At 37.1% G+C, this 115,343-nt stretch carries 106 protein-coding genes, 2 tRNA genes, 3 rRNA genes and 1 riboswitch (2 of these 112 only partly in view); of the genes, 44 read left to right on the forward strand and 67 right to left on the reverse strand.

Annotated features, from left to right (window positions below):
- A protein-coding gene (locus F938_RS11690; protein WP_005031998.1) for a hypothetical protein crosses the window boundary here: on the forward strand, positions 1 to 230 show its 3' end. 964 nt of this gene lie to the left of the window's left edge; 230 of the gene's 1,194 nt are visible here — the last part of the coding sequence; its start codon lies off the left edge, out of view; it ends in the stop codon at positions 228 to 230.
- Between the two features lie 125 nt (positions 231 to 355).
- Complete coding sequence (locus F938_RS11695; RefSeq protein WP_005031999.1) at positions 356 to 619, forward strand: hypothetical protein; 264 nt, start codon at positions 356 to 358, stop codon at positions 617 to 619.
- Between the two features lie 112 nt (positions 620 to 731).
- Here the strand turns inward: F938_RS11695 and F938_RS11700 are convergent, their stop codons facing one another.
- Positions 732 to 1,061 carry a DUF6678 family protein gene (locus F938_RS11700; RefSeq protein ID WP_010591330.1) on the reverse strand — a complete coding sequence of 110 codons (330 nt, stop codon included), beginning with the start codon at positions 1,059 to 1,061 and terminating at the stop codon, positions 732 to 734.
- A 102-nt stretch (positions 1,062 to 1,163) separates the two neighbouring features.
- On the opposite strand from F938_RS11700, the gene F938_RS11705 reads away from it, so the two are divergent.
- The 3 genes from F938_RS11705 (at position 1,164) to F938_RS25010 (ending at position 3,519) form a co-directional block, all read left to right on the forward strand.
- The gene (locus F938_RS11705; protein WP_005032001.1) at positions 1,164 to 2,318 is read left to right on the forward strand and encodes a hypothetical protein; all 1,155 of its coding nucleotides are present in this window, start codon (positions 1,164 to 1,166) and stop codon (positions 2,316 to 2,318) included.
- Between the two features lie 9 nt (positions 2,319 to 2,327).
- Entirely contained in the window at positions 2,328 to 3,194 is an 867-nt protein-coding gene (thiM, locus tag F938_RS11710; RefSeq protein WP_005032002.1) for a hydroxyethylthiazole kinase, read from the forward strand.
- A gap of 163 nt (positions 3,195 to 3,357) precedes the next feature.
- Entirely contained in the window at positions 3,358 to 3,519 is a 162-nt protein-coding gene (locus tag F938_RS25010; protein ID WP_158000213.1) for a DUF4240 domain-containing protein, read from the forward strand.
- Between the two features lie 61 nt (positions 3,520 to 3,580).
- On the opposite strand, the gene F938_RS11715 is transcribed toward F938_RS25010, so the two are convergent.
- The 6 genes from F938_RS11715 to aceI form a co-directional block, all read right to left on the reverse strand.
- Positions 3,581 to 3,949, reverse strand: coding sequence for a 5-carboxymethyl-2-hydroxymuconate Delta-isomerase (locus tag F938_RS11715; RefSeq protein ID WP_005032003.1), 369 nt, complete (start codon positions 3,947 to 3,949; stop codon positions 3,581 to 3,583).
- Positions 3,950 to 4,255: 306 nt separating this feature from the next.
- On the reverse strand, positions 4,256 to 5,869 hold the full coding sequence (locus tag F938_RS11720) for a phosphoethanolamine transferase (protein WP_005032004.1): 1,614 nt from the start codon (positions 5,867 to 5,869) through the stop codon (positions 4,256 to 4,258).
- 14 nt (positions 5,870 to 5,883) lie between these two features.
- A complete protein-coding gene (locus tag F938_RS11725; RefSeq protein WP_010591536.1) occupies positions 5,884 to 6,465 on the reverse strand; it encodes a TMEM165/GDT1 family protein in 582 nt (193 codons plus the stop codon).
- Positions 6,466 to 6,536: 71 nt separating this feature from the next.
- A riboswitch (yybP-ykoY riboswitch) is annotated at positions 6,537 to 6,682 on the reverse strand.
- Positions 6,683 to 7,026: 344 nt separating this feature from the next.
- The gene (locus F938_RS11730) at positions 7,027 to 8,742 is read right to left on the reverse strand and encodes an AAA family ATPase (RefSeq protein WP_004830420.1); all 1,716 of its coding nucleotides are present in this window, start codon (positions 8,740 to 8,742) and stop codon (positions 7,027 to 7,029) included.
- Positions 8,743 to 8,853: 111 nt separating this feature from the next.
- Positions 8,854 to 10,923: a hypothetical protein gene (locus F938_RS11735; protein ID WP_005032008.1), complete on the reverse strand. Its 2,070-nt coding sequence runs from the start codon at positions 10,921 to 10,923 to the stop codon at positions 8,854 to 8,856.
- Between the two features lie 241 nt (positions 10,924 to 11,164).
- A complete protein-coding gene (aceI, locus tag F938_RS11740; protein WP_004830418.1) occupies positions 11,165 to 11,590 on the reverse strand; it encodes a chlorhexidine efflux PACE transporter AceI in 426 nt (141 codons plus the stop codon).
- 156 nt (positions 11,591 to 11,746) lie between these two features.
- Between aceI and aceR the strand changes: the two genes are divergently transcribed.
- From aceR to F938_RS11760, 4 genes are all read left to right on the forward strand, one after another.
- On the forward strand, positions 11,747 to 12,637 hold the full coding sequence (aceR, locus tag F938_RS11745; protein ID WP_004830417.1) for an HTH-type transcriptional regulator AceR: 891 nt from the start codon (positions 11,747 to 11,749) through the stop codon (positions 12,635 to 12,637).
- A gap of 88 nt (positions 12,638 to 12,725) precedes the next feature.
- Positions 12,726 to 13,709, forward strand: a complete 984-nt coding sequence (gene tal, locus F938_RS11750; protein ID WP_005032010.1) for a transaldolase — start codon at positions 12,726 to 12,728, stop codon at positions 13,707 to 13,709.
- A gap of 115 nt (positions 13,710 to 13,824) precedes the next feature.
- Positions 13,825 to 14,478: a leucine efflux protein LeuE gene (leuE, locus tag F938_RS11755; protein WP_004830415.1), complete on the forward strand. Its 654-nt coding sequence runs from the start codon at positions 13,825 to 13,827 to the stop codon at positions 14,476 to 14,478.
- A gap of 347 nt (positions 14,479 to 14,825) precedes the next feature.
- The gene (locus F938_RS11760) at positions 14,826 to 15,998 is read left to right on the forward strand and encodes a benzoate/H(+) symporter BenE family transporter (RefSeq protein WP_004830414.1); all 1,173 of its coding nucleotides are present in this window, start codon (positions 14,826 to 14,828) and stop codon (positions 15,996 to 15,998) included.
- A gap of 529 nt (positions 15,999 to 16,527) precedes the next feature.
- Here F938_RS11760 and F938_RS11765 read toward each other — a convergent pair.
- Together F938_RS11765 and map are read right to left on the reverse strand one after the other, a co-directional pair.
- Positions 16,528 to 17,274 (reverse strand): IS5 family transposase, encoded by a 747-nt coding sequence (locus tag F938_RS11765; protein WP_005032014.1) that lies wholly within the window; start codon positions 17,272 to 17,274, stop codon positions 16,528 to 16,530.
- Positions 17,275 to 17,477: 203 nt separating this feature from the next.
- Positions 17,478 to 18,272: a type I methionyl aminopeptidase gene (gene map / locus F938_RS11770; protein ID WP_005032016.1), complete on the reverse strand. Its 795-nt coding sequence runs from the start codon at positions 18,270 to 18,272 to the stop codon at positions 17,478 to 17,480.
- Positions 18,273 to 18,609: 337 nt separating this feature from the next.
- Here map and brnQ point away from each other — a divergent pair, with 337 nt between their 5' ends.
- Together brnQ and F938_RS11780 are read left to right on the forward strand one after the other, a co-directional pair.
- Positions 18,610 to 19,902, forward strand: a complete 1,293-nt coding sequence (brnQ, locus tag F938_RS11775; protein ID WP_004830411.1) for a branched-chain amino acid transport system II carrier protein — start codon at positions 18,610 to 18,612, stop codon at positions 19,900 to 19,902.
- Positions 19,903 to 20,536: 634 nt separating this feature from the next.
- Positions 20,537 to 20,773, forward strand: coding sequence for a hypothetical protein (locus F938_RS11780; protein ID WP_004830410.1), 237 nt, complete (start codon positions 20,537 to 20,539; stop codon positions 20,771 to 20,773).
- 41 nt (positions 20,774 to 20,814) lie between these two features.
- On the opposite strand, the gene F938_RS11785 is transcribed toward F938_RS11780, so the two are convergent.
- Positions 20,815 to 21,273, reverse strand: a complete 459-nt coding sequence (locus tag F938_RS11785; RefSeq protein ID WP_005032019.1) for a hypothetical protein — start codon at positions 21,271 to 21,273, stop codon at positions 20,815 to 20,817.
- A gap of 121 nt (positions 21,274 to 21,394) precedes the next feature.
- Here F938_RS11785 and F938_RS11790 point away from each other — a divergent pair, with 121 nt between their 5' ends.
- Complete coding sequence (locus F938_RS11790; protein ID WP_005032021.1) at positions 21,395 to 22,261, forward strand: alpha/beta hydrolase family protein; 867 nt, start codon at positions 21,395 to 21,397, stop codon at positions 22,259 to 22,261.
- A 116-nt stretch (positions 22,262 to 22,377) separates the two neighbouring features.
- Here F938_RS11790 and F938_RS11795 read toward each other — a convergent pair whose 3' ends face one another.
- Positions 22,378 to 23,919, reverse strand: a complete 1,542-nt coding sequence (locus tag F938_RS11795) for a TerC family protein (protein ID WP_005032024.1) — start codon at positions 23,917 to 23,919, stop codon at positions 22,378 to 22,380.
- Between the two features lie 953 nt (positions 23,920 to 24,872).
- Between F938_RS11795 and F938_RS11800 the strand changes: the two genes are divergently transcribed.
- On the forward strand, positions 24,873 to 25,337 hold the full coding sequence (locus tag F938_RS11800; protein WP_004830405.1) for a MarR family winged helix-turn-helix transcriptional regulator: 465 nt from the start codon (positions 24,873 to 24,875) through the stop codon (positions 25,335 to 25,337).
- Between the two features lie 9 nt (positions 25,338 to 25,346).
- On the opposite strand, the gene F938_RS11805 is transcribed toward F938_RS11800, so the two are convergent.
- The 5 genes from F938_RS11805 to ftsY all read right to left on the reverse strand — a co-directional run bounded on the left by F938_RS11805 (position 25,347) and on the right by ftsY (position 31,789).
- Positions 25,347 to 26,012 carry an SOS response-associated peptidase gene (locus tag F938_RS11805; protein ID WP_026040436.1) on the reverse strand — a complete coding sequence of 222 codons (666 nt, stop codon included), beginning with the start codon at positions 26,010 to 26,012 and terminating at the stop codon, positions 25,347 to 25,349.
- A 107-nt stretch (positions 26,013 to 26,119) separates the two neighbouring features.
- The gene (locus tag F938_RS11810; RefSeq protein ID WP_004830403.1) at positions 26,120 to 26,740 is read right to left on the reverse strand and encodes a 2OG-Fe(II) oxygenase; all 621 of its coding nucleotides are present in this window, start codon (positions 26,738 to 26,740) and stop codon (positions 26,120 to 26,122) included.
- A gap of 178 nt (positions 26,741 to 26,918) precedes the next feature.
- On the reverse strand, positions 26,919 to 29,081 hold the full coding sequence (locus F938_RS11815) for a malate synthase G (RefSeq protein ID WP_005032029.1): 2,163 nt from the start codon (positions 29,079 to 29,081) through the stop codon (positions 26,919 to 26,921).
- Positions 29,082 to 29,671: 590 nt separating this feature from the next.
- Complete coding sequence (locus tag F938_RS11820; protein WP_004830401.1) at positions 29,672 to 30,265, reverse strand: nitroreductase family protein; 594 nt, start codon at positions 30,263 to 30,265, stop codon at positions 29,672 to 29,674.
- Between the two features lie 414 nt (positions 30,266 to 30,679).
- Positions 30,680 to 31,789, reverse strand: a complete 1,110-nt coding sequence (gene ftsY, locus F938_RS11825) for a signal recognition particle-docking protein FtsY (protein WP_004830400.1) — start codon at positions 31,787 to 31,789, stop codon at positions 30,680 to 30,682.
- Between the two features lie 210 nt (positions 31,790 to 31,999).
- Between ftsY and F938_RS11830 the strand changes: the two genes are divergently transcribed.
- A complete protein-coding gene (locus tag F938_RS11830; protein ID WP_009584774.1) occupies positions 32,000 to 33,361 on the forward strand; it encodes a M16 family metallopeptidase in 1,362 nt (453 codons plus the stop codon).
- Positions 33,362 to 33,374: 13 nt separating this feature from the next.
- Positions 33,375 to 34,985 (forward strand): M16 family metallopeptidase, encoded by a 1,611-nt coding sequence (locus F938_RS11835; protein WP_005032034.1) that lies wholly within the window; start codon positions 33,375 to 33,377, stop codon positions 34,983 to 34,985.
- A 10-nt stretch (positions 34,986 to 34,995) separates the two neighbouring features.
- Here F938_RS11835 and F938_RS11840 read toward each other — a convergent pair whose 3' ends face one another.
- Together F938_RS11840 and F938_RS11845 are read right to left on the reverse strand one after the other, a co-directional pair.
- A complete protein-coding gene (locus tag F938_RS11840; protein ID WP_005032035.1) occupies positions 34,996 to 35,322 on the reverse strand; it encodes a hypothetical protein in 327 nt (108 codons plus the stop codon).
- Between the two features lie 260 nt (positions 35,323 to 35,582).
- Complete coding sequence (locus tag F938_RS11845; RefSeq protein WP_004830396.1) at positions 35,583 to 35,942, reverse strand: hypothetical protein; 360 nt, start codon at positions 35,940 to 35,942, stop codon at positions 35,583 to 35,585.
- 223 nt (positions 35,943 to 36,165) lie between these two features.
- Between F938_RS11845 and F938_RS11850 the strand changes: the two genes are divergently transcribed.
- From F938_RS11850 to F938_RS11860, 3 genes are all read left to right on the forward strand, one after another.
- Positions 36,166 to 36,399 carry a hypothetical protein gene (locus F938_RS11850; RefSeq protein WP_004719607.1) on the forward strand — a complete coding sequence of 78 codons (234 nt, stop codon included), beginning with the start codon at positions 36,166 to 36,168 and terminating at the stop codon, positions 36,397 to 36,399.
- 178 nt (positions 36,400 to 36,577) lie between these two features.
- Positions 36,578 to 36,955, forward strand: a complete 378-nt coding sequence (locus F938_RS11855) for a DUF2750 domain-containing protein (protein WP_004830394.1) — start codon at positions 36,578 to 36,580, stop codon at positions 36,953 to 36,955.
- 147 nt (positions 36,956 to 37,102) lie between these two features.
- Positions 37,103 to 37,534 carry a CBS domain-containing protein gene (locus tag F938_RS11860; RefSeq protein ID WP_004830393.1) on the forward strand — a complete coding sequence of 144 codons (432 nt, stop codon included), beginning with the start codon at positions 37,103 to 37,105 and terminating at the stop codon, positions 37,532 to 37,534.
- Positions 37,535 to 37,614: 80 nt separating this feature from the next.
- On the opposite strand, the gene F938_RS11865 is transcribed toward F938_RS11860, so the two are convergent.
- The 7 genes from F938_RS11865 to F938_RS11895 form a co-directional block, all read right to left on the reverse strand.
- Entirely contained in the window at positions 37,615 to 39,048 is a 1,434-nt protein-coding gene (locus F938_RS11865) for a molybdopterin-binding domain-containing protein (RefSeq protein ID WP_005032041.1), read from the reverse strand.
- Between the two features lie 212 nt (positions 39,049 to 39,260).
- On the reverse strand, positions 39,261 to 40,469 hold the full coding sequence (trpB, locus tag F938_RS11870; RefSeq protein WP_005032045.1) for a tryptophan synthase subunit beta: 1,209 nt from the start codon (positions 40,467 to 40,469) through the stop codon (positions 39,261 to 39,263).
- A gap of 402 nt (positions 40,470 to 40,871) precedes the next feature.
- Complete coding sequence (locus F938_RS11875) at positions 40,872 to 42,059, reverse strand: vWA domain-containing protein (RefSeq protein ID WP_004830390.1); 1,188 nt, start codon at positions 42,057 to 42,059, stop codon at positions 40,872 to 40,874.
- Positions 42,060 to 42,074: 15 nt separating this feature from the next.
- Positions 42,075 to 42,926 (reverse strand): AAA family ATPase, encoded by an 852-nt coding sequence (locus tag F938_RS11880; protein WP_005032047.1) that lies wholly within the window; start codon positions 42,924 to 42,926, stop codon positions 42,075 to 42,077.
- 20 nt (positions 42,927 to 42,946) lie between these two features.
- Complete coding sequence (locus tag F938_RS11885; RefSeq protein ID WP_042066816.1) at positions 42,947 to 43,387, reverse strand: hypothetical protein; 441 nt, start codon at positions 43,385 to 43,387, stop codon at positions 42,947 to 42,949.
- The gene (locus tag F938_RS11890; RefSeq protein ID WP_005032050.1) at positions 43,353 to 43,658 is read right to left on the reverse strand and encodes a YcgL domain-containing protein; all 306 of its coding nucleotides are present in this window, start codon (positions 43,656 to 43,658) and stop codon (positions 43,353 to 43,355) included. The genes F938_RS11885 and F938_RS11890 overlap by 35 nt, the downstream gene beginning before the upstream one ends.
- A 204-nt stretch (positions 43,659 to 43,862) precedes the next feature.
- Entirely contained in the window at positions 43,863 to 45,005 is a 1,143-nt protein-coding gene (locus F938_RS11895; protein WP_005032052.1) for a ribonuclease D, read from the reverse strand.
- A gap of 59 nt (positions 45,006 to 45,064) precedes the next feature.
- On the opposite strand from F938_RS11895, the gene F938_RS11900 reads away from it, so the two are divergent.
- Positions 45,065 to 46,090 carry an IS30-like element ISAba125 family transposase gene (locus tag F938_RS11900; protein ID WP_010326927.1) on the forward strand — a complete coding sequence of 342 codons (1,026 nt, stop codon included), beginning with the start codon at positions 45,065 to 45,067 and terminating at the stop codon, positions 46,088 to 46,090.
- Positions 46,091 to 46,448: 358 nt separating this feature from the next.
- Here the strand turns inward: F938_RS11900 and recR are convergent, their stop codons facing one another.
- From recR to F938_RS11915, 3 genes are all read right to left on the reverse strand, one after another.
- Positions 46,449 to 47,045, reverse strand: coding sequence for a recombination mediator RecR (recR, locus tag F938_RS11905; RefSeq protein WP_004830384.1), 597 nt, complete (start codon positions 47,043 to 47,045; stop codon positions 46,449 to 46,451).
- Between the two features lie 10 nt (positions 47,046 to 47,055).
- Positions 47,056 to 47,385, reverse strand: coding sequence for a YbaB/EbfC family nucleoid-associated protein (locus tag F938_RS11910; protein WP_004830383.1), 330 nt, complete (start codon positions 47,383 to 47,385; stop codon positions 47,056 to 47,058).
- Positions 47,386 to 47,497: 112 nt separating this feature from the next.
- Complete coding sequence (locus F938_RS11915) at positions 47,498 to 48,685, reverse strand: O-succinylhomoserine sulfhydrylase (protein WP_005032055.1); 1,188 nt, start codon at positions 48,683 to 48,685, stop codon at positions 47,498 to 47,500.
- A 141-nt stretch (positions 48,686 to 48,826) separates the two neighbouring features.
- Here F938_RS11915 and F938_RS11920 point away from each other — a divergent pair, with 141 nt between their 5' ends.
- The 5 genes from F938_RS11920 (at position 48,827) to F938_RS11940 (ending at position 52,934) form a co-directional block, all read left to right on the forward strand.
- The gene (locus F938_RS11920) at positions 48,827 to 49,918 is read left to right on the forward strand and encodes an alpha/beta fold hydrolase (protein ID WP_005032057.1); all 1,092 of its coding nucleotides are present in this window, start codon (positions 48,827 to 48,829) and stop codon (positions 49,916 to 49,918) included.
- 9 nt (positions 49,919 to 49,927) lie between these two features.
- Positions 49,928 to 50,800, forward strand: a complete 873-nt coding sequence (locus F938_RS11925; RefSeq protein ID WP_004830380.1) for an NAD(P)-dependent oxidoreductase — start codon at positions 49,928 to 49,930, stop codon at positions 50,798 to 50,800.
- A gap of 81 nt (positions 50,801 to 50,881) precedes the next feature.
- Positions 50,882 to 51,148 carry a YARHG domain-containing protein gene (locus tag F938_RS11930; protein ID WP_004830378.1) on the forward strand — a complete coding sequence of 89 codons (267 nt, stop codon included), beginning with the start codon at positions 50,882 to 50,884 and terminating at the stop codon, positions 51,146 to 51,148.
- Between the two features lie 28 nt (positions 51,149 to 51,176).
- The gene (locus tag F938_RS11935) at positions 51,177 to 51,593 is read left to right on the forward strand and encodes an HIT family protein (protein ID WP_005032059.1); all 417 of its coding nucleotides are present in this window, start codon (positions 51,177 to 51,179) and stop codon (positions 51,591 to 51,593) included.
- 216 nt (positions 51,594 to 51,809) lie between these two features.
- On the forward strand, positions 51,810 to 52,934 hold the full coding sequence (locus F938_RS11940) for a porin (RefSeq protein WP_005032061.1): 1,125 nt from the start codon (positions 51,810 to 51,812) through the stop codon (positions 52,932 to 52,934).
- A gap of 67 nt (positions 52,935 to 53,001) precedes the next feature.
- Here F938_RS11940 and F938_RS11945 read toward each other — a convergent pair whose 3' ends face one another.
- The 11 genes from F938_RS11945 to F938_RS11995 form a co-directional block, all read right to left on the reverse strand.
- Entirely contained in the window at positions 53,002 to 54,192 is a 1,191-nt protein-coding gene (locus F938_RS11945; protein ID WP_005032063.1) for a hypothetical protein, read from the reverse strand.
- A 167-nt stretch (positions 54,193 to 54,359) separates the two neighbouring features.
- Positions 54,360 to 54,863, reverse strand: coding sequence for a DUF2004 domain-containing protein (locus F938_RS11950; protein ID WP_005032064.1), 504 nt, complete (start codon positions 54,861 to 54,863; stop codon positions 54,360 to 54,362).
- A 220-nt stretch (positions 54,864 to 55,083) separates the two neighbouring features.
- Positions 55,084 to 55,198 (reverse strand): 5S ribosomal RNA (gene rrf / locus F938_RS11955).
- Between the two features lie 170 nt (positions 55,199 to 55,368).
- Positions 55,369 to 58,259, reverse strand: a 23S ribosomal RNA gene (locus tag F938_RS11960).
- A 357-nt stretch (positions 58,260 to 58,616) separates the two neighbouring features.
- A tRNA-Ala gene (locus tag F938_RS11965) sits at positions 58,617 to 58,692 on the reverse strand.
- A gap of 44 nt (positions 58,693 to 58,736) precedes the next feature.
- A tRNA-Ile gene (locus tag F938_RS11970) sits at positions 58,737 to 58,813 on the reverse strand.
- 59 nt (positions 58,814 to 58,872) lie between these two features.
- Positions 58,873 to 60,411: ribosomal RNA gene (locus tag F938_RS11975) — 16S ribosomal RNA — on the reverse strand.
- The 16S, 23S and 5S rRNA genes sit together here with 2 tRNA genes alongside, the layout of an rRNA operon.
- A gap of 448 nt (positions 60,412 to 60,859) precedes the next feature.
- Positions 60,860 to 61,888 (reverse strand): alpha/beta hydrolase, encoded by a 1,029-nt coding sequence (locus tag F938_RS11980; RefSeq protein ID WP_005032066.1) that lies wholly within the window; start codon positions 61,886 to 61,888, stop codon positions 60,860 to 60,862.
- Complete coding sequence (locus F938_RS11985; protein ID WP_005032067.1) at positions 61,888 to 63,036, reverse strand: YdcF family protein; 1,149 nt, start codon at positions 63,034 to 63,036, stop codon at positions 61,888 to 61,890. The genes F938_RS11980 and F938_RS11985 overlap by 1 nt, the downstream gene beginning before the upstream one ends.
- Before the next feature lie 14 nt (positions 63,037 to 63,050).
- A complete protein-coding gene (murB, locus tag F938_RS11990; protein ID WP_004824251.1) occupies positions 63,051 to 64,079 on the reverse strand; it encodes a UDP-N-acetylmuramate dehydrogenase in 1,029 nt (342 codons plus the stop codon).
- 30 nt (positions 64,080 to 64,109) lie between these two features.
- Complete coding sequence (locus F938_RS11995) at positions 64,110 to 64,622, reverse strand: low molecular weight protein-tyrosine-phosphatase (protein WP_004824252.1); 513 nt, start codon at positions 64,620 to 64,622, stop codon at positions 64,110 to 64,112.
- A gap of 122 nt (positions 64,623 to 64,744) precedes the next feature.
- On the opposite strand from F938_RS11995, the gene F938_RS12000 reads away from it, so the two are divergent.
- The 3 genes from F938_RS12000 to F938_RS12015 all read left to right on the forward strand — a co-directional run bounded on the left by F938_RS12000 (position 64,745) and on the right by F938_RS12015 (position 68,335).
- Positions 64,745 to 65,899: an iron-containing alcohol dehydrogenase gene (locus F938_RS12000; protein WP_005032070.1), complete on the forward strand. Its 1,155-nt coding sequence runs from the start codon at positions 64,745 to 64,747 to the stop codon at positions 65,897 to 65,899.
- Positions 65,900 to 66,611: 712 nt separating this feature from the next.
- Complete coding sequence (locus F938_RS12005; protein WP_005032071.1) at positions 66,612 to 67,418, forward strand: OmpW/AlkL family protein; 807 nt, start codon at positions 66,612 to 66,614, stop codon at positions 67,416 to 67,418.
- Between the two features lie 482 nt (positions 67,419 to 67,900).
- Positions 67,901 to 68,335 carry an acyl-CoA thioesterase gene (locus F938_RS12015; RefSeq protein WP_004824257.1) on the forward strand — a complete coding sequence of 145 codons (435 nt, stop codon included), beginning with the start codon at positions 67,901 to 67,903 and terminating at the stop codon, positions 68,333 to 68,335.
- A 59-nt stretch (positions 68,336 to 68,394) separates the two neighbouring features.
- On the opposite strand, the gene F938_RS12020 is transcribed toward F938_RS12015, so the two are convergent.
- The 4 genes from F938_RS12020 to F938_RS12035 all read right to left on the reverse strand — a co-directional run bounded on the left by F938_RS12020 (position 68,395) and on the right by F938_RS12035 (position 74,615).
- The gene (locus tag F938_RS12020; RefSeq protein ID WP_005032074.1) at positions 68,395 to 69,114 is read right to left on the reverse strand and encodes an MgtC/SapB family protein; all 720 of its coding nucleotides are present in this window, start codon (positions 69,112 to 69,114) and stop codon (positions 68,395 to 68,397) included.
- A 790-nt stretch (positions 69,115 to 69,904) separates the two neighbouring features.
- Positions 69,905 to 72,136 (reverse strand): DNA polymerase III subunit gamma/tau, encoded by a 2,232-nt coding sequence (dnaX, locus tag F938_RS12025; RefSeq protein ID WP_005032076.1) that lies wholly within the window; start codon positions 72,134 to 72,136, stop codon positions 69,905 to 69,907.
- A gap of 67 nt (positions 72,137 to 72,203) precedes the next feature.
- On the reverse strand, positions 72,204 to 72,941 hold the full coding sequence (locus F938_RS12030) for a hypothetical protein (protein WP_005032078.1): 738 nt from the start codon (positions 72,939 to 72,941) through the stop codon (positions 72,204 to 72,206).
- Positions 72,942 to 73,127: 186 nt separating this feature from the next.
- Positions 73,128 to 74,615 carry a SmvA family efflux MFS transporter gene (locus F938_RS12035; protein WP_005032079.1) on the reverse strand — a complete coding sequence of 496 codons (1,488 nt, stop codon included), beginning with the start codon at positions 74,613 to 74,615 and terminating at the stop codon, positions 73,128 to 73,130.
- 116 nt (positions 74,616 to 74,731) lie between these two features.
- On the opposite strand from F938_RS12035, the gene F938_RS12040 reads away from it, so the two are divergent.
- Positions 74,732 to 75,316, forward strand: a complete 585-nt coding sequence (locus F938_RS12040; protein WP_005032081.1) for a TetR family transcriptional regulator — start codon at positions 74,732 to 74,734, stop codon at positions 75,314 to 75,316.
- 14 nt (positions 75,317 to 75,330) lie between these two features.
- On the opposite strand, the gene F938_RS12045 is transcribed toward F938_RS12040, so the two are convergent.
- The 3 genes from F938_RS12045 to F938_RS12055 all read right to left on the reverse strand — a co-directional run bounded on the left by F938_RS12045 (position 75,331) and on the right by F938_RS12055 (position 79,097).
- Positions 75,331 to 76,593: a serine hydrolase domain-containing protein gene (locus F938_RS12045; protein WP_005032083.1), complete on the reverse strand. Its 1,263-nt coding sequence runs from the start codon at positions 76,591 to 76,593 to the stop codon at positions 75,331 to 75,333.
- Between the two features lie 76 nt (positions 76,594 to 76,669).
- The gene (locus tag F938_RS12050) at positions 76,670 to 77,524 is read right to left on the reverse strand and encodes a MaoC family dehydratase (protein ID WP_005032086.1); all 855 of its coding nucleotides are present in this window, start codon (positions 77,522 to 77,524) and stop codon (positions 76,670 to 76,672) included.
- A 181-nt stretch (positions 77,525 to 77,705) separates the two neighbouring features.
- Positions 77,706 to 79,097 carry a 3-oxoacyl-ACP reductase gene (locus tag F938_RS12055; protein ID WP_005032088.1) on the reverse strand — a complete coding sequence of 464 codons (1,392 nt, stop codon included), beginning with the start codon at positions 79,095 to 79,097 and terminating at the stop codon, positions 77,706 to 77,708.
- Positions 79,098 to 79,322: 225 nt separating this feature from the next.
- Between F938_RS12055 and F938_RS12060 the strand changes: the two genes are divergently transcribed.
- Positions 79,323 to 80,858 carry an acetyl-CoA C-acetyltransferase gene (locus F938_RS12060; RefSeq protein ID WP_005032091.1) on the forward strand — a complete coding sequence of 512 codons (1,536 nt, stop codon included), beginning with the start codon at positions 79,323 to 79,325 and terminating at the stop codon, positions 80,856 to 80,858.
- A gap of 148 nt (positions 80,859 to 81,006) precedes the next feature.
- On the opposite strand, the gene F938_RS12065 is transcribed toward F938_RS12060, so the two are convergent.
- Positions 81,007 to 82,125, reverse strand: a complete 1,119-nt coding sequence (locus F938_RS12065) for an OmpW/AlkL family protein (protein ID WP_005032093.1) — start codon at positions 82,123 to 82,125, stop codon at positions 81,007 to 81,009.
- 672 nt (positions 82,126 to 82,797) lie between these two features.
- On the opposite strand from F938_RS12065, the gene mdh reads away from it, so the two are divergent.
- The 3 genes from mdh to F938_RS12080 all read left to right on the forward strand — a co-directional run bounded on the left by mdh (position 82,798) and on the right by F938_RS12080 (position 86,073).
- A complete protein-coding gene (gene mdh, locus F938_RS12070; protein WP_005032094.1) occupies positions 82,798 to 83,970 on the forward strand; it encodes an iron-dependent methanol dehydrogenase in 1,173 nt (390 codons plus the stop codon).
- A 205-nt stretch (positions 83,971 to 84,175) separates the two neighbouring features.
- On the forward strand, positions 84,176 to 85,018 hold the full coding sequence (locus tag F938_RS12075; protein ID WP_004824278.1) for an SDR family NAD(P)-dependent oxidoreductase: 843 nt from the start codon (positions 84,176 to 84,178) through the stop codon (positions 85,016 to 85,018).
- Between the two features lie 92 nt (positions 85,019 to 85,110).
- Positions 85,111 to 86,073, forward strand: a complete 963-nt coding sequence (locus F938_RS12080; protein ID WP_005032096.1) for an alpha/beta hydrolase — start codon at positions 85,111 to 85,113, stop codon at positions 86,071 to 86,073.
- 51 nt (positions 86,074 to 86,124) lie between these two features.
- Here F938_RS12080 and F938_RS12085 read toward each other — a convergent pair whose 3' ends face one another.
- The gene (locus tag F938_RS12085) at positions 86,125 to 87,306 is read right to left on the reverse strand and encodes a sigma-54-dependent transcriptional regulator family protein (RefSeq protein ID WP_005032098.1); all 1,182 of its coding nucleotides are present in this window, start codon (positions 87,304 to 87,306) and stop codon (positions 86,125 to 86,127) included.
- Positions 87,307 to 87,664: 358 nt separating this feature from the next.
- Between F938_RS12085 and exaC the strand changes: the two genes are divergently transcribed.
- On the forward strand, positions 87,665 to 89,176 hold the full coding sequence (gene exaC / locus F938_RS12090) for an acetaldehyde dehydrogenase ExaC (protein WP_005032100.1): 1,512 nt from the start codon (positions 87,665 to 87,667) through the stop codon (positions 89,174 to 89,176).
- A 579-nt stretch (positions 89,177 to 89,755) separates the two neighbouring features.
- Here the strand turns inward: exaC and F938_RS12095 are convergent.
- The 3 genes from F938_RS12095 to F938_RS12105 all read right to left on the reverse strand — a co-directional run bounded on the left by F938_RS12095 (position 89,756) and on the right by F938_RS12105 (position 91,527).
- Entirely contained in the window at positions 89,756 to 90,094 is a 339-nt protein-coding gene (locus F938_RS12095) for an immunity protein Imm33 domain-containing protein (RefSeq protein ID WP_005032102.1), read from the reverse strand.
- 81 nt (positions 90,095 to 90,175) lie between these two features.
- Entirely contained in the window at positions 90,176 to 90,625 is a 450-nt protein-coding gene (locus tag F938_RS12100) for a hypothetical protein (protein WP_228129514.1), read from the reverse strand.
- Positions 90,626 to 90,654: 29 nt separating this feature from the next.
- Positions 90,655 to 91,527 (reverse strand): LysR family transcriptional regulator, encoded by an 873-nt coding sequence (locus F938_RS12105; protein WP_010591068.1) that lies wholly within the window; start codon positions 91,525 to 91,527, stop codon positions 90,655 to 90,657.
- A gap of 137 nt (positions 91,528 to 91,664) precedes the next feature.
- On the opposite strand from F938_RS12105, the gene F938_RS12110 reads away from it, so the two are divergent.
- Positions 91,665 to 92,582, forward strand: coding sequence for an AEC family transporter (locus tag F938_RS12110; protein WP_005032109.1), 918 nt, complete (start codon positions 91,665 to 91,667; stop codon positions 92,580 to 92,582).
- A gap of 202 nt (positions 92,583 to 92,784) precedes the next feature.
- Here the strand turns inward: F938_RS12110 and F938_RS12115 are convergent, their stop codons facing one another.
- Positions 92,785 to 93,378, reverse strand: coding sequence for a 2-hydroxychromene-2-carboxylate isomerase (locus tag F938_RS12115; RefSeq protein ID WP_005032111.1), 594 nt, complete (start codon positions 93,376 to 93,378; stop codon positions 92,785 to 92,787).
- Between the two features lie 74 nt (positions 93,379 to 93,452).
- On the reverse strand, positions 93,453 to 94,199 hold the full coding sequence (locus F938_RS12120) for an SDR family oxidoreductase (RefSeq protein WP_005032113.1): 747 nt from the start codon (positions 94,197 to 94,199) through the stop codon (positions 93,453 to 93,455).
- 89 nt (positions 94,200 to 94,288) lie between these two features.
- Between F938_RS12120 and F938_RS12125 the strand changes: the two genes are divergently transcribed.
- The 4 genes from F938_RS12125 (at position 94,289) to F938_RS12140 (ending at position 96,742) form a co-directional block, all read left to right on the forward strand.
- Entirely contained in the window at positions 94,289 to 94,843 is a 555-nt protein-coding gene (locus F938_RS12125; protein ID WP_005032115.1) for a TetR/AcrR family transcriptional regulator, read from the forward strand.
- 79 nt (positions 94,844 to 94,922) lie between these two features.
- Entirely contained in the window at positions 94,923 to 95,639 is a 717-nt protein-coding gene (locus tag F938_RS12130; protein ID WP_005032119.1) for a glutamine amidotransferase, read from the forward strand.
- Positions 95,640 to 95,867: 228 nt separating this feature from the next.
- A complete protein-coding gene (locus F938_RS12135) occupies positions 95,868 to 96,113 on the forward strand; it encodes a putative hemolysin (RefSeq protein ID WP_010591069.1) in 246 nt (81 codons plus the stop codon).
- Between the two features lie 449 nt (positions 96,114 to 96,562).
- On the forward strand, positions 96,563 to 96,742 hold the full coding sequence (locus F938_RS12140) for a hypothetical protein (RefSeq protein WP_005032123.1): 180 nt from the start codon (positions 96,563 to 96,565) through the stop codon (positions 96,740 to 96,742).
- 100 nt (positions 96,743 to 96,842) lie between these two features.
- Here the strand turns inward: F938_RS12140 and F938_RS12145 are convergent, their stop codons facing one another.
- The 3 genes from F938_RS12145 to F938_RS12155 all read right to left on the reverse strand — a co-directional run bounded on the left by F938_RS12145 (position 96,843) and on the right by F938_RS12155 (position 99,692).
- Positions 96,843 to 97,523: a superoxide dismutase gene (locus F938_RS12145; protein WP_005032127.1), complete on the reverse strand. Its 681-nt coding sequence runs from the start codon at positions 97,521 to 97,523 to the stop codon at positions 96,843 to 96,845.
- Positions 97,524 to 97,720: 197 nt separating this feature from the next.
- Positions 97,721 to 98,107: a hypothetical protein gene (locus F938_RS12150; RefSeq protein ID WP_005032129.1), complete on the reverse strand. Its 387-nt coding sequence runs from the start codon at positions 98,105 to 98,107 to the stop codon at positions 97,721 to 97,723.
- A 1,000-nt stretch (positions 98,108 to 99,107) separates the two neighbouring features.
- Positions 99,108 to 99,692, reverse strand: a complete 585-nt coding sequence (locus F938_RS12155) for a YceI family protein (RefSeq protein ID WP_004824302.1) — start codon at positions 99,690 to 99,692, stop codon at positions 99,108 to 99,110.
- A 309-nt stretch (positions 99,693 to 100,001) separates the two neighbouring features.
- Between F938_RS12155 and F938_RS12160 the strand changes: the two genes are divergently transcribed.
- Positions 100,002 to 100,412 carry an OsmC family protein gene (locus tag F938_RS12160; RefSeq protein WP_010591070.1) on the forward strand — a complete coding sequence of 137 codons (411 nt, stop codon included), beginning with the start codon at positions 100,002 to 100,004 and terminating at the stop codon, positions 100,410 to 100,412.
- A gap of 64 nt (positions 100,413 to 100,476) precedes the next feature.
- On the opposite strand, the gene F938_RS12165 is transcribed toward F938_RS12160, so the two are convergent.
- Both F938_RS12165 and tkt read right to left on the reverse strand, forming a co-directional pair.
- Positions 100,477 to 100,692, reverse strand: coding sequence for a hypothetical protein (locus tag F938_RS12165; protein ID WP_004824308.1), 216 nt, complete (start codon positions 100,690 to 100,692; stop codon positions 100,477 to 100,479).
- Positions 100,693 to 100,876: 184 nt separating this feature from the next.
- Entirely contained in the window at positions 100,877 to 102,865 is a 1,989-nt protein-coding gene (tkt, locus tag F938_RS12170; RefSeq protein WP_004824310.1) for a transketolase, read from the reverse strand.
- 521 nt (positions 102,866 to 103,386) lie between these two features.
- Between tkt and metK the strand changes: the two genes are divergently transcribed.
- Positions 103,387 to 104,553, forward strand: a complete 1,167-nt coding sequence (gene metK, locus F938_RS12175; RefSeq protein WP_004824311.1) for a methionine adenosyltransferase — start codon at positions 103,387 to 103,389, stop codon at positions 104,551 to 104,553.
- Between the two features lie 192 nt (positions 104,554 to 104,745).
- On the opposite strand, the gene F938_RS12180 is transcribed toward metK, so the two are convergent.
- Positions 104,746 to 104,997 (reverse strand): hypothetical protein, encoded by a 252-nt coding sequence (locus tag F938_RS12180; RefSeq protein ID WP_004824312.1) that lies wholly within the window; start codon positions 104,995 to 104,997, stop codon positions 104,746 to 104,748.
- Between the two features lie 308 nt (positions 104,998 to 105,305).
- Here F938_RS12180 and F938_RS12185 point away from each other — a divergent pair, with 308 nt between their 5' ends.
- Positions 105,306 to 105,494, forward strand: a complete 189-nt coding sequence (locus tag F938_RS12185; RefSeq protein WP_005032134.1) for a hypothetical protein — start codon at positions 105,306 to 105,308, stop codon at positions 105,492 to 105,494.
- On the opposite strand, the gene F938_RS12190 is transcribed toward F938_RS12185, so the two are convergent.
- The 3 genes from F938_RS12190 to F938_RS12200 form a co-directional block, all read right to left on the reverse strand.
- The gene (locus F938_RS12190) at positions 105,488 to 106,120 is read right to left on the reverse strand and encodes a LysE family transporter (RefSeq protein ID WP_026040320.1); all 633 of its coding nucleotides are present in this window, start codon (positions 106,118 to 106,120) and stop codon (positions 105,488 to 105,490) included. The two genes, F938_RS12185 and F938_RS12190, sit on opposite strands and share 7 nt — an antisense overlap.
- Positions 106,121 to 106,424: 304 nt before the next feature.
- Positions 106,425 to 106,994, reverse strand: coding sequence for an FxsA family protein (locus F938_RS12195; RefSeq protein ID WP_004824315.1), 570 nt, complete (start codon positions 106,992 to 106,994; stop codon positions 106,425 to 106,427).
- A gap of 140 nt (positions 106,995 to 107,134) precedes the next feature.
- On the reverse strand, positions 107,135 to 107,467 hold the full coding sequence (locus tag F938_RS12200; protein ID WP_005032139.1) for a hypothetical protein: 333 nt from the start codon (positions 107,465 to 107,467) through the stop codon (positions 107,135 to 107,137).
- 109 nt (positions 107,468 to 107,576) lie between these two features.
- On the opposite strand from F938_RS12200, the gene ruvC reads away from it, so the two are divergent.
- A complete protein-coding gene (gene ruvC, locus F938_RS12205) occupies positions 107,577 to 108,122 on the forward strand; it encodes a crossover junction endodeoxyribonuclease RuvC (protein WP_004824318.1) in 546 nt (181 codons plus the stop codon).
- 174 nt (positions 108,123 to 108,296) lie between these two features.
- On the opposite strand, the gene F938_RS12210 is transcribed toward ruvC, so the two are convergent.
- The 4 genes from F938_RS12210 to F938_RS12225 form a co-directional block, all read right to left on the reverse strand.
- Entirely contained in the window at positions 108,297 to 108,638 is a 342-nt protein-coding gene (locus F938_RS12210) for a hypothetical protein (protein ID WP_005032140.1), read from the reverse strand.
- A 1-nt stretch (position 108,639) separates the two neighbouring features.
- Positions 108,640 to 109,440 carry a hypothetical protein gene (locus F938_RS12215; RefSeq protein WP_228129515.1) on the reverse strand — a complete coding sequence of 267 codons (801 nt, stop codon included), beginning with the start codon at positions 109,438 to 109,440 and terminating at the stop codon, positions 108,640 to 108,642.
- A 121-nt stretch (positions 109,441 to 109,561) separates the two neighbouring features.
- Complete coding sequence (locus F938_RS12220) at positions 109,562 to 109,834, reverse strand: acylphosphatase (RefSeq protein ID WP_004824321.1); 273 nt, start codon at positions 109,832 to 109,834, stop codon at positions 109,562 to 109,564.
- An 8-nt stretch (positions 109,835 to 109,842) separates the two neighbouring features.
- The gene (locus tag F938_RS12225) at positions 109,843 to 111,318 is read right to left on the reverse strand and encodes a bifunctional ADP-dependent NAD(P)H-hydrate dehydratase/NAD(P)H-hydrate epimerase (protein WP_005032144.1); all 1,476 of its coding nucleotides are present in this window, start codon (positions 111,316 to 111,318) and stop codon (positions 109,843 to 109,845) included.
- Between the two features lie 44 nt (positions 111,319 to 111,362).
- Here F938_RS12225 and queG point away from each other — a divergent pair, with 44 nt between their 5' ends.
- Positions 111,363 to 112,463 (forward strand): tRNA epoxyqueuosine(34) reductase QueG, encoded by a 1,101-nt coding sequence (gene queG, locus F938_RS12230; protein WP_005032146.1) that lies wholly within the window; start codon positions 111,363 to 111,365, stop codon positions 112,461 to 112,463.
- Positions 112,464 to 112,762: 299 nt separating this feature from the next.
- Positions 112,763 to 113,752, forward strand: coding sequence for a biotin synthase BioB (gene bioB / locus F938_RS12235; protein ID WP_004824326.1), 990 nt, complete (start codon positions 112,763 to 112,765; stop codon positions 113,750 to 113,752).
- Between the two features lie 146 nt (positions 113,753 to 113,898).
- On the opposite strand, the gene F938_RS12240 is transcribed toward bioB, so the two are convergent.
- On the reverse strand, positions 113,899 to 115,343 hold the 3' portion of the coding sequence (locus F938_RS12240; RefSeq protein ID WP_005032149.1) for a M48 family metalloprotease. 448 nt of this gene lie beyond the right edge of the window; only the last 1,445 of its 1,893 coding nucleotides appear in the window; its start codon lies beyond the right edge, outside the window — the gene reads right to left on this strand; the stop codon is at positions 113,899 to 113,901.

Genomic DNA, 115,343 nt, shown 5'->3' on the forward strand with positions numbered 1-115,343 from the left:
TTGTTGGGGTAAATAAATTTAAACTGATTTTTACACCGTATCTCATTATTCGCGCACCCTTTACAGCCACAAATCTCGCCAATTTACAGCATCGAATCGCTATTGCTCGTAATGGCTTCAACGTCTTAAACGAATGGAAACAAAATATCTTTTTTGCACCGTGGATTCCGATTTATCAAGCACAGATTGGTCGAGGTGAAGGATTGTACCAGCCAATAGGCGCGAGATAACAATTAGCTCACTGTGCATAACATTACATTTTTTTCAAAGCGACTACATTTTGAGCACAATTCTTGCTTGTTTAAATGGGCGTATATCGCACAACAAAAAATACTCAACAGAAAAGAGGTGCAACATGATTTTTAAAGACCATATTGTCCGTGTTGAAAATATCAAGACGATGCAAATGCTGAATGATGCAAAAATAGATCATCAAGTGATTGCATTGTTTATGACCTGTGAAGGTATTCCTTTATCCACAGAAGACGTCAGCTGTATTTTAAGACAGTATGATTGCCTAGGACAGCACAAAGTTTCAGCCCAAAAGGCGAAAGCTTTGTTGCAGGCTAAAATGGAGCATTTTGAGGACTCAAAATTACCTTGCCCTGCTGCTTATTAGTTTATATCAGTATGAGCGTCGCACTTTAACCCAACTTTTAGTGGCAAATAGAATTCAGCTTGTATTTGCCACTTTCATTAAAAACCGTTTAATACTGACAACCTCAATACTGTTATTTTTGCAAAGTGATGGTGAATATTTGGTTTTCAATATGATAATGCAACCCTGATTGCTGCATTTTTTCCTCTAATAATTCAGAATGGTCAATACATTTCAAAGCGACTCGTTGACCAATATAACGATTTTCGATTGAATTAATTTGAATCTGTCGAACTGTCCTCAGTGGAAAAATACCATAACGACATTCAATGTAATTTGGTGTTGGAAAAATTAAAAAATGATCCCATACTGATACTTCTAATGTATCAATCAGTTGAATGCGATAATTAAGATTTAATCTTTCAATCTCATTGAAAAGTAATACAATTGCATCAATCATCATCAGATATGAATATTTTATAAAACATTCATTTTAAGCAATCAGCTTTCCTCAATATAGATGTGTATAATGAAAAATCCTCAATAATTTTGTATTTAGCCCTATATGCTTCAAATTCTACAGAAACAGCTTGATGAAAGTACATTTTGCCCACTGTGTCAGGCAAGTATGTATTATGTCGAGGCTGAGGAGTTTGAAAAAGACGTTCACTTCCATCAGTGCAGTCATTGTCATCATCAAGTGTTCCCCAATAATCAAGGCAACTGTCATTGTGAAACGTGTCAAAATAAACGACGTAAATTGATTAAAGAAACTCGCCTGCAAGAAACAAGAAAACTCAAAAGAAAAGATGATTTTGAATTGGGCTTAGATCAACTCAGCTTTTTACATAAGTTATTTTTATTGAGTATTTTAGACAATCAAGTACATGAAAATAGCCAACATCAAGAGTTTATTGATTGGGAAATCATTAAATATCATTCAATTACACCCAACTATTATTTTCAAAGCCAACTTCTCAATCAGTTGATTAAAGAAAACGTTCTTGTGCCAAAAGATTTTAGTGATGATGCACATCAATACTATATCAATGTCCGTTTAGATGGTTATTCCGAACCCAGCCTCTTTAGCATTACCACACAGCTTCGCCATTGGTTTTATGAAAATTTAAGCCAAGGTATACCATTCAGACATTCAGAAGAAGTCAAAAATACACTTTACGTGTTGTTATATCAAGAAATCGTGCAATTTACTCAACATTATTGTCGTACTTGGGGAATTCAAATTTCGGGCAATAAGAACTTCCAAACATTTTGTTATCGACTACTTGATGTTTTGGCTGTAGGGCAAATTTTCTATTTGATTCAGACCGCTTTGGAATATTTATATCAGAAAAAAGCCTTGCAAATCCGAAATGAAAATTTTATTAACACCAATATTTTAAAAAAAACCGTTCAGCAATATCGTGAACGTGCTGTCGCAGAAAAATGGGAAACATCGACGCTACCTCGCCCACCCAACATCCCTTTAAGTCGCATGAGTGAAATTCTGTTTTACCATTTTTTAGGCTACGATGAAGGAATTTTCTTTCAACCAGTCTGGAGGTCTTGGAAAAAAATTGAACCGCGCTTAAACTTTTATTCACAAAAACGCTGTATGTACTGTGGTTCAAATGAACTCACTGTTGAATATGATGCACAAAATTACGTGACACTGCTCTGTCGAAACTGCAAGCATCAAGATCACTACTTTACTCAGTAAGGACTTTATATGAATCATCCTGAAAATATTACCCATTCTCAAACGGATCAACTTCATATCCAGACTGATGTTATCTTACAGAAAGTTGTGGATGCTTGGACAGAATTACAAACCCAACAACCGTTGGTACACTGCATTACCAACAGCGTTGCAGCGAATTACGCAGCCAATATTTTATTGGCGGCTGGTGCATCACCTGCAATGATTGATAATCCCTTTGAAGCAGAAAGTTTTGCCTCTATTGCAGCTGCATTGAGTATTAATCTTGGAACACCAACATCTGAACAAATGCAAGCCATGCAAATTTCAGCACAGACTGTTGCAAATAAAAATACGCCTTGGGTACTTGATCCTGTGGGTTATGGTCCATTTCTAAAATGGCGTAGTGAAATGGTCGATCAATTGGTTTTACTTCATCCGACTATTATTCGTGGCAATGCATCTGAGATCAGTGCGCTCGCAGGCAACCAAGTTGAATCCAAGGGTGTTGATAGTGCAGTGTCAAGTAATGAGGTTTATTTACAAGCTCAAGCGCTGTTAAATCATAGTGAATGTGTTGCAATTTCTGGTGAATCCGATTTCGTCCTTTCAAAAGAACTTCATCATGTGATTCAAATTAATGGGGGAAGTTTTTTACAGCCTAAAGTTACGGCAACAGGTTGTGCTTTAGGTGCTTTAATTGCGGCATATAGCGCTGTGACCACTCCAGCAATTGCCACTATTTCTGCACATATTCACTTTGCCATTGCCGGAAAATTGGCTTTTGAAAAAGCCTCTGCTGTGGGGAGTTTTAATGTGGCGTTCCTCGATGAAATTTACCAAATGAGTGCCAATAAAATTTGGGAATACAGTAATATTCAAGTATTAAGTCTCTAAATTAATCTGAAATTGATTAGAGGATAATACTAAACAGCATTTAGAAGATTTAATTGCATATTAGTCTAGGTTTGATCAGCAACCATTCATTTTGTTTGGAAAAAATTGCAACTTAAAACTTTCATGACTTTATCGTGCTTAAATTGCAGAACTAGCCACAATTTTGCAATCAAACTTTACCCAAGAGCATGGACTATATCATTTCAATGGCTATTTATCAGATGATCGTTTTCTTTATTTTAGGTGCTGGTTAATTCTTACAGGAAAAGAATTTTTTGAGGGCACATTGCATGAGATTGAAAACTTCGTCAGTTGTACTGTTTGAATAAATTGCTCAATTAAAGCGTGAATAAAAAATGGGGCTTATCGTTAAGCCCCATGATTGATCATTTTTTTACAAATACTTTCTTATAAATTTCTCTCGGCATTTCAGCAAATTCCACACAGAGCTGAATTTCCAGACCTTGAGCTGAATAGTCTTGAAACGACTGTAAAAATTGTGACAGATTTTCCGTCATTAAATTTTTTTGTTCTTCACTGCGTCCGCTTAAACCTTGTAAACGAACAAAGATGAATGCTTGTTGATTGTCTCCAAAACCGATCAGATAATCTGAAACTGATTGAATACGCGACTTAATATCATGTGCATCGCTGACTAAGCCCGTATCAAACAAAGCATGATTTAAACCCAACATCAATTTCTTTTGATCTAAATTCTGAATATTGTCTGAATAATCAATAAACATTTGTGGCATCGTGTTAACCATATGAAAATATTATAGATTAGTATTCAGTATAACATCCCCACTCTAGAAACTGTAAAATTAACGCAAATTTATAACTTTAGTTGTATATACTTCATTAAAAAATAAGCAAAAATTTAGATATAGTACTATTTCAAAGGATTCGTTATCAACTTTTTGCTTAGAATTCTCCACGCCCAAAATCTTGTTGAATGTAACTTTCTGATCGTTGCATCATATTCATTAATTTTTATATCACTACCACGACGTATACACGACCTCATAACCAAGGCAGGTATACTGAACGAAAAAATAAATTTAGCGCCATAATAACTTCGGAATAAAATGACATTTCTCATCTAACCAACATAGTTTTTCTTGAGTTTCCAATCGATCATGAAGTCCCATTAAATGTAAAACATAACGGTCTAAATCACTGGCATCGACAGGTCTTTGGCTACTTATTCCCTTTTTCGGCATTTGATCATACCAAATCAGGATTGGTACACGATAACCTGCTTCTGTATCCGAACTATGACCTGCATAATTGAGTTCATGACCCACTTGATTTCCATGATCAGATAAAAAAGTAAAAGATCTAAAATCAGCCATTTTGGACAAAAGCAAATCAAACAGTTTAGAAACAATCCAATCTTGATAAAGGATACTATTATCGTATTCATTACGTTTTAACTGAATAAAATGATTGATTTTATTTTGCTCTAGCGTCCTTTCAACCTCATCATTTGTCGCATCATTAAATTTAGAAAACTGTTCAGGATAACGTAACTTATAATTTGGGTGTGAACCAATCAGATGTAGAATAATGAGCTTACGAGGCGTTGGATCATCTAACGCAGCTTTATAAGCTGGAAGAATATTTTCATCCAATGAACGACTACTCCGACCGGACTGTTTATTGATAAAAACCACTTCGTCGGCATAGTTTGCAAATAATGATGAGATATAAACATCATCTTGATTACTGATCCAATACACCTTGAATCCTGCAGCTTTTGCATAGCCCATAATATTTTCTGGTGCTTGGTCATCCATCGCATTGCGTGTGCCATCATTAAATAAATAACGTAGCGATTGAATGGTTGAAGATGCAGGCGAATAACCTCGACAAAATACTTTGAACTGCCCACTACGTTTGCTTAATTCAGGTGTTGTATTTCGAGGATAACCGCATAAGCCAAAATTAAAACTGGTAATACTGTCTGTTAAAACCACTGTATGGGTTTGCTGTTCAGCAAACGGTTTACGTCTATCCAATCTTTTTTCTGCGTTGGACGTCCAAGTTTGATGTATATGATGGTGTTGTGAAACACGTGACTGAAAATCTTTAATTTTGCCATAATATCCAAACCAATAAGCAAGTGGATGCAAAGCAAAAGAAGGCTTAAGTACGTAACTGACCACACACAGTAATATCAAAAAACCGAGGATTGAGCGCCCTACTACACGCTTTGGATAAATATGGTGATGTGGCTGATCAAAATATTTAAATAAGACTAAAAAATACAATCCCAATGTGGTTAAAAAACACAAAAGTAAAAGTCCAAACAATCCTAAATGCTGTTGTATAAACTCTAAACTTTCATTGAATGTGGTATTTGCAATCGACTCAACAATTAAATAGCCTTCTGCATCACTGTTAAATAACCACCAGCTCAGTGAAAGTAAGGTTGTATGCAAGAAAAAAATAAACCACCAAAGTATCGCGCATATTTTCCAAAACAATTTTGACTTGCTACTCGCTTGGAAGCATAACCAAATACCTGGCATTGCTAAAAATGCCAAACGTAAACTATCCGCCCAGCTTCCAGCAAAGCCCAATGTGAAAAAGACAATCAAGACAGGCAAAAGCAAATAAAATGCAAAAAACCATCGTTGTATATCTATCGGTAGTTGATTAAATCGGCGCATAGCACTTAAACGCTTTAAACTTTGAAAAAGTAATGTTGAACGAGAGCAGCAACACCAATCGTTAAGAATACCAGTGCACCAATTTTATGAATCAATGAAATTGGAAGTTTTTCTGCAAGTTGGTTGCCGATAAATACTGCTGGAGCATTCACCAACATAATTCCCAAAGTGGTTCCAACTGTCACCCAGCCGATACTGTCAAAACGAGCAGCTAAAGCAACTGTTGCAATTTGGGTTTTATCCCCAATTTCTGCCAAAAAGAACAGCACAAATGTTGCACCAAATACACCATATTTTTGCCATTTATTGATACTTTCGGATTCATCCCCTAATTCATCAGGAATAAGCATCCATATCGCCATCCCAATAAATCCTAATGAAACAATCCATAACAGTACAGTTGGACTCAATACCGTGGTGATCCACTGACCCAATATGGCTGAAACACCATGATTGACAAGTGTGGCTAAAAAAATCGCCAATAGAATGGGAATGGGTTTTCGAAATCGTGCAGACAGAAGCAGAGCTAAAAGTTGAGTTTTGTCACCGATTTCAGATAAGGCAACAACAGCAAGAGAGATAAGGAAAGCAGACATCATAATACTTTTCTCTGGCTAGCAATAATTACCAATGATTTATAACTCTAGCTAGCCAAAGCAGAGTAACAAATCAAAGGTCTTGCCAACAAAAAGAAATTATGATCAAAAAGATCTTTTGGTTCTTTGCTATGATGACCATGCCCATTTGAGCAATTATGTTGACCATCACCTTTTTACCCGAGGTAAAAAGCGACTACTCCCCAATGAAGTTTAGTTATCATAAAGAATACTTGAGCAATTTTCAAACATAATTTTGCGATATCAAAATTTCACATTTGATCTAGCATTGCGAGCCTGCAATAGTACGTTTTTACTCGATCTGTACAACTTATAGCATCTGAGATGCAACGCTAGAGTGATGATCAATTCTAAATTTTCATAATCATCAAATTGTTCAAAAGAAACACTTCAATCTATTGATGTTCGTGCATGATAAAATCAGCACAACTGAAAGCTGAAATTATAGTTCTTCATATGCTTATATTCTGGGAATATTGCAATATACCAATAGAGTAATTTTTCTCAACCTTATTCATACTTCCACCATTAGAAGGATTTTTATTCGACAAACAGTAGGGCTAAACGCACTTGGTCATATCCCATTTTAGGGCTGGTCAACTCTACGATTGGGCGTAATTTTATCGCACCATCATCATTAAAATGACTTGGATCTTGCCGTTTCATTAATTTTTTATAAATTGTCCGTATTTTCTCGACCACCTCTTCACCCGGATTAGCAACAGAAATATCAAGCCCTTGTTCCTTATGCAGTCTCGCCAAATGATTGATTATTGTTGCTGGGGTTAAACCTCGCTCAATGGCAATATCTTGAATTTCGTAGCCACTTTCAAACAACTCACGCGTTTCGTCCAATGTGGCTGAAGCATAGTTGGCTTTACCGTTATTACGCGCCAATTTTTTTTCATTGCGTTCTATTTCAGTGGCGTTCAATGTCCCACCACAATGGCGAATAAAAGCATTATGTTGAGGTGTTAAGTCAACCTCCGCATAGTGCTGTTCAGCTTCACTGGAAAGCTCTTGAAAACGACGATCTGCTTTGATTGCCAAACTATCAAGTTCTAATGCTTGATCGTTGAAGCCAAGCAATCTAAGCCCCTCAATTGATTTTAACCGTGACAAAGCAACATAACCTTGCCCTTTTTCAAAAGTATGACTCAAATTAATTTCAGCAGCTTCTAAGGTCATGCCTTGTGATTTATGAATAGTAATTGCCCACGCCAAACGCAATGGAACTTGTTGTAAACTGGCAATCGTTTTACCGCCTTCATTGTCCACTGACCAAGTTTCAGGAGCGACCAATAAAGTTGTTCCATCGGTCATTTTCACCTTGGGCAACATCCCCATTTCATCATCTTCTTCAAAACCAATCACTTCACCTAAACTGCCGTTGATATATCCCATGTCAAAATTATTTTTAACAAACATCACTTTGGCATGTTTTTTTAATGTCAGTTCTTCAGGCGCACGAACTGAAGATTTTAATGTTTCTATCAGCTTTTCATTCCCATCTGTCACTGCAACAAATTGATGATCATCACCCTCAATTGCATTTAAATGCTGAAAATTGATGCTATCCACATCCATGTTGTGCGTATATAAACGGGTGAACGTTTCACCTATATCTTGATGACGCGTATTTTGTAAGGCTTGAATATGTTGTGGCTGAATATTCTGTGCACGAATTGCATTGAGAATATCATTGAGTGCAGAATCATCTTGACGATGCTGTTCAGTCAAATAACAAACCCGAAATTTTGCCTCAACCCATGCATTAGACATAAAACAAAATTTATCACGATTCAGCTCATTATTTTTTCCTACAGGCGGAAGCTGAAAGAAGTCGCCGGCAGCAATCACTTGAATTCCACCAAAAGCATCATCAGATTCTTTAAAATATTTCAAAACTTGATTGACCAAATTTAACTGTTTGGCATGTAACATTGAAATTTCATCAATAATCAATACTTGAGCATTTTCCAGATGCTCTTTGAGATATTTACGCTCTTTCATCCTCTTCAAATCATCGTCTGAAAGCGTATCTTTAATGCCGATACCAGCCCATGTATGAATGGTCATTCCATTCATATGCGTCGCCGCAATCCCTGTAGAGGCTGTAATTGCGACAGGTACTTTACGGACTTTTAAATAATTGATGTATTGATTCAACGTATAGGTTTTTCCTGCACCAGCAGAGCCAGTCAAAAAGACATTTTCACCCGCTTTCATGAGTTTGAGTGCAGTTTCTTGTTTCATAACAGCCTTGAATTACCTTAACAGGATGGGACGGCTATAGCCTAACGATTTTTAATTAAAAAGTTAAGCCAAAAATAGCTTAGAAAAAAGAATAGACCCTGTTGACGATGTTTATAAATTACCGAGTTCTTCATTCGGTTGAATACTGCTTTTCCATTTTAAATGTTGATTCACATTTTCGATAAATGCCAGTGCCTTGCTTATATAAGATTGATCTGGAATATGATTATTAGGCAAGCGAAGTTGATCAAAGCTCAACTGCCCTAATTTATAGTAACAACCTAAAGTCATGACTTGATTGGGTTCAGCTATATTTGACATATGGAATGCTGCATATTCACGCTCCACTATTCTTGTGCTGTAGGAGACAGCTAAACAATGTTTGAAAACGACTGACTCTTGAGTAATTCGTTGTAAACTGTTGAGTTCCTCATAACACCAATCTTCAAAATAAATCTTTTGCATCGGCGCAATGCGATCCCACGAATCCACAGTAATTTTTTCTTTGAGTTTCGACATTGTCGTAACAAGATCATTGTGCAAATGCCATCGCTTCGCTTGTTGATAAAGACCAGACCAAGTCACATTACGTTCGATTTCATGATGTGTATTAAATAAATGCATCACATAGTCCAGAACAAAGCTGTCATAAATACTATAATGCGGCATTCGATCGGAATTGATATGTTTAAACTTCTTACGAAAATCATCTACCTGAATATTATGTTCGCGCATTTGAATAAAAAAATCAGGATGTTGCTGCAACTGAGGATCGATGAATCTGATTAATGGCGCAGGTAATTGATTGGCAATATGCTGAACAAACAACATAAATGCCTGAACAACACGACTGATTTTGACAAATATTTTCTTATAAGATTGGGCTTGATCACCAAGGATCAATGTAGCGAAATCCAACCATTCTTCGATATATAAATAAGAATTTGAAATCAACTTTTGCTGTGATTTATGTTCACTGACCGATTCTATAAAGCGGTAACGGCTATTTTTGGGATGATTTTGCCATTCATTTGTAATGGCAAATGAATGACATTCTATTAAGAATAACCGTGCAGCACTATTTTTAAAATATTTTAATACAGCCAATATTACTTCAGGAGAGATTTTTGAAGTATCAATGAGACTTAATACCGTGATTGTCACTCTAACGTTTACATCTGTAATATGCCGACTAATCCAATCATTAACCTGTTCATTTTGTTTATATAGCCAATTTACAGTACGTTTTAAAGCAAATATCGGCAATTTTACAAGTTGATCCAACTCCCAATATTCATCCTCTGCCTGCAAAAAATGTTGTTTACTCAATAAGTCCTGATACTGCCAAAAACCACGTTTCATATGCTTGGCATATGCCAACATTTGTGGGAACTCTTGTGCATGTTTCGACAATAATTGATAACTTGTAAAATATTGCTCAATCTCGCACAAACGTAATGACTCGGGGTGAAAAACTTTAAAAATCCGAAAAAAATGTTTGGGTAGGAACTGGTCTAGTGCAAAAATAGCCTGATGGAATTTTGGAATAAATTGCTGGATAGATAAGAACGTTTGCCCCAAGACAGAATTAATCAGCAATAAATGCTTAATATTAATTTCCACACTTAACGGAATAGCTTTACCATATTGAGCAAAATCAGAAATATAAGCATGATCAAAATAGTTATAATGGATTAAAATTCGATCAATCTGCTCAGCATCTGCTTGATTGATATTATACAAATACTGCTCTACTCTATTTTCACCATCAATCCAATCAAAGATCTGCTCAATCAATGTTTGACGAAGAATTTGTGCTTTGGTTTTTAAATCAGTGGGATGAATTTCATCATAAGATTTGGTATAAAAAAATACCTCTTGCGACACATATTGAATCAGTCGCTTAGGATAATGCGGTGACTCAGATAAATGTGCCAGCTTATCCTGATCAAACTCAAAAGACAGCCCTGCTGTCTCATCAAATTTAATCTGCAATAATTGGTTGGCTATACCGAGTTTGTGCTGTGCATGATCAAATTGGAAAAAGTTATCTGCATTCACCGCTTTTAAATAGTGAAGCTGATCAAGATAAATACGCTCTAAGCTTGCTGAAACTTGAATTAATTCTTGTGCAGCAAGTTGGTGTCTGTTTGGCAGCTGATCTTGAACTGTCTGCACCATAATCTGCTTAATCCATCTCTTTAAAATTCTATCGAGTTGAATATTCTATGCGAACCATTTAACAAAACAAATCGTATTAGATTATCTTTTGCAAAAGTTTGTTAAGTCTCTGTGGAGAATTTCACAAACGATTTACATTGTGGGTTTAAACGAAAAGGGTTCTGCTATTTTGAACAGCAGAACCCTTTCAAGCAACAGTGGCAATTCTGACAGAATTTCAAATTACATGTTTACAGTTTCATTAAGAATGTACTGGTTTGATTCCCATACGATCCTCAATCAAATCGTAACACCATTGGAAAATAAAGGTATAGATTAAAATACATGTGGTCATCCCTAAGTCCAATAGGACCGCCTGCCACAATGTCATATCCATTGCATAAGCAACCATTGGAATAGTCGCCAACATCAAGCCACCTTCGAAACCAATGGCATGCAGGATACGCACGCCAATAGTACGTTTAAGCTTTCTTTTATGCTCAAATTTCTCGAAGAAATGGTTAAAAATCATATTCCAAACTACAGATGTCACAGCCATAGCCACACCCAATACACCTGTAACTTCCATTGGAACTTCAAAAATAAAACTTAATGCAATCGCTATGATCACCAATAGGATGATTTCATAGCTCAATGCATGAATAATCCTTCTTTTGGAAATCATCATTTAAAACTACTCTTTTTGTTTCGACTGTTGCATTATATTTTTATAATATTGATCAATCGAGTCAGATTCTTTCAATTTTATTGAAAGATTAACTTTATTCTCTTTGCGATATTTCTTTCATTTTCACATGATCTCATTTACTAATGGCGGTCCAATATGAATATCAATCAAGAACAGTTGATGATTTTTAAAACAGTCATGGAAACGGGTTCTTTTTCTGCTGCCTCAAGACAGCTTGGAAAAGTTCCATCTGCGGTCAGCATGTCGATCGCCAACTTAGAAATTGATTTAAATCTTAAACTATTTAAACGGGTCGGACGCGAACCTATACCAACATCACAGGCACAGCTTCTATATGAAAAAACCGAACAACTTCTAATTGAAATGAATCAATGGAAACAACAAGCAATTGCCCTCAGCGAAGGTTTGGAATCCTCACTGAATATTGTGGTGGTTTCAGAGTTGGTACATACCGATTGGACCGAATATATTGCATTGCTTGCCCAACAGTTTCCAAGTTTACAAATCAACATTTTTTCTGCACCACAAGAAGATGCACTTAAAATGCTTATGAATCAGACAGCGCAATTGGCGTTGATGTTTGAACGTGAAATGTTAGAAAGCCGCGAACAATTTGTTGAGTTAAAAAAAGAAGCTTTAGTGCCTGTATCTGCAATCAATCACCCTCTATCTGCCCACTCAAAAGTAAGTTTTGAACAAATATTGCAATCCAGACAAATTGTTGTCGCCAGCCGAGATCGCACGATTAAACCCGAGTTACTCTATTCTAAAAATTACTGGCGTACTGACAATCATCACTCAGCTTGTTCGCTGATCTTAAAGGAATTAGGTTGGGGAGTACTTCCCTTAGAAATGTTTAATGAAAACCCAGAGCTCAAACATAAGTTAAAAATACTTGATTTGCTCGATTTCACACCAAAATTTGAATATTTTGTTGATTTGGTTTGGAGTCGTGAGAGTAATTTAGGTTCAGCTGCTCGTTTTTTGATTAATCACATTCGAAATCAAAGAATTCATACAAAATAATATGTCTTTCAGTACATTTTTCTATTTTGCTGAAATGGCATTGTGTTATAACTAAATCACAAATATTTTAACTAAGAAATAACCGGTAATGACTCAATCTGCATTAGACCAATTAAAACGCTTAACCACTATTGTTGCTGATACAGGTGATTTAAACGCTATTCAACAATTTCGCCCGCTAGATGCAACGACTAACCCTTCACTGATTACAGCTGCCGCTCAACAGCCTGAAAGTCGCACCTTGATTGAAGATGCTTATGCACAAGCTAAACAAGAAGGCTATGCACTTGATGAACTGGTCGAACGCACCATTGATATTCTGACGGTAAAACTCGGTGTAGAAATTTTAAATCTTGTTGAAGGACGAGTTTCTACGGAAGTTGATGCGGCACTTTCTTACAATACCGAAGAAACAATTGCGAAAGCCAAAGAACTATTGGCGCTGTATCAAAGCTACGGAATCAATCAAGATCGAATTTTGATTAAAATTGCATCTACTTGGGAAGGTATTCAGGCGGCTAAAGCACTTGAAGCAGAAGGCATTCATTGTAACCTGACTTTATTATTTGGTTTACATCAAGCCAAAGCATGTGCTGACGCTAAAGTCACGCTGATCTCTCCATTTGTTGGGCGTATTTTAGATTGGTATAAAAAAGCTGAAAATGTTGACAGCTACCCGATTGATAAAGATCCGGGTGTACGCTCTGTCAAACAGATTTATCACTACTACAAACAGAACCAAATTAAAACAGAAGTTATGGGCGCAAGCTTCCGTAGCGTAGACCAAGTTCTAGGACTTGCTGGTTGTGATTTACTGACTGTTGCTCCCGCACTGCTTGAAAAACTGGAAAATGATCAACGTACAGTAAGCGCTCAGTTGAACCATGAACAATCACATCAAGATCAACCGCATCAAGAAATTTCTAAAGCTGAATTTAAACAGCAACTCGAATCAGACTTGATGGCATTCCAATTATTACAAAGTGGAATTGATGGCTTTATTAAAGCCCGTGAACAATTGGCTTTATTATTACGCCAATCCTTTGGGCTTGAAGCTGATTTTATTGATTGAGTTTCAATCATTCACAGTGTTTAAAATGCACTAAAATTGCTCACATTCTAAAGCCGAGTTTGTTATCATAAGCACTTGGCTTTTTTATTCACTTTTCTTAAAGTGTGAGAATATTGTGTTTGGTATTACGGATGTCGTGACATATATATTAGGGACAATTTTTATCGTCATTCTCCCGGGTCCAAACTCGCTCTATGTGATGTCCATTGCGTCAAGATTTGGGATTAAAATAGGCTATATCGGCGCGTTTGGTGTTTTTACTGGTGATTTAATCCTGATCCTTTGTACCGTATTGGGTGCTGCATCCTTATTACATGCCTTTCCTTGGTTATTTGTAATTCTTAAAGTTGTGGGCGCGACTTATTTGTCCTATCTAGGAATTCGATTATTAATTGCCAGTGTTAAAACTTGGCGTAGCACACCACAAACGATTCAATCAGATGCTCTCTCATCAACCACGACTGAACAATTTCATCCTTTTCGTACAGCATTGACGATCAGCTTGTTAAATCCGAAAGCGATTTTATTTTATTTGTCTTTTTTTGTGCAATTTGTTGACCCAGATTATCCTTACCCAGCGCTAAGTTTTGCTGCTCTTTCTGTGATTCTACAAATCATTAGTATGAGTTATTTAACCATTTTAATTTTTTCTGGGGTTAAACTCGCAACCTTCTTTAACACCCGCTATAAAGTTGCGGCAGGATGTGTTGCAGCGGTCGGTCTATTGTTTTGCGCCTTTGGTATAAAGCTCGCAGTTTCGACCATGTAAAAGCATATAATGAGTTGGGTAAGCTTAAATTTAAAGCGTCTTCCACATTTAGGGGTATACAGCTTCGAAGGTTAAAATTGAGCATTACTTTGTTTATAATGCAATAATGGGGTTAAACAAAAAAAAGTAGTTAAGCAAAGTGAAGCATCGCCTAAGTCAGGATCAAGCAATGTTAATGTGTAGAATTGCTTGATCATAAAAAGCTTGAATTATCCAGCAATGATAATAAATTCAATTTTTCTATTTGCTTTTGATATTAAATTCTAATTAACGCTGTCAGCTTTAAAATGATCCATGTATGATGGATGCATTTTCAACCATTCAATCAAATTTAAAAGCAAGGGATCATGCAAAAGCTTCTCCAAGACTTCTCAGTACCTGCCGTATTTGCAGGCTTTATTACTTTCCTTATCGGTATCAGTGTTTCAGCTGTTTTAGTGATCCAAGCTGCACAATTACTTGGCGCGAATCCAGAACAAATTACCTCTTGGTTTTGGGCATTAGGTCTAGGTATTGGTCTCTCAGGTTTAATTCTGTCTTGGAAATTTAAATATCCTGTTGCAACCTCATGGTCTACTGCCGCACTCGCATTAATCATAGCAACAGCAAGTGGTTATTCACTTTATGAAGCAATTGGCGCTTTTTTAGTATCAGGTTTGCTTACAGCTGTACTTGGATTTTCAGGTATTTTTGAAAAAATCATAAATTATATTCCACAAAGTCTGACCAGTGCGATGTTGGCTGGAGTATTGCTAAAATTTGGAATTGCCTTATTTGCTAGCATGCAAAATGACTGGGCTTTTATCCTCAGTTTATTGGCTGTGTATGTGATTACAAAACGTTTATGGGCACGTTATTGCATTGTCATCACAGTGATTGCAGGGATTATCATCTGCCCATTCTTTATGGAGTTTCATGTTCCAACCTTACATTGGGGATTAGCAAAACCTGTATGGATGATGCCTGAATTCACATGGTCAGCAATTTTAGGGCTAGCGCTACCACTATTTGTGATCAATATGGCATCTCAATACTTACCTGGGATAGCGATGATTAAAAGTTATGGCTATCAACCGCATGTCAATCAGTTAATAGGTTGGACTGGAACCGCTCAAACATTACTTTCACCTTTTGGCTGCTATACCGTGAATATTGCTGCAATCAGTGCCGCAGTAAGCCTAGATGATCAAGTACATCCCGATCCATCTAAACGTTATATTGCTGGTATGAGTTGTGGATTTTTCTATATTTTAATGGGCTTGTTTGCTGCTACCTTAACCAGCTTATTGATGTCGTTCCCGCACTTATTTATCGTTGCTTTAGCAGGTATTGCTCTATTTGGTACGATCAGCCACAACATTGCGATTGCATTCCATGAAGTTAAAGACCGAGAAGCTGCATTACTGACCTTTCTCTTTAGTGCCTCAGGAATACAATTTTTCGGTATAGGTTCTGCGTTTTGGGGACTTTTATTTGGTTTTGCCGTTTCGTTTATCTTAAATTTTAGAGTCAGAAAATAATCAAATCCGATAAGGTGAGTTGCTTGACTTACCTTATCTAAAATTTAACTGAATAAATATATTCACTCCTCTACTGTTCAAAACAATAACTAATCATATTGAGCAGGGGTATATGAGTAAAAACAAAACACTGCTTTGTTTACAGCGCAAGAATAATGTTCAACAAAAAAAATGGATGATGTAATGTGAAGCATCGCATACGCAAATCGATTTAAACTTTAGATGTAATGCGTCGCATTGCAAGTTTTATATCATCAAAAAATAGACTCATCACATTGATTTATTGATCTAAAAATTATATTTATGTATGTTTTTTTAGCATATTGACTGTAAAAACACCAATACAAAGAAAGGGAATTTTAGCTAAAAAAAAGCTTACCCTAGGATGGATAAGCTCGAAACTTGAAACAACAATAGAAACTTCAAAAAAGAATCTGGTGCAGATTATAGTGATGAATAATTACTCAAACCAATATTTAAAAAAACTTAGTGAATAGGGTCTGTTGACATTTAGGGTTCATAATTTAACCTACAATGGGAGCCATAAAAATATACAAGCTAATGCAACAGAACTTTCATAGTTCCGTTTTAACTTGTCGTATCGAGTGGCTATTCCTCGAAATTGCTTTAATCTACAAAACATATTTTCTACTAAGTGCCTGATTTTATATAAATACCAATCCATATGGTCATTGTTTGATTGGCTATTGGATTTTTTAGGTATATTCGCTTTTGTTCTAGTTGCTCTAATCTGCTCTCTTAATGGCTCTGAATCGTAACCTTTATCTCCACATACAACCTCTACCTCATTTAAATCGAGTTTTGAAATTAAATCAGGTGCGACTTTAACATCATGCGTGGTTCCATCAGTAATAATGAAATCAATAGGATTCCCATTTGAATCTACAACTAAATGTATTTTGGAGGAGTTTCCTCCTGCACTTTTAGAGATTGCCTGATCAGCAATACCCGCAGAATGTTGATGAGCACGAATATGGGAACCATCGATGAATAGCCATTCCATATCGGTATTCAGTGATAATAATTTGAATATAGTGAGTAACTTACCACTACTTGACCAGCGATTAAAACGTTTAAAAATAGAGTTAGGTTGTCCAAAGCAAGTGGGTATGTCACGCCAAGGACATCCAGTTCTTATCCTATAAAGAATCGCTTCAATAAAATTTCTTAAATTTGAGTTGAGATGAATGGATAAATTACGCAAAATAGCTTTCAACTTTTGCCAGTGTTGATCTGTTAACATGGTACGAGGCATAGCGAATAGTAGAATTGGGTTTGGCGATTTAATTTTACTACTTCGCTATTTTTTAATCTAAAAGTGTCAACACACCCTAGTTTTTCTTACAAAATAAAATTAAACTGTTCACAATTATAAAAAATTAAAACTGAACACATCACACTTTTTAAGCATAAAAATATATAACAATCATCAAACTTTCCAAACTTAAGATTAAAGTATTAGATTTCTGGATAGTTACCTGTACCCTCAGGCCAAGGTGTTAACAGTTCAAACCCTGTTTCTGTCACAGCAACCATATGTTCCCACTGTGCAGATAAAGATTTATCTGCTGTCACAACAGTCCAACCATCTTTTAATTCTTTGACACTGGCTTTACCCGCATTAATCATAGGTTCAATGGTAAATACCATGCCTTGTTTAAGCACTAGCCCCTGTCCTGGTTTTCCATAATGCAATACATTGGGCTGTTCATGATAAATTTTACCAATGCCGTGACCACAATATTCACGAACAATACTATAGCCTTCACGTTGACCTACACTTTGGATGGCATGCCCAATGTCTCCAAGTGTTGCACCGGGTTTTACAGCATGAATACCTGCAACCATTGCCTCATATGTAGTTTCTACTAATTTTTTAGATTCAGGCTTTACAGTACCCACATAATACATACGACTGGTATCACCAAAATAACCATCTTTAATGATTGCTACATCAATATTAATAATATCGCCATCATTCAAAACAGTATTTTTAGATGGAATACCATGACATACCACTTCATTGGGAGAGATACAGATAGTTTTTGTATAACCATAATACCCCACATTGGCTGGAATAACTTTGAGTGTATTCACAATATAATCATTACAGATGTCATCCAAATATTCAGTCGTTACCCCTGGCTTAACATATGCACCAATCATTGCTAAAACTTCGGCAGCTAAACGCCCTGACACTCTGAGTTTTTCAAGGTCTTGTTCAGTTTTGATGGTGACTGTTGAAGCTTTCATTGGATCTGTCCGCAAAAGTGAACCGATATTATATGCTTTTTCGATTGCTTTAGGGCTTTTTCTTGTTGATGATGAGAGTTAAAAATGTCGATTGGTATGCATAATTATAAAAATAAGCTTTAAACTACGAGTTTGCGTTTTTTAATCCTATAAAATTTTCTTTAAAATTGGCTTTTACAAATTTAACTAAATTAAGCGCTGAATCATCCACATAAATATAACTCATATGGTTAATTGGTTAAAATTTATAAAAAACAGGAATATTACCCATAAAATAAAATACAAAAAATCTCGCATTTCCACTAAAATCGCTGTTTTGCGTTTTTAACCACACTTTATGACTAATCTCCGTACCAAGGATATTATTGCTCTAGGGTTCATGACTTTTGCCTTATTTATTGGGGCAGGCAATATTATCTTTCCACCCATTGTCGCTCAACAAGCGGGTGAACATGTATGGCTAGCAGCATTGGGTTTTCTAATCACCGCTGTAGGCTTACCTGTCATCACCATTATGGCGCTTTCAAAAACTGAAGGTTCGATTGCAATTTTAAGTTCACCTTTAGGCAAAGTTGCAAGTTTAATCTTGACTGTAGTGTGTTACTTATCAGTCGGTCCACTTTTTGCTACACCACGTACCGCTACAGTTTCGTATGAAATCGGTTTTTCATCTTACTTTGGTACAGGTGGCACTCCGCTATTTATTTATAGTGTGATCTACTTTGCCTTTGTTACTTTAGTGTCTCTTTATCCAAACAAACTGTTGGATACCGTAGGTCATATTCTTGCACCTCTTAAAATTATTGCACTTGCCATTCTTGGTATTGCAGCCTTTATCATCCCGACTGGTTCAATCTCTCCTGCCATAAATAATTATGCAACTAGCCCTGTTTCTGAAGGCTTTGTAAATGGTTATTTAACCATGGACACTTTAGGTGCATTGGTGTTCGGTATCGTAATTATCCATGCCATACATTCTCGTGGTGTCACCGACAAAAAACTGGTAACTAAATATGCAATCATTGCAAGTTTAATTTCTGGCGTAGGCTTAACACTGGTTTATATTAGCCTATTTAAGCTAGGTTTAGGTAGCCATGATGCAGCACCAAATGCAGCAAATGGCGCCGTGATTTTGCATGCTTATGTTCAGCACGCTTTTGGTGATCTTGGCTCATTATTTCTTACTGCTTTGATTTTTATCGCATGTATGGTCACTGCGATCGGTCTAACATGTGCATGTGCTGAATATTTCTCTGAGTTGACTAAGATTCCTTACAAAGTTTTAGTGATCATTCTGGTTTTATTCTCTTTAGTCATTTCAAATTTAGGTTTGACTAAATTGATTGCATTTTCTGTACCGGTTCTCAGTGCGATTTACCCGCCCGCTATTGTCGTTATTCTATTGAGCTTCTTTTGGAGCAAATTTAATAATCCAGCAACAGTGGTTGCACCAGTAACTGGCGTTGCATTCTTATTTGGAATTATTGAAGGTATTAAAGTTACGGAATTTAAAGATAGTTTACCGCTATTGATCCAAAACTTACCGTTAAATGAACAAAACCTTGCTTGGCTTATTCCATCATTGATTGTTTTAATTATTTGTGTCGTTATCGATAAAGTTAAGAAATAAAGCGTCTTAGCCATCGTCCTTAAAATTTGATTTTACCCAAATCTAATTTTAACTGTGATCAATAATTGTCATGTTTACCCAACAGACTGTTATTGTTTGCGACACAATTTAAAATCATTCAATGTATTGCATGTGATTAATCACACACTGCTAAAAATTACTTTTGCATTCTCAGTTTTGTCGATCATTTTTATTCTTTAGATGACAAGAACATTCCTTGAATATACACAGCAATCAACTGATTAAAGTTTAACCATAAAAACATATCAACTTACAATTTGCTGCAATCAAATATAAATTTTCATCATTGATCATAATTTATTATAAAATTTGCATAAATATTGCATAACTTTCATCGACTTTAGTCAAAATTCTCTTGCACTTGTTATAAGTTGCTGTATTTTAATTTGATAACCACTTCACACTTCTTCAACAAAAAATACACTATTTAAGAAAAAAATCACTCATATTTTCATTTTTTATAAAATAAGTCATGTTTGTAATAAATATGTCATAATTATTTTGAATAATAGAGGTATTTGCTCTTGAAATAATAATTAAATGTGGTACAACTAAATAAACCAATCCAGACTAAAACAATTTGGTTTTTGTCGAGCAGACAGGAGGTATGGAGATGTTATCATTACATTTCAACAAGCAAGTCTTCATTAATTCTTTGAAGGCAAACACAAAATTAGTCACATATTTGAGTACAACAATTGCCCTTTTGGCTACTCTGCTCATCCACGGACTTATTCAAGGCAATTTAAAACCTGAATATTTTGCTTATGCATTAGCGGTATCTGCGGCTTTCTATATTTGGGACGTTGTAGATCATAAATCGCGAAAACTCGCAAAAATCACTGAATAAAAGATGGATGCCAAGCATCCATCTTTATCTATAACAAAAAATTATAATAATCCTTTAATCATCCCTAAAAGCAAGATTCCTGTCGCAAAAATCTCTCCAATCACCAATAAAATCATCGCTAAACGAAGTAAAATTTTCGGTAAATGTACAGCACCTAATTGATGAGGTTGCTTAAATTGGTTGGTCGTATCTTTGAGCCAACCATGTAAAACATAACTTGCAATAGAAAAACTAAAAAAAACTAAATTTACGATCACACAGAGTAAATTAATTATTTCCTGGAAACTCGAACAATACGCCATCACAGCTAAAATCAAGCTAGCAGGCGCGTAAAGCAAGCTACTTCGATGTGCTATATCGACATAGTAGTGTGCTCTGGCAAGTTCTGAACGACTGATCTGGACGTACTTCCAGACACCTGTGAGCATCCCTACCCACAAATAAACCCCACTAAAAATAAGTGCCAGTTTTACCGATAAATTTAAAGTGATTAAATCCATTTAATAAAGTTCCTATTTTTCCTTATCACATTCAGATCTGACTTAAGAGTCATCTTTCAAACAAGTTTCTTTTTAGAACTTGTGTAAAGTAGTTTTAAATTGAACAGCTTTGGATTGTACTATGACAATATATGAAAATTTAACCATAAGCTGCGCAGATAGCTATAGCTTAAGTGCACGTTTTTATCCGGCAAAACAATCAACTCAGCACTTACCTGTACTGGTTTGCCCTGCTACAGGAATTACACAGGGCTTTTATCATCATTTTATCGAATGGCTTACTCAACAAGGTCTAGATGTGATGGTCTTTGATTTCCGTGGTATTGGAGACTCATTACATGGACCATTATCTCAATCCAAAGCAAGTATTCAAGATTGGGGACAGCTCGACATTCCGGCCGCCATTGAGTCACTTTTAAACAAGACAGGAAAGAATCAACTGACTCTCATTGGTCATAGTGCAGGGGGTCAGTTACTCGGTATTGTTCCAAATTATAAGAAAGTCGCACAAGTTATTTCGATATCTGGCTCTACTGGTCACGTAAAAGGACTTAAAGGTCGTACTAAACGCTTAGCACCTGTCATGTTTAATTTAGTCTTCCCAATTTCCAATCGCATCAAAGGCTATGGTGCAACTAAAATGCTCGGCATGGGAGAGAATCTACCGCAAAAAGTAGCACAGCAATGGGCTGAATTCTGTAGCCAACCAGGTTATGTAATAAATGCTGTAGGTAAAACCGTATTTGAAGATTATCATCATGAGATCGAGTGCCCTATCACCTCTTATTGGTCTTCAGATGATGAGATTGCAACTTCCACTAATGTAAAAGACCTGCTTCGTCTTTACCCTAAAGCCGTAACTGATATGATCGAGCTGAGCCCACAACAACATGGTCATAAAGTGATTGGGCATATGTCAATGTTTAAGAAAAGCCATCAAAATCTCTGGCCAATCATGACCCAAAAAATATTTAATCAAAAACTTTAGTTTTCAGCACTTAAATACGTAATCCTGTTTAAGTGCTCTTTTTATTCAAAAAAATGCCTCAGGACTGAGGCATTTTTATCAAGGATGAATGATTTAAATCACTTTACAAACAATGATTATGAAAACTGTTCTGGACGAGTAATTTTTACCGTTTTGATTCGATTCTCATCCATTTCAATCACTTCAAACCAAATCCCTTCATGCTCTATTTGCGTACCCAAATGCACATCGCCTTGCGTTTTATCGAGAATTAATCCAGCGACGCTAAAGTAGCCAGAATCCTCTTGAACAAGGTCAAGCATTCCCAACTCCAATTCAAGTTGATACAAATCAAGCATACCTGATGCCTTCCAAGTGTTTTCATCCACTTTAATCAGCTCCAACTGTTCATCTGCATCTGGAAACTCACCTGCAATGGCTTCAAACACATCAAGCGGAGAAATCAAACCTTGAATATTTCCAAACTCATTACTCACCAAAACCAATGAACCTTTGGAAGTTCTTAGTGTATGAATTGCATCAATGACCTTCATTTTCTCAAAAATAAAGATGGGACGATTACGTTTCAATAAAGCTTGAAGCTGTTCTGGCTCGTCCAATACATCAATTAACTCTTTAGCACGAACAACCGTAACCACTTTGTCTAATTGCCCACGACAGACAGGGAATAAACTATGCGGTACAGCTAAAATTTGTTGACGTATGCTCTCTGCATCATCTTCTAGGTTAATCCATGAGATCTGAGTTCTTGGTGTCATAATCGATGCTACAGAACGTTCCGCAAGGGTAAGTACGCCACCGACCATATAACGTTCTTCATCACCAAACGCTTTTTGTGCTGCTAAAGCTTCAGGGCTTTGCAATAAATCAGCATCTAACTTACTGCCCATCAATTTTAGAATTGAATCCGCAGTACGATGACGCAATGGCGTTTTAGCTTGATGTTTTTCAGCATTACGGCTTGAGAATTGATTAAATGCTTCGATTAAAATCGCAACGCCAATACCTGAGTAGATATAGCCTTTCGGAATATGGAAACCAAAACCTTCCGCAATCAAGCTAACCCCAATCAACAATAAGAAGCTTAGACATAGAATCACCACTGTAGGGTGCTTATTTACGAATGTCGTCAATGGCTTAGATGCAATTAACATTACAATTACAGCAATCGTAACTGCCGCCATCATCACATAAATATTATCCACCATACCAATCGCAGTAATCACCGAGTCTAGTGAAAATACAGCATCTAAAACAATGATTTGGGCAACAACAGCCCAGAAGCTGGCATATACAGCAGCACCTGAACTTTTGACTTCAGGCTTCCCTTCCATTTTTTCGTGTAATTCAGTGACAGCTTTATAAACGAGGAACAATCCTCCAAATAATAAAATTAAGTCTCGTCCTGAAAAGGATAGTCCCCCAAATGCAATTACAGGTTTAGTTAAAGTGACTAACCAAGAAATAATCGTCAATAAACCTAAACGCATGATCAACGCCAAAGAAAGACCGATGACACGTGCTTTATCTCGTTGTTCTGGAGGAAGTTTATCTGCAAGAATGGCAATGAATACCAGGTTATCGATACCCAGTACAATTTCTAAAACGATAAGGGTTAAAAGTCCAACCCAAATTCCAGGGTCTAATAAAAATTCCATTATTAGATCTCCCGATTATTCTTATAAGTATATAAATTGGAGAAAAATAAGCTTAACCTACACGGCGACGGATCCATGAATGATACCTTTTCAACTAAATTACTTTAATTATGCACAATATCGACGACTTGTAATTATATTTCATGAAATTTTTACATTTATTTAATCTTTAAGTATTATCGATTTTTTCAAAGCTACATCTGATTATCAAGCTTTCGCGCTGTTGCCAATAAGAGATTCAATAACTTTAGAAAATAGTCGAAGATTTCGATAAATTTTAATTATTTTTCACCTGTTGATTTTATTGATTTTTTTAAATTAAAAATTGATATATTATGCATTTATACAAAAAAATTGTGAAATTCATTGGCTACAATCGACAATATTTTTCATAAAGCCAACTTGGTTTTTTTTATTTTTCAGATATAATAACAATTGATGTTAATTTGTTTAACAAATAAACCTATTTTGTTGCAAAACATTGTTGAAATTTATGGCTTGAATCATGGAAATAAAAACGTTGAACAAAGTTCTTCATGATTGTTTTTCAAACAATGGCTAAACCATCTTTCATTTTGATTAGCAATAATCAAAGGGGTTCACTGTCGATTATAGTATGATTTTTTTAAGAGTAACTAATCAATTCAGTTTTTTTAAAAAAATTATAATGCACTATAAAGACTGTAAAACATGAAACTGGTAATCAAGCAATTGCATGAAGAAGCAACTATTTTCCGCTATATGAAGTTGTCACCTATTCATATAAAAACTGCATTTTAATGTATTTTTGGAATAGTTTAACTTAAGTTAATTTTCTAGATGGATCTATTTTTCGTCGATTTTTCTAGTTTTTTGGCATTAAGTGTGACGCACATATTGATTCAGATATTCGAAATAAAATATTATTAGTGCTTAACATATGGCAATAATTACAAAAAAACAGGGACATTCAGATGACTAAGAAATATTCAAAATTTCTGCCTTCTGCGGAAAATTTTAATATTGAAAATTTTCCTTATTATTGGGTTACACAAGTCCATGCTCAGTACGTCTTAAACTTAGATCAAGTGCTCAAAAAGTATGGGGTTGATAATTCACGGCGTCGTTTATTGGTTTCCTTAGAAGCCAAACCTGATGCCAGTGTATCTGAGCTTTCCGAAATGATTGTCTCTAAAATGTCGACAACCACAAAAATTGTCTACCGTTTAAAAGAAGAAGGGTTAGTAGACACGTATTCTTGCAAAAAAGATAAACGGATTACACGCGTCTGTTTAACTGAAGAAGGGAAACAAATAACCCAAAAAATCAATGACTTAATGGGTGTGATTTTAGAGCAATCCTTTGAAGGACTTACCCCACTTCAAATTGAAAAAACCATAGAGAATTTAAAAATTATTTTTAAAAATCTTGCACATTGATGTTGAAAATTATTCATCAAATATACTTAACTGTGGAGAGTTGATGTCATTACGTTGTTTAGGACAATAAAAGCATTCAAACTCCTCCACAGGAAATCCCTCTATAAAACTCGAAATATCAGGCTGTTTCAAGTTCAGCCACGCATCCAAGCGATGATGTGGAATCACGACAACAGAACGCTTATCTGTTCTGGGCTCATGAAACTCACTCATCATGGGATGAAAATGAGCATCCATGCTAATCATAGTTGCTGACCGAATTACTTCACCATTTTTTAACCGTGCAATTTCATATAATGCTGCAATATAAAATGCCTGACCATCCTTCCGTCTAACACCCCATCGCTGTGGCTTTCCATTGACATACTTAGACTCGTAAAACTCAGTAACGGGAATAACCCCGAATTGGCATTTACTCAATGCTTCTGTAAAACTACGTTTTTCTATCAATGTTTCATTACGCGCATTATAAGTATGCTTCCCCGCCTCTTTATCTTCAGCCCATTTTGGAATTAAACCAAAATTGACCAAACGCCACTCAAGACTTTTTTGAGCGTTAAAAAGTAATGGCATTGCAAAACTAGGAAATACTTCTGGTTGATATGTAAAAGGAATAGCAGGTAAGCCAAGTTGTTTTACTTGTATGGCTGTGATCGGTTTAAAATTAGCACACATAAAAAATGATAATGGATTGATCACATTCATTCTCTTTATTTTATGAATGTGATCTAACTCAATACTCCTGATATATTCAGAATTAACCTAAGTCCATCTAAAATAGCTTATCCAAAGATTTTTTTAACTTTCGCACTTAAACCATGGAAAAACTTATGTTTAGCATTGGCTTTTTCACTGGTCAAAAAGTTAATTTGAATCGATTGGCGCTGCCCTTCATAAGGAATATAGCCATGCCAACCATTATCAGTAACTTTAAATGCAACCAAAGAACCAGGACCAGCGCCAATCTCAGCAACATAGTTATTGATATCTTTGTCGTCATTTAAAATACGTAAACGACCATTCGGTGCATCCCATGATTCATTTAGATAAATCAGAATAGTCAACAGTTTACTTTTAGAATCACTGTGAATACGTCCATCTTTTTGGCGAGAGTAACCACGTAAAGTGATCATCATCGGATGTTCCATCACATTAACATCAAATTTATCTGTCAGAATTTGGCGAAACTCTGGTGTATCTAAAGATTTTAAAAAACGATCAAAATTAGGCTTAATTTCTACATCTTCAATATTAAAACTTCCACCTTGTTCAATCTTTGGGAAGTCCTTGATCACTGCTTGAACTTCACTGTCTGCCAACGCATTTTCAACCACAAAAAACGGATAAGGTGTCGTGACGACTTCAGCATTTTTCAGCGCATCTAATTTCAGAATTGATGTCATTTATAATTCAACATAATAATTAACTCCTTTAAATTGTAGCAGAGTTTTCATGTTGTTGGCTTAAACCAGAATCAGCGAAAACAAATTTTCTGGACTTAAAACTGTCTTTTTGCCACTTTAGAAAGCCATAAAGCCTCCGAAGAGGCTTTATGTTTGATTTAAAATCTACAGTGTAAAATTAATCACCTGTATAACCTTTTAATTTTAAACGGTATGCATGCAATAATGGTTCAGTATAGCCTGATGGTTGCTCACCGCCCTTAAAGACTAGATCATAAGCAGCTTTGTAAGCATAACCATCGAAGCTTGGTGCCATGTTGGTATATTCTGGATCATTGGCATTTTGCTCATCCACAATTTTTGCCATACGTTGCATAACCTCTTCAACTTGTTGCTGAGTTACAATGCCGTGACGTAACCAGTTCGCAACATGTTGAGATGAAATACGCAATGTTGCACGATCTTCCATTAAACCAACATTATTAATGCCAGGCACTTTAGAACAGCCTACGCCCAAGTCAACCCAACGTACAACATAACCCAAGATCCCTTGAAGATTGTTTTCAAGCTCTTTGGTTTTCTCTTCTTCAGTCCAGTTTGTATCAGTCGCCAAAGGTGGAGTAAGTAAATCATCTAAAGGTAAAGCTTCAGTTTTCAACAATTCTTGCTGACGAGCTGAAACATTACACTGATGATAATGAATCGCATGAATCACCGCACCTGATGGAGATGGAACCCAAGCACAGCTTGCACCAGCTTCAGGATGCTCGATCTTGGTTTTGTACATGTCTAAAAGCATATCTGGTTTTGGCCACATGCCTTTACCAATTTGTGCTTTGCCACGTAATCCAGCTTGAAGACCTACCATCACGTTACGGTTTTCATATGCTGGGAACCAAATTTGCGCTTTTACTTCACCTTTACGAACAAATGGTCCTGCTTCCATGAATGTATGGATTTCATCACCAGTACGATCCATAAAGCCAGTATTGATGAAAATCGTACGATCTTTTGCTTGAGCAATACAGTTTTTCAAGTTTACAGAAGTACGGCGTTCTTCATCCATAATCCCGATTTTCAAAGTTTTCGCTGGTAGACCCAATGCTTGTTCAGCACGTTCAAATAATTCAACAGCAAAAGCAACTTCTTCTGGACCATGCATTTTTGGTTTAACGATATACATAGAACCTTTACGAGAGTTCTTGTTTTCGTTTTGACCTTTGATGTCCGCAAAAGAAAGCAATGGCGTGATTAAAGCATCCATAATGCCTTCGTAAATTTCAACACCATCTACAAGGATCGCAGGGTTTGTCATTAAATGACCCACATTACGAAGCAACATCAAAGAACGACCATGAAGTGTCGTTTCACCACCAATGAGGTTCTTGTGGCTACGATCTTTGTTTAATTTACGGGTAACGGTTTTACCGTTTTTCTCGATAGATTCTTCAAGAGTACCCTTCATCAAGCCTAACCAGTTACGGTAGCCTTCAACTTTTTCTTCTGCGTCTACAGCTGCAATCGAATCTTCCAAATCTTGAATCGTCGTTACTGCTGCTTCTAACACAAGATCTTTAACGCCAGCCGCATCTGTTTTACCGATTGGACTATTTGCGTCAATTTCAATAATTACGTGCAAGCCATTATTGAGCAGTACGATTTCAACGGGTGCAGATTCTTCACCATTGAAACCCACAAATTGAGCTTCTTTTGCTAAAGTGGTTGTTGAACCATCTTTTAGCGTGACCACTAATTTTTTATCTTCAACTGCATAGCGAGTTGCATCTGCATAAGAGCCATTTGCAAGCGGGAATGTTTCATTTAAGAAGTTCTTTGCAAATGCAATAACTTTGTCGCCACGAACAGGGTTATAGCCTTTACCCTTTTCTGCGCCACCCTCTTCAGAGATCACGTCAAAGCCGTAAAGTGCATCGTATAAAGAACCCCAACGGGCATTTGCTGCATTTAGGCAGTAACGTGCATTACGCACAGGTACAACCAACTGCGCACCAGCCAATAATGCGATTTCTTCATCTACATTTTCTGTGCTGATTTGGAAATCTTCTACTTCTGGTAATAAGTAGCCAATTTCTTTTAGGAAAGCTTTATAAGCTTCAAGTTCAAATTTATTGTTGCGGTGCCATTCATCAATTTTAGCCTGAATCTCGTCACGCTTTGCTAAAAGCGCCTTATTCTTTGGGCTAAGATCGACAACAACTTGCTCAAAGTTTTTCCAGTATGTTTCACTGTCTAAACCAGAACCTGGTAGTGCTTCATTTTCGATGAAATCGTAAAGTTCTTTAGCAATCGCTAACTTGCCTTTTTGAATACGTGCAGTCATTGTCTTTCCTGATATTGCTACTTTTTATAACAAGAGTTTCTAGTATACCGATTTAAACCATGCTGAATAGTATTATCACATTCCTAAATAGTGATCATTTTAATTAAAATAAATACATACATTAACTTAAAAAATAACGATCAGAAATCCGACAATATCATCAACTTGAATGGCTATTTACAGTGTATAAATTTTTTAAAATGTCTAAATTAGACCAAAGTGCTGAATCTACGCTAATTTACTCATTTTTTAATACACTTTTTTTCCTTGAGCAAAGATTAAGCCACGAATAAAGCTAAATGTCGATAAAGTAAAGTGATATTTCTATGTAAAGAATTGTTCGATCCTTTATGGCTTGAATTTTTAGCTCAATGATTGTCTGGAAAGTATGATCAACTCGTTTTTAAGGAATAACTAAAGTGAACTGAGACACTCTATGGTTGGTTGTTTTGTTTTAAAATTTGATAAAATCAACGCAAATAAAAACCTGCTTAAAATTGGTCTCTTAAGCAGGTTAAATTTGATCAAACGAAAATCAGGCATAAATCAAACATAGATTTGAGATTTGATTTTTTTGATCTGATACAAATTTAGTTAAATGTTTTGAAACGTGCAGCATCATCAATAAATGCTTTTTCACCAGCAGGTGCTTCAATTGAACCAAATACCAATTGCGCACGAAGTTTCCAATCCGCAGGGATTTCAAAAGTTTCTGCAACTTCATCATCCACGATCGGGTTATAATGCTGTAATGAAGCACCAATACCTGCTTCAGATAAAGCTGTCCAAGCTGCAAATTGCGCAATTGCAGTCGAGTGTTCAGCCCAAACCGGGAAATTATCTGCATAAAGTGGGAATTGCTCTTGCAAACCTTTCACTACGCTTAAATCTTCGTAAAACAACACCGAACCTGCGCCAGCAATAAAGCTATTAATTTTACCAGCAGTTCCTTCAAATGCTTCAGCAGGAACAATTTTACGTAAAGTTTCTAAAACAATTGTCCAGAATTTTACGTGTGAATCACCAAATAAAATTACTGCGCGAGAAGATTGTGAGTTAAATGCAGATGGACTATGTTTTACTGCATCTTTGATGATTTCTTCAACTTTTGCTTGGTCTAAGCTGATATCTTTACCCAATGCATAAATTGTCCGACGTTGTTTGATTTGATTTAAAAATGACATAATGATAATCCTTCTTTGGCGCGATACGCCGTTTTCTTTAACATAGACAAAGTTTATTGCATGATTTTGACTGTTTCCATGCATAAATACATAACAATGTGTTCTATATTTAGAACAATATTAGAAATAGAAAGACTTTTAAACAATTATACCCCTATCCAAAATCACACTAATATACTGATTTTTATAAAAATTAAATCCATGCAGCTAATTTTAAAAAAATATTGTTGCCATTTTCTTCAAATTGTTATTGCGTAGACCACAAAAGAAATTAAGGTAAAAATCATCTTTAATTCAACACAGATCAAGCTATTCTCAGCATCTGGTACGCTAAATACTTTAAAGCATAAATTTAAACAGAAAATAAAAACTCCGCATCAAGCGGAGTTTCCAAATCAGCGAATCAGACTACAATCATTTATCTGTTTCAAATAAAGCAGCTACAAATGATTTAGCAGAGAATGGGCGTAAGTCATCTATTTTTTCACCAACACCAATAAAACGGATTGGTACATGTGTACGACTGGCAATATTAAATAGCACTCCACCTTTTGCAGTACCATCCAATTTAGTAATCGTTAGACCTGTAAGACCTACAGCTTCATCAAACATTTCCACTTGGTTAATCGCGTTCTGCCCTGTACCCGCATCCACAACCAACATCACTTCGTGCGGCGCTGTCGCATCAATTTTCTGCATTACACGTTTTACTTTGGTCAGTTCAGACATTAAATTGCTTTTATTGTGTAGACGTCCAGCGGTATCTGCGATAAGAACGTCAATTCCCTTAGCACGCGCACTTTCAAAAGCATCAAAAATTACAGACGCACTATCAGCACCATGACCTTGAGCAACAACAGCAATATTATTACGCTCCCCCCAGATTTGAAGCTGTTCAGTTGCTGCTGCACGGAATGTATCACCTGCGGCAAGCATGACTTTTTTGCCTTCACCCTGTAAACGTTTTGCCAACTTACCAATTGTAGTTGTTTTACCCACACCGTTTACCCCAACCACTAAAATCACAAATGGATTTTTATTTGGGTCGATATGCAATGGTTTTACTCGTGGGGCAAGTAATGTCACCAACTCTTCTTGCAAAGCTTTATACAATGAATGTGAATAGATCAAATCTCCACGTTCAGTACGCTCAGTTAAATTCGCAATAATGGTTTTTGTCGCTTCGACACCAATATCAGCAACTAAAAGCTGTTCTTCAACTTCTTCTAGCAATTCATCGTCAATCTCTTTCCCGCCGATCAATATGTTGACCATACCATCTGCGAAGCTTTTGCGTGATTTAGACAAACCTTCTTTCATACGACTGAAAAAACCACCTTTGGCTTTTTCTTCAGTCGCTTCAATCTGTTGTTCTTGACTATCAGCTTGAGTAGATTCCGTTTTCGGTATTTCTACTTTATTATTTTCAATAATAGGCACATTGACGGCTGGTAAACTAGGTAATGTGACATCGTCATCCCCGATATCCGCATCAATCAAGAATTTATTTTGCTGTTCTTGCATGCCGATTCCTTGAAAAGCATAGCGTTAAAAAAGAATGAGTTTAGCATAGATTGAAACATTTTTAGCGTTAAAGCAGTGATAAAACAAGCAAACCAAAATGCAACACGATCGCCTTGCTTTAACTGATTCATTTTTTAAGAATAGTTATAAATTTAGAATAATTTTTTTAGGTCATCTGTGTATATTTTGAAATCTAAATTCTTACAACTTATGCAACACTCCAAAGTTATTATTGCGCCTTTATTATTCTTATGCACTTATACTTTCAATACTCAGCTTCATTCAGCCCCAGAAAGTCAACTTGCACGTACAACTTTTGAAACCACGCTAAAGAATGGTCTAAAAGTCATTATCCGCGAAGATCACCGCTCCCCTATTGTCATGACTCAAATTTGGTATGGTGTCGGCAGTAGTGATGAATCTGGGAATGTACTCGGTATTTCTCATGTACTTGAGCATATGATGTTTAAGGGAACAAAGAAAGTTCCAGATGATGAGTTTGCTCGGTTAAGCCGAATTTATGGTGGACGTACTAATGCAGCAACCTATACCAATTACACCAATTATTATCAGCTTTACCCTAAAAAATATTTTCCCTTGGCTTTAGAACTTGAAGCAGATCGAATGACCAATTTGGTGTTGAGACAGCAGGACTTTGACCCAGAAATCAAAGTCGTTATGGAGGAAAGACGGCAAAGAACAGATGATAATCCACGTAATCTTGCTTTTGAACGTTTTAAATGGATTGCCTATCCAACCAGCCATCATCGACAACCCGTGATTGGATTTATGAAAAATCTACAAAATATTCGTTTAGATGATCTCAAACATTGGTATCAAACTTGGTATACACCCAATAATGCAACACTCGTTATTGTAGGAGATGTCAACTCAGAACAAGCATTAAAACAAGTCGAAAAATATTTTGCAGCAATCCCGAAAAAAGAACTTCCTGATCGCAATGATGTGCTGGAATTTGATCGAATGGGTTATCGACATATGGAAGTCCACCTCCCAGTACAAGTTCCAAACTTGTTTATGGCATGGAATGTTAAATCTATCGCTACAGCAAAAAACCCACAAGATGCTTATGCATTGACCATCATTCAGTCCTTACTCGATGGGGGAATTTCAGCACGTTTGCAAGATCGTTTAATTCGCGATAAAAAAGTGCTTACTGCCATTAGTGTCAGTTATGATCCGTATAATCGAGGTGACAGCTTATTTATGATTTCGGCAATACCGAGCGATGGTGTATCCCTGCCAGATGCGCAGAAAGCAATAGAAAAAGAAATGAACTTATTTAAAACAGAATTAGTTAATCAAGCCGAACTAGATCGCGTAAAAAATAACTTCGTTTCCAATTTAATTTACAGCCAAGATGATATTGGTGGTCAGGCCAACATGATTGGCAACTTAGAAGTGAATGGTTTAAGTTTTCGTTTGATGGATGAATTGCCAAAGCATTATGACAAAGTGACACCACAGGATTTAAAACGGATTGCCAATATTTATTTTGTCAAAGACAATCTCAGTAGTATGTATTTATTACCCGAAGATTCAAAAGAATAAATAAGGAAGCATCATGAATTTCAAACCATTCTCTATTTATTCATTTAAAACACCATTACTCGTATTGATCACCTTACTCTACTCAAGTGTCAACTATGCTGAAGTCGAACTTGATAACCACGAAGAAAGTGAAAACGTGATGGATGATTCCACATTAAAGGCCAATTTAACCTTACAAAGCTTAAAAAATTTAGATAAACAGCAGCAATATCAAACACCTTTTGTTCAAGACTTGGAAAATAACCAAAAAGTCAGAACTTTATTCGTTTCAACCACGGACCTCCCGATCGTCGATATTCAACTGACATTCAATGCAGGTTCTTCTCAAGATCAAGCATTGGGACAGGGCTTATTTGGTATGTCGAATATGGCTGCCAAACTGATTACAGAAGGTACAGATCAATATTCTGCAAAAGAAATCGCCTCAACCTTTGAAGGCTTAGGTGCACAATTCAATGTAACCGCATATCGAGATATGTTTGTCGTAAGATTACGCGTATTGTCAGATCCGGAAAAATTAAATCCAGCTGTCAATATGATGTTACATGTACTCAATCATGCCCAGTTTAATCCATCTGGTTTAAATCTTATCCTCAACAATACCAAAGTTGGGCAAAAACAAATTCAAGAAAATCCAAGCAGAATGATGAACATCCGTTTTTATCGCGCACTCTATGGACAACATCCTTATGCTGAACCCACTGTTGGCACCAACGGCAGTTTAAAAAAAATTACGCCAGAGCTACTACGTTCATTTAGACAAAAATTACTCGTCGCTCAAAATATGAATATTGCCATTACAGGGAATCTAACTGCTGCTGATGCGACTCAACTTGCCAATACCATTAGCCAAAATATGACGCAAGGTGAAGCAGCTGAAGTATTACCAGAACCGCAAGAACAACATGATTTTAATATTCATTACATTCCATTTAATTCTACACAAGCCAATGTCATGATGGGGCATCTGGGTGTAAAACGAAGTGATCCTGATCGAATAGCTTTAGAAGTGGCTAACCAAATGTTTGGCGGTAGTGGTTTTAATTCAGTACTTATGAAAGAACTTCGCGTCAAACGTGGCTATACCTACGGCGCATATAGCACCTTAGCGACCACTTTAGCACAAGGCTTTTTTAGCTTGAACTATGCAACTGAACAAAATCAATTGATGGACAGTATTCAAGTTGCACATCAAGCATTGCGTGATTTTGTCAAAAAACCTGTACAAAAGAAGCAACTTGAGGAAACCAAAGAAGGGATGCTACGTTCCTTTCCAATGACCTTTAGTTCAAATGCTAATATTAATGCACAGATTGCATCAATTGGATTTTATCAACTGCCTGCCGATTATTTAGCCCAATATCAGAAACAATTGAGTCAAATTACCGTCAAGCAGGTTCAAACAGCAATCCAAAAGCATCTCCGCGCGGATCGTCTCACTTTGGTTGTTGTTGCACCTACACTGGATCAACAAGCACTTAAACAAATGCTGAAAGATGATATAGGTGCCAATCCTCAAATCCAATCAGGTCAAACTCACGAAATAAAGAAAAATCCAATGCCAGATATCCCAGCATTGATCATCAAAAAAACCATTCGCCCTCAAGAAGAGTCTTTAAAATAGCTTTTGAGGATTATTCAGGATCAGTGATATCCACAGCAGGATATTCCCTAACACGCTGATGTTCAAAGTGATAAGCTCGCAACAAACGCAGATAATCAGCAACACTGATTTGATCCTGATGTTGTAATTGTTTAGCTATATTTTGGGTTTGAGGATAAGCGGCTTGTTGGGAATATTGAATCACATATTGATATTGTTCTGGGCTTATTGGACGCAATAAGGCCAATGTTGCAAGAACAATCATCAGTGCGATGATCACAACGACAAAAGAATTCAAGATTTTTTCCACAGGAAATGAACAGCATAATTTTTGAAAATAATCTTTGATTTTTTGCATGAACTACCTCTAATTACAGATAGTTTATCATTCTGAATATAAAAATATAGCGCTTTCTGAACGACATCTGAACAACACTGCAAAGATCGATGTTTTGTCTTTGCTCTATGACAAGATGAGTTGACTTTCAGAACATGCAATATGACCTTTTACCCTCTCAACTGCTCCATGGCTAATATACATGTAAAGCCCTCTTCTATTTTAGAAAAGGGCTTTAAATCAAACCAGATAAAGTTGTTAATAAGCTCAAGACTCAACGATCAAAGAATGGTTGCACGTAAGAATGCAAAATATAGAATGATTGCAATAATTGCTAAAGCTATGCATACAGCAAAAATACTTACACCGCCTTCAGCATGTGCAGGATGTAGATCGTCATCATCAGCGAGACGTCTTAATTCCCCATCATAAACATGGTAAAAGTTCTTTTTTTGCACTGGGTCTAAATTTCTGGTATAATCATAAACACGTTTTCGTTGGGCTAAACAATAATCACCAAGATGAATTTCTTGATGGTAAATTGCTTCATCCAACTGCCGACGATGATACTGAGCTAATTCAACAATCTGAGACTCAGCAGCGGGTACATCAAAAGTAAAGCCATCTATCGTGTTTGTCATTTTTGCTCTCCCTTTGTCTTAATTCTCATATTGATTTTAATAAATATTATTTCTGTTTAATGTTTAATCATGTAATCTTATTTTCGTCAAGTGTAGATTTCAAATTACTTGACAAGTAACGCAAACTGTAATATTAGTTTAATAAAGTTAAGTTAGATTAGTTAAGTATAAGCTCCGATGGGGAGCTATGTTAAAAGATCATAATTACAATAAGGAGTTACCTATGATTCACCAAATCTCTCATCAAGACTTAGAACATGTATATGCGGATGCTGTAAACACAATCCAATGTGAAATGAACTTTGTAGAAGCAGTAAAAGCATTAGAAGATGCAGCAAAAGCTGGACATGGTAAAGCAGCAATGTTTCTTGCAGAACTTTACTACCAAGGTTTCCGCGTAGAACGTGATTCTTTAAAAGCGCAGTACTGGCAAAAGATGGCCACGATGCAAGCATAAGCAAACGTCACCTAGGTGGCGTTTTTTAATGCCTGAGGATTTTTTAATTAATAAATACTTACGCATTTGATACAATTTTTATTGTTTTAATAAATGCTTACGATTCACTATAAAGTACTCACAGTTCTTAAATGTATTTCTATTACAATAACACTGGTACATAAACAGACTATCGACTATGAAGAAGTATATCCACCTCCAACCAATATCGAACGAATTGTTTATTAAAATTTCTATTCTAAAATCACTGATGTATTGTGGTGTACTTTGGGGGCTTTACCATGAAGGATGGGCAATGAAATCAGCTTCAGAAGAAGTCTACTTCCCATTTTGGCTGAATGCGGTTCAAGCACATCAGTATGCCAAGATTCACTGGCCTCACTATACACCACGCAAAATAACACCAAAAGACTTTAGAGAATCTTTATTGCCAACGCTTACCCGCTTGAACATCATGCCTGCATTATTTAATTCTTCATCTCGGAAATTCAAACTATCAACCACTCAAATGGATCATTTCTTTTTTCACAATACCGCTCAATTTCAAACGGCGTAAAGAACAAGCAGTATATTTTGATGTTTTCAAAATGTTGTAAAAAATAAACTTTATATTTTGTGACTGTAGAGTATTTGCAAAGTTAAAAAATACAGTTAATTTAAAGAGGTGCAGATTGATCAGCACCAAAGAAAAGGAAGAATAATTATGACGACAGTAGCACAAGTCATCCAAGATAAAATTGGTCACGAAATTTACACGATTTCCCCCTCTGCCACTGTATTAGAAGCCATTACACTTATGGCAAATAAAGGTATTGGTGCTGTCGTAGTCACAGAAGATACCAAAGTTGTCGGCATTCTTTCTGAGCGTGACTATACGCGTAAAATTGCCCTTATGCAGCGTACTTCAGATCATACAACTGTTGCTGAGATTATGACCTCCAAAGTCATATCTGTAACACGCAGCCATACAGTCGAGCAGTGTTTAGGTCTAATGACCGATGGTCATTTACGTCACTTACCGGTAATTGAAGCAGAAAAATTAGTTGGTTTTGTATCTATTGGTGATCTTGTTAAAGCCACGATGGAAGATCAAAGAAAATTAATTGAACAATTACAACAATATATTTCAGGTTAAGAAAAAGATAGATATAGCCCTTCAAATGGAGGGCTACATGATCAATGACTATAAATCATAATGAATATTTCAATCATTTTTCAAATTTCTAGATAATAAAAATAATCACCTGCTTTTAACTGATGATCTTCATTTAATACTGGAATAAAACAATTACATTCTTTAAAGAAATTCAGCATATCAGGACGTTCATTTTCTACATTGATTATTTTAATTTCTGGAATCTCTTTGGTCACAATTCTATACCTTTCATCATAAGCCGTACGTGATACATAAGCCCATAAAATTTTGTATTTATATTCTCGGTCAATATCAAAACTATAATCATGGGATAATACTCCTACTTTCCATTCAGGTAAAAATGGTTTTCGGTACATCCGTTGCAATATTGTTGGCTTTACCAATAAATGCATATTTACAATGATGTCAAGAATATAACCTGAGATATAGCCCATCAACGCTTTATCTTCATACTTCATCGTCCTTTGGACAATTAAACGTCCTTGTTGATTGTAGAATTTTACCTCTTCTCGGCATACTGGGTTTCTTAAATCACCTGAAAATAATCTGAAATGATTGCCAGACGATTGAATTTTTTGATTATATTCACCTTGTGAGTATAGTCTTCTTAACTCATTCAGAGATCTAAACAAACCTAATTGATTGAAAAAACGATGATCTGCTAAACCGCACGCAACAATATAATCATAGTTTTGGGTCACCTGCTGAATATTGTTTAAATAAGTTTCAAAACTAGTCGCAATGCTGTCATCCGTAGTTTTTGTATCTAGCGGGACATTCTTGAATGGTTTTATTTTAATTACTTCAAAATCAAAACCCCAACTTTGCATGCAATCTTGAATATATTCCATTTCAAAATTTTTATTCAAATTTTCGAGGTCATAATCTACACACAGCACAGCAAATCTTAATTTTTTATAAACTTTTATTTCACTTATGCCAGCCTGTCTTAGTAAGGCTTTTTTTGCATTTGTAATAATATCATCTTTTTTTAAAACTAAATCTTTCTCTTGGTAGTCAGCCCCAATATTGACAATGCCCGTTCCTTTTTTTATATCAGCCAACACATCTCCTTTTTCAGGACTAAGATAGGCTGCTCTAAACCAAGGTAAATGTTGCTCTAAGGGTATCACCGTATTTGCTATATCTCCTATTTTCATATATGGAGCTATATCAGATAGGAATGTGTTTGTCTGTTTAATTGCAAATGGATTTTCCCCATTCATTAAATTTCGAAAGAAATGTATCGTTTCGATTTCTTTATACTGTTCTACAGTAGTAATATCATCTTGAATATTCAAAAACTTCCCATAAATTGCTGATAATGCTACAGTCGGATGTGCTGAATTAGCATAAATATCTTCTGCAAGCTTTCTACCTAAACAATTTTTTAAGGAAATTTTTTCTGTTAAATTTGAAATAGGCATGACTTGAGCAATATGCTCTTGCTGCCATAAATTATAATTTATATATTTACGGTTTCTGATTTCCAATGTAATAACTCAACAATGTTATAAAATTAAGCGATGATGCTTCAATGATTTTTATTAAAAATATGCTATTTGATATAATTTACATATCAAATAAATTATGCTAATGGCGTCGTTTAAACTCTTTTTCTCCAATAAAGTTCAATAATTTCATTATGATAACAGATAAATAAAAAACCCAGCCGAAGCCAGGTTTTAGATTGTTGAATTTTAAATCAGTTGAGATTTAACTTGCCAGCAACATAGTCTGCATCTTTATCACCACGCCCAGAAAGATTGACCACAATTTTGATTTCTTTCGATAATTTCGGTGCTTCACGAATTGCCCAAGCCACAGCATGTGAACTTTCCAATGCCGGTACAATACCTTCTACACGGGACAGCATCATAAATGCATCTAAACATTCTTGGTCAGTCGCAGTTGAATATTCCACACGTCCCAAATCTTTCAAAAAGCTATGTTGTGGTCCAACACCAGGGTAATCCAAACCTGATGCAATCGAATGCACAGGCAACGGCTCACCCTGCTCATTTTCAAGTACATAGCAAGCCATACCATGAATTTGACTTGGCTTCCCTAAAGTCAATGTTGCTGAATGCTGTTGAGTATCCAAACCATGACCAGCAGGTTCCACACCAACCAGTTTAACCTCTGCATCATTTAAAAATGCCGTAAATGCGCCAATTGCATTTGAACCGCCACCTACACAGGCAACCACATAATCGGGTTGAGCACCAAAACGATCTTGTGCTTGAACTTTAATTTCATTGCCAATAATAGATTGGAAATCACGTTCCATTTTTGGAAATGGGTGTGGACCAACCACAGAACCGATCGCATAAATAAAGTTTTGTGGATCTTTTAAATATTCATCAAATGCGCTATCTACCGCATCTTTCAATGTTGCCGTACCTTGCGTAACTGAAACTAATTTAGCGCCTAAAATTTTCATTTTGACAACATTTGGGTGCTCTTTTTCAATATCGACTTGTCCCATATGAATTTCACATGGAATCCCTACAAGTGCACAAGCAGTCGCCAAGGCTACACCATGCTGACCCGCACCCGTTTCTGCAATCACTTTGGTTTTACCCATATACTTGGCAAGTAAAGCCTCACCTAAGCAATGGTTAATTTTATGTGCGCCAGTGTGATTTAAATCTTCACGCTTTAAATAAATTTGTGCACCGCCCAATTGCTCAGAAAGGCGTTTGGCATAAAATAAAGGGCTTGGGCGACCAACATAATTGGCAAATAAATCCGCTAACTCATTCTGAAATTCAGCAGTTTGACGAATTTCTTCATAAGCAATGTTGATTTCGTCCATTGCCGCTTTTAAATGTGGTGGAATAAATTGACCACCATATTCACCAAAAAATCCTTGTTCATTTGGCAGTGCAATACCATTAATTTGATGATCCATATCTATCCCTCATTAAAATATAAGCCGTTGAATGAGTGGGTCTATTGACAGTTCTGCAATATTTTCGACTCAATGTTTTAACTCATACACGGCACAACTTACGAAATTGAATTATTCTAAATGATAAAAATATTATTTCACAAGGCAACAAGCCCATAGTAGAACCATTTTAGTCTTCACTATACTTGATGCTACAAGCTCGACCTTGCGTTATTCTGGCTCAGCCTATGGCTAAAATTATCTTAGACGATCATAGGCATCGACATGAAATTTAAAAATAGCTTCACTATTGTTGTATTTCATGTCTCACGCCATATACATCTCATGCGCAATTTTAGCCTACTTCAGAAGCTATTTTTTACCAACCCAAAAAACAAACTAGACCTTGATACGATCCCAAATTTAGCGTGACAAATATTTGGTCATATCTTCAATGCCCTTTAAAGTCATTGGAAACATATGGTCCTCAAATATCTGTTTAATCAAGGCAATGGTTTGCGTGTAGTGCCAGTAATTTTGTTCTTCTGGATTCAGCCACGCTGTTTTTTCAAAATGTTGACGTAAACGACGTAACCAGACATCACCAGCTTCATCATTCATATATTCAACGGAACCGCCCACCGATTTTAATTCATAGGGTGCCATACTGGCATCACCAACAACAATTACACGATAGTCTTTACCATAAGTATTAAACAAATCCCATGTGTTCATTCGTGTAGAAGAACGGCGATGATTATCTTTCCAAACGTAATCGTATAAACAGTTATGAAAATAAAAATATTCTAAAGTTTTAAATTCTGTTTTTGCTGCACTGAATAATTTTTCACATTGTGCAATATGAGCGTCCATCGAGCCACCCACATCAAATAGCATCAAAACTTTAATACGATTACGCCGTTCGGGGACCATTTGTACATCTAAAATGCCCTGCTTGGCAGTTTCATAAATAGTACTGTTGATATCTAACTCTTCAGCAGCACCCTGACGAGCAAACTTACGCAACCGACGTAAAGCCATTTGCATTTGCCGTGTACCTAAAATTTGCTCATCATCCAAATTTTGGTATTTACGCTGCTCCCATACTTTGACTGCTGAGTTTTTGCGGCTTGGTCCACCAATTCGAACACCTTCTGGGTGGTCACCATAAGCACCAAACGGAGAAGTACCTCCAGTACCCACCATTCGATTGCCACCTTGATGCTTTTTATGTTGTTCACGTAAACGTTCTTCCAACATTTTCATCAATTCTTCAAGCGAACCTGCTTTCATTAATTCAGCACGTTGCTCAGGTGTCAGATGCTTTTCAAGTAGCTCTAAATCAAACCAATCCTTTGGCAGTTTTTGAACTTTGCTGAGCAAATCATCAATATCAAAGGTGTGAATTCCTTCAAAATAATCTTTCATGGCACGATCATATTTATCAAAGAAGCGCTCATCTTTGACCATGACCGTTTTCACCAATTGATAGAAATCATCTTGATCTGCAAACACCAAGCCCTCACTCACCGCTTGGTTGAGATCAATCAATTCACGGGTAGATACAGGTACACCATATTTTCTGAGGGTATAAAATAATCGCACAAACATATGGCGATCTCCTCATTAACGACGTGACATAAAAGCTAAACGTTCAAGCAATTGAACATCCTGCTCATTCTTAATCAATGCGCCATATAAGGGTGGAATTGCTTTCGCTTTATCATGATTACGCAAAATATCTTCTGGCATATCATCTGCCATGAGTAAACTCAACCAATCAATCAATTCAGACGTTGAGGGTGGTTTTTTTAAGCCTGGAACTTGGCGCAATTTAAAGAAGACTTGCAAAGCTTCAGAAACCAGAGTTCCAGAAATATTGGGAAAATGTACTGCGATAATTTCACGCATGGTCGCTTCATCAGGGAATTCAATATAATGGAAGAAACAACGACGTAAAAAGGCATCAGGAAGTTCTTTTTCATTATTTGAAGTGATGATCACGATAGGACGCTGAGTAGCAGTGATCGTTTCACCTGTTTCATAAACAAAAAAAGACATCTTGTCTAATTCATGCAACAAGTCATTCGGAAATTCGATGTCTGCTTTATCAATTTCGTCAATTAATAATACACAACGTGATTCACTGGTAAACGCTTCCCACAACTTTCCGGGCTTAATATAGTTTTTGATGTCATAGACACGATCATCACCCAACTGACTGTCACGTAAACGTGATACAGCATCGTACTCATATAAGCCTTGCTGTGCTTTTGTTGTCGATTTAATGTGCCATGTAATCAGTTTAAGTCCTAAGCTTTCAGCAACCTGTTCTGCCAGTAAAGTTTTACCTGTCCCAGGTTCACCTTTAACCAGTAGTGGTTTTTGAAGTGCGCGAGCAGCCTTTACGGCTAATTTTAAACTATCAGTTGCGATATACTGTTCAGTACCAGTGAATTGTTGAGCATCAACAGACATAGATTACCTTTATTTTTTATTTAAAGTGGTGAAATATTTTTAGCGACAGCGTTGGCTTGCGTATTTTTATTGGTTTTGTATTTAGACCAAAAAAATCCGATGATTAATCCCAGCCCCATCACAAATGCAATCAAGGCAATGTTTGACCAAATCAATGCTGAATCTTTGGTTAAAATACCAAATAACAAGCCAAATATTGCAGGTGCAATTGCTGAGTTCGGTCCTTCAGAAATGGTGGGCGTTGCAAGAACTGCAAATACAATAATCCATGTGATCCCACCAAGTGGTGATGGCAATCGTTTTGAAATCGAATACCAGCACCATAAAATTAAGAGCGTCCCAAGAATATAGACAGAAATTGCAATATTATCTTCTGGGATCGAATCCAATAGATCTAAAAAACTTGTCCATATTCCTGATAACTGATCAAGCACCGCGTAATCCCTCTGGTTCTGCCGCATTAGGGTTAATTAAACCTTCTGGCGGCATTTGAATAAAGAAGCCTTTCGTCTTCAGTGAATCAATCACATGTAAAACATTTACTCGTGCTAATTTTCTTGATTCATTAAGTTCAAGGTGCATGACATGCGTTGCACGACCAAAAGCAATACGTACAGGTTCAGATAGTACCTCTAAAGGATCTGCACTTTCGTCATGGTCTGGATGATTAGGACGAGCCACATAAAGATACATTTCATCTTTCTTGCTCGATTTATAAATATCACAATGCATTTTAAACAACAGCTTCCATAAAACTTATGTGACAGCATACATGAAAAAAACGACAGACACATTATCGAAATTTAACGTATCAGTCGTTATTTATGATCATTTGTAAAATCTTTGAGTAAAAATAAAGCATCACATATCATGACACCACATTTACAGATCTTGTTGAAAAGCTAAGCAAACAGACCATCAAAACATGACATCAAGTTATTCATTCACTTTCATTTGCATACTTAAATAGTGAACATCGGCATGTAATAACTGAATCAGTGGTTGCGTCAATTGTTCATAACGCCACCCCAGTAGATAGCGTGGCAAATCTTGTTCTTTGCCTTGAAACACCACATGATGATACAAAGCATTCAACCACTTTTTACGCATGAGTACTTCTTTAGGGACTTGCATATCCAATGAAATTTGTGAAATTAACTCATCAACTTCAACTGTGATACCTTGCGAGGAGTGTTTAATTGGTCGTGCGATTCGTAATGGCCACTCATCCATCTCTGGTAAAAATTTTAATAAGTCTAAAATGGTTTTACCGTGCTCACGAACAATATTAGGTCGAATGCCCTTTACATTAGACAATTGAAAGTTATTCTTCGGATTAACTTCAACCAAATCAATCATCGTGGCATTTTTAAGAATAAAACTGCGGGGTTGATTCAGTGCCTTGACCATTTCTTCGCGCCACACACACAATTGTTGTAATTGCATCAATTGTTTGCGCGAATGACGATAGTTACCAATATCACTATATAACTTTTCTTTTGGTGTTTCTGAAGCAATTTCAAAGGTGAGATTTTGACAATCTTCCAATACTTGTTGATATAAGTTCTTCTGTTCCAACTGCGCTTTAACTTTTTCAGCCAATCTCATAATGTATAGAACATCATTTGCAGCATAATTCATCTGCTCAGTGGTCAAAGGACGAGCTAACCAATCTGAACGGGTCTGATCTTTATCAATCTCAATGTCTAATATCAGTTTTAAGGCATTTTGATAACTGACTTGTAAGCCATGCCCTAGGAAAGATAACGCCACTTGCGTATCAAACACATTCTCAAGATTCTTTTTATCAGCATAATGGTAGATTAAATCAATATCCTCACCACAAGCATGAAAAATATTTTGCTGCGCTTGAAAAAGTCGATGCCAGAACTGATCTAAATTGAGCGTGGTACCATCGAGTAAAAACACTTGACCATTGACATTGATTTGAAATACACCGAGTTTAGGCCAAAATGTATCAACCTTGATAAATTCAGTGTCTAGACCGTATGTTGATGTGTGTTGCATTAAATTCAACACAGATTCAAGTTCAGTCTGTTGATTAATAAATTGGAACATGTCAGGGCAGAGTAAAACTTGAAGTGCGACATAAACCACCTAATTAATTTAAAGGGTTTATGGAGTATATAAAATTGTCATACCATCATCTTAACTTTGAAGATCGTACTGCATTAATGCTTGAGTCAAGAAAAGAAGGCTTTTCAGCCAGAAAATTTGCTGAACTCATTAAAAGACATCCTAGTACGATCTATCGTGAGCTTAAAAGAAATAGCATCAATGACGTTTATCAAGCTCGATATGCTTCTGATAACACCTTCGCTAGACGTAGACGTGGTCACAGAAAACTCAAAATCGATTCAATCCTCTGGAAATTTATTGTTGAAGCGATCCGTTGTTTATGGTCTCCTCAGCAAATAGCAAAGCGTTTAAAGACATTTCCTGATTTGGATCAAACAATGAATGTAAGCCATACAACGATTTATTCAACGATACGCGCATTACCAAAGGGTGAGTTGAAAAAAGACTTATTATCCTGTCTGCGTCATGAAAATAAAAAGCGAAAAGCTAACGGTGAACCTAAAAAAGATTCTATATTACAGGATATTAAAACTATTCATGAGCGCCCAGCCGAAGTTCAAGAAAGAAAAATACCGGGTCATTGGGAAGCTGATTTAATTAAAGGTAAAGACAATAAAAGTTCGATAGCAACACTTATTGAACGAAATACACGGCTCTGTATCTTGGCAACATTACCTGATGCAAAGGCAGAATCAGTGCGCAAGGCTTTAACTGAAGCTCTGAAATATTTACCTGCAGAACTGCGTAAAACGTTGACCTATGACCGTGGACGCGAGATGGCAGAACATAAAATACTTGAAGAAGATTTAGGCATAGATGTATATTTCTGTGACCCACATTCACCCTGGCAAAAAGGCACATGCGAAAATATGAATGGTTTAATTAGGCAATATTTACCTAAAGGGATTGATTTAAATCAGGCAGATCAGCATTATTTAAATCAAGTTGCCATGTCACTGAATACTCGTCCTAGAAAAGCGTTAGATTGGCTTACACCATTAGAGAAATTTGCTCAGCTTGTTGATTATCATAAGACTTTTCAAACTGTCGCACCTCATGTTTGAATTCGCCCAGTTTAAGTCAAAATGTTACATTCAAATGAAATATGATTTTACCTTAATATATAAAATTTAAATATAATATTTTTGAACTAATTTGAGATAAATGTCTTATTTTTCAATAAAATTATTTTTAAAATATCCATTTTATATATAGGTTTTAGAACTTAATGAATTGATCCTTTAGAAAAAATAACGAATCATAGACGGACCGTTCTATCTAAGGGATTTTACCTAATTTTTCTCAAAGTTATGTAAATAATTTTAAATAAAATCGAGTTTGTTTATCTTTTAAACACCTTTGAATTCAAAATAAAGTGAATGAAAATAAACAAACCCAACATCTGATGAAGACAAAAAAGTATTATTTCATCCGCATACGATTGTGTACTGCTTGACTCAGTGTATGGCTATCCACATATTCCAGCTCACCGCCTTGTGGAACACCTTGAGCAATTCTTGTCATCTGTAGTGAAAGATGTTTGGTTGCTTCAACAAGATAATGTGCTGTCGCTTGCCCTTCTACAGTTGCATTGGTTGCTAAAATCACTTCAGTAATATTGCCATCACTCAAACGCTGTACCAAGTAAGGTATACCAATTTCTTCTGGACCAATTCCATCTAAAGGCGATAAATGACCACCCAATACATGATATTTTCCACGAAAACTTCCGCTTTGTTCAATTGCCATAACATCAGCTGGAGATTCGACTACACAAAGCAGTTGATCATCACGATCATTCGAACAACAAATATCACAAACTTCATTTTCTGTCAGAGAGTGGCAAATACTACATTCATGAATAAAAGAAGTCGCTTCATTTAACGCATGCGCCAAACCAATCGCGCCTTCTTTGTTTTTCATAATCAGATGTAATGCCATGCGTTGAGCCGACTTTGGTCCAACACTTGGTAAGATCCGTAACGCTTGTACAAGCTGATCAAAACGGTCGCTAAACACCTAAGATTCCTTAGAACAAACCTGAAAGACCAGGTGGTAGACCCATTCCTGAATTGGCTTCTTTCATGGTTGCTTCTGAAATAGCCTCTGCTTGACGTGCAGCATCATTCATTGCAGCTGCAATCAAATCCTCGATCATTTCTGGATCATCTTGTAATAAATCTGGGCTGATCTCGATACGCTTAACAACATTACGGCAAGTCATCGTCACTTTGACTAAACCACCACCCGCTTCTGCTTGAACTTCAGTTTGAGCAAGTTTTTCTTTTGCTTTCTTAACATTACTTTCCATGTCTTTTTGCATGCGCTGTGCTTGTTGCATCAACATATTAATGTTCATAAGGTACTCCGAACAAAAAGTCTTTAAATAAATTTTTGTCTTGCACACATTGGCTTTTTTTTTCAAAAATCACAAATGGGCGCAAGACTGTATTTGAGCAATGACGCTTATCTTAAATTAAATCTAATCCATGAGAAAGATCACGAATAATATCATTGACATCTTCCAAACCAACAGACAGACGAATTAAACCTTCACGAATGCCCGCTGCAGCTTTTGCTTCAGGCGAAAGCTTACCATGTGTTGTTGTTGCAGGATGAGTAATGGTCGATTTGGCGTCGCCCAAGTTGCCAGTAATTGAAATAAATTGTGTGTGATCAATGACTTTCCAAGCCCCTTCTCGCTCACCTTTCACCTCAAATGAAACAATCCCACCAAAGCCTGTTTGCTGTTTTGCCGCCAATTCATGACCAACATGCTCGGGCAATCCAGCAAAGTAAACTTTTTCCACTTTCGGGTGTTTAACCAACCATTCAGCAATGATCTGTGCACTTTCAGAGTGCGCCTTCATACGCAGTCTTAGCGTCTCTAGACCTTTTAAAAACACCCAAGCATTGAAAGGACTCATCGACGGTCCTGTCGTTCTTACATAACCAAATACTTCTTCTAGAAGTTTGTGACTACCGACAACAGCACCACCTAATGCGCGACCTTGACCATCCAAATATTTAGTCGCTGAATAAATCACTAAGTCCGCACCAAATTGTAGAGGACGTTGCAAGATTGGCGTACAGAAACTATTGTCAATCGCCAACAAAGCATCATTTGCATGTGCCAAATCAGATAAGGCTTGAATATCAGCTACTTCTGCCAATGGATTGGATGGCGATTCAACAAAAAGTAATTTTGTTTCAGGGCGAACAGCTGCTTGCCATGCGCTTAGATCAGTCAAATCAACAAAAGTCACGGCAACATTAAATTTAGCAACATACTTTTCAAACAACGCGACTGTTGAACCAAAAACAGCACGTGAACAGATCACATGATCGCCAGCTTTCAAGAAAGACATCGCTACAGCCATAATCGCTGCCATACCTGAACTTGTTGCCACAGCACGTTCACCACCTTCAAGAGCAGCTAAACGCTTTTCAAACATCGTAACCGTCGGATTGGTAAAACGTGAATAAATATTGCCTGGCTCTGCACCTGAGAATTTTGCTGCTGCTTCAGCTGCATTTTCATAAACGAATGATGAAGTCAGAAAAATTGGTTCCCCATGTTCCCCTTCAAAACTGCGAGTATGACCTGTACGAATCGCTAAGGTGTCAAGTTGGTATTCAATGTCGTCGTGCTGGCTCATTTCAACTGCTCAGTCCTAAAACTGCCTTTGTAAAATATTGCCAACATTTTGAGCGTCCTATGTATTTAAGGTCAAGGTAAAATCGCAAATTATCACATACACTTCGCATAAATCTGTATAAAAATGAGACAAACATCGCTTATGACCCAAGTATCAGCCAAGTTCCAAGCAAGGAAAGCCAAGTTAAAAAATTTGACGACACGGATTTTCAATGGCAAGTCACTGGTTTTATCTCAAAGTACACCTTATGAAGTCATTGCAGAGCATCATCAAACCAAAGTACGTTACTATGCTGCGCCAGAAAAAAAGTTTAAAGAACCTTTGGTTTTTACCGCACCGTTGTCGATCAATATGGCGATCTATGATCTATACCCGTATCGCTCATTAATCAAACATTTTACAGAACAAGGCTTTGATGTTTATTTATTGGATTGGGGAAAATTAAGCTATCAAGATCGTGACTTAAACTTCCTTTACTTTATCGACGAATCGATGCCTTTATGTATCGACAAGATCCGAGAGCATTCACAAAGTGATCAAATTTCACTGCATGGGTGGAGTATGGCCGGAATTTTTGTATTACTATACAGTGCTTTACGTCAGCCCAATCATGTAAAAAATCTCATTGTACTCGCCAGTCCTATCGACAGTTATGCTTCTGGTGGAATTGGAAAACTGTATCAAAGAATCAATAGTCTGATTATCAAAAACCAAAAACTTAAAGATACACTTTATAAAGGAGGCTTACCGAGAAAACTGATCCATACTTCTGGTTTACTAAATGCGATTGGATTTAAAATTCTTGATCCCAAAGGCTGGTATGAAGGTCACAAACAATTATTACTCAATTTAGATGATCGAGCACTTTTACATGAGCATGCCACACTTGGCAATTTTCTCAATCATATGGTGGATTATCCTGGGGGTGTTAATCAAGACATGTTGTTTAATGTATGGCTCCAAAATCCACTAAAAAATGGTGTTATACAACTCAGCCGACATAAAATAGAACTTAAAAATATCAATTGTTCTTTGTTGGTGGGTGCTGGAAAAAGTGATCAAATGGTCACTGCCGATGCAGTTAAGCCTTTAATCGAATTGACAAATAGTAGCGATGTCACGTTTACTCTAATCTCTGGAGGACATTTAGGACTGATGTCTAGCCAAAAAAGTGCAGAAGAATTTTGGCCGACATTATCCAAATGGTTAGAACAACGATCGACTAAAAGTTAAGAGACAGTTATGAATACTACAGTTGCATTTATCGGTTTAGGTGCTATGGGCTATCGTATGGCAGCACATTTGCCTCAACATTTTGATACTGTTTATGTATGGAATCGAAATTTTGAAAAAGCCAAACAACATGCAACTGCGTTCGGCACTCAGGCGGTAGCTTTAGAACAGGCTGTTCAGGCTGATATAATTTTTTCATGCTTACCCACCAGCCAAGATGTTGATGATTTAATTCAGGGACTAAAAATTAAATCAGGTGCGATCTGGGTAGATTGCACCAGCGGTGTGCCTGATGCAGCACGTCAACAAGCATTACAGCTTAAACAACTTGATATTGAATTCTTGGATGCACCTGTAAGCGGACAAACCATTGGTGCTGAAAATGCCACACTCACCTTCATGGTGGGCGGATCGAATGATGCATTCCAACGCGCTTTGCCTGCAATGCAAGCAATGGGAAAACTAATTAAACATGTTGGCGATTCCGGTGCTGGATTTGCGGTTAAAGCAGTTAATAATATGATGATGGCAGTTCATTTATGTGCAGCCGCAGAAGGTTTTACCACACTCAAAGCGCATGGCGTAAATTTGCATGAGGCATTAGATTGTATTAATGCTTCAAGTGGAAAAAGTGGTGTTACTGAATCAATCCTTCCGCAACGTATTCTCAACAGAAGTTTTCCACTGACCTTTGGGCTACCTTTATTGGCAAAAGATACAGGAATTGCCATTGATTTAGTTCGCGAGGCGAAACTCTCTACACCAATTCTTGGTTTAACACAAAGCCTAATCCAAGCAGCAAACAGTCTTGCAACACCAGACAGTGACTTTTCAACTGCGGTAAAAATGTATGAATCATGGAGCAAAATTACATTAGATTAATTTTTCGTCATTGAATAATCACAACCAGCCCCTATAATCTAATCAAGTGACACACGATTATGTCAATTTTGAGGCAAACTCATGAACAAATATTTTATTGCTACACTGTCTGCTTTATCCATTTTTGTGGGCACACAAGCTTTCGCAGATAATGCACAAGAATGCAAAAAATTGCAGGATGATTACAATGTGATTTATGCATCAAAAGGTTTCTGTTTCAAAGATCCTGAAGCAAAGGCAAAATATAATAATGACAATTGTTATACAAGTAAGCCTAAATTTACTGAAAAAGAGCAACAAAAACTTGACTCTATCAAGGAACGTCAGAAAGAATTGAATTGTAAATAATTACATTCATACATTTAAGGAAGTAAATATGGCTTATGATGATCAGAATATTTTTGCTCGAATTTTACGTGGCGAACTTCCAGCATTAAAAGTTTATGAAGATGATCATGTACTTGCATTTATGGATATCATGCCACAGGCAGATGGTCACACTTTAGTTATTCCAAAAACCAAAGCCATTACATTATTGGACTTAGAACCAGAAGCTGCTGCCTATACCATTAAAATTGTACAAAAAGTTGCTCAGGCAATTGAAAAAGCTTTAGATGCAAAAGGGATTGTTTTAATGCAACTCTCTGGCGCATCAGCTGGACAAACTGTGCCGCACGTACACTTTCATCTTATTCCAAGCTCTGTACACGAATTAGGTCGTCATGCTGTACAAATGGGCGATCAAGAAAAAATTAAAGTGTTGGCTGAAAAAATTAAGTCCGCACTCTTATAAAAAATTTTCTTTAGAAATGAGGCATTTATTGCCTCATTTTTTTGCTTCAAATTCTTATTATGTATCGCTTACGTCATCAAATTGTCATTTATTCTTCACTTATATGTAACAAAGTTTACAGATACTGCATGCAAGTTAGTAAGTAGTGCTTAACCAACACTTACTGAATAAAAAAAGTATCAGCAAACCCATTGAACATGTTTTGGAGAAAACTCAATGAAAAAAGTGCTACTCGCTGCAGCCATCACTACCCTTAGCATAAGCGCAGCTCAAGCAGCGCCTACATTGTACGGTAAGTTCAACGTAAGTTTAGATCAAATCGATAAAAATAAATTCGTAGATGAAAGCGTTACCAATGTAACCTCTAACAACTCTCGTATTGGTATCAAAGGTGAAGAAAAATTAACAGATAAATTATCTGCTCTCTACTTAGCAGAATGGCAAGTAAATACAGATGGTGACGGTACTGACCTAAGTATGCGTAACCGTTATGTGGGGATTAAATCAGACGGTATTGCAACATTAAAAGTGGGTCGTTTCGATACTTACTTAAGAAATACAGCAGGAAACAATCAAGATATCTTCAATGACCTTATTGAACTCGATATGACAGCGATTTTGGCGGGTGAAGACCGTATCAATAACGTTATTGGTTTTGAAACTGATAAAAAATTATTGGGTGGTTTAGGCTTTAACATCATGTTCCAGCAAGGTGAAGAATCATCTGCATTGAAAAATGATGCAAAAGGTCAAAAAGGCAGTCGCGATGGCTTTGGTGATGGTATTTCAACATCGCTCACTTATGAAAATAAAGACTATGGTTTAGCAGCTGCTGTTGGTGGGAACTTCGGTATCGCATCAAAATACAATGCATATAGCTCTGAACTTGGTGGCAGCTCTATCTACTCTGATGCAATCCGTGTTACAGGTTCTTTAGACTTCAAACCTTTAGGTCTTGATGGATTAGTATTAGGTGCATTATGGCAAACATTTAAACCAACTGATGATACTGTTGCTGTTTCTAAAACCGCTGGCACTCCTCCAGTCACAACAACAACTTCATTTAAAGGCTTAAAAGAAAATGCATATGGTATCACTGCTGCTTATGCAATTCCTTCAACACCAATTAAATTGAAAGCTCAATATATCTCATCTACCACTGAATTAGATGGTCGTGATGATCGTCAACAAGATCTTTACGGTGTAGGCGCAGATTATAACATCAACAAGCAAGTTCGCTTCTACGGTGTAGTGGGGCAACAAAAACGTGATTGGGCTGCTTCTGCTACAGCTGAGAAAAAGAAAACTGTTGTTGGCTTAGGTATGGAATATAGCTTCTAATTCCAAATCGAAGGTTTACACAAAAAACGGCAAGTTTACTTGCCGTTTTTTTTTACAATTCCCTTTTCTAAAAATCTCGAAACTCATCAAACCACGCATTTACTATTTTTTGATCTATATCAAATTTTGAAGATTCAACAAGTTGCTGTACAGCAACTCCTGTATCTTCCCTTTCAACAGTTTCAATATTGGGCAATGTATTAATCATCTCTATAAGTTCAATAATTGATTCTTTCACATCTTGCTCATTCTGTGCTTTGGAGATTTTTTTTAAAGCAGATTTATATGCTTTGATCGCAATTTTTGCATTTTTGCTTTGCCAGCTTTCAAATGGAATTCCATATTCAGTGCTAAACCATATTGGACTTCTCAGTTTAGACACCGAAGAATAATCCAATTGTTTTTCTTTAGCCAAATGCTTTAATTGGGTATTTAATGTTTTCCCAGTTTTTTCATCAATATTCCATGCAATGAAAGAGCTTAAGTTTTCCCAAGTATTTAAAGCAGGAAAGCCTTCCAAATTTACTGCATAACGTATTCCAATACGTTCAAGTTGGTGAAGTTGTTTTAAACATGCTGTATTGGTTATATTCCCGGTTAAGTTCAAATTTTTCAAATTAGGAAACTGTAGTAAGCTTTCACAATCAAAAGCCTGACCAATTGGTTTAACAATTACATCGAGTGAACTAATTTTTGCCAAGTCAGTAATAATTGGAAGATGGTACGCGGATACAGATTGATCTTTCTCAGTATTGGGTTCTATTCGAATATGATGAATTTCTTGCTTGGTCTTAATTTCAAAAAGCTCAATTTTTCCAGAGAGATGAAGTGAATATAAACTAATATTATTACTATGATCCAAAGTCAATTTGATCAGATCATCATTACTTTTTATTGCAAGATTACGAATTTGGGCATCACTCAAATCAAGACACAACGAGCGAGAGGGTTGCCAAAAGAAATTTTCAATTACTCTCTTCTTCGACCACTCCACAAAACTAGTATCATTTCCCCAATAGTAAAAAAATCTTGGCCAATCTCCATAAGGATGCAAATGCGCATTTTGTTGACCATGTGGCGTATAAAAGGTATTAAAGACATCCCAATCGATTACAGCATTTTCACCAACAAGAACATCAAACTTTTTCTTGTCCATGCCAATTCGCCCAATCGAGAAACTCCCTTGACCAGCAGGAATTTTGATTTGATGGCTATCCGTACCTGTTAAAGAAATATAAATGGGAGTATCTCTATCCATGTTCATCCATTATTTTTCAACTGCACTATTCATTTTTGAGCTAAAACTTGAGTACTGATGATTGTGCAAATAAGTATATAAACTCAATACTAAATATATCAAGCTTAAAGCTTTAGCTTTGTTTCATATTAGCAAAGTTATGAACATGTTAGGTTTAACTCTGTATATCAGCTCTCCCAACTCAAATGATCTAAATGACCTTGATGATCTGTTTTAACCACCATCAGTTGATCAGATAATTCACTGTTAACTGTGTAATCAAACACTGCAAAATACGATGTGTCATATTTCCCATCGGGATAAAGCCCTATCCTTGTTAAATATAACTTGTTTAAAAACTGTTGTGTCTTGTCTATTGAGTTGGAAATCCCGATGTGTGCTAAGAAATCATCACCCAATTCATCAAGATGAAAATCCACATATTCTTTGACAGTCCCGTCCTGCTCACCTTCAAAATTTTGTTGAATATAAGCGTGGTTGTTTTGGTCAAATTTTTCTATATTTTCTATAAATGATTTAACTCGTTCAAAATTTTCTAAACTCAAAGTATTCGCTTCAAAATTCAAATCGATTTGAACCACTTTTCCATTCACCTCAGCATCGACTTCATAATATTCTTCTAAGTTTTCTGAGTTTATAGTTCCAAAATACGGCAAAGTATATGATGGCATTTTTATAGTCCTCATGCTTTTATGTTTAAACGATGTATTCGGCTTAACCAGATTAAATTATTTTAGACACTATTTACTATTGGTTAAAATATATGAATGGTATATTTTTGCTATTCTATTTCATATTTTCCTATATTTGTTCTTTATGGGACTTTTTCACTTTTCTTCACGCATAAAAAAACACCCTCAACAGTTAGTTGAGGGTGTTTTAAGAATTAAAAGCTGGCGATGACTTACTCTCACATGGGTAACCCCACACTACCATCAGCGCTAAGAGGTTTCACTTCTGAGTTCGGGAAGGGATCAGGTGGTTCACTCTTGCTATTGTCGCCAGCAAACTGTTATGGACTTTTTCGGGTCTTATGGGTATGCCTTACTTTGTTCCAAATGAGTTTAACAGAAGAACATTTGAGTTGGTTATTGTAACTAGCTTTACAACTAAATCAAGTTTCTTTGATCTTTTATGAATCAAATGATGCTTCACATACAACTGCTTGGGTGTTGTATAGTCAAGCCTCACGAGCAATTAGTATTGGTCAGCTTCATGCGTCACCGCACTTCCACATCCAACCTATCAACGTCGTAGTCTTCAACGGCTCTTTAGAGGACATAAAGTCCTAGGGAAATCTTATCTTGAGGTAGGCTTCCCGCTTAGATGCTTTCAGCGGTTATCCCTTCCGAACATAGCTACCCGGCGATGCGACTGGCGTCACAACCGGTACACCAGAGGTTCGTCCACTCTGGTCCTCTCGTACTAGGAGCAGATCCTCTCAAATTTCCAACGCCCACGGTAGATAGGGACCGAACTGTCTCACGACGTTCTAAACCCAGCTCGCGTACCTCTTTAAATGGCGAACAGCCATACCCTTGGGACCTGCTTCAGCCCCAGGATGAGATGAGCCGACATCGAGGTGCCAAACACCGCCGTCGATATGAACTCTTGGGCGGTATCAGCCTGTTATCCCCAGAGTACCTTTTATCCGTTGAGCGATGGCCCTTCCATACAGAACCACCGGATCACTAAGACCTACTTTCGTACCTGCTCGACTTGTGGGTCTCGCAGTTAAGCGCGCTTTTGCCTTTATACTCTACGCGTGATTTCCGACCACGCTGAGCGCACCTTCGTACTCCTCCGTTACTCTTTAGGAGGAGACCGCCCCAGTCAAACTACCCACCAGACATGGTCCTCGTCCCGGATAACGGGACAGAGTTAGAACCTCAATATTACCAGGGTGGTATTTCAAGGATGGCTCCATAGCAACTGGCGTCGCTACTTCTAAGCCTCCCACCTATCCTACACAAGTAAGATCAAAGTTCAATGTCAAGCTGCAGTAAAGGTTCACGGGGTCTTTCCGTCTAGCCGCGGGTACACCGCATCTTCACGGCGATTTCGATTTCACTGAGCCTCTGCTGGAGACAGCGCCCCCATCATTATGCCATTCGTGCAGGTCGGAACTTACCCGACAAGGAATTTCGCTACCTTAGGACCGTTATAGTTACGGCCGCCGTTTACTGGGGCTTCGATCAAGAGCTTCGCTTACGCTAACCCCATCAATTAACCTTCCAGCACCGGGCAGGCATCACACCCTATACGTCCACTTTCGTGTTTGCAGAGTGCTATGTTTTTAATAAACAGTTGCAGGGGCCTGGTTTCTGTGGCTGCCAATAGCTCAAGGAGCAAGTCCTATCACCGTCAGCAGCGTACCTTCTCCCGAAGTTACGGTACCATTTTGCCTAGTTCCTTCAGCAGAGTTCTCTCAAGCGCTTTGGTCTACTCGACCTGACCACCTGTGTCGGTTTCGGGTACGATTCCTGTGTAACTGAAGCTTAGAGACTTTTCCTGGAAGCATAGTATCAGCCACTTCACGAGTAAACTCGCTTGCTATCAGTTCTCAGCATAGAGCACCCCGGATTTGCCTAAGATGCATGCCTACAACCTTCCACCTGGACAACCAACGCCAGGCTGACTTAACTTTCTCCGTCCTCTCATCGCATTACACAGAAGTATTGGAATATTAACCAATTTCCCATCGACTACGCCTCTCGGCCTCGCCTTAGGGGTCGACTCACCCAGCCCCGATTAACGTTGGACTGGAACCCTTGGTCTTTCAGCGAACGGGTTTTTCACCCGTTTTGTCGTTACTCACGTCAGCATTCGCACTTCTGATACCTCCAGCATGCTTCTCAACACACCTTCATCGGCTTACAGAACGCTCCCCTACCACGTATACAATGTATACATCCGCAGCTTCGGCATATAGTTTTAGCCCCGTTACATCTTCCGCGCAGGCCGACTCGACTAGTGAGCTATTACGCTTTCTTTAAAGGGTGGCTGCTTCTAAGCCAACCTCCTAGCTGTCTATGCCTTCCCACATCGTTTCCCACTTAACTATAATTTTGGGGCCTTAGCTGGCGGTCTGGATTGTTTTCCTCTTGACTACGGACGTTAGCACCCGCAGTCTGTCTCCCGGATAGTACTCATAGGTATTCGGAGTTTGCATCGGTTTGGTAAGTCGGGATGACCCCCTAGCCGAAACAGTGCTCTACCCCCTATGGTATTCGTCCGAGGCGCTACCTAAATAGCTTTCGGGGAGAACCAGCTATCACCGAGTTTGATTAGCCTTTCACCCCTATCCACAAGTCATCCCCTGGCTTTTCAACGACAGTGGGTTCGGTCCTCCAGTTAGTGTTACCCAACCTTCAACCTGCTCATGGATAGATCACCCGGTTTCGGGTCTATACCCAGCAACTAAACGCCCTATTAAGACTCGATTTCTCTACGGCTCCCCTATGCGGTTAACCTTGCTACTGAATATAAGTCGCTGACCCATTATACAAAAGGTACGCAGTCACCGAACAAGTCGGCTCCCACTGCTTGTATGCATGCGGTTTCAGGATCTATTTCACTCCCCTCACAGGGGTTCTTTTCGCCTTTCCCTCACGGTACTGGTTCACTATCGGTCAGTCAGGAGTATTTAGCCTTGGAGGATGGTCCCCCCATATTCAGACAAGGTTTCACGTGCCTCGCCCTACTCGTCATCATTATATGTGCACTTTCGTGTACGGGACTATCACCCTCTACGGTAGCACTTCCCAGAGCTTTCCGCTAATACACATATAACTTAATGGGCTGATCCCCGTTCGCTCGCCGCTACTGAGGGAATCTCAATTGATTTCTTTTCCTAAGGGTACTGAGATGTTTCACTTCCCCTCGTTCGCCTCGCATGACTATGTATTCATCATGCGATACCTACCTTATGGTAAGTGGGTTTCCCCATTCAGAAATCTCCGGATCACAGGATATTTGCCGCCTCCCCGAAGCTTATCGCAGGCTATTACGTCTTTCATCGCCTCTGACTGCCAAGGCATCCACCACATGCACTTAATTACTTGACTATACAACCCCAAACAGTCGTTAATCCCTACAAGGAGGATCAACAATGTGGATTTAACCACTTCTATTTGTTGCTTGTGAACTTAATCACTGTACAGCTTCAATTTAATTCATATACCAAAACGCTTGATTCAGTTTTATCGCTAGTTCTCATTTCATTCCGCTTTAACAATTGCTTGTTAAGCTTCATAAAACGAGTTAAACAATTATTTCAACTCAAATATATTCTGTTAATGATTCACTACCGCCTCGTCAGCAAGTAGTTCACTGTGATAAATCACAGAAGTTAATAAACTCTATAAACTTCAGTTCATTAATTTCTATAATCAATCTTTTTTAATCAGGTAACTGCGTAGTAGTGGTGGAGACTAGGAGAGTCGAACTCCTGACCTCCTGCGTGCAAAGCAGGCGCTCTACCAACTAAGCTAAGTCCCCAGCTTAAGATCTTAATATATCTGCTCTTCTGTGTTCAGTAGACTTGGTGGGTCTGACAAGACTTGAACTTGTGACCCCACGCTTATCAAGCGTGTGCTCTAACCAACTGAGCTACAGACCCTCAGATACATCAATGAAGAACAACTTGTTGTGGATTCTTACCAATCGTCAATCTTTCGTTAAGGAGGTGATCCAGCCGCAGGTTCCCCTACGGCTACCTTGTTACGACTTCACCCCAGTCATCGGCCACACCGTGGTAAGCGTCCTCCTTACGGTTAGACTACCTACTTCTGGTGCAACAAACTCCCATGGTGTGACGGGCGGTGTGTACAAGGCCCGGGAACGTATTCACCGCGGCATTCTGATCCGCGATTACTAGCGATTCCGACTTCATGGAGTCGAGTTGCAGACTCCAATCCGGACTACGATCGGCTTTTTGAGATTAGCATCCTATCGCTAGGTAGCAACCCTTTGTACCGACCATTGTAGCACGTGTGTAGCCCTGGTCGTAAGGGCCATGATGACTTGACGTCGTCCCCGCCTTCCTCCAGTTTGTCACTGGCAGTATCCTTAAAGTTCCCATCCGAAATGCTGGCAAGTAAGGAAAAGGGTTGCGCTCGTTGCGGGACTTAACCCAACATCTCACGACACGAGCTGACGACAGCCATGCAGCACCTGTATGTAAGTTCCCGAAGGCACCAATCCATCTCTGGAAAGTTCTTACTATGTCAAGACCAGGTAAGGTTCTTCGCGTTGCATCGAATTAAACCACATGCTCCACCGCTTGTGCGGGCCCCCGTCAATTCATTTGAGTTTTAGTCTTGCGACCGTACTCCCCAGGCGGTCTACTTATCGCGTTAGCTGCGCCACTAAAGTCTCAAAGACCCCAACGGCTAGTAGACATCGTTTACGGCATGGACTACCAGGGTATCTAATCCTGTTTGCTCCCCATGCTTTCGTACCTCAGCGTCAGTATTAGGCCAGATGGCTGCCTTCGCCATCGGTATTCCTCCAGATCTCTACGCATTTCACCGCTACACCTGGAATTCTACCATCCTCTCCCATACTCTAGCTTCCCAGTATCGAATGCAATTCCCAAGTTAAGCTCGGGGATTTCACATCCGACTTAAAAAGCCGCCTACGCACGCTTTACGCCCAGTAAATCCGATTAACGCTCGCACCCTCTGTATTACCGCGGCTGCTGGCACAGAGTTAGCCGGTGCTTATTCTGCGAGTAACGTCCACTCATCTTGGGTATTAACCAAAAGAGCCTCCTCCTCGCTTAAAGTGCTTTACAACCATAAGGCCTTCTTCACACACGCGGCATGGCTGGATCAGGGTTCCCCCCATTGTCCAATATTCCCCACTGCTGCCTCCCGTAGGAGTCTGGGCCGTGTCTCAGTCCCAGTGTGGCGGATCATCCTCTCAGACCCGCTACAGATCGTCGCCTTGGTAGGCCTTTACCCCACCAACTAGCTAATCCGACTTAGGCTCATCTATTAACGCAAGGTCACAAGTGATCCCCTGCTTTCCCCCGTAGGGCGTATGCGGTATTAGCATCCCTTTCGAGATGTTGTCCCCCATTAATAGGCAGATTCCTAAGTATTACTCACCCGTCCGCCGCTAGGTCAATTACCGAAGCAATCTCCCCCGCTCGACTTGCATGTGTTAAGCCTGCCGCCAGCGTTCAATCTGAGCCATGATCAAACTCTTCAGTTAAAATCATTAGTGACTTAAGGTCACAATTCTGGCTCATCAATGTACTGACAAATTCTCTCAAATAAACTTCGAGTAATTTAAACCAATCAATCAATGATAATATTTCGATCAATCAATCAGTAAAAATCCACACAAGTTGTTCTTCATATTCTCTTAATGATCAATTTACCACCTCGTCAGTGATAAATAAGACGCAATAAACATTCAACAACTTAACCCTCTAAGCTAAGTTCGTTTGCTGTATCGCGTCGGGATGCTGCGTATTCTATATATTTTTTATAGACACGCAACCCCTATTTTGAACTTTTTCAACCACATGGTTATTTTTTCAACAAAAAGCGCAAAAAAAACTGCATTTTTCACTCATTTTTTAAGCACTTCTTTAAACTCATGCTTTTAAAATCTTAAAAAAGACCTCATCAATCAATAGTCGTTATTTGATTCTTATTCAAAAATAATCACCTGAAGAATGTGCATGTAAGAAAGCAGGGATTAATCCCGTTAATGCTGCCCGAATATCTGCACGTTCATTAATGAGTTGATGCGATCCTTCTTCAAGAATTAATAAAGTTTGCAATCTGAATTGGCGACGTACGAAATCAATATTATATTTCCAATCCACTGTTTGATCTTGAGCACCTTGTGCCAACCACACAGGTATACGACATTTTGGAAATTCTTCCATTTCCTGCATCCATTTCGACATTGCAAGAATCCAGTCCATTCCCATCATACGGGGTTGCAAAGGATCTTTTAGTCGTACAAATCTTAAAAACTCTGGATTATGATTATTGCGTTTAAAATGACGTGGAACTTCTCTTTTAATTCTACGAATAATACCCAAACCAATAGAATTGTGCCACCATGCGGTTTTAGCTGGTCTCACCAAAGGTGATAAGAGTAAAACACGATCAACAATTGGATTTTCTCTTTTTTGTGCATATTCAAGTAAATGATGCATCCAAATTGCACCACCTGTACTCTGTCCTACCCCCAACCAAGGTTTAGGAAGATGCTGTGAGTTTTTAACATATTGGTAAACAGCATGCAGCACTTGTTGATAGTGGTCAAAATTTTTAATATTTGCTGGAGAGCCATTACTTAAACCATGTCCTGGCAAATCATAAGTAATAACACTAAAGCCTTGTTCAAGGATTTCTTTAACAATCGGTTGATAGATACCACTATGCTCTAAATAACCATGTAATAAACAGACTGTTCCTTTTACTTTTTCAATTTTAGGCTTAAATACCTGAACATGCAGTTTAAACAACGGCATGTCAATAAAGCCTTGCCATTGAACACAATCTAATTGATCAAAACCATAAAGTCGTTGATAAGCCTTTATTTCTTGGTTTGGCACATAGGTACGATTTAAATTTAAAGCTTCTAATAGTTGTGGTGTGGTATCACGACTTGGTACTGGCAAATCAAGTTGTTTTAAAATTGTAGGATTTAAAAATGGGATATCCGCCATTAAGGCACCTCTCTACAGCCACTCGAACCAAACAACATATCTCGAATTGTTGCTAAAGTTTCATAGTTGGCTCTGCGGCTATGATCATAATTCTGTTTGCTTGGTTGCCATTCTGTAAGTTGAGTAGGCATTGGTGCGTCCACTGGAATGGTTTCTATACCATTCAATGCAAATAAACGACGTGTTCTAGGCATGTGATAACGATCTGTAATCAACATGACTGTAGGTGCTCCACCTTTTTTTTGTAATAGTAATGAGCTAAAACGTGTATTTTCACAGGTATTCATACTGCGATTTTCCAATAATTTTGCCTGCACCCCACGTTCAGCCAACCACTTTTGCATATAAGGTGCTTCAACGCCACTCAACACAATAGGCAGTTTGATTTTTTTCTCTAGTTCAATAGTCGTTTCCAGTCTTAGTTTAGTGTAATCATTGACAATAATATCTTTCTGATTTTTATCTAAAGTTAGACCACCACCCAAAACCACAATGGCATAAGGTTGACTGACTGGTTTTGGGAGTTCACTATTTTTATTGGGTAAGCTTTCTAAATCTTGTTGTACTTGTGAACTTGATAATTCAACGGCAGAAGCTGAGGGATTTTCATATAAAGCCTTATCATCAACCTTATATTTTTTTAAGAAAGTTAAATATTCATCCATCAGCGCTTTGTTGTCTTCACTATTTAAATCTAATAAGTTTTTAACCACATCATTAGGCTGGTCTTCTACAGCATCAGAAGCTGCATGTTCAGACACTAAAGGAATCACTGGTTTGATTTGCTCTTCATCATCTTCTTTTTGTTCTTTGGCAATTTTTTCCTGTAAAGCTCGATAACGCAATTGAAGAGCAAGCAAATCCTTAGCATCGTTGTTCTTTAACAGTTCTTCCATCAACTTTAGATAAGCTTGACGAGCAATCCACAAATCCGAACCTGGTTCTAAGTTTTCTGTTTCAGATAATGCCGCATTTTGTTGGCTTTTTGCGGCAACCTGATTGACTTCAACAGGCACAAATGTATTGAGAATCCTCACCATAAGGTTCGAATAAAATGGCGTATACCAAAATACAATCAGACAGCCAAAAAGTACAAATAGTATTGCAACCATCCGTAAAAATCTGACCATCCAATGTTGTTTAACCATATATAGACTCAATGTTAATGGTTCTGAATTAATCCCATTTCGTTAAAAAGTACAGGTTCTGGCTCTAACTGCACAGCAAACTGATCAAACACATCCCGCTGAACAGCTCGATAAGCCGCTTGAACATCTGACAATGTTGCATCCGCATAATTCACCAGAACTAAAGCTTGTTTATGGAACATGCCGACTTGATTAAGTTGCTTACCTTTCCATCCTGATTGGTCAATCAGCCAACCAGCTGCAATTTTAACGCGATCCTCTGTTTGAGGATAATGTGGAATATTAGGGAATTTTGCAATTAATTGTGAAAATACATCTCGCCCAATAATCGGATTTTTAAAGAAACTTCCGACATTTGGATATTCCTTAGGATCAGGAAGTTTACTTTGTCGAATTTGGATGACTTGTTTTTGCAAATTCTCCGCACTCAAGTCATCTGCCATTGCTGCTTTTAAATCACCATAGTTGATTTTTAAATCAGCCTGTTTCAGTAATCTAAAAATCACATGAGTAATAACATAACGATTTGGATCATCTTTAAAAATACTGTGACGATAAGAAAATTGACAATCCTGAGCACAGATGGAATGCATTTGCTCTAATTCACGATCATATACTTCCACAGATTCAATAAACTCACCTGCTTCAACGCCATAAGCCCCTATATTTTGTACAGGAGAAGCACCTACCAAACCAGGAATCAATGCAAGGTTTTGTAAACCATAAAGATGCTGTGAAGTCGTCCACAATACAAAGTCATGCCAGACTTGCCCTGCACCCACCTTTATTGTTTTACTCCGTTCATCTTCACCGATAAACTCTATCCCCTGTATATCGATCGCAACAACCAGGGCATGAATATGCTCAGGAAGAATCATATTGCTTCCACCTGAAAGAACCAGCACATTTAAATTATTTTGTTTGGAAAATTGCAGTGCGCTTTGAAGGTCAGCAACAGATTGTACTTTGACAAAATGTGATGCAACTGAGTCTAAACGGAGTGTATTAAATGGTTTAAGTTGAACCTGAGATTCAATATTCATAACTTAAATTTCATTCCTAATGTATATCAATTACTTATATTGAAACTGTTGCTGAAAAACTTGCACCCACGCTAAACTACTTGACTCACATTGATCAAGAACACGCTCAAATCCATCTGCTTCACCATAATAAGGGTCAGGAATGGCTTGCTTCGGAAAATCAGCATCATGTTCACTCATCAGCGCAACTTGCGCTTTAACAGACTGTACACCAAATTGTTGAATCGCTTGTTGAAGTAAAGATTTGATATTCGCTAAATTTTCATGATCCATTGCAAGAATTAAATCAAAATCCAAGAAGTCTTGTATTTTTAACTGTCTAGCACGCAAATCTGAAAGATCATAGCCTCTTTTTATTGCATGTTTTTGACTGCGGTGATCAGGTGATTTATTCGGATGATAATTACTCGTTCCAGCTGAATCCACAATCACGTTCAATTGCTGTTCATTACAATAATGTCGCAAGACGACTTCTGCTGTAGGTGAACGACAGATATTTCCTAAGCACACACATAAAACCTTGTATGGCATTTTGGATAACATAAACCGCCTCAAATGATCATTTCTTTTATAAGCGCTTATGTTAAGTTATTTAGCAAGTGAATCCTATAGAACCTTAAAACAATAATGTTAATTTTGTGATGACAGATTAAGGATAGTACACAATGCAGCATTTCCAATTTCAAACTGTAGCCAATATTATTTCTGGGCTAGGATCAGTCCAAGAATTAAAGACAATTTTAGCTAACAAATATAAAAAAGCCTTGCTTGTAACAGATGCAGGGATGATTCAACATGCACTGCATTTACCTGTACTGAAAATTTTAGAAGATGCTCATTTGGCTTATGAAATTTACGCTGACGTTCAGGCTGATCCTGCAGAACATATTGTTCTATCCGCAGTGGAGTTTGCCAAAAAAAATCAAGTCGATGTTGTGATTGGTTTTGGTGGAGGCAGCTCAATGGATGTTGCCAAACTTATTGCAGTACTGGCTCATGCTCAACAAACCCAAAGTATTCAAGAGATCTACGGTATCAATAATGTTCATGGACCAAGACTTCCGTTAATTCTGATTCCAACCACTGCCGGTACTGGTTCTGAAGTTACGCCGATCTCCATTGTTACGACAGGTGAAACGACAAAAACAGGAATTGTCTCACCGATCTTATATGCGGATATCGCAATCCTTGATGCCACATTTACCACTGGTCTGCCACCACATATCACAGCCGCAACTGGCATTGATGCAATGGTGCACGCCATCGAAGCCTATACTTCAAAAATAAAGAAAAACTTTTATGCTGACATGTTGGCAAAACAAGCGCTGAAACTTCTCAATAAAAACTTGAAACTTGTCTTGGCGGATGGGATGAATGTGCAAGCACGTCAAAATATGCTTCTAGGGTCAATGCTTGCAGGACAAGCATTCGCCAACGCGCCTGTTGGCGCTGTTCATGCCCTTGCCTATCCATTAGGTGGACATTTCCACTTATCTCATGGACACACCAATGCTTTGGTTCTATTAGAGGTTTTAAAATTTAATGCCTCTGAAGCCAAAGCTCACTACGCTGAACTGATGCAATGGTTAGATCCATATAGTAAAGGCAGTGTTGAAGGTCTCTGTGATTTATTTATCGACCATATGCAAAACCATCTCAACAATAGTGGCTTAACCCTAAAACTGAGAGAGTTAAATGTACAATCTCAACAACTTGAAGTCCTTGCAGAAGATGCAATGCTTCAAACACGCTTATTACAAAACAATCCTAAGGTTTTAAACTACACCGATACACTCAACATTTATCAGGCAATTTATTAGGGTCTATTGAGATTTCAACAGCACATTGCGTTATCGATTAATACGACATAAACAAGAAGTGAAATACCAACAATCGCCATACTATTGTCGAGTTTCGAAATGCAGTTGAGGAAGACTTTAATCACAACCAGCTGAATAGAGATATTTTACGAGGTCTACCTTAGGTTTTGCTGACTTAGCATCACTGAGTTTCACAAAACCTGCCAAGTGATATCTAAAAAAATCTTTATTACAAGCATCTGTAAAGTATCAACCAACTTAAAACACATCATCAGAATGCTTGCGATTGATGTTGTAAAATCATCTTTAAATACAGTTAAGCTATAAAGCGATTTACTTAGGTAATGCACTACATTTCAAACAAAAAGTAAAAACTGTCTTTTGATCATGAAAGACTAGCCTGATTCCTCTAGCATAAGAAATTGCTAAAATCCGCGAACAAATCTTCACAAGAAAAACCTTAAATTATCAACATGTGCAAAAAACAGTCAATAAAATTCTATTTTTTAATCAAATAGATTATTGCGTATTTTAGAAAATATCTATTTATAACTTTAATTATCATAATATTATTTTAATTACTTATTATTTGTATGACTGACTGGTTGATAATTTACCGTGTTTTCCGTTTAACTTCTAAAATAATTACTCTAAAATCGCCGACGATCTTAATCGGGAAATTAAGATAACAGACAGTATTGGAAATGATTCTATGAAAAAACTTACATTGGCGATTTTACCATTAGCAGCGTTTGGCTTAAACACTGTTACTCATGCAGCGACTTCAGACGGTAAAACTTTTGCTGTTTCTACAGGTTGGTTGCATGTAATGCCACAAAGTAAGGGACAAGGTGTCAATGGGAAAACAGGTAATTCACCTTACTTAGGTCCCTTGGCTAATTTACAAGCAGCTAATCCTGATGCTGGTTTTGAAGTACAAAATGCTGATACTGCAGGTTTGATGCTTGATTATTTCGTCAATGATAACGTTTCATTAGAATTAACTTTGGGCGCACCTCCTGAAATGGAACTTGCAGGCAAAGGCAGCATTAAAGTTCATGGGATCAATGTCATTGACCTCAGCAAATATGACAAAGCTGCAACTACAGATGCCTATACACCAACCATTTCTGGTCGTTATCACTTTGGCTCGATCAACAATAAAATCCGCCCTTATGTTGGTGCTGGATTGATGTATGCTCACTTCTCAAATGTTGAAACTGACCGCGCGATTAATCAGGCACTGAAGGCAAATCCTTATCTTGCTCCGTTCAATCCAGAATTGGGTAAAGTAAAAGTTGATGATGCTTTTGCACCAGTGGCTATTCTTGGTGCTGATTTCAACATCAACAAAAACTGGTATGCAACAGCTTCTGTGTCTTATGCGCACCTTACAACTAAAGCTAAATTAAATGTAAATGGTACTACACCAGCTGGTACTACAACATTGATCTCAGGTCAAAGCAGTATCGAAATTAAACCAATTGTGACTTATTTAGGTCTAGGCTACCGTTTCTAATTAATGAAGTCTGATTGAGATCAGTCTTCATTTTCTATAGCTCATTGAGTCATACTTAATGAGCTTTTTATTTTTTAAATCATCCTTAATACATATCATCCTGCGATGTATCCAACAAAATAGAATCGCTTTAAAACCATCATCATTTTGAATAAAAACAAACAACGCTCTCATCCCATAAAAGATCTTTGTCATCTCTGGAAAGTAAGACATCACTGAAGTAAATCAATTAAAATTTTTGTTAAAATATAAGGCTGTGAAAATGTCTGATCTCTATTATCCAAGTTTTCTTAGATGGTATCAGTAAGATAAATAAATCTAAAATTGTATAAAAGATACGCTTTATACGAAAAACATCGTCATATCTATTCAGTCTTGTAGAATGATATGATGAGAAATTGATTAAATTTGATGTACATCGCTTCTTATTCACACTGTCATCGTTTTAATGTAAATGTCCGTTTAGCGCAGAGTAAAGTAAAATGAAACCACAAATAAAATTACGTGATCAATATGCCTTTATTTTCCCAATTCAAACACGTTGGGCTGACAATGATATTTATGGTCATGTGAATAATGTAACCTACTATAGTTATTTCGATACCGCAGCCAATGCATTATTAATTCAAAAAGCGGACTTTGATATCCATCAATCGCCGATCATTGGCCTAGTTGTAAATTCTTCTTGTGATTTTTTTCAAGAACTCACTTATCCCGAAATTATTGAAGTAGGCGTTGCCATTTCAAAAATAGGAAACGCTTCACTGACTTATGATTTAGCAATTTTTAAACAAGGACAAAGCCAAGCTTCAGCTCAGGGGCAATTTGTTCATGTATTTGTCTCTCGTGAGACAAAAAAAAGCACCCCAATCCCTCAAGATATGCGAGATGCTTTGCAGATTTATCTTAGTGAATAATTCATTTTAAGCTCTATAGCTAAGCCAGATCGAATAAACTATATTTCAAAGATAATATTTTAAGCTAAAGTATTTTGATCCCAAAAAGCCTGACTGACTTCAGGCATTTGATTTAACATTTCAATAATGGGCTGAATTTCTTTTTCCTCAACCGAGTTTGCAATCAAAATTGCCTTAATCTCAACATCTTGTTCTCCAAAAGGCTCTACGTCAAAATCTTTGGCTGGAAAGTGATAATGCTTTAAAGCTTTACTCAACTCATCCATAACATACTTACTATGTTCTTTTTGACACACCACATAAATTTCATGTTGCATTTCTGACTCAACATTGAGTGGCTTGCGGTCGATAATATGACCAATCGGACGTAGCAAAGTATTTGCAGCCAAAATAAAGAGTGTTGCCAATAATGCTTCAACAATACGATCACAGCCTGCTGCTGCACCCACGGCGGCAGAACACCATAGCGTTGCAGCCGTATTCAGACCTTGAATATTACCCTCTTGGCGCATAATCACGCCTGCACCTAAAAAGCCAATACCAGAAACAACATAGGCAATTACTCGAACAGAACCATCAGCGCCAGTTAAATTATTGGCAATATCAACAAAAATAGCAGCACCCACAGCCACCAAAACATTGGTTCTCAAACCAGCTGTACGTTGTCGATACTGTCGCTCAAATCCAATCAAACCACCTAAAATAAAGGCAGAAAAAAGACTAATCAATGTATCAAGCATGTTTGTTAATTCTAAATGTTGCATAAATTGGAGTTGCATCTATACGCTCCACAGTTATTTTAATTTATGGTCTATATCTTTGATATCTCATGAATAACGGAATAAAAATCCTTCACTGTTTTATCACATGCAAATGACAAAAGTATTGCAAAGTATTAAAACTCAACACTTTAAAGATTTTCAATTTCAAAAAATCAGTTAGATATAAATAGTCTGATATTTGAACCAAAGTTGCCTTCTTTACATTAGGGGCTGTGGACATTTCATAAATGGCTTGCGTTGTAGGTTAAAATTGAGCAGGCATGAGGAGTATACTCCGCAAGGAAATGAAGAGAATAGCGAGACTATTCTTAAGTTTCATAACGTAACCTGAGATAATTTTAACCACAGCCCCTAATAACAGGACGATAAAACGAGAGATATAAAAACAGACCTTGAGTAGGCATTTTATTTAAGGAGGAAATGTAATTTAAAAATAGAAATGCAATCTTATTGCAAGACAACATTCTCAAAAGTACCTTGCTTAATAAGTTAGAATCACTATAGATAAACTACAGCACCTCGACGAACTATTTGGCATTTTTAGATACCCCTTTGTTGAAATTGGCGCGATTATAACCACAAAGTCATTAAATAAAAACCGCATTTTTTAATTGATATTTATTTTATAAGATCATTCAACAATATTAAAATTTTGTATGCAGTCACACTTTAAGTTTTAGCCTGCCTTGTTTGATGCACTGGCAACGTCCCTGTTGCACACTAAACACCACCCATCCTCTATATATGATTATATTGAATGCAGATCAAATGTTATCGAAGAATGTATTTAACTTTTGAGTTGAATATTTTCAATCTGACCATCAAATGCATCAATCAAACTTTTTACTACGGGCTCTTGTTGAAGCATTTCAGCTGCACGATCAAAAGCACGCACTTTACGTTCTTTTTGCATCATATACGGTGTAATCGACTCGACCTCACCATACTGAACTGTAAATATCGTTTGTGACCATTGTTGCTTTAAAGCTGCTTCTAGATCATGTTGCGCTTGATTCAGTAATTTTTCATATTTTGGTGAAGTTTGAAAAATAGACTGACCATTAATCATACCCATCATCAAACCATGTTGTGCCAGTTCTTGAACAGCAGGAGAAAGCGAGCTGTTTCTAAACCAATATTCCCATTTATCAACAGTCCAATCTCCTTCTAAATCTTGAGATTGTAACGTTAATATTTGTTGCGGTGTTTGCGCATTATCAGAGGAGCCTAATTGATTCTCAGACTTAACCACCTGAACTTGATTTTCACTTGGCTGCTGTTTTTGGATAGCTTCAGCATTTTCAATATTAAGCTGTTGATCTTGTGCTTCAGGAGCTAAAAAGAACACATCCTGATTTGCTGTTGATGCTAAAGAATTTTCATTTGTACTTTGTGAATGAAGCTCAGCACCAAAGAGCGTTAAATCTGGTGCGGTAGAATCAATAGACATTTCATTTTGAACATTATGATTTGCCTGCTGATCAATGATTAGAGATGGTTCAGTAACCACAGTCTGTATTTGTGCTGTGTTTACTGTGCTATCAATATCTTCAATGAATTGCTCATTAAAAGCATCATCACTATACGGCTCATGATCTTCAATAATCTGCTGTGATAACTCATCCTCAACTGCATCAAAAGCAGGATCACTCACTACAGGGAGTGTTTGTGGCATTACAGCAAAATCAGATTTTAATGGCTCCAACTGTTGTTGAGATAGATCAGGTTCAATAGCCTCACTTTTTATATTAACTTCAGCGTCTATCTTTGCCTCATCGTCTATCTTAGTATCAATCAGATTCTGATCTTTTGCTTGTGCAAATGATTTTACAGTCTGATGAGGTTCAATATCCAAAGGTTTATCTTGAGTTTCAACTGAAAGCGCTTGCTTTTCAATATGCTGTTGTGGTTGAGAAATTACAACTTCATTGACTTGCATTGGTCTAAAAGCAAGTAAACGCAATACCGTCATTTCAAAACCTTGCTCTTGTGTCACAGCAAGTTGCAACTCAGCCCGTCCTTTACATGCAATTTGATAATAGAGCTGTAAATCTTGAGCAGAGACGATTTTCGATAACTGCATAATTTTTTGATTTATTTCAGCACTATATTTTAGGCTGAGATCTGGCAAATATTGCAACATTGCCAACTCATGTAATGTTGAAATAAATTGATCCAAAACCAGTGAAACATCTAAGGCTTGCTGTCTAAATTGTAATAACAACTGACTGACACGTTCCCGCTGATTCTGATGTATTGCCAAAATCAAATCATAAATAATGGTTCGATCTATCAAGCCCAACATTTCTTTAACATCTTGGTGATGAATTGCACCTTGACCATAAGCGATTGCTTGATCAGTTAAAGACAAGGCATCACGCAATGAACCTTGTGCAGATTCCGCAATTTGCCAAATCGCATCTTGCTCTGCTGGTATTTCTTCTTTATTTAAAATACTACTGAGGTGGTGGGTAATTTCATCCACAGCCAATGGACGTAATGTAAATTGTAAGCACCGGGAGATCACGGTAATAGGAAGTTTTTGTGGATCGGTTGTCGCAAATAAAAATTTTACATGCTCTGGTGGTTCTTCCAATGTTTTTAACAAGGCATTGAATGAGTGCGTAGAGAGCATATGCACTTCATCGATCAAATATACTTTAAAGCGACCTTGTGTAGGCGCATAAGGTACATTATCAAGCAGCTCACGGGTATCTTCAACCTTGGTTCGTGATGCTGCATCAATTTCGATGAGGTCAATAAAACGCCCTTCATTCACAGCTTTACATGTTGCACAAACTTCACAAGGTGTCGAAGTTACGCCAGTTTCACAGTTTAAACATTTTGCTAAAATTCGCGCAATTGTGGTTTTTCCGACTCCACGTGTTCCTGTAAATAAGTAAGCATGATGTAAACGTCCACGATCTAAAGCACTGGTCAGCGCACGAGAAACGTGGTTCTGTCCGACCAATTCATTGAAGTTGCGTGGGCGATATTTACGTGCAAGTACCTGATACATGGAAGCTCCTAGTTACAGGTCTAAGGATACTGTTTTTTTGACAATTAGTGAATGAAGAACTGTAGAGTTATTTTTTATTAGAGATAATTCGATCAATTTCTTCAAATTTGACGATTTTAATGACATTTCTTGAACTTTGTTGTAAGAGAATTAGCTTGTCTTGGCTTCCATCTAAAACATACCAATTTATAAGTTCTTTGTCATTTTTCAACTTCGCAACCGGCAATTTTTCAATATCATTTAATTTAATTTGTGCAGAGAAACAAGTTGTTAATGCAAAAAAGACAATGAATACAAATAGTTTAAGCTCTTTATCTTTTTTTATTTCCTTATTTGTGAATATTCCTAAGGTCAATCCAATGAGAAAACTATTCCACAGCATTGAATTGAACTTAATCAAACCAAACAAGGTAAATAAAACAACGATAATGGTGCAAATGACAATGACAAATGTTGTTTGCCAAAATTGAAATGATTCATTTTGTTTAAAAATTTCTTTATATTTACAGTCAGTTAAAATATTTTGAGTGGATAATTTGAAACGTTTTTTCTGTCTAAACTTATATGATTTTTTAATCATCCATTTAAATATATCCATTAAAAAGCCAACAACAAGAATACTTCCTGCCATTAATACAAGAACTTTCAATATTTCAAAAATATAAAATGTAGGTGATAAAATCGACATGACCCAAATTGCATCTAAAGAATAATAAAAATATGCATTGGAAAATACAGATATGGTTAATGCAACAACAGACAAGACACCGAATAATTCTGTAATTGATAATTCTCTTTTTATCATTTAATTAAAATCGAAGTTAGTTTTGCACTTTTTAGCACAATGCTTTCACAGCGTAAAGTTTATGAATCCAACCAAAGTCATTTAAAAATTAAAATTAGCCAAAACTATTATCAACTTCAAATGGTAAAATGTTAGAACTCAATCAAACACTGCTATTAAGCTCTAACTACAAGACTATCAATGCAACTAATTTACTATTTGTTTCTTATCAGGTAATGCACGCCAAACAAATACTGACAAAATTAAAAACATCACACCAGAAATACTCAATACCTTACTATGCGAATGGATAAATGCTTCTGAGGCGGCTTGTTTTACTTGTTGCACCAATGCAGGATCTGCATGCTGAATCACAGACAAAGCCTCACCTATGGATGAACTTACTCCAGCTACCAAACTCTCTGGAAGTGTAGACGGTATAACAATGGATTGCGCATAGAATATAGATAACAGCAAACCAAAAATAGCAATACCTAAACCAGCACCCAATTCATACGCCATTCCCTCAATCGCACCCGCAGCAGTCGCTTTTTCTGGAGACACGGCTGACATAATTGCAGCTGTAGATGACAATAAAGCAATTTCGACGCTAATTCCCATAAACACCATCCACACCCATGCTTGAATATTTTGAGCATTAAAATCAGTCATTGCCAAACCAAAAAAGCAGACCGCACACATCAACATTCCAATTGTTGCTACAGGTCTTAAACCATAGTGATTCATTAAGATACTGGTAAAAGGACCACCGATACTGATTGCGATCATAAATGGTAAGATGAATAGTCCAGCCTCAAGTGGCGTATAACCATACACAAACTGTAATTCTTGAGAAAGCAATAATTCAAATCCAACCAATGCAATCATAGCAACCATTGCCATCACAATACTGGTTGAAATTACAGGATTCTTAAACAGAGTAAAATCAATCATCGGCTGGACCGTACGAAGTTGATGACGAACAAAACCCGTCAGCAAACCCAAGCCCACAACAAAAACCAATACTATAGACAGATCGAATGCATATATTGATGTCTTAATCGAATAGATCAACATCAATATGGCACTAACCAAGATCAAGGCTTGTAATAGGTTTAAAGGTTGATTTGTTTGTACTGTTTGTTTAGGGACTAACCATAAGGTCAAAATTAGCACAAGAATGATAATCGGTACATTGATCAGGAAAACAGCGCCGCAACTAAAGTGCTCTAAAATAAAACCACCCAGTAGTGGACCAAAGGCCGCCCCACCGCCACCGACAGTTCCCCAAATACCCAATGCGTAATTTCGTTGCTTCTCATCCAAAAAAGTATTCCGAACACCTGCCAAAGTTGCAGGTAAAATCATGGCTGCACCGACACCTAAAAATGCTCTGGCTGCTATCAACATATAGGCTGAATTCGCAAAAGCAGCCATTAAGGAAGCCACACCAAAGATACTGGCACCAATCAACATCAGACGTTTAAAACCAATCCGATCACCCAATGCACCCATTGGTAAAATCAAACCTGCCATGATTAGGGAGTAAATATCAATTACCCATAACATCTCATTGGCGGATAATGATAATGCCGTGCTCAATGTTGGAATGGCAACATGGAGTACTGTTGCATCAATTGAAACAGGTAAATAAATGAGTACGATGATTGCGAGAATCACCCATTTGCGGTACATAACACACCTAATTAAAAGTTGGACACTTGTTCAAGTGTAGCGCATTATACCCACACTTGAACAAGTGTCCAACTTTGTTTAATATCTGTTTTGTAAATTAAGTTGAAAACCAAAGTATGAATTATTTAAATCGCGAGCAACGTCGAAACATGATTTTGGATGCAGCCAAACGTTTGGCGCTTCAAGATGGACTAAATGGTTTAACGGTACGTCGAATTGCGAGTGAAGCCCAAGTTTCTACCGGGCAAGTGCATCATCATTTTGAATCCAGCTCACACTTAAAAGCAGAGGTATTCATCGCTTTAATGGATCAGCTTGATGAAGTTGAAAATCTCATTACCACAGAGAGTAGTGTCGAACGTTTATGCTTATTACTCGGTATTGAAAATATTGAACAAACCCAACCTTATTTACGTTTATGGAACGAAGCAGAAGTTTTGATTGATCAGGATCAAGAAATTAAAAAAGCCTATAATATCGCAATGGAAAAATGGCATCTTGCTTTAGTGACAACGATTGAATATGGGAGAGGTCAACAAGAATTCAAGATATCCACTTCGAGTTCAAGCCAAGATATCGCATGGCGGCTTATTGCATTTGTCTGTGGATTAGAAGGCATTTATGAATTGGGTTTAAAAGGATTGGATAATCATTCTTTTAAGCACCATGTAGAGTTGGTGCTTAAAATGGAATTATTTTAACAACAAGGATTCAATTAAAACCACCCTTTACTGCCTTTTAAAAGCTTATCCGCACAACGCAGCGTTTCCTGAGTCAATCCCCACAGACGATAGTCACCTGTGATTGAACCAATTGCAAAATTATGGGTATAAGCAAAACTGAGTTCGCGCTGCGGATCACACCAAGCTCCAGAACCATTATAACCAATATGACCAAAGCCTTGTTTTGCACGCTTCCCCATGCTAATGACACGATGATAGCCTAGACGCCATTTCATCGGAATTGGCATGACACGATCTCTCTTAATCGATTGAATTTGACTTAATTCAGCAAAAACTTCAGGGCGAATAAATACTTTTCCATCCCAAACACCTTTATTTGCCATCATGGCATAAACTTTTGCCAAACTATTTGCAGTAAATACACCATTGGCTGCTGGAATAATCGCCTGCAATCCTTGATCACTGAAAAAACTAAAATCGCGCATTCCTTTTGGCACCATCGCATCTAAAAAGTCTTGCGGATTCTGACCAGTTAATTCCACCAATTTATCTGAAAAAGAGGGTTTGCGTTGCTTGGCTTTGTTTTTAGTTGATTTACCTTCTGCTTTTTGTTCGGGTATTGCTTTCTGAATCAAACGCGCAACACGATTTAATTCGGTGTTAGGTACACCAAAATATGCACCATCAAGTTGCAGTGGTTCCACTAGGTATTTTTGCATTAACACAGTAAGTGGCTGTTGAGTTGCTTTTTCCAATACACCTCCAACCAACCAACCAAAAGTGAGTGCCTGATAAGCAATATCTGTACCTATTGCAAAACGCGGAGTCGCCTTTTCAAGCACTTTAAGCATATGCTGCCAATCCGCCATTTCCACGGCGCTGTTGATGATATTTCGGATATCATACAAGCCGCTTTGATGGCTGAGAATATGACGTAAAGTCATATTTTGTTTACCATTTTCACCAAACTCAGACCAATAATTTACAATAGGCGTATCGTAATCTAAATAGCCTTCACTCACGAGAATATGCGCTAAGGTCGCAAGAATACCCTTTCCTGTGGAATAACAAACAGATAATGTATGCTCATTCCATTGTTCTGTTAGAGATTTCTGCCCCGTATAAATATCTATAACTTTCTCTTGCTGGAAATATACAGTTAAAGCAGCTCCACCATTTTCACATCGACCATCCTGTAAACGGCTAAATTGAATTGCAAGATCTTCAAAACGCTCATCTACATAACCTTGATAATTTTTAGTATTTGCAAAAATAATATCCGTCAAGCTACTCATTTTCCTACCCTATTTTTATTCATGCCTTTTTATTAAAAAAGCCTAAATCATCTCGACTTAGGCTTTGTATTTTATCTTATAAAGTTTTCACTACACCAGATACATGCGGTTTTTGTGACTTTTGATTACGAATCAGAAAATCAGTATCTTTGCCTGATGTTGCTGTCAAGAATTCAACCGTTGAAGGTAAATACATGGGTAATTTAAAGACAACATCTGCCTCATAAGCATCTGGTAAATTCAGACTCGCTAAAACTCTTGCTTTACTCCACATCCCATGAGCAATCGCTTGTTTAAAACCAAAGGCTTTTGCAGTCAACGCATGAATATGAATCAGATTAAAATCGCCTGATGTGATTGCATAACGACGACCTGTATTTTCAGAAACTTCCCATACCGCAGCGACTTGGAAATTAGGCTCTTTGGACTCTTTGGCTTTTTCAGAAACCACACCTTGTGTTTTTTGACGTGCCAAATAAGTGGTTAAACCTTGCATAACGATCTCATTACCTACTTTTGCAGTAGTTACAAAATCAAATTGAACACCTTTATCATGCGGTTTTAATTCACCAAATTGACACGATAAAGTTAACTGTTCATTCACACCAATTTTACGTGTCTGTTTTACTTGGTTGCGGATATGCACCAAACCCAAAATTGCAAAAGGAAATGCTTCTGAAGTCATCATATGCATTTGCAAACTTTGTGATAAAACAGCCAAATAAATTGCTGGAATATATCCATTGTTCTTAAAACCACATACTTCATTATAAGCTTTTAAATGGTTTGGATCGATTTTAAATGAGTCCACCACATATTCAACTTGCGGTAGTACCTTTTCACCTTTTGGCTTTTTAAAAACCAAACCCTGAATGACTTTTGGATAAGCTAAATATGGTTTTGGAAGTTGACTAAAATGGCGAGTATTCATACTAGACCTTTGCAAATTAATTCTTATTAAATATTAAAAAATCCAACACTAACGTTGGAAATCACGAATTATCAGTTAGAAAATGCAGTGTTTTCATACAGAAGTTAATCAGAGGCTGATTCACATCAATGAACCACACCTCTCATTTCCTGCACATTAAAACAGGACATTGCTTTAGGGATTATGCACCCAATAAGCTTTGACCACAAACACGTACGATATTTCCATTTAAACCAGTAGAAGCTGAAGAAGCAAATAGCGCAATAGTTTCAGCAACATCAACAGGTAAACCACCTTGACTCATTGAGTTCATACGGCGACCTGCTTCGCGGATTGCAAATGGAATGGCAGCTGTCATTTGAGTTTCAATAAAACCAGGAGCAACAGCATTAATGGTAATTCCATTTTTAAGTACAGGCGCTGTAAATTTAACTAAACCGATCACACCTGCTTTAGATGCGGCATAGTTGGTTTGACCTAGGTTACCTGCAATACCAGAAATTGAAGATACACAGACGATACGACCATTGGCATTTAACCCATCATTAGACAGTAAATAATCGTTGATACGTTCAGCAGCAGAAAGATTGATGTTGATGACAAGGTCCCACATCTCTTGTTTCATATTTGCCAAAGTTTTATCTCGTGTAATACCGGCATTATGAACAATAATATCCAAACCACCGTGCTGAGCTGCAGCAGCTTTGATTTTTTCACCAGCATCTGCAGCTGTAATATCAATCGCTAAAGTTGAACCACCGATTTCACCAGCAACGCGGTCTAGATCTGTTTGTTGTGGCGGTACATCTAAACAAATCACATGCGCACCATCACGCGCCAATACATGTGCAATTGCTTCACCGATACCACGACTTGCGCCAGTCACTAACGCGGTCTTACCTGCAAGTGGTTTCGCCCAATCCACATCAACAAGGTCACCTTTAGAAACACGAATCACTTGTCCAGAAACATAAGCTGAACGTGGAGAAATAGCAAAACGTAACGCTGACTCCAAGTTTTGTGCAGCATCTGCATCAACCAGAATAAGATCAGCAGCGATACCCTTTTTAAATTCTTTACCAACAGATTTAACAAAACCTTCTAATGCACGTTGCGCAATCGCCTGTTTAATCGTTGGTGCAGTTTCAGGTGTTAAACCAATGACGATAACACGACCAGAAGTCGCAATTTGACGTGCAATAGGATTGAAAAATTTGTGTAATTCTTGTAATTGTTCTGAATTTTGAATACCAGATGCATCAAATACAACGGCTTTAAACTTAGACTCTTTATCACCTTCGTTAAAAGCACCTACATTCAACCCTGATTTTGCAGCGGCTTGCTGTAGCTCTGCATTATTACCTGCATATGTATTCGCATGGATGTTACTTAAAACCTGAGCGATTTCACTGGTAAAATGTCCTTTTGGTGCTGCACCAAACAACACAGCACCCTTTACCACAGGCGTCGCAGATTCAAAGCGCTCTAATTGAATTGGTGAAGGTAAGCCTAGATTTTTAATGACAAATTTACCAATTGGAGATTTTGCAAATGCTTGGTATTGGTCAGACATGTTTGTTATCTCTCATCTCAAATTAATTTTATATAGATCATAAGTTATCTTTAAACTTCAGTGTAATATCTATGATCCATAAGTTTCTGTTAAATCATACTTGAGTTGCCAAAATGATGACTTGACCTGAAAGAATATGCAAATGTCATTTTAGTCAATTCGAGCAACCCTTGAATATGTTAATGTAAGCCCTAAGAATATTGCGAACATGCTTGGAAAAGCCTTATGAGCAAAACAACTCAAGACAATTCAAATGTTGAAAATTCTGCAACAGAATCTGTGTCAAATACATCAAAAGCTCGTACTCGTACGACCAAGACTGCAAACACAACTTCTGTAGCAGCAACTGCAGCAAGCACGACAAAAAAACCGGCTCGTGCTACAACTACAGCTTCACGTAGTAAAAGTGCTGCATCAACCACAAAAAAAGCAACCCCATCATCTACTAAAACTCAAACTTCTGGTCAACAGGACAAAACTATGAGTCAAAGCACTGTACGTCGTGTCGCAATTATCGGTGGTAACCGTATTCCTTTTGCGCGTTCAAATGGTCCATATTTCCGTGCTTCAAACATGGATATGCTAACAGCCGCTTTAAACGGCTTGGTTGAACGTTTCAACTTACAGGGTCAACGCTTGGGTGAAGTTGTCGCAGGTGCTGTTTTAAAACATAGCCGTGATTTTAACATGACACGCGAATGTGTTCTCAATACACAGCTTGCTCCTGAAACACCAGCTTACGACATTCAACAAGCGTGTGGTACTGGCTTACAAGCTGCTTTTTTGGTTGCCAATAAGATTGCATTAGGTCAAATTGAAGTCGGCGTTGCTGGTGGTGTTGATACAACATCTGACGCTCCAATCGCATTTGGTGATGGTCTGCGTAAAGCATTGCTTGAACTCAACATTGCAAAAACAGGTAAAGATCGTCTTAAAGCATTGGCAAAAATCAATGTTAAAGATTTGATGGACGCGCCAAAAAATGGTGAACCTCGTACAGGTTTATCTATGGGTGACCACCAAGCAATTACTGCTTTAGAGTGGGGTATTCCTCGTGAAGCTCAGGATGAACTCGCAGCATCATCACATCAAAAAATGGCGAAAGCCTATGAAGAAGGTTTCTTTGACGATCTAATCACACCATTCATGGGATTAGACAAAGACAATAACTTACGCCCAGACTCTTCAGTGGAAAAATTAGCTAAACTCAAGCCTGTATTTGGTAAAGGTGACGTTGCAACAATGACTGCTGGTAACTCTACCCCACTAACAGATGGTGCTTCTGTAGTACTTTTAGCTTCTGAAGAATGGGCAAAAGCCAATGGTCATGAAGTTCTTGCATATTTAACCTTCAGCGAAACTGCTGCCGTTGATTTTGTTGGTAAAAAAGAAGGTTTATTGATGGCACCTGCTTATGCCGTTCCACGTATGTTGGATCGCGCTGGCATTAAACTTCAAGACTTCGATTACTATGAAATTCATGAAGCTTTTGCATCTCAAGTACTTTCAACATTAAAAGCATGGGAAGATCCAAAATTCTGTAAAGAACGTTTAGGTTTAGATGTACCATTGGGTTCAATCGACCGTAGCAAACTTAATGTTAAAGGTTCTTCTTTAGCTGCTGGGCATCCATTTGCAGCCACAGGCGGTCGTATTCTAGCGACTGCTGCAAAACTGATTAATCAAAAAGGCTCAGGTCGTGTATTGATTTCAATCTGTGCTGCAGGTGGTCAAGGCGTAACGGCTATTGTAGAAAAATAAGTTCAATTCATCTTAAAACATAATCAAATTTAAAAAAGCATCCGTAATGGATGCTTTTTTTATGTTCATTTTTATAAGTTATAAAAAATGGTTAGCCGAAGCCAACCATTTAAAACCATCACTATTCTTAGGGAAAATAGTGTTGATTTTAAAAACGATACCCTATCCCTAAATAAGTGATTAAGGGGTCAATATCTACTTTGGTTTTTGAATGAATTAAACGATTGCCTGTATTGGCATCAATCACATCTATTTTGGCTTGATTATTTAATTTAGCATAAGACACAGAAGCGATCCCAAACCAATTACTGTCAATGTCATAGGTCGCCCCCAAACTCACGATCGGAGCAATTGCATCAGTTGTTTTGACCCGAACATAAGGATTGGCGCTGGACGGTTTCCCATCTAAGGCAGCCCCTGCCTTTCCATCCATAACATTCTGAATCATATGCCCAGCTGCAATCAAATCATTGTTAATCTGATGATTTAATTTAATATCTGTAAAACGTGAATACATCAATCCCACACCAATATATGGACGAAGTTTGTTTACCCCTGTTTGTCCAAATTGATATTGTGCTTCAACTGCTGGTGTCCAAGCACGAACTGACGCAGCTTTAGATTTATTGCCTAAATTGGTTATTGGTATTGCCTGATTTAAATCAATACCATCGGGGAATAAGATGCCAACCAGCTCACTGGGTGAAGTTGCTAAACCCGTCATTGGTGCAAAGATTTCCCCTTTTCCTTTGATATCAACTTTTGGCGGAATCCCTCCAATCAATTGTAATGAAACATTATCATTAATATAATAATTCAATGTTAACCCCAAGGTATCGACATCATCAGCCTCCAATCCTGTACCTGCTGACTGCCAATGCTCTAGACCATGAATATTTGCACTTCCAGCAACCTCTGGCAAAATATTCCCCTTACCATCGGTTAACAACGTCTTCATAAAGTCATCATTAAGAAACTCAGTTAAAACCTCTTTCTGATTGAATGGAACTCCGCCTAAGTCTTTTCCCATCGCATTCGGATCAACTGAGTTTAAAAAACTGGTTGTTGAAATACTGCCGACCGTTGCATTCGTACCATTTTTGACACGGGTATCAATATTAAATGGATTGGCTTTGCCTTGAGGCATGACATGTAACCAACCTGCTGATACTGAAAAACGTTTGTATTCATGTGCAGAGCTCAAACTGGCAATAGCGAATAATGAACTTGCAATAACTATTCTTTTTAAAGCAGATGTTTTTTTCATTTTTTATCCTTAAATTTGAGATTACCCAACCTTGGTAGTCCGCCTAAAAAACATACATAAAAAACAATATTTATGGTTTAAATTCTGATCAACAACATTCACAATAATTGATAAAAGATATTTTTATATTATTTATTTTTTTAAAATAATTTTTAATATTTCTTCTATAACAACATATTAATTTTACCATTTAGCATAAATTAACAATTATATGATATTTATAAAGTCTATTTTCCATAAAAAAGATTAAAATAAAAATATTAAATATCTCACATAAAATTTCACTTTATATTAATTCAACACATTATCAAAAAGTGAGAATTTAATGATTTTTTATAGATTCCTTTCTATCTTGTAAAAATATAAGATAAATATTCATTTATTTGACATTTCACCCTCTGTCAAAACAAAAAATGCCAAATAAAATTGTTTTTTGATCATTTTGACTTGTTTTAATTCAAACTCGCTAATTTTGGTCTGTAAGATTATAAAGAAAAACTTTATATCTTTTTTTAAACCATATAAATCATCATTTTATTTAGAAAAAAGATAGCTGGGTGTTTGGTAGGTTTTTAGTAGGTATGCAATCTGGTCTGCAATATTGATACTCAATCTCAAGGTGAACAACACCTATTGGAAACATGAAATAACAATGGTAGAAGGAATCGCACCATGGCTTTTAAAAATATTGCAGACCAAACAAACGGTTTTTATATCCCTTGTGTATCACTTTTTGGACCTGGCTGTGCCAAAGAAGTCGGTACAAAAGCTCAAAATTTAGGGGCGAAGAAAGCGCTCATCGTTACTGATGCAGGTTTATTCAAATTTGGCGTTGCTGACATTATTGTTGGATATCTCAAGGAAGCAGGTGTAGAAAGTCACGTATTCCCAGGCGCAGAACCAAATCCTACAGATATTAACGTTCACAATGGTGTGAATGAGTATAATGAAAACGGTTGTGACTTTATCGTTTCACTGGGTGGTGGTTCATCTCACGATTGTGCAAAAGGGATTGGTCTAGTTACAGCTGGTGGTGGTCATATCCGTGATTATGAAGGGATTGATCAAAGTAAAGTACCAATGACTCCGCTTGTTGCAATTAATACAACAGCAGGGACAGCTTCTGAAATGACTCGTTTCTGTATTATTACCAACACAGATACCCATGTTAAAATGGCAATTGTCGACTGGCGTTGTACCCCACTTGTTGCAATTGATGACCCTAAACTGATGATTGCAAAACCTGCCGCTTTAACAGCTGCAACTGGTATGGATGCACTGACCCACGCTGTAGAGGCTTATGTATCTACTGCTGCAAACCCAATTACAGATGCCTGTGCAGAAAAAGCAATTTCAATGATCAGTGAATGGTTGCGTCCAGCGGTGGCGAATGGTGAAAATATCGAAGCGCGTGATGCAATGGCATATGCACAATATTTAGCGGGTATGGCTTTCAACAATGCCTCTCTCGGTTATGTACATGCAATGGCGCATCAACTTGGCGGTTTTTATAATCTTCCGCACGGCGTATGTAATGCGATTTTATTGCCACACGTATGTGAATTTAACTTAATCGCCTGCCCTGATCGTTATGCAAAAATTGCACAGTTAATGGGTGTGAATACAGACGGATTAACCACCACTGAAGCTGCTTTTGCTGCAATTGATGCAATCCGTGAATTATCAGCATCCATTGGTATTCCATCTGGTTTAGCAGAACTGGGAGTTAAAGCTGAAGATCATGCTGTGATGACATCAAATGCTCAAAAAGATGCCTGTATGTTAACAAATCCACGTAAAGCAACTGATGCTCAAGTGATTGCGATCTTCGAATCTGCAATGTAATTCATTTGTATTTCACTTTACTACTTTAGCTAACAGCTTTTTTTGTTAGCCCATGTTGTGTTCTGGAATATTGTTTCGACAATATTCCTTTTTTTATGTCCTTTTTTAATTTTAACCTAAATGTGACAATACTGATTGTCATAAACATTGAAAAGATCAACAACCCTGTCTATGATGCTTAAAACATAAGCGGATTATTTCAGCAATGACAACAACAATCAAAACCATCATCATCACTGGTGCAAATACAGGGATTGGGCTCGCAACTGCAGAAACATTTGTCAAAGAAGGTCATCACGTTATTCTTGCCTGCCGTAATCCTGAAAAAGCTCAAGCAGCTCAACAATACTTACAATCTTTTGGCACAGGTCAAGTCGATCATATTACCCTTGATCTGAATAGTCTGGAGCAAATCAATGCGACAGCAAATGAAATTATTTCTAAATATCCTAAAATAGATGTATTGGTGAATAATGCAGGTATGATGACACCGAAACTCGAAGCAACAGAAGACGGTTTTGAAAAGCAGATTGGTGTGAATTTTCTCGGTCCATTCTTATGGACACTTAAACTGCTTCCGCTTGTCCAAAAGTCAGAACAAGGGCGCATTATCAATTTAGCATCTATGATGCACGTATTAGGCAATATCAAACCAGAAATTTTTAAAGCGGATCAAATTAAAAAATATAATGGTGTATTGAGTTATGCAAACAGTAAACTTGCTAATTTATTATTCAGCAATATTCTTGCCCAACAACTACAAGGAACCAATGTCACCAGCAATGCACTACATCCAGGTGGAGTAGATTCAGAAATTTATCGCGAACTGCCAAAATGGCAATATGCCATCATCAAGCTTGGACTCATTCCACCCTCAAAGCCTGCTGAATTAATCAAAAAAATTGCATTTGATCCATCATGGTCAAAACGTAATGGTGAATATGCGAGTTTGCAAACGCCTGCTTTTCGTTCAGCAAAAGCGAAAAATATGCAACTTGCTCAAAAACTATATGATGTCTCTTATCATCTTGTAAAAGACTATTTGTAATTTTGGGATTTTATAAAAGTCTGTTGACATTTCATCTAAGCATCTATGAAGTGTTAACAGGCTCTAATTAAATAAATATACAGGAATTCACCATGACCACTCAAATTCCACAATACCAAGCAGATATTCTTGGTGCAGGTTATGAACAACTGACTTTAAATTTTCCTGATGATTATGATGGTAAAGTCACCGCAACTCTAGTTCGCAAGCAAGCAGCTCAATCTACACAGAAAGCCGTACTGTATATTCATGGGTTTATTGACTATTTCTTTCAAACTGAGATGGCAGAGCAATTCAACCAGCATGGTTATGACTTTTATGCGCTTGATTTAAGAAAATATGGACGTTCTCATCTCCCTCATCAAAAATATTACTATGTGTTAAATCTGAACGAATATGATGCAGAAATAGCTCAAGCATTAGAAATAATTGGGCAAGAAGGTCATACAGAGATTGTTTTGGCAGGACATTCGACAGGTGGCTTGATTGCAACCTTATATGCTGCCCACAACCCACAACACCCACTCCTTCATGCTTTATGGTGTAACAGCCCATTTTATGACTTCAATATGCCCTCTTGGAAAAAGAAACTGGCACTTCCAAGACTCAGTGCATTGGGTAAACGTTTACCCAATTTAAAATTCCCAAGTGAATTAAATAAATGGTATGTCACCAGTTTGCATCAAGATTTGCAAGGCGAATGGAACTTTAGTTTAGAGTGGAAAAAGAAAACTTATCCGAAAGTGTATTTAAGCTTTGTCCATGCAATTTTTGAAGCGCAAAAAGAAATTCATCATGGTGTACGCCTCAATATACCGAGTTTAATTATGCATTCACATAAAACCACGTATCCTAAAAAATTTAATCAGGATGCACAGTCTACAGATGTCATTTTAGAAGTGAAAGACATCATCAAATATGCCAACAAAATCCAAGGTGATGTTAATGTGATGACCATACAGAATGGTTTACATGATTTAGTTTTATCTGCACCGCCAGTCAGAGCTGAAGTCTACCAGCAACTGTTTGCATGGCTTACGCAAAAACAGAGTTAAGCTGAATGAGTTCATCACCTTTTGTTTGATGATGCACTCAGAACTTGCCAATCAATGCTCATCTTTATATTTCATGAGCATCTGATGGGCTGGGTGCCCTACTGGTGTTAACTCAATCAAGCGCTCCACCGCATCGATTGCCTCGGGGAAATGCGCCAAATGTTTCAGTAATACATCTGTTTCATTGGCTTTAAAAATTGCTTCACTCAATCGTGATTCCAAACAATCTCGCCAAGCAGATAAAAACGGACTTTCTGTTTTAGCTAAAAAAACGCCTTTGCATAATTTTAATGCAGATTCGATATATCCTGCATCCAATGCATTTTCAGCTTGTAAAAAGTCAGCTTCAACATGAGCCAACAAACGATAAGGTCGTGACCCTAACATGCCCCCTAAAATATCTCTCAATTGAGACATTTCAGCTTTTAAAGTACCCACACTGACTTTACGCTCGCCATATAAAGCTTGATGTAAATTTTCCAAATTCATACCTTGGGGGCATAATGCAAGTATAGTCAAAATCTCGATTTGACGTGGCGTCAAGACCACAATTTTGCCATTGAATAAAACTTGCGGAACAGCGAAGGCACGAATAAATAAATGTTGTTGTTGAAATTCAAGTAATGCAGATTGGATAATTGAAGCACAACGTTCAGCAGCCAATAAACCCAAACTGTTGTGATAGTTCCATGTAGTCGAAAGATCAATGACACCCAAAACTTGTTTGGAATATGGATCTATAATCGGTGATGCATAACATACCCAATCATGTACAGAAGACATAAAGTGTTCGTTAGAAAACACGCAACTCGATTGCTGGGTTTTCAATGAAAGTGCCAAGGCATTGGTTCCAACCAAATCCTCTCGCCATTGTCCCCCTGCAATAAAATGCACGCGTTCTGCTGCATTACGCATTTGACCACTAGCAGCCGACCAAATGATGGTACTACCTATATCACCCACAGCAGCGACCATTGCAGATTGTTCCGCAATATGCGTCAACTCATCACTGCAATGTTCAATCGCTCTTTCTAATACAGTTTTACGTTCTTGCTTGACACTCATTAAAGGTGCAGCTTCACGATCTTTAGGAATTGCAGCTGAATTAGAGCGCTGCCATGAACTTAAAATACTCTGTCCAAGTTGATCAGCATGTTTTAAAGACAAACTACTGCTTTGACGTAACTGTTCGATTAAACTTCGTTTATGTGCTAACTCTTGTTGGCTTAACATACGCTACATTCCTCTGTAATTTGTCCAAAAATATCCGATTCCCTTCTGTTATTTTTATCCAACGGAACTGCTTATAAATCACTCTAGCACACTATCATCTTTACATTCACCTTGGTCAACACAACTAATACCAAAGCGTTAGAATAAAATCTTTTTTATCAATATTTAGCTGCTTTTCAACAAACAAGAAAACACTTTCAAAAATTAAATCATAGCGCAAATTTCTTTAGATTTTCATCCAACCTTTCTCCTACCTTTGACTCTCTATGCTCAAGCTATCATGTAAACAATCACTGTTCATACATGCAATATCCAGCAAATCATGAATGATCATGAAAATAAGTAAAGGGATACTCTTATGCGTTATGTCGATCCAAACCAACCTGGTTCAAAGGTTCAGTTTAAAGCTCAATATGAAAACTTCATTGATGGCAAATGGGTAGCACCCGTCAAAGGTCAATACTTTGACAATATCTCACCCGTAGATGGTAAAGCTTTTACTAAAATTCCACGTTCTTCCGCTGAGGACATCGAACTTGCCTTAGATGCAGCACATAAAGCGAAAGCCTCTTGGAACAAAGCATCTTCAACAACACGTTCTAATTTACTGTTAAAAATCGCAGATCGTTTAGAAGAAAATTTAGAGTTATTGGCAGTTGCTGAAACCTGGGAAAACGGTAAACCAATTCGTGAAACACTTGCCGCGGATATTCCTTTGGCGATTGACCACTTCCGTTATTTTGCAGGTTGTTTACGTGCTCAAGAAGGTGGCATATCTGAGATTGATGAAGATACGATTGCCTATCATTTCCACGAGCCTTTGGGTGTAGTGGGTCAGATTATCCCATGGAATTTCCCAATTCTCATGGCTGCATGGAAGCTTGCACCTGCACTTGCAGCAGGTAACTGTATTGTTTTAAAACCTGCTGAACAAACACCATCGAGTATTTTGGTGCTTGCTGAACTGATTCAAGATATTTTACCGCCAGGTGTACTCAATATTGTCAATGGTTACGGTGTTGAAGTAGGTCGTCCACTGGCTACCAATCCACGCATTGCTAAAATTGCATTTACAGGTTCAACTGCTGTTGGACAAATGATTATGCAATATGCAACCGAAAATATTATTCCTGTTACGCTTGAACTCGGCGGTAAGTCTCCAAACATCTTCTTTGAAGATGTGATGGATAAAGATGATGACTATTTAGACAAGGCACTTGAAGGTTTTGCAATGTTTGCATTGAACCAAGGTGAAGTGTGTACTTGTCCATCTCGCGCATTGGTTCAAGAAAGTATCGCTGATAAATTCTTGGAATTGGCAGTCGAACGTGTAAAACGTATCAAGACAGGTCATCCTTTAGATACAGACACCATGATTGGTGCACAAGCTTCTGAAGAACAACAAAATAAAATTCTGGGTTGTATTGCAACAGGTCGTGCTGAAGGTGCACAACTGCTTACAGGTGGTGGAGATCGCCAAGAAGTTGGACAAGGTTTCTATATTGAGCCAACGATTTTTAAAGGCGACAACAGCATGAAAATTTTCCAAGAAGAAATTTTTGGACCTGTATTGTCGGTTACAACCTTTAAAGATTATGATGATGCAATCAAAATTGCCAACGATACCATGTATGGCTTAGGTGCAGGTGTATGGTCACGTTCAGCGCATACATCTTACCGTGCAGGTCGTGCAATTGAAGCGGGTCGTGTATGGACCAACTGCTACCATATCTATCCTGCCCATGCTGCATTTGGTGGTTATAAAAAATCAGGTATTGGTCGTGAAAATCACAAGATGATGTTAGATCATTATCAACAAACCAAAAATTTATTGGTGAGCTACTCAACCAAAGCAATGGGTTTCTTCTAAGTTCTTAGCTTGGTTTTGATTCATAGAAAAGCGAACTACGGTTCGCTTTTTTAATTACATGATTTAAATATTTATACAGGTTTAATCATCATTTTAGCTTAAACAGTTATTATTTTATTTAACCTGAGTTCGATGTAATTAAATCTCTAACTCATTGAAAAAATAATAAATCTCCATGGAGTCTTGCTGCGTTTTCATCCAATTTTAGGATAAGGAGCGGAGCTCCGCAAGCGCAACCATCAATAGCGTTTCATTTCTCTTGATCAATAAAATGAAAGCGATCAATAGATTGTTTGATGATCTAAAGCTTACACTGCCATGCTTTACTTCTAAAGTTTAAATTGTTTTGCGTAGACGATGCCTCACTTTTCAGAGATGAAAAGTGACAAAAATCTTTCGTTGAGCGAGGGGTACATCCTCATACCCCCGCTCAACATGGCGACATCCATGTCGCCTCACGATAGCAAAACCATCTATGATTCAAAAGTACAAAATAAATGAATCATCCAAATCACTTGTATGAATAATCAGGCGGTTTGGCTGTATCATCTTTCATCAAAAATTTTTATCGAACTCAGCTTATTGAGCTATAGGATTTAACCAAACATCTTCATAACCATGTTTATCAATAATCACCTGAAAACCTGGTTCAAGCGCCAAATAAGGTAAAATTTCAGGTAAGTATTGATGCAAATGAGATACATGCATCGCTTGATAAAAATCAGACGCTGAAGAATATTCACCACAATGAATAAACCAAGATACATTTTCCTCTTTTTCAAGAACCATACGTACTGCATAAATTGGTTGTTGACCTAAACTTTGCATTGCAAAAGCCACCATCTCCATATCATCAAGCGGGATATATTCTGAATTATATTTCTCACAAATTTGTTTTTGTAAATCTTCTAAATGCATAGATCAAAATCCATAAACTCTTATTAACACACACTTTTTTGCTTATAAAACAGTAACGCTACGATAATGCTATTCATTGCTTTATCTATATTTACGCCACAATAATTTTATGCTTTCAAAGCTATAGCCTAACGTTGCTCTTAAATTCAACATCAATAACATGGTTAAAAATACAACCAGAAACATGAAAATACGTTGCGTATAGAAGTTCTGCTCACCAAGTGTTTTATATTTGTTCAATGCCAAATATAAAATAAAAAATAATCCATAAAAAAATAATTGAAAGTATATTTTATAGCTAAACTTTTTTTCTACGGTATCAGCCAATACCAAAGACATAAAAAATGCAGAAAAAGCAGTAAAAAAAAGAAAGCCAAGTACCCATAAAACCTCAAAACCTTTGATAAAACCAATTGCCCATAAACAAAGATTGGCAATAATCAGGCAAAATATAAATGCTTTTTTTGGTTGTTCTAATAATTTATAGAACAATTGAGCCATCATCTTTCTACCTATTTTTTGCAAAAACATCCAAAGAGATTTTTAGTTTCAAAAACCTGTTAAACCGTCTGAGCAATATCAATAAACGCTTGCGCAATTGGACTGATTTGCTTTTTATTTTTTACAGCCAAACCTATAGATCGCTTAACATTTGGAGACAACGGCATCTTTTGTACATTTGGAAAAAGAGTCATCAAATCCTTATTTAGCGCCATATCTGCAACAATTGATACACCAGCATTATTATTCACCATATTAATAATGGTTAAAATTTGAGAAAAATAGCTTTTAATCTTTGGACTTAAATTTGCTTTTCTAAACATCTCAGTCACGTGATTCTGACTCCCCGCAGAGGTCATTAAAAAAGGATATTCAACCAGTTCATTTAATCTCACTGCACTGTGTTGAGCCAATGGATTTGACTTGGGAATGAGGGCAATAAAAATATCTTCAATTACTGGAAAAGTATCAAAACGTTCTTCAGGCAATACCACAAAACCCACATCAATTGTACGATCATGAATCCATTGTGAAATATCTTTGTCAGTTCCCTCTTTGATAAACACTTCAATATTTGGAAACTGCAAACTAAATTTCTCTAATATTAAGGGAATGAGTACATTAGAAGAAGATGCACCGAATGATCCAATTCTCAATGTTCCTGAATGAAAACCATGTATGTCAGAGATTTCTTGTTTTAAAAGATTAGATGTATTTAGAATTTCTTTGGCATGAACTAAAAGCCTAATCCCTACTTCAGTCAGCTCAACTTCATTATGATTGCGATAAAAAAGTGTTACAGCCCACTCTTGCTCCAAACCTTTAATTGCATGTGATATTGCAGACTGAGTGATTTGCAAGCGTTGTGCTGCCCCTGTAAAGCTTTTTTGTTCAGCCAGCATGGCAAAGATGCTGAGTTGGGTAAATGTCATGGCTACTCTATCCATGAGTAAAAACTCATTTTACCATGAATCGACATAAGTCATATTCTTTATCTAAAGTTACATACGTCGCGCCTAAACTGATATCTAAATCACTTGTTCGGCTAATTTTGTATAGAGCATTCAGCATGTTGCAAATGATTCAAATTCTGTTTCCATCCATTGCATTAATTGGTTTAGGTTTTTATCTATTCCAATCTGGCACAATTGATGAAAAATTCTGGAATGGTGCAGAAAAGCTCAACTACTATATTTTATTTCCAGCCTTGTTATTTAGCTCTCTTGCCAATGCAGATATGAATATGGGACATCTGCATAGTATTTTAGCTATGATTTTTTTAATAATGGCGCTGATCGTCGTCACTGTCTATTTATTTGCAAAATTGAATCATACACCTGTGGCACAAATTGGAGTGTATATACAGAGCTTGATTCGTTTTAATACCTATTTGGGTTTATCCATTGCGACAAGTTTAGATAATCCTGAAATCAAAAGCATATTGGTCAATATTCTGGCAATTGCAATTCCTGCGGTTAATGTCATTTCCATTCTTTCATTGAGCCCTAAAAATGAGTTAAACATTAAAGCTATCTTTTTATCTTTAATCAAAAATCCATTAATTAGCTCATGTATTTTTGGCATCGCATTTAACGTCCTACATATTCCAATTTGGTCAGGGTTTGCGAATTTACTCAGCGCTTTTTCCAGCAGTAGTCTCATGCTAGGACTGTTATGTGTTGGAACAGCAATACAATTTACAACGCTCAAATATTATCTGAAAAAATCGTTCATCATTAGCCTAATCAGATTATTGGTTATTCCACTACTGGCATTTATCATGATGCAATTATTTGCATTTAATGCTTCAGCAGTCATTGCCATTATGATCTTCTTTTCGATTCCAACGGCATCATCTGCTTATATTTTAACAAAATTATTAAATGGTGATTATCAACTAATGGCTGCAACCATCAGTATGCAAACGGTATTGTCTGTATTTAGTTTGGCGTTAATTTTGAGTTTATTGCAGTATTTTTATCATTAGCAGTTGAACAACAGGTTCTGAGTTTGATCTACTCAATATGAAAAAAGAACTTCTAACTTGTATAAAATATTTTAAAGCCTACTCAATTACCAATAAAAAGTGCTGTGGTTAATTACAGCACTTTTAGCAAAAAACGAAACAATGTAATTTCTTCATTGAAGTGGTTAATTCATCAAATATTAATTTAGCCCAAATGATAAGCTTATTGTTGATTCAATTCCATTTCAACAAAATGGAGATGATCGACACCCCAAAACATTTCTTTCCCTACAAACCATGTAGGTGCACCAAACACACCGCATTCGATTGCTTCTTCTGTGATTTGCTTCAGTTGCATTTTAACTTGATCATCAGATAGCCATATTTGCACCTGTTCAGCACTAAAGCCAAGAGATTCAATCAAATTCATTAATACATCAATATCATTTAAATTTTGTGGATGCCCAAACATCGCATCAAATAAAGCATTCAGTACTGTCAAAAAACATTCAGGGCGATAAAGCTGGACCGCAGTAATTATGCGCATCAAATTCAGCGTATTTATTGGAAAATATGGGTTCATTTGTATTGAAATATCCCAGAGATTTGACCACCGTTGCATATCAACCATCGAATAACGTGCTTTGGCAGGCACAGTCATGGGGCTACTATTCCCTGTCGCTTTAAATACGCCACCGAGTAATATCGGTTTCCATACAATCTGTGCTTGATGTAGCTTTGCAATTTTTTGAATCTGATAAAAACCAAGATAGCTGTATGGGCTTCCTAGATCAAAGTAAAATTCAATCTGTTTCATGTTCTATCATCCTTTAGCCTACTCGGCTTATTATTTTAAAAATCCCTTGATCAAACTTTCTTCTAGAAAGTGACTTACCACTTCTCAATCCAAGGTCTTAAATCCAATTCATGTGTCCATGAATCTCGTGGTTGCTGAGCAATATGCCAATAATTCTCAGCGATGTGTTCAGGATTTAAAATACCATCTTGATCTTTCTTTTCATAAATGTGTGGAAAAGAATTTTTGATAAAATCGGTATCAATTGCACCGTCAACAACAACATGCGCCACATGAATATTTTGTGGACCAAGTTCACGAGCCATACTTTGTGCAAGCGCTCGAAGTGCATGCTTTGCCCCAGCAAATGCAGAAAAATATGCAGCGCCACGCAAACCTGCTGTTGCGCCAGTAAATATAATGGTTCCCTGTTGTCGTGTAACCATACGCTTTGCAACTTCACGTCCAGTTAAAAAAGCAGCAAAACATGCCATTTCCCAAATTTTAAAATATTTACGTGCTGTTTCTTCAAGAATACTACAAGGCACATTTGCACCAATATTAAAAACCAACACCTCGATTTGTCCTATATTATTTTCAATATCTTCAATCAATTTAATAACTTGTTCTTCCTTTCGTGCATCTGAAGCAAAACCATAGGCTCGCCCACCTGCTTCCTCGATCTCATCGATCAGCGGTTGTAACTTTTCCGCATTACGACGGGTCATACAACTGATATAACCGCCCCGGGCAAAGCGCTTGGCAATCGCACCTCCTGTTGCATCTCCAGCACCAATGACTAGCGCGACTTTATTACTTTGTCCTTGACTATGAGCTTGCATAATATCACCCTTTTACATAACGATCGTTATTATAACGATTACTATGTTATAGTTTTAAAACAAGGTCAAGAAAAGATTGATGTAAAACTATGCGATACCAATCCGGCTATAAAGCAGAAAAAAGAAAGCAACTTCTTGAAATTAGTGGACAACTCGCTAAAAAGAATGGCTTTGCCGTAACTGGTATAGATGGATTCATGAAAGCTGCAGGTGTGACAAGCGGAGCGTTCTATTCACACTTCTCATCCAAACAGGATTTATTTAAAGCACTTGTTGAAAATGAACTGAAAGACAGTATCGAAAAATGGGAAAATAACCCTTATGACCAAGCAGAACAATGGCTAGAGTTCGAATTGAATCGATATCTCACAGTTTCACATGTTGAACACGCTGAGTATGGATGTATTTTACCTGCCTTAGCCACTGAAATTTCCCGTTCAGATCTAGAAATTAAACAACTTTATCAAAAAGAATTACAGCGCGGACATGCGCTATTTTCGAAACATTTAGGCAGTGAAGAAAAAGCTTGGAGCGTTTTATGTCAATTGGTGGGTGCGATTCTAATGGCACGCAGTATCGCTGATGAAAACATTAAATTGATCATTTTAGAGTCGAGTAAAAAAGCGATACAGGCAATGTTATAAATTACAGTATAAACCACGTGTTCAACGAAGTATAAACTGGTATAAATAGCAATAACCTTATTCAATCCACTGTCAAATTATGGCTATCTCTAATACAACGCTTCCCAAAACGATCTATGCCATCCAACATTTAGCGTTTGAAGATCTGGGAACACTCGAAGATACTTTTTATGAACTCGGCTATCGTGTTCGCTACTTTGAAGCGGGTGTGGATAATTTAAAACCTGCACTTGAGTTTGAAGGACTGACCATTATTTTAGGTGGACCGATTGGGGTTTATGAGACCGAAGACTACCCATTCCTAAATGATGAAATTAAATATCTTGAGCAGCGGATCGCTAAAAATCTCCCAACTATAGGGATTTGTTTAGGCGCTCAGTTAATTGCGCATGCCTTGGGCGCAAAAGTTTATCCAGGACATCAAAAAGAAATTGGTTGGAGTAAATTAAGACTCAGTTTGGTAAAAAATAATCCTTTATTGCCTCTAGCCAATCACGAAGTTTTACACTGGCATGGGGATAGTTTTGACTTACCTGTGACTGCTGAATTACTCGCAAGCTCATCGATTTATACCAATCAAGCTTTCAGAGTAGGACAAAATATTCTCGCCTTACAATTTCATCTAGAAGTTGCAGCGGAGTATATGGAAAAGTGGTTGATTGGTCATACAAGTGAACTTCGTCAAGCGGGTTTAAATATTCCGCAATTGCGAGCAGATAATGAAAAATATGCCCCACAATTAGAATTACAAGCACCACTTGTTATTGAACATTATCTCAAAAACTTTGATCAATAGTTTTGCTTTGAAGGTTTGGCAAATATTAAGATCAACAATATTTGCCTCAAATGAATGATTATGATCGATCAATATCAAAATCGTTGATCTTCTATTAGCGAATAGAATGTCTAATTTATGCGTAATAGATAACATATTAAATACATTGGGTTGAGGTGATCGTTTTATAATTTATACTTCATAACTTATATCCATCTTGCAATGAAAAAAATACTGATTGGAGCATCTTTGCTCACAACCTTGCTAGTTTCAGCTTGTTCAACACCTGAAGTGAAGACACCAGAACCACAATCGCTTGGTATGGCAAATCCTGCCAGTGTTTATTGTAATAAAGTTGGCGGCACATCAATCGTGAAGAAAGATTCTCGTGGCAATGAAGTTGGATACTGTCGTTTAGCAGATGGCAAAGTCGTCGAGGAATGGGAGTTATTTAGAAGTGCTCAGCAAGAAGATTCAAAAGCGCAGCCAGGATAAACTTTAAATGAATACCTAATGTTTTATTGCCATTACAATATCTTATTGTAATGGCTTTATTTTTTTATATTCCTATAAAATTTCAGTTTTGATAAGCTCAACGAGCAAATGAAATTTTCAACGGAATTTTGCTTTTATACTTCTTCAATATAACAAAAGTGCTAGAAAATATATAATTTTTAACGAGTGTAGAATTTAAAAAACTCTTACGCAAAAACATAAGCTTAAATAAAAGAACTATTCACTGCTCAAATAAACTTACAAATTTTGCGTTGTTTTTAGTTGAGATACCACGTAAATCCATTGAATTAGTAGATTTAATGAGTTTATTCATATGCACTTAACATCTTTCGTTTAGATTTCATTAGACCTAAGATTAATGTAAAATATTGTTATTGATTATCATTATCAGTTAAACCTTATTCTACTTATCCAACGAGGAATGCCTCATGAGCAGTATTGTACTCAAAGTTATCTTAATCATATCTTTTATTATTGCCTTGCTTGGTATCATAGCTGGACTTTACTTGTCTGATCTCATCATATTATCTGTTGGGATTCTAGCGATTGTAGCAACGCTATTAGCATTTCTTGAATTGAGGAAAAATCGCTACAACCCTTTTCATTAAAGGTTCAATAGATACATTCAATAAAAATAATTTTATTTCTCGCCTTCCCTCCTTTCGTCAAGGTTTAAAAAAACCACTTGAAAGTGGTTTTAATTGTGGATCATTTGTTTGCCTGCGCATAACGATCACTGACTTTTTTCCAATTCACAACTGTCCAAAATGCTTTAGTATAATCTGCTCTACGATTTTGATATTTTAAATAATAAGCATGTTCCCATACATCCAATCCCAATAACGGTGTCCCTTTTACTTCTGCAACATCCATCAAAGGATTATCTTGGTTGGGTGTAGAACTCACTGCCAATTTGCCATTCGGTTGCACGATCAACCAAGCCCACCCTGAACCAAATCGACCTGTTGCAGCCTCATTAAATTTTGTCTGAAAATTTTCAAATGAACCGAAATCTTTTTTAATTTGTTTTAATAATTTCGTTGAAGGTTTTCCTGAAGATGCTGTTGGAGATAAGCTTTCCCAAAAAAATGCATGATTAAAATGTCCACCACCATTGTTACGCACTGCTGTATTGTATTTTGAAATTTGTGCTTGAACCGCTTCTATACTGAGCTGATCTAGATCAGGATAATTCTTAATTTGCGCATTTAAATTATCAACATAGGCTTTGTGATGTTTACCATAATGAATTTCCATTGTCGTCGCATCTATTGCAGGTTCCAATGCGTTAACACTATATGGTAAAGGTGCTTGCTTAAAGTCGGCATTTGCTGAGAAACTGAATCCCATAGTCATTGCCAGCACTGCAATTTTTAACTTCATGTTCATTGGATTAAAGCCTTAAATGATAATTAAAATCATTTACAAAATATAATCCTTTCCGATACATGTCAAATCGAAAAGCCATTTCTCGATCAAAACAAATTTTAATGATTCATGGTATGACCAAAGTTAAATTAAAACTCTCTTTCACCTATGCTTTATAATTGATTCCATAGTGACATTACGCCATACAAATGAGCGATTCACATTACAAAACAAATGCCTGATGAAATAAGCCAAAACTTCATCGAATTTTCAGGAAAATAGGGTTTCAATAAGGAAACCCCCAAAGCACGGATGATTAATACAATTGAAACTGCCATTAATATCCATTTCGTGAATGGGAGTAGAGCCACTACCCCAGCACCAGAAAGTGCAAAAATAGACCATGAAAAAAGAATGAGCGCAATCAAAATGGTCACCAAAATTGGTTGAATTTTACCCGCTTCAAATTCACCTGCTAGACGTTCACCTGCCCCTAAAAATCGAAAGGCTGAACCACCGATAGCAAGACAAGCCAAATGTGCGATTGCAGCTGCAGCATCAAATAATGCAGCAATGATTAGAATGCCATTTGCTGTACTCAACATGGAGAATCTTCCTTATCACTTTTAATTGATTTAAAAAATAATGAATAAAAACAAAGCTAAAAATCAAACATTACACTTTTTATTTAAACATAGATATTGCCGTAACAATCTAATCCATAAATTCATCTAAATCTAAAAAAAAAGAAAAACAGTACATTTAAAATTTGTTTTCATTTGATGCCAAGCACCAACAACAATGCGCATAATCGATAAGAATTTTTAGCTTATCCCAAGCTTTAACTAAGCAAGCTTTAGCCTTATTTTTTCCTGTATGAATAAGCCTTCTAAAGATTAAAATAAACCATAAGCTTTATAAAGCTACAGCATAATCCTTAAACAGGTGAAGTATCAAAATGCAAGCGAATTATCATAAGTATTCTCTTGATTCGGTAGCAATTCAGCTAAAAGTTCTTTGCACAAAAAACAATCCCCAAAGAGATTGATTAAGGACAGCTGATGATATAAAAGTTGCATCGAAAAAAAACCAACTTGCTAAAGTTGGTATGCGCAATATCTTATTTTAGTAATGAGATATTATAAATATGCAAGTCCATTGCGCCATGCCATATTAGCCTAATTCTTGTATAAAGAATAATTATAAAAATTCAGCCAAAAATGAAAATAATTCATTCGGTTATTTGAACCGTTATTGATTATCCACTGACTTGATCGATAATAATCTTGCTTAGAGCATCCCTGAAATAAGATGCTTTAGAATAAAAAATTTTTTTATGCTCTATAACTACAGCTCATTCATATGAATAGAATGATCAAAACCACATTGGAATGGTTTCAAGTCTTGTACTTATAATTGACCTTAAAAAGTGCTGTATAAATCATTGAGCCCAAACCTTCAAAATCGTTAAGAACAATGCTGATTTTTAATAGGGTATTTTGGCTAATATTAAATATTGTTTTATTGAAAATAATCAGACCACTTAATCGACAAATCAAAAAAAGGCTTACATTGATTTTTGCCAATGTAAGCCAGTTTTGATAATTACTTGCTTGCTGGAACAGAAGCTTCAGTCGTAATGTTTACAGTGATTTTATCACCCACATTTGGCACATATGCACCTACACCAAATGCTGAACGATTAAACGAAGTTGTTGCATTAAAACCAATAGATTGTGCTTTGGTCATTGGATGCACACCTTGTTTATTTAAAACTGCATCTAAAACAACAGGTTTAGTCACATCTTTCACAGTAAGATTACCTGTGATTTTGTATTTATTTTTACCTAAAGCTTGTACTTTGGTACTTTTAAAAGTGATGTTTGGATATTTTTCAGCATCAAAAAAATCAGGAGTTTTTAAATGTTCATCCAAAGCTTTTACATTGGTATTTAAGCTTGCTAATGGAATGGTCACGTTGACAGATGAGTCAGCAGGTTTTGCATTATCAACAGAAATTGTTCCTTGAATGTCGCTAAAATTTGCTGAAGGAGTTGAAAAACCAAAGTGATTCCAAGTAAAAACTGTCGCTGTGTGCGTTGGATCAATTTTATAATCAACTGGTTTTGCAACACTAAAAGTTGCAACTGAAGCTACCGCCAAACCTAATGTTAATGCTTTAAAGTTCATATTGTTAATCTCGCTATCGAATGACTATTATTCTATACGCTTCCAACACAAATTCACTGTTATTGATAATACGATATGTTGCATATATGCAACGATTCAAATTGCTATCTTATGATACATAACTTTGAACCTTATCTACCTATACAATGCTTTGTTTTATAGACATAAAATGAGGAATTGGCATTTCAAATGATCAGAAATCCACACTTCGTTTGAGTACTTGGAATCAAGAATGAAATAAATTTCACTAGATCATCAAGTGAAAATTTTATATTTATAGAACATGTCTTTTATGTGATGAATAATTTTATGGTAAACATTGCTCAAGCTCAAAGTACGCAAATCCCTTATCAGGTCACATTAACCAACCCTCAAGGACATATCTGGTATGCCGATGAGCCAAACGATAAGGGAGGACAAGATACTGCACCAAATCCTATCCAAATTCTTTTATCTGCTTTAGGTGCATGTACAGTCATCACATTGGAAATGTATGCCAAGCATAAAGATTTGAAAATTGAACATGTACAACTTGATTTAGCATTAAATCCAGAAGATGAACCAGAAGCTGGGCAAAACATTATAACGCGAACAATTCAACTGAAAGGCGATTTCACTGAAGAACAACACAAACGCCTACTCAAAGTTGCAGAAAGTTGCCCTGTTCATAAACTATTAACCTCAAATATTCAGATTCAGACTGAGCTAGATCTGAGCTAGTACAATTTAGGTTTATTTATATTCATCTATATCAATCAAAAGCCCCTTTCGGGGCTTTTTAGTCTTAAAGCTTTTCAACCAAGACACGATCAACCTGTTTTAAGCCAGAGTGCTTTTCATGGTTTTTGCGTCGAATCTTGATGATTTTGTCTTCTTGAAAGTCCTGTAATAGCAACTCTACTGCAACCATGGATTCAAGTGGTAAATCCTGCCCAATCCACTTTTGCTCACCCGCATCCATCAAAGTGATTTCATCACTAATCTGTTCATAAAGGCTCATATTTTCCTCACTTATGGTATATGTATCACCATATTTCATGAATACAGAATGAATGGCACAACTATATACCTTTTGCTAAAAACTGCTACTAAAATTTGCTGAATTTACCGACAACATTAAAAAACTATCTACAAAATAAAAACGCCCACTTTGGGGCGTTCTTATCGCTTTAAAAAGCTGAATATTAAGCAGTTAACTCATTTACAGCAGCAACCACAGCTTCTGTGGTGATTCCAAAGAATTGGAACAAGTCTTTTGCAGGAGCAGACTCGCCATAAGTTGTCATACCAATAACTTTGCCATCTAAACCGACAAACTTCCACCAGTAATCCACATGACCTGCTTCAACAGCAACACGCGCGCGGATGTTTGATGGCAATACTGCTTCACGGTACGCAGCATCTTGTTTAACAAACTCTTCTGCACATGGCATAGATACCACACGTACACCTTCAAGTTGTGCATGTGCTTCCATCGCCAATGAAACTTCTGAACCTGTTGCAATAATGATTGCTTTTAATTCACCTTTTTCTTCAGCCAATACATAACCACCTTTTGCAACATTCTCAATTTGTGTTTGAGTACGTGCTTGGAATGGTAAATTTTGACGAGAGAAGATTAATGCTGTTGGACCTTCTTTACGTGTTAATGCAGATTTCCAAGAAATCGAAGCTTCAACCGTATCACATGGGCGCCAAGTATTTAAATTTGGAGTACCACGTAGAGAAGCAATTTGCTCTACAGGTTGGTGTGTAGGACCATCTTCACCTAAACCAATTGAGTCATGTGTATAGACATGAATCACACGTTGCTTCATCAAAGCAGACATACGTACTGCATTTCGTGCATATTCCATAAACATCAAGAATGTTGCAACATAAGGAATGAAACCGCCATGTAAGGCAACACCATTGGCAATCGCAGTCATACCGAACTCACGTACACCATAATGTACATAGTTACCTGCTGGATCAGACTCAACACCTTTGGCACCTTTCCACAAGGTTAAGTTTGAACCTGCCAAATCCGCAGAACCACCTAAAATTTCAGGAAGTAAAGGCGCAAACGCTTGAATAGCATTTTGACTCGCTTTACGCGTTGCAATTGTTTCACCTTTCGCATTGACTTCAGCAATATATGCATCTGCTTGAGCCAAGAAATCTGCTGGTAAATCACCTTCTACGCGGCGTTTAAATTCAGCTGCTTCAGTTGGATATTTTGCAGCATAGGCAGCAAAAGTTTCGTTCCAAGTCGCTTCAGACGCTGAACCTTTCGCTTTTGCATCCCAAGCCGTATAAATATCAGAAGGAATAACAAATGCTTCTTCTTTCCAACCTAATGCTTCACGGGTTAATGTGATTTCATCATTACCTAATGGCGCACCGTGACAGTCTTCTTTACCCTGCTTGTTGGGTGAACCTAAACCAATAATGGTTTTACAGATAATCAACGTTGGTTTTGCAATTTCTTCACGTGCTTCAACTGTTGCAGCGCGAATAGCATCAGCATCATGACCATCTACACGAAGAACTTGCCAACCATAAGCTTTAAAACGCTCTTCAGTGTCATCTGAGAACCAGCCTTCTACTTCACCATCAATAGAAATACCGTTGTCATCATAGTAAGCAATCAGTTTTCCAAGCCCTAAAGTTCCAGCAAGTGAACATGCTTCATGGGAGATACCTTCCATTAAACAACCATCACCCAAGAAACAGTAAGTAAAATGGTCTACAACTTTAATGTCATCTTTATTGAATTGCGCAGCTAAAGTTTTTTCAGCCAGTGCAAAACCAACCGCATTAGCAATACCCTGACCCAATGGACCAGTCGTTGTCTCAATACCCGGTGCATAACCTAATTCTGGATGACCTGGTGTTTTAGAATGTAATTGACGGAACTGTTTAATATCTTCAATAGAAAGATCGTAACCAGTTAAATGTAACAGCGCATATTGCAACATTGAACCATGACCATTAGACAATACAAAGCGGTCGCGGTTTGCCCATTGCGGATTTGTTGGATTATGATTTAAAAATTCGCGCCATACGACATCAGCGATATCTGCCATCCCCATTGGTGCACCTGGATGTCCAGAATTGGCTTTTTGCACAGCATCCATAGCCAATACACGAATTGCGTTAGCTATACGACGTTCATTCAACGGGGTTGTCATAGATCAGAGTCCAATAAATAAAAAATATAGGAAGATGAATAGATATTCAAAAACTGTGATGTATTGTCTTAAAAAAAACGATCAGGGTAAAGACTTAAGTCTATATTTATCCCTTTTGGTTGCAAATTAATTAAAAAATAAACGAAATACAGCCGAAACGACATTAATACTGATCGATAACCGTCATGATTTTGCATCAACCGTTATATAAACTCAAAGCAATACAGTAGATTTTTAAACTGAGTTTTTATCACGATCACAATGAAAAATGAAGAGAACCAAACAAAGTTTAATTTAATCGCATAACCAATAAATTGCTCAATTAAAACAACTTGTTGTTTTTTAAAAATCGGCAATATGTGCACAATTCAAGCACCTTTATCAATTTTCCTAATGAACATATCAATTAAAAACACATAAAAATGAATTTTATTCATGATTTTTAATCAGGTAATGCTAGTCCTCAGGCTGAAGTCGATGTAACATATTGCGTCTTTATAAATTACTGTGATAGGACTTTCATGCGCGAGTATGCTGTTTTTACTTCGGAATCTGTGAGCGAAGGCCATCCAGATAAAATGGCTGACCAAATCAGTGACGCTATCTTGGATGCAATCTTAAAAGAAGACCCATATGCACGGGTTGCCTGCGAAACATTAGTAAAAACTGGTGCGGTGATTCTTGCGGGTGAAATCACCACGACAGCAAATGTCGATTTTGAATCGATTGTTCGTCACACGGTTAATGGTATTGGCTACCACCATACAGATCTTGGTTTTGATGGCTCAACATGTGCTGTGATCAACATGATTGGTAAACAATCACCTGAAATTGCGCAAGGTGTTGATCGTCAAAAACCTGAAGATCAGGGTGCAGGCGACCAAGGCTTAATGTTTGGCTATGCGAGCCGTGAAACAGATGTGCTGATGCCAGCACCTATTTCATATGCACACCGCTTAATGGAAAAACAAGCTGAATTACGTCGTAATGGTACATTGCCGTGGTTACGTCCAGATGCCAAAAGCCAAGTTACGTTTGCTTATGAAAATGGCAAGCCTGTTCGTTTAGATGCAGTGGTACTCTCTACTCAACATGATCCTGAAATTTCACAAGCGAATTTAAAAGAAGCAGTGATTGAAGAAATCGTGAAAAAGATCATCCCTGCTGAAATGTTCCATGCTGAAACCAAATTCCATATTAACCCAACAGGTTTATTTGTGATTGGTGGTCCAGTGGGTGACTGTGGTTTAACTGGTCGTAAAATTATTGTTGATACTTATGGCGGTATGGCTCGTCATGGTGGTGGTGCTTTCTCTGGTAAAGATCCATCAAAAGTTGATCGCTCAGCAGCGTATGCTGGTCGTTATGTGGCAAAAAATATTGTTGCAGCAGGACTTGCTGATAAGTGTGAAATCCAAGTGTCTTATGCAATTGGTGTGGCTGAACCAACTTCAATTTCAATCAATACCTTCAATACAGGTAAGGTATCTGATGAATTGATCATTCAATTGGTACGTGAACACTTCGATTTACGCCCTTATGGCATTACCCGTATGCTTGATTTGATTCAGCCAATGTATAAGCAAACTGCTGCTTATGGGCACTTTGGTCGCGAAGGTTCAGACACTGCATTTACATGGGAAAAAACAGATAAAGTTGAAGCGCTTAAAGCATCAGCAAATCTATAATTTCTCAAAAATTCATCGTAAAAAAGCTCGCAAATGCGAGCTTTTTTGTTTGTTAAAGATATGGAAATATATACCTCAAAAAATTCCCTCCTCTCTAGCAGTTTCAATTTAAATTAAATCAAAAAACACTTATCTTCTTTTATCTCTATTATTTGCATGTACTTCATCTTATTTTGGAAAATAAAAAATCAATTACTGTGAACCAGGCTTAGCATCCTGTTGTAAAACACTTAATATTGAAATTTGTTCAGGCGCTTCAGTATTATGATTTTGAATATATAAATGCCCAACTTTAAAGGTGACAGCCACAATCAAACAAGCCACTAAGCAAAAAGTCCATAAGCCATATGGGCTTTTGATATGCTGAGAGCCACATTTCGGACAAACTTTTTGTGTCGAAGTCACTGTTTCATTACAGCAAGCACAATGATATTGTAAAATCATCTTTGGATCTCCTTCTTGTCGCACTATTATTGTTTTTATTTATTACACTACTATTATATCCATATAAGTAATGTAAAAATTTAACTACATTTTTAGTTTACATGAATAGTAATGTTTGACAAGCAAATTTTGTTTCTATTTATTTACTTTAAAATTCATAAGCTTAGATAAACTTCAGCTTAAAACCAAAAAACACTCTCAATTCAAACCTATACACCACTCAATACCCAGTATTCAATATCCTGTATCATACGTATTCAAGGTATAATTCAACCCTAGACAAATATTAAATTTTTTTGGAGATTATTTTGGTACAACTGATCAAAAAAGGTGGTTTACGTGAACGCGCCAACCGTAGCCGTAGATACGCTGAGTCCGAAAACAATATCAAAACTTTAGATCCACATCGTTATCAGACCCAAGAACAGCTTGGCGAGAACCCGACAAAACATGTCGATAATGAAAAAACAACTTCTCAAAATAATGAAAATCAATAAAACATTTTAAGTACATCCACCCAAAGAAAGGCTGCAAATAATAAGAAGAAGCTTCCAGAGAGAATATCGATATAGCTTCCAGAACGTTGATAGATTGCTTTTATTTTGGGAACCGACATAATCAACATCAATAGACTAAACACTAAAAATGTCTGAATCGGAATGATCACTGCCAATTGTGGTTTTAAGTTTAATCCTGCACTTGAACTTAACGCCAATGAAAAAACACTACTGAAATAAATCACAATTTTAGGATTAGCTAAATTTGTAAAAAGTCCCAAAAGGAAATAATTTTTAGGTGCATGTTCAATGACCCCATCGAGATTGGTATTTTGTTTAAGTGTGGCAATACCACCCTTTAGCATGGCGTAACCCATTCGAGCCAAAAAGAATCCACCAATCAACATCAATACTTGCTGAATCCAAGGCCAATGTTCTAATAAAACCGTAAAGCCCAATAGCGTTAAAATCACCCAAACCACGACACCTGCAGATATGCCCAATATAATTTTAAGTGTATTGGCACGTGTAGTAGATGCTGAGCTTTTAGCAACCAATAAAACATCTGGTCCTGGACTGAGTTGTGCTACAAAATGTAGTGCACAAATGGTCAATAACATCGACATAATTTAATCTTATCGCTTAGGGCGAGCCAATTATACCGTTTGATCAATCATTTAAGAAATAATCCTACATCTTGAATAGTGATATTGTTTGTTCGCTCAGAAAGTATACCTAAACAATCAAGTACCTAATATTCCGATGTCGATCTCAATCAAAGCTACATCATTCAACTCAACAAAAATCGTCACCCGACATGATCAATATTTTGTTGATCAAACATATTGAATTGAAAACTACAAATTTTAGCGATAAAAAAAGCTGAATCTTTCGACTCAGCTTTTAAGTTAAATCATATTAGCGATGGCTTTATTTTTTATTCACATCTTTGAGTTCAATTTGCTTATGTTCTGGTTCAACCTCATGTGCTTCACCATCAATAATTGTGGAATCACGATATTGACCACCAGATTGTTGGTTTTGCATATCCTGCATTTGACGCATTAAATCTGCAAATGGATTTTGCCCTTGCGCATCCCCCATATTACCCATTCCCCCCATCATATTATTCATCATGGCTTGCTGTTTTTTCGCCATATATTTCATTCCTGCATTTTTAATTGCATTCTGAACAGGCGGTAAAATCACCAACAAGGCTAAAACATCTGTGATCAAACCAGGAATCATCAATAAAATGCCCGCAAATGCTGTTGCCATTTTTTTAGCAATCGCAGGATCATTTCCCATCATTCCTGTCATTTGCATTTGCTGTAATTGTGGCATGATGGTTGAAGTGCTGGAACGTAATAGATTTAAACCAATCACAAAAGCAATGATAAACCAGAAGAATACGTACCAACCACTAATGAATTGTGCAACGCCAATCCACACAGCAATTTCAAGAATGATACCAATCAAAATAATAGGAAAAAGTTTCATCGAAACAAAGCATCTCAAAGATAAATTAAATTTCAGCTTTGAAAGTCATACATTAAATGCCATGAATTTCATCACTGATATATTTATAAGGGCTTTCCCAAATTTTTAAAGGGCAATTTTGTGTTTAATCTCTAATTTCTTTATTTTTGCCATTCATTAGAGGATGTTTTATAAAATAAATACAGTGCCAATATTGTCCCAATCGGAAATAGAAACACTAAAATCACTGCAATAAATCGCGAAATACGACGCCCTCTTTCTGAACCTTTTTCAGCTTCTAATGAGGCGATAAAATGCAAATACATCATCCAGCCGAAAACTAATACTAATATCAAAAAGGCAATCAATGCATCTAAGTCAAATTTCTGCAATATTCCAAAACCGAGTAAGATAAAACCCAGCAGATAGATCAATGTGATTAAACGATGAATCCAATACACATGCTGGTTTTTAATTTGTACAAAACTCTTCAAGCAAACACTCCTGTTTGTTGTTTGATTATACAGCCAATAAGTTAAAATTTTACTTACAATCGCTGGATAGCATCATATAATCAAAACAAGATTTACGATAAACAGTATTATGCCCTTAATTATTGGAATTGATCCCGGCTCACGTTTAACAGGTTACGGGATTATTGAAAAAGATGGTCAAAAACTTTCTTTTATTGATGCAGGTACGATTCGTACTGAAACAACCGAAATGCCTGAACGTTTAAAACGAATTTTTGCAGGAATCGATCGTATTGTTCAATTCCATGGTCCGACAGAAGCAGCGGTTGAACAAGTGTTTATGGCACAAAACCCAGACTCAGCATTAAAGCTAGGTCAAGCCCGTGGTGCGGCTATTGCAGCCTTGGTCAATTTAGATCTGCAAGTTGCTGAATATACTGCTCGGCAAATTAAACAATCTGTTGTCGGTTATGGTGCTGCAGACAAAGAACAAGTGCAAATGATGGTGATGAAGCTTTTGAATCTTTCAGTGAAGCCTCAACAAGATGCTGCTGATGCGCTTGCAGCCGCAATTTGCCACGCACATGCTTCAGGCAGTATGAGTAAGTTAGCCGTACTGAATGCCTTAGGTGGTATGGCACGAGGACGTAGCCGCAATAGTAGTCGTAGACGCTAATATATTCACACAATCTACAATTTATAAATCAAGGTACAGATGAAGCCTCATCTGTACCTAGCCTGTAAATATACAAAATCAAGTTTTATACGTTCTTAGATCAAGCCAAAATATTTTATCGAATTAGAAAATTTTTAAATAAGAATCCACTTCGCTATATTTCAATCGCCTCAGTTAATTTAAATAAGGCAGTGCATCTTTACGCACCTCTCGAATACTGGGTTGTTTAGAGTACGTTGCAATCAACATCTTTCCTGAGTTTCTCAAATTTTTCTTCTGTTCTGGATCGACTCGAATTAAGACCAATTCTTCTGGAATACGTGGGTTACTACCCTCACGAGAAATAATGAAACTTTGATTTCGTTCAAGAATTTTATAATTCGGAAACTCTTTCTGTAACTTCTCTTTGAAGCTCAGTGTTTTATCTTCTTTTTTACGACTATCCATCTGCGTGTATATAATCAACACAATACATGCTGCAAAAACAATTCCAACAATTAAATACTTCTCTAACATTTTATTTCACTCGAATATATTTTTGCTGTTTCTCATTGTAGTGATAAACATGGGTTTCATTTATAGGGATAATTTTAGCACGATCTGCGATATAAATTCGTTGGGTACCTGTATAGGCAATTTCAATATCATATAAACCATCATGTACGGTGCTTAGGAATTGATAATCACCTTGGGTATTATAAATTTGCTCACTCCCTGAGACTTCATTGTCATTGCCAATTTCTGCAACAATTAACTTTTTAATATACGGTTTTTCATCAAAAGGAACGATATATAAAGTGGTGCTTGAGTAACCTTGACGACTAAATTCTTGTTCTTCCACATAGGCTTTGATTTGTGGTCCCACTTTACGAATATTTTTTACAATATCTGAGGTCGGATATGGCAAATAATTAAAATCAGCATTCATCCAACTGTTTTCATCCTGACTTTGGCTGATCAGTTCAAATTGTGAAGAAGCATTTTTCTTAAAGATGTAAACTCGGGTAAAAGTCGCACATGCCCCACAAAAATTAAGCTCATGGTTATTTTTATCTACTGAAACTTCAGTAGTTGTGAACACATAACGTAATTCATTTTGTGCATTTCGATAGGTACGAGCGGGACTAAACACCACCACCGCATCATCACTATTTAAAGCATTGGTATATTCTGCATTTTTAATGCCGATATAGGAAATATTTTGCTGATCCAATTGATCAATCTTTGTAGTTTGAAGCTGTTTTTGATAAAAAGTATTGATCACTGTTTCAAAGTCTAAATCTTTTAGAATAGTTTTAGCATGATGATTTTCAGCCATTTTTTCATTTGTTTGCGCAACAACACTACTGTGAATACTACACATCAAAAAGCAACTGAATAAAAATATTTTAGTGATCATTTTAACATATCTACAAGTATTTTTATGCCAAATGGCTGATTTAACGAATCATTTCAAAATCAGTAAAATCTAAATCATGATTGATTTTGTACTGTTCAATACTGGTGACCTCAGCCCTTAACGGTCCGACATAACAATGACGAATTAAACGTAGAATTGCTTGCTCATCTCCAACGACAACCGCTTCAACCTCACCAGATACTAAGTTTTTGACATAACCTTTGAGTTCTAACTGTAGTGCTTCTTTCTCAAACCAGCGACGATAGCCAACACCTTGTACATTACCATATATCAACAGTTTAACCGCATACATTGTCTATTTTACTCCTGACACGAATTAATCACACGGTACACAGCATGTGCCATATGTTGTGCCTGTAAACCACGAATACCTTGTTGTGCAAGATAATCACCAGCCTGTGCATGTAAAGTGACAATATCATGTAATTGCACATTTTCGGCAAATTGAGCCTTTAAACTGGCAATCATTCCTGCCAAAACATCTCCCATTCCGCCAGTGCCCATACCAGGATTGCCTGCAGTACAAATCCACAGCTTATCTTCGAGAATTAAGCTGCCTGCTCCTTTCAATACCCACTTGCCTGAGTATTTCTTTTTTAGCCTGTGGATGGCAGCTATACGATCAGACTCAATCTCAGCAATGGAGCAATCGAGTAGTTTCGCTGCCTCTCCGGGATGTGGTGTCAGATAAGTGTTTGGACTGAGTTGGGTGTTTTGCGTTGCCAAAAACCATAAAGCATCCGCATCAAAAACCACCTGTAAATGTGTACTTGCACAGATGGGTTTAAACCATTTTAAAAATTGTTGTTCAGCCCAATCATCTCGACCTAAGCCCATACCAAAACTCACTGCATCCACATGATTGATTAAAGATTGAATCTCATCTTCAGTAAACACATTAATATCTTTGACCATAATATTAGGTGATCGCGCCAAAATAGCCGTATGATGTTTTTGGTGACAGACAATACTCACTTTTCCAGCACCCGCACAAAATGCAGACTCAGCAGCTAAGATCACTGCTCCCCCCATATCTGCATGACCACCAACGACCAAGACATGCCCATAACTGCCCTTATGTCCAAAGGCTTGACGTTGTGGCAATTGAATTTGTTGAGGCGCTAATAGTGCTACTGCTTTTAGTGCTGAGTCAGTTGGAATCAGAGAAATCGTTTCAATTTGTCCAGAATATTCTTTACCCAACCCTGTAAATAATCCTGCTTTAAGCCCCAAAATAGTAAATGTATAATCTACTTTGACCGCAATAGGTTGTGTTTGACCTGTATTGGCATTTAAACCACTTGGTAGATCGACGGCAATTTTAATCCCTGTTTGCGTATTAAAATTTTGAATGATGGTTTGCCATGCTTGATCTAAATCACGATTTAAACCAATACCAAACAAGGCATCGATATGACAATCAAACGATGCTTGAAGATCAAAATCCAAATGAATTTTTAATTGATTTTGTTCAGCCAGTTGAATGGCTTGCTTCAAGTCAGTCGATGCACCAATCTCGGCGGCAAATATTTCTACAGCATAGCCACTTTGCTTTAAATAACTAGCAATACAGTAACCATCGCCTGCATTATTTCCATGACCACACCAAACTGCGATCGTTTTAACTTCGGGGTAGTTATTTTGAAAGAGTTGAAGCAAATGCTGAGCAATCGACCATGCTGCCTGTTGCATTAAACCAAAAGCACTATTTTGTTGACTAAACCATCGACGTTCCCATGCTTGAATTTCATGGCTATGATAAACTTGAGCTTGCATGTATTTATCCTTTTATTTTCACTCTTTTCAGCACATTGATTACTATGTCAGCAACATCAACCACTTCATCAATTTCTTTGCAACAGCTTGATCCTCAAGAATTAAAAGCTTGGATCAAACAACAGGCTTTGCAACTGGGCTTTGCTGATTGTGTCATTGCACGTCCTGATGCTCAAGCTGAATTACCAAGATTTAAAGAATATTTAAAGCGCGGTTATCATGGTGACATGAAGTTTTTAGAGGAAAATCTAGAAAAACGAGCTGATCCTACCTTATTGGTTCCAGGCACAAAAAGTATCATCTGTGTGCGAATGAATTATTTGGTCGAAACACCTAAACCACGCTATGTTCCTGATGAGCCTAATTTGGCCATCATCGCACGTTATGCTCGTGGGCGTGATTATCATAAAATTATGCGTGGCCGTTTAAAAACTTTAGCCACAATCATTAAAGATAAAGTGGGTGAATTTGAATCACGCCCATTTGCAGATTCCGCGCCTGTTTTTGAAAAATCACTTGCCGAAAATGCAGGAATGGGCTGGACAGGCAAACATACCCTACTCATTCATAAAAAATCAGGTTCCTTTTTTGTGTTAGGTGAACTTTTCACTTCACTGGATTTACCATTTGATGAACCAGCAACGTCACATTGTGGTTCATGTACTGCCTGCATTGACATCTGTCCAACTCAAGCCATTGTCGAACCTTATATGCTTGATGCACGCAAATGCATCGCCTATTTAACCATTGAATATAAAGGAATCATCCCTGAAGACTTGAGGCGTGGTATAGGAAATCGTGTATTTGGCTGTGATGATTGCCAACTGATTTGTCCGTGGAATAGTTTTGCTAAAACCGCATCCATCACAGATTTTAACCCTCGACATGGTTTGGACCAAATGAGTTTATTAGACCTCTGGCACTGGGATGAACAGACATTTCTAAGTTGCACTGAAGGTAGCCCACTTCGCCGCACAGGTTATCAAAGTTTTATGCGAAATATCGCAATAGGTTTAGGCAATGCACCATATTCAAGCGAAATTATTCAAGCTTTGACCCAACATCGCACATCGCATGATGAAGTTGTGCAAGTCCATATTGACTGGGCTATTGCAGAGCAATTGAATAAAAAATCTTCATTATAAATATATTCTTGGTCTATCAAACGACTGACTTTTAATGTTCAGATCTTTGCAAAGTTGTTATTTTTTTTAATTTTTAATGACTAAAACCCAGAATTTTTAAAATCTTAAAAATAAAATTTAGTAAGTAAATTTCAAGAAATCTGGTTAACTTTGCGACTATATTTATAATTTTAGTTTTCTATATGATTGAACTTTTCAATCGTAAGTTACCATCATATTTGAACATTTTTGCCCTATGGAATTGGCATGAATTATGTATTATATACAGGGATAGATAATGATGATCATGGATTAAACTAATGACAGTACGTAATGACTGGGCTCGTGAAGAAATTCAAGCTTTATATGAACAGCCTTTTTTAGACTTAGTCTTTAAGGCTCAACAAATTCATCGCGAGCATTTTGAAGCAAATAGCATTCAAGTCAGTACTTTACTTTCAATTAAAACAGGAAAATGCCCTGAAGATTGCAAATATTGTTCGCAATCTGCACGCTATGACTCAAAACTAGAAGCTGAAAAGCGTATCGCCGTAGAGAAAGTCATCAGCGAAGCCAAAGAAGCACTTGAATCTGGCTCTTCTCGTTTCTGTATGGGTGCAGCTTGGCGTAATCCACATGAACGCGATATGCCATATGTCTTAGAAATGGTGCGTGAAGTGAAAGCACTCGGTCTAGAAACATGTATGACACTAGGTATGCTCAACCAATCACAAGCTGAGCGTCTCCATGAAGCAGGTTTAGATTATTATAATCACAACCTAGATACTTCCCGCGAATATTATTCGCACATTATCAGCACCCGTACTTTTGATGATCGTTTAAACACTTTAGATCATGTGCGTAACGCAGGTATGAAAGTTTGTAGTGGTGGAATTGTGGGGTTAGGTGAAAACCGCAATGACCGCATTGGTTTATTACATGAATTAGCAACCCTGCCTGTACATCCTGAATCTGTACCCATCAATATGTTAGTTCCAATAGAAGGAACACCGCTTGCTGATGTAGAAAAGCTTGATGTTACTGAGTGGATTCGTACCATTGCAGTTGCACGTATTATTATGCCGAATAGCTATATTCGTCTTTCTGCTGGTCGTGAATCACTGACCGACTCAGATCAAGCTTTGGCATTTATGGCTGGTGCAAACTCGTTATTTAGTGGTGAAAAGTTATTAACCACACCGAATGCTGGTGAAGGCAAAGACAAACAGTTATTCAATAAATTAGGTCTAAAAGCTGAAAAAGCCAAACCAACTGTTGCTGAACTTTCTGTAGATGCAATGGCAAGTTAATTAATGCTTAAATTCTAACATCATGTCTTTGTGCATGGTGTTAGAAACATTGCTTGGCTTTAAAATGCTTCACTTTTTCTTAGCTTTCTTTCTTAACTCTATTTCTAAAAGTTCTATTTCTAAAAATTGTATTTCTAAAAGCTCGCTTAAATAATCATTACACTATTTTTCTTCTGCATTTGATCTACAATATCATCTGACTTAAAACCAAGTCGCCAATACAATAATTGCAATACATCCAATTCATCTTGGGTAATAATCCGATCATTCCATAAGCAAATTTCTGCAACACCAAGAATACTTAAACGATCACGTAATAATAGACCTGCAATATCATTTAAGATTTCACCTAAATCAATCGGCTCATCTGAAATTTCTTCAAATAACTCAAGCTCATCCTTGGATAAAACACGTTCTAAAATCTCATAACGTACATCGAGTTGATTGGCACTGTTAATTTGCTGAACATGCAATAAAGCATCAATTAAACGCACAATCTGAGGTTTTACAGTTTCAAGTGATGAAGGTGTATGCATCGGTAGCAAATGTAATTCAGCTTTTACCCGCTCAATTAACAGCGCATCCAATAAGCCTATTTCGCCATCTTCCTGAATAATTTTCGCAAGTTTCGTTACAAATTGACGCGCACTCGTTGCAGGCATATTACCCAGATTTTCACAAGCATCATGAAAAATTTGGATGTGGATACGCCCATCCATACTTAACAATGAGTCAATAATGGCTCGACTCACCGCAGCATCAGATGGAATAAACTCGCGATATTGCCGAATCATTAAAATTGCAACCATAACCTCACGTGACCCAGTCGCAGTCTGCATTGCACGTTGGATTAAATCTGAGCGTTCTATTTGACGGCGCACTTCTGGATTTAAGGGTTTAATCGCATCATTCAGGGCAAAGCTAATGGGCGATAAACGTAACAAAGGCAATGGCTGTGGCGACACCCACGGATTATAGACTTCACCAGAAGACTCTTCTAAGGGACGCAACAAGCTAAACAACGGCTGACTGCGTAATTTCTTTAAATTTTCTAATTGTAAATCTTGCAATAAAGTCGGATTCAACTCATAGATCCGATCTTCAATGTTGGGGTGAATATTCAACCAGCTTTGTGGACTCAGTGAATTGGCAAAGCACATATGCGCAATTGCTTCTGAAAATTCACTATGAATTTGCGAACCTGCATGATGCACATAAATACGTAATAAAGTCTGCACATTAGCATTATTCAGCAATAACTTCTTCGTTTTATAGTCATTATAAAAAGTACGTCCACCCAATGTGAAATATTTAATCAAACGATTGATTAAAATTCCCATACTACCCAATAGCCAAATCACACCACCCACAGCAACAAAACTGGTTTCAAATTTATGTTGATTGCCTTTGGCGTTGTAGCGATTAAAACCTTGCTTGGCAATTTTGCTTCCTAACTGACTAAATGTAATCAGTCCGCTATAAAGAATCTTAAGTCGAGTATTTTCACGGGCTTCGCCAGACAAAATTTGATTAAACTCATGCCCCAACAACCCGTAAAGTTCTAATTCATCAAGATTCTGCAATGCACCCC

The organism is Acinetobacter bereziniae LMG 1003 = CIP 70.12 (assembly GCF_000368925.1).
Taxonomy (GTDB): domain Bacteria; phylum Pseudomonadota; class Gammaproteobacteria; order Pseudomonadales; family Moraxellaceae; genus Acinetobacter; species Acinetobacter bereziniae.

What these genes read in the sequence shown, in the direction of transcription:
- F938_RS11695 (WP_005031999.1), top strand. Translation starts at nt 356, where the DNA reads ATGATTTTTAAAGACCATATTGTCCGTGTTGAAAATATCAAGACGATG.
- F938_RS11700 (WP_010591330.1), bottom strand. Translation starts at nt 1,061, where the DNA reads ATGATGATTGATGCAATTGTATTACTTTTCAATGAGATTGAAAGATTA.
- F938_RS11705 (WP_005032001.1), top strand. Translation starts at nt 1,164, where the DNA reads ATGCTTCAAATTCTACAGAAACAGCTTGATGAAAGTACATTTTGCCCA.
- thiM (WP_005032002.1), top strand. Translation starts at nt 2,328, where the DNA reads ATGAATCATCCTGAAAATATTACCCATTCTCAAACGGATCAACTTCAT.
- F938_RS11715 (WP_005032003.1), bottom strand. Translation starts at nt 3,949, where the DNA reads ATGCCACAAATGTTTATTGATTATTCAGACAATATTCAGAATTTAGAT.
- F938_RS11720 (WP_005032004.1), bottom strand. Translation starts at nt 5,869, where the DNA reads ATGCGCCGATTTAATCAACTACCGATAGATATACAACGATGGTTTTTT.
- F938_RS11725 (WP_010591536.1), bottom strand. Translation starts at nt 6,465, where the DNA reads ATGTCTGCTTTCCTTATCTCTCTTGCTGTTGTTGCCTTATCTGAAATC.
- F938_RS11730 (WP_004830420.1), bottom strand. Translation starts at nt 8,742, where the DNA reads ATGAAACAAGAAACTGCACTCAAACTCATGAAAGCGGGTGAAAATGTC.
- F938_RS11735 (WP_005032008.1), bottom strand. Translation starts at nt 10,923, where the DNA reads ATGGTGCAGACAGTTCAAGATCAGCTGCCAAACAGACACCAACTTGCT.
- aceI (WP_004830418.1), bottom strand. Translation starts at nt 11,590, where the DNA reads ATGATGATTTCCAAAAGAAGGATTATTCATGCATTGAGCTATGAAATC.
- aceR (WP_004830417.1), top strand. Translation starts at nt 11,747, where the DNA reads ATGAATATCAATCAAGAACAGTTGATGATTTTTAAAACAGTCATGGAA.
- tal (WP_005032010.1), top strand. Translation starts at nt 12,726, where the DNA reads ATGACTCAATCTGCATTAGACCAATTAAAACGCTTAACCACTATTGTT.
- F938_RS11760 (WP_004830414.1), top strand. Translation starts at nt 14,826, where the DNA reads ATGCAAAAGCTTCTCCAAGACTTCTCAGTACCTGCCGTATTTGCAGGC.
- F938_RS11765 (WP_005032014.1), bottom strand. Translation starts at nt 17,274, where the DNA reads ATGCCTCGTACCATGTTAACAGATCAACACTGGCAAAAGTTGAAAGCT.
- map (WP_005032016.1), bottom strand. Translation starts at nt 18,272, where the DNA reads ATGAAAGCTTCAACAGTCACCATCAAAACTGAACAAGACCTTGAAAAA.
- brnQ (WP_004830411.1), top strand. Translation starts at nt 18,610, where the DNA reads ATGACTAATCTCCGTACCAAGGATATTATTGCTCTAGGGTTCATGACT.
- F938_RS11780 (WP_004830410.1), top strand. Translation starts at nt 20,537, where the DNA reads ATGTTATCATTACATTTCAACAAGCAAGTCTTCATTAATTCTTTGAAG.
- F938_RS11785 (WP_005032019.1), bottom strand. Translation starts at nt 21,273, where the DNA reads ATGGATTTAATCACTTTAAATTTATCGGTAAAACTGGCACTTATTTTT.
- F938_RS11790 (WP_005032021.1), top strand. Translation starts at nt 21,395, where the DNA reads ATGACAATATATGAAAATTTAACCATAAGCTGCGCAGATAGCTATAGC.
- F938_RS11795 (WP_005032024.1), bottom strand. Translation starts at nt 23,919, where the DNA reads ATGGAATTTTTATTAGACCCTGGAATTTGGGTTGGACTTTTAACCCTT.
- F938_RS11800 (WP_004830405.1), top strand. Translation starts at nt 24,873, where the DNA reads ATGACTAAGAAATATTCAAAATTTCTGCCTTCTGCGGAAAATTTTAAT.
- F938_RS11805 (WP_026040436.1), bottom strand. Translation starts at nt 26,012, where the DNA reads ATGTGTGCTAATTTTAAACCGATCACAGCCATACAAGTAAAACAACTT.
- F938_RS11810 (WP_004830403.1), bottom strand. Translation starts at nt 26,740, where the DNA reads ATGACATCAATTCTGAAATTAGATGCGCTGAAAAATGCTGAAGTCGTC.
- F938_RS11815 (WP_005032029.1), bottom strand. Translation starts at nt 29,081, where the DNA reads ATGACTGCACGTATTCAAAAAGGCAAGTTAGCGATTGCTAAAGAACTT.
- F938_RS11820 (WP_004830401.1), bottom strand. Translation starts at nt 30,265, where the DNA reads ATGTCATTTTTAAATCAAATCAAACAACGTCGGACAATTTATGCATTG.
- ftsY (WP_004830400.1), bottom strand. Translation starts at nt 31,789, where the DNA reads ATGCAAGAACAGCAAAATAAATTCTTGATTGATGCGGATATCGGGGAT.
- F938_RS11830 (WP_009584774.1), top strand. Translation starts at nt 32,000, where the DNA reads ATGCAACACTCCAAAGTTATTATTGCGCCTTTATTATTCTTATGCACT.
- F938_RS11835 (WP_005032034.1), top strand. Translation starts at nt 33,375, where the DNA reads ATGAATTTCAAACCATTCTCTATTTATTCATTTAAAACACCATTACTC.
- F938_RS11840 (WP_005032035.1), bottom strand. Translation starts at nt 35,322, where the DNA reads ATGCAAAAAATCAAAGATTATTTTCAAAAATTATGCTGTTCATTTCCT.
- F938_RS11845 (WP_004830396.1), bottom strand. Translation starts at nt 35,942, where the DNA reads ATGACAAACACGATAGATGGCTTTACTTTTGATGTACCCGCTGCTGAG.
- F938_RS11850 (WP_004719607.1), top strand. Translation starts at nt 36,166, where the DNA reads ATGATTCACCAAATCTCTCATCAAGACTTAGAACATGTATATGCGGAT.
- F938_RS11855 (WP_004830394.1), top strand. Translation starts at nt 36,578, where the DNA reads ATGAAGAAGTATATCCACCTCCAACCAATATCGAACGAATTGTTTATT.
- F938_RS11860 (WP_004830393.1), top strand. Translation starts at nt 37,103, where the DNA reads ATGACGACAGTAGCACAAGTCATCCAAGATAAAATTGGTCACGAAATT.
- trpB (WP_005032045.1), bottom strand. Translation starts at nt 40,469, where the DNA reads ATGGATCATCAAATTAATGGTATTGCACTGCCAAATGAACAAGGATTT.
- F938_RS11875 (WP_004830390.1), bottom strand. Translation starts at nt 42,059, where the DNA reads ATGTTTGTGCGATTATTTTATACCCTCAGAAAATATGGTGTACCTGTA.
- F938_RS11880 (WP_005032047.1), bottom strand. Translation starts at nt 42,926, where the DNA reads ATGTCTGTTGATGCTCAACAATTCACTGGTACTGAACAGTATATCGCA.
- F938_RS11885 (WP_042066816.1), bottom strand. Translation starts at nt 43,387, where the DNA reads ATGCGGCAGAACCAGAGGGATTACGCGGTGCTTGATCAGTTATCAGGA.
- F938_RS11890 (WP_005032050.1), bottom strand. Translation starts at nt 43,658, where the DNA reads ATGCATTGTGATATTTATAAATCGAGCAAGAAAGATGAAATGTATCTT.
- F938_RS11895 (WP_005032052.1), bottom strand. Translation starts at nt 45,005, where the DNA reads ATGTTCCAATTTATTAATCAACAGACTGAACTTGAATCTGTGTTGAAT.
- F938_RS11900 (WP_010326927.1), top strand. Translation starts at nt 45,065, where the DNA reads ATGGAGTATATAAAATTGTCATACCATCATCTTAACTTTGAAGATCGT.
- F938_RS11910 (WP_004830383.1), bottom strand. Translation starts at nt 47,385, where the DNA reads ATGAACATTAATATGTTGATGCAACAAGCACAGCGCATGCAAAAAGAC.
- F938_RS11915 (WP_005032055.1), bottom strand. Translation starts at nt 48,685, where the DNA reads ATGAGCCAGCACGACGACATTGAATACCAACTTGACACCTTAGCGATT.
- F938_RS11920 (WP_005032057.1), top strand. Translation starts at nt 48,827, where the DNA reads ATGACCCAAGTATCAGCCAAGTTCCAAGCAAGGAAAGCCAAGTTAAAA.
- F938_RS11925 (WP_004830380.1), top strand. Translation starts at nt 49,928, where the DNA reads ATGAATACTACAGTTGCATTTATCGGTTTAGGTGCTATGGGCTATCGT.
- F938_RS11930 (WP_004830378.1), top strand. Translation starts at nt 50,882, where the DNA reads ATGAACAAATATTTTATTGCTACACTGTCTGCTTTATCCATTTTTGTG.
- F938_RS11935 (WP_005032059.1), top strand. Translation starts at nt 51,177, where the DNA reads ATGGCTTATGATGATCAGAATATTTTTGCTCGAATTTTACGTGGCGAA.
- F938_RS11940 (WP_005032061.1), top strand. Translation starts at nt 51,810, where the DNA reads ATGAAAAAAGTGCTACTCGCTGCAGCCATCACTACCCTTAGCATAAGC.
- F938_RS11945 (WP_005032063.1), bottom strand. Translation starts at nt 54,192, where the DNA reads ATGGATAGAGATACTCCCATTTATATTTCTTTAACAGGTACGGATAGC.
- F938_RS11950 (WP_005032064.1), bottom strand. Translation starts at nt 54,863, where the DNA reads ATGCCATCATATACTTTGCCGTATTTTGGAACTATAAACTCAGAAAAC.
- F938_RS11980 (WP_005032066.1), bottom strand. Translation starts at nt 61,888, where the DNA reads ATGGCGGATATCCCATTTTTAAATCCTACAATTTTAAAACAACTTGAT.
- F938_RS11985 (WP_005032067.1), bottom strand. Translation starts at nt 63,036, where the DNA reads ATGGTTAAACAACATTGGATGGTCAGATTTTTACGGATGGTTGCAATA.
- murB (WP_004824251.1), bottom strand. Translation starts at nt 64,079, where the DNA reads ATGAATATTGAATCTCAGGTTCAACTTAAACCATTTAATACACTCCGT.
- F938_RS11995 (WP_004824252.1), bottom strand. Translation starts at nt 64,622, where the DNA reads ATGTTATCCAAAATGCCATACAAGGTTTTATGTGTGTGCTTAGGAAAT.
- F938_RS12000 (WP_005032070.1), top strand. Translation starts at nt 64,745, where the DNA reads ATGCAGCATTTCCAATTTCAAACTGTAGCCAATATTATTTCTGGGCTA.
- F938_RS12005 (WP_005032071.1), top strand. Translation starts at nt 66,612, where the DNA reads ATGAAAAAACTTACATTGGCGATTTTACCATTAGCAGCGTTTGGCTTA.
- F938_RS12015 (WP_004824257.1), top strand. Translation starts at nt 67,901, where the DNA reads ATGAAACCACAAATAAAATTACGTGATCAATATGCCTTTATTTTCCCA.
- F938_RS12020 (WP_005032074.1), bottom strand. Translation starts at nt 69,114, where the DNA reads ATGCAACTCCAATTTATGCAACATTTAGAATTAACAAACATGCTTGAT.
- dnaX (WP_005032076.1), bottom strand. Translation starts at nt 72,136, where the DNA reads ATGTATCAGGTACTTGCACGTAAATATCGCCCACGCAACTTCAATGAA.
- F938_RS12030 (WP_005032078.1), bottom strand. Translation starts at nt 72,941, where the DNA reads ATGATAAAAAGAGAATTATCAATTACAGAATTATTCGGTGTCTTGTCT.
- F938_RS12035 (WP_005032079.1), bottom strand. Translation starts at nt 74,615, where the DNA reads ATGTACCGCAAATGGGTGATTCTCGCAATCATCGTACTCATTTATTTA.
- F938_RS12040 (WP_005032081.1), top strand. Translation starts at nt 74,732, where the DNA reads ATGAATTATTTAAATCGCGAGCAACGTCGAAACATGATTTTGGATGCA.
- F938_RS12045 (WP_005032083.1), bottom strand. Translation starts at nt 76,593, where the DNA reads ATGAGTAGCTTGACGGATATTATTTTTGCAAATACTAAAAATTATCAA.
- F938_RS12050 (WP_005032086.1), bottom strand. Translation starts at nt 77,524, where the DNA reads ATGAATACTCGCCATTTTAGTCAACTTCCAAAACCATATTTAGCTTAT.
- F938_RS12055 (WP_005032088.1), bottom strand. Translation starts at nt 79,097, where the DNA reads ATGTCTGACCAATACCAAGCATTTGCAAAATCTCCAATTGGTAAATTT.
- F938_RS12060 (WP_005032091.1), top strand. Translation starts at nt 79,323, where the DNA reads ATGAGCAAAACAACTCAAGACAATTCAAATGTTGAAAATTCTGCAACA.
- F938_RS12065 (WP_005032093.1), bottom strand. Translation starts at nt 82,125, where the DNA reads ATGAAAAAAACATCTGCTTTAAAAAGAATAGTTATTGCAAGTTCATTA.
- mdh (WP_005032094.1), top strand. Translation starts at nt 82,798, where the DNA reads ATGGCTTTTAAAAATATTGCAGACCAAACAAACGGTTTTTATATCCCT.
- F938_RS12075 (WP_004824278.1), top strand. Translation starts at nt 84,176, where the DNA reads ATGACAACAACAATCAAAACCATCATCATCACTGGTGCAAATACAGGG.
- F938_RS12080 (WP_005032096.1), top strand. Translation starts at nt 85,111, where the DNA reads ATGACCACTCAAATTCCACAATACCAAGCAGATATTCTTGGTGCAGGT.
- F938_RS12085 (WP_005032098.1), bottom strand. Translation starts at nt 87,306, where the DNA reads ATGTTAAGCCAACAAGAGTTAGCACATAAACGAAGTTTAATCGAACAG.
- exaC (WP_005032100.1), top strand. Translation starts at nt 87,665, where the DNA reads ATGCGTTATGTCGATCCAAACCAACCTGGTTCAAAGGTTCAGTTTAAA.
- F938_RS12095 (WP_005032102.1), bottom strand. Translation starts at nt 90,094, where the DNA reads ATGCATTTAGAAGATTTACAAAAACAAATTTGTGAGAAATATAATTCA.
- F938_RS12100 (WP_228129514.1), bottom strand. Translation starts at nt 90,625, where the DNA reads ATGTTTTTGCAAAAAATAGGTAGAAAGATGATGGCTCAATTGTTCTAT.
- F938_RS12105 (WP_010591068.1), bottom strand. Translation starts at nt 91,527, where the DNA reads ATGACATTTACCCAACTCAGCATCTTTGCCATGCTGGCTGAACAAAAA.
- F938_RS12110 (WP_005032109.1), top strand. Translation starts at nt 91,665, where the DNA reads ATGTTGCAAATGATTCAAATTCTGTTTCCATCCATTGCATTAATTGGT.
- F938_RS12115 (WP_005032111.1), bottom strand. Translation starts at nt 93,378, where the DNA reads ATGAAACAGATTGAATTTTACTTTGATCTAGGAAGCCCATACAGCTAT.
- F938_RS12120 (WP_005032113.1), bottom strand. Translation starts at nt 94,199, where the DNA reads ATGCAAGCTCATAGTCAAGGACAAAGTAATAAAGTCGCGCTAGTCATT.
- F938_RS12125 (WP_005032115.1), top strand. Translation starts at nt 94,289, where the DNA reads ATGCGATACCAATCCGGCTATAAAGCAGAAAAAAGAAAGCAACTTCTT.
- F938_RS12130 (WP_005032119.1), top strand. Translation starts at nt 94,923, where the DNA reads ATGGCTATCTCTAATACAACGCTTCCCAAAACGATCTATGCCATCCAA.
- F938_RS12140 (WP_005032123.1), top strand. Translation starts at nt 96,563, where the DNA reads ATGAGCAGTATTGTACTCAAAGTTATCTTAATCATATCTTTTATTATT.
- F938_RS12145 (WP_005032127.1), bottom strand. Translation starts at nt 97,523, where the DNA reads ATGAACATGAAGTTAAAAATTGCAGTGCTGGCAATGACTATGGGATTC.
- F938_RS12150 (WP_005032129.1), bottom strand. Translation starts at nt 98,107, where the DNA reads ATGTTGAGTACAGCAAATGGCATTCTAATCATTGCTGCATTATTTGAT.
- F938_RS12155 (WP_004824302.1), bottom strand. Translation starts at nt 99,692, where the DNA reads ATGAACTTTAAAGCATTAACATTAGGTTTGGCGGTAGCTTCAGTTGCA.
- F938_RS12160 (WP_010591070.1), top strand. Translation starts at nt 100,002, where the DNA reads ATGGTAAACATTGCTCAAGCTCAAAGTACGCAAATCCCTTATCAGGTC.
- F938_RS12165 (WP_004824308.1), bottom strand. Translation starts at nt 100,692, where the DNA reads ATGAGCCTTTATGAACAGATTAGTGATGAAATCACTTTGATGGATGCG.
- tkt (WP_004824310.1), bottom strand. Translation starts at nt 102,865, where the DNA reads ATGACAACCCCGTTGAATGAACGTCGTATAGCTAACGCAATTCGTGTA.
- metK (WP_004824311.1), top strand. Translation starts at nt 103,387, where the DNA reads ATGCGCGAGTATGCTGTTTTTACTTCGGAATCTGTGAGCGAAGGCCAT.
- F938_RS12180 (WP_004824312.1), bottom strand. Translation starts at nt 104,997, where the DNA reads ATGATTTTACAATATCATTGTGCTTGCTGTAATGAAACAGTGACTTCG.
- F938_RS12190 (WP_026040320.1), bottom strand. Translation starts at nt 106,120, where the DNA reads ATGTCGATGTTATTGACCATTTGTGCACTACATTTTGTAGCACAACTC.
- F938_RS12195 (WP_004824315.1), bottom strand. Translation starts at nt 106,994, where the DNA reads ATGAAACTTTTTCCTATTATTTTGATTGGTATCATTCTTGAAATTGCT.
- ruvC (WP_004824318.1), top strand. Translation starts at nt 107,577, where the DNA reads ATGCCCTTAATTATTGGAATTGATCCCGGCTCACGTTTAACAGGTTAC.
- F938_RS12210 (WP_005032140.1), bottom strand. Translation starts at nt 108,638, where the DNA reads ATGTTAGAGAAGTATTTAATTGTTGGAATTGTTTTTGCAGCATGTATT.
- F938_RS12215 (WP_228129515.1), bottom strand. Translation starts at nt 109,440, where the DNA reads ATGGCTGAAAATCATCATGCTAAAACTATTCTAAAAGATTTAGACTTT.
- F938_RS12220 (WP_004824321.1), bottom strand. Translation starts at nt 109,834, where the DNA reads ATGTATGCGGTTAAACTGTTGATATATGGTAATGTACAAGGTGTTGGC.
- F938_RS12225 (WP_005032144.1), bottom strand. Translation starts at nt 111,318, where the DNA reads ATGCAAGCTCAAGTTTATCATAGCCATGAAATTCAAGCATGGGAACGT.
- queG (WP_005032146.1), top strand. Translation starts at nt 111,363, where the DNA reads ATGTCAGCAACATCAACCACTTCATCAATTTCTTTGCAACAGCTTGAT.
- bioB (WP_004824326.1), top strand. Translation starts at nt 112,763, where the DNA reads ATGACAGTACGTAATGACTGGGCTCGTGAAGAAATTCAAGCTTTATAT.